Genomic DNA, 114233 nt, shown 5'->3' with positions numbered 1-114233 from the left:
CTTGGTGCTGGTGCCTCCCAACGACTTGAGGGACCGCAGGATGAGTTTGCCCAGAGGGCGCAAGTCGAAAGCCATGTGACAACGCTACAGCTGGCTCCTGCTGATGCCCGGCACACAATGTACGGCGAAGCGCCGGTTCATGGGAGACTAGAGGATCAGATGCGCGGCGTGTTCCGGCTGGCCTATGCCCAGTGACGGGGAATTACCGCGCGAGTGTCGACAGTAAGGATCCTGCGTGTCTCCCATGGCCCGCACCGCACCGGTGCCCGCCGCAACAGATCCGGCCATCATCCGGAACTTCTGCATCATTGCCCACATCGACCACGGTAAATCCACCCTGGCCGACCGCATGCTGCAGTACACCGGCGTCGTTAAGCAACGCGACATGAAGGCCCAGTATCTGGACCGTATGGATATCGAACGTGAGCGCGGCATCACCATCAAATCCCAGGCTGTTCGTATGCCGTGGGAACTCGATGGCAACAGCTACGCCCTGAATATGATCGATACTCCCGGCCACGTCGACTTTACCTATGAGGTGTCCCGTTCCCTGGCGGCCTGTGAAGGTGCAGTGCTGCTGGTGGATGCTGCCCAAGGCATCGAGGCCCAGACCCTCGCCAACCTGTACTTGGCGATGGAAAACAACCTCACCATCATTCCTGTCTTGAACAAGATCGATCTCCCGGCCGCGCAGCCCGAGAAGTACGCGGCTGAGCTTGCCAACCTGATTGGTGGCGACCCGGATGATGTGCTCAAGGTTTCAGGTAAGACCGGCGTAGGCGTAGAAGCCCTGCTGGACAAGATTGTCCGCGACCTCCCTGCGCCCGTGGGCGATCCCAATGCTCCGGCCCGCGCCATGATCTTCGACTCCGTCTATGACACCTACCGCGGCGTGGTCACCTATGTCCGTGTGGTTGACGGCATGCTCCACCCCCGGGAACGCATCCAGATGATGTCCACCCGTGCCACGCACGAGCTCCTGGAAATTGGTGTCAGCTCCCCGGAGCCCACACCGTCCAAGGGCTTGGGCGTCGGTGAGGTGGGATACCTGATCACCGGTGTGAAGGACGTCCGCCAGTCCAAGGTCGGCGATACCGTCACCAACCTGGCCAAGCCGGCATCGGAGTCGCTCAGCGGTTACGCCGACGCCAAGCCTATGGTCTTCTCGGGTCTCTACCCGCTGGACGGAACGGATTACCCGGTACTCCGCGACGCCCTCGAAAAGCTGATGCTCAACGACGCCGCGCTGGTTTACGAGCCCGAGACGTCTGCAGCGTTGGGCTTCGGTTTCCGTGTTGGGTTCCTTGGGTTGCTTCACCTCGAGATCACGCGTGAACGCCTCGAGCGTGAATACAACCTGGACCTTATCTCCACGGCTCCCAACGTGGAGTACGAGGTGACACTGGAGGACAAGAAGGTCATCCACGTCACCAACCCCAGCGAGTACCCCACGGGCAAGATCTCCGAGGTCCGCGAACCCATGGTGTCCGCCACCATCCTGGCACCCAACGAGTTTGTTGGTTCCATCATGGAACTCTGCCAAAGCCGCCGCGGCCAAATGCGCGGCATGGACTACTTGTCCGAGGATCGCGTGGAGCTCCGCTACTGGATCCCGCTGGCCGAAATCGTGTTCGATTTCTTCGACCTCCTGAAGTCCAAGACGCGCGGCTACGCCTCCCTGGACTGGAAGGCCGACGGCGAGCAGGTGGCCGACCTCGTCAAGGTGGACATCCTGCTCCAAGGTGAACAAGTGGACGCATTCAGCGCCATCACCCACCGCGACAAGGCCTACGCCTACGGTGTGATGATGACGGGGAAGCTCCGTGAGCTTATTCCCAGGCAGCAGTTCGAGGTGCCCATTCAGGCCGCCATCGGATCACGCATCATTGCCCGCGAAAGCATCCGGGCCATCCGCAAGGACGTTCTTGCCAAGTGCTACGGCGGTGACATCACCCGTAAGCGCAAACTTCTGGAAAAGCAGAAGGAAGGCAAGAAGCGCATGAAGATGGTGGGCCGCGTGGAGGTGCCTCAAGAGGCATTCATCGCTGCCCTGACCACTGACGAGTCCAAGGACAAGGCCAAGAAGTAAATGCCCAGCGTCCTACCTCTGGGCGACCCTGCACCTGCGGATGGCATTTTGCCTCCGCAGGTGTTGGCCGGCGTCGAGCACCGTAATTTCGGGCTCTACGTCCATATCCCGTTTTGCGCCGTTCGCTGCGGCTACTGTGACTTCAATACCTATACGGCCACCGAGCTTGGCGGTGGCGCCTCGCAGGATGCCTACGCTACTACGGCGGTATCTGAGCTCGACTTCGCCGCGTTGGCCTTGGACGCTTCCGGTCTGCCTCGGCGTCCCCTCAGCACTGTTTTCTTTGGTGGTGGTACTCCCACGCTCCTCCCGGCGGAAGACCTGGCGCGGATCCTGCGCGCCGCCGTCGACCAGTGGGGCTTGGAGCCGGGGGCCGAGGTGACAACGGAGGCCAATCCCGATTCGGTGACGCCTGAATCCCTGAAGGTGCTGGCTGACGCCGGATTCACCCGGGTCTCGTTCGGCATGCAATCCGCAGTCCCACACGTTCTGAAAGTACTGGACCGCACCCATACGCCAAGCCGCGTGCCACTAGTGGTGCAGTGGGCACGTGAAGCCGGCCTTGCAGTGAGCCTGGACCTCATCTACGGCACGCCCGGCGAATCCATGGCGGACTGGCAGCTGTCACTCGAAACTGCACTCTCGTACCGGCCTGATCACATCAGCGCCTACGCATTGATCGTCGAAGACGGCACGAAACTTGCCGCCCAGATCCGTCGCGGCGAAGTCCCCGGAATCGATGACGACGACCACGCCGCTAAATACGAGCTGGCAGACAAAATGATCTCCCAGGCGGGCCTGAACTGGTACGAGGTCAGCAATTGGTCCCGAACGCCGGAACAGGCCTGCCGGCACAATCTTGCCTACTGGCGCGGGGATGACTGGTGGGGCATCGGACCCGGAGCGCACTCCCACGTGGGAGGTGTCCGGTGGTGGAACGTCAAGCACCCCACTGCCTATGCGGGACGGCTGGCTGCAGGAAGCTCGCCAGCTGCCGGCCGGGAAACTCTCGACGCCGAAACCCGTGAGGTTGAGCGCATCATGCTCGAAGCGCGGCTCGGAACGGGGCTGTCCGTGGATGCCTTGGACGCAATCGGGCGCCATGCGATGGCCGGGCTGATTGCTGACGAGCTGGTGGACCCCGTCCAAGCGTTCAAGGGCCGACTTGTGCTTACGCTGAAGGGGCGGCTGTTGGCCGACGCCGTGGTCCGCAGGATTCTTCCGGACTAATCGCAGTGCCCGCCCGAAAGGGCAAGCGGGGGCTACTTAATCCAGCGCAGGTTGACCTTGTAACGGTGGGGTTGCCCGTGGTTTACGCGGATTCCCGCCGAGACGGAGAAGCACGTGAGGGCCACCCAGATAGCGGTGGCAATCACGGCGAAGATGTTGCCCACTACCGGCAGCAGCACCAGAATGTTGGCCAGCACTGCGGCGATGGTGGGAGGCAACGTGAAGTTCAGCGCCTCTTTGGATTCCTGCGCGGTGAACGGCCCGCGATCGCGGAAAATCAAGTAGATCAGAAGGGATGGCAGGCATCCCAGGATGCCGCCAAAGTGGGCCAAGGTAGCCCACTGCCTGTCCTCGCTGGCCGTCAACGGGAGTGCGTTGGCAGGCGCGCCATGGTACTGGGGCCGGCCTGCGGCGCTGCCCGGTTCTTCAGGAGCGTTATCTGCCACGGTGTCTTCCCTTTGCTGTAAAGATGCTGCGGTATTGCTGTCCCAGAATACCGGCCCCAAGGTACTTCCCGGGACCAACGCCCCGTTGACACGGTAGTTGCTGATAGCTCATGGACCGTGGCTCAAGGAACCGTCAGGAAATCGATGACTTCTTCAACGCGGCCCAGGAGAGATGCTTCAAGGTCGGCATAGGTGCGAACTGCCCCGAGTAGCCGCTGCCAGCCCAAGCCTATGTCCTCCGCGGTCTCGTGGGGCCAGCCGAAGGCCGTGAGGATTCCTGTCTTCCAATCGATCCCCCGGGGTACGGCAGGCCAAGCCTCGATGCCCAGGACCTTTGGCCGGATGGCCTGCCAGACGTCCACGTAGGGGTGGCCGACAATCAAAACGTTTCCTGCCGCTCCGGGCACCGTCATTGCCTCGGCTGCGATGCGCGACTCTTTGGACCCGGGGACAAGGTGGTCCACCAAGATGCCAAGGCGGCGACCCGGCCCGGGGTTGAAGGCAGCGATGGCCGACTTCAGGTCGTCAACGCCATGCAGTGGCTCCACGACGATGCCTTCCACGCGGAGATCGTCACCCCAGACCTTCTCGACGAGCTCGGCGTCGTGCTTTCCTTCCACCCAGACGCGGCTCGCCTTGGCCACCTGGGCACGTTGGCCCTGTACCCTCACGGATCCGGACGCTGTCCGGGTGGAAGGAGCGGCGGACGCGGCAGAGCGGGCAGCAGGAGGCATCAGCCGGATTGCCTGCCCTTCCAGTAGGAACCCGAATCCCAACTGGAACGACTTGGTCTTTCCGCGCCTGTCTTCAAGGGAGACAACGTGCATTCCTCCTGATTTCTCAACACGGGTGACTTCGCCCACCCAGCCCGACTGCACGTCTTCGAGGACCATTCCCCGCTGCACGGCCACTTCCGGCAGCTGTTTTTTGCCAGGAGCGGACAGATCCTGCGGGCCCCAATTGTCGAAAGCCAAGGGATTCCTACCTTTTGTGCTGGTTTTTGGCGCGGGCCGAAGGCGGCCGCGCGAGGTTTCAATGCTAGCAACGGGGTGGCTCATACTAGACTTGTTAGCACTTGGGCATGTTGAGTGCTAAGTGTGGTGGTCCGATTGAGATCCCGCGTTGACCGGTCGTAGGGACCAAGGCAGTCGTCAGGAGGTGGAGCAATGAGTGAGCCGCGCAAGCTTGAGGTGCTGCGTGCCATCGTTGAGGATTACGTGCATTCCAGGGAACCTGTTGGGTCGAAGGCCCTCGTGGAACGGCACCATCTTGGCGTTTCCAGTGCCACCATCAGGAACGACATGGCTGTCTTGGAAGAGGAAGGCCTCATCGCGGCGCCCCATACCAGCGCAGGCCGAATCCCAACGGACAAGGGTTACCGCTTATTCGTTGACCGCATTTCCCAGGTCAAGCCGCTTTCGGCCGCCGAGCGCAGGGCTATCCACTCGTTGCTTGAGGGCCCGGATGATGTTGATGACATCCTGGAGCGCACTGTAAGGCTTCTGTCGCAGCTGACCAACCAGGTGGCCGTGGTGCAGTATCCCCATTCCAATCGCGCGCTGGTCCGGCACGTGGAATTCGTCCTGTTGGCCCCAAAGCAGGTGCTTGTGGTCCTCATTGCGGATACGGGCAGCGTTGGGCAGAAGGTCATCGACGCCGGCTCTGACGTGAGCAACGAGGCGCTGATGCTCCTGAGGTCCCGCTTCCTCGGCAGCATCGCAGCCACCCAGATGGCTCTTTTGCCGCAGGTGCTGCCATCGGTAGTCGCCCTGTGTCCGCCGGAACTCCGCAGCTTGGCGCAGACGTTGGCTCAGGGGCTGCAATCACTCAGTGACACCAGCCGCGAAGAGCGCATCCTGATGGCAGGAACGGCCAACCTGGCCCGCTCCAATGTGGATTTCCCATTGAGCATCGGTCCCGTGCTGGAGGCACTCGAGGAACAAGTTGTCATGCTTCGGTTGTTGTCTGACATGGGGGATGATCCCCGTGGCGTCACCGTGAGCATTGGACGCGAAAATCCGTACGACGGCTTGGCTGAGGCGTCCGTCGTGGCTACCGGCTATGGCTCCGGGGCCAAGGTGGGGATTCTCGGTCCGACACGCATGGACTACCCCACCACCATGGCAGCCGTACGCGCCGTGGCCCGTTACCTTTCCCGCATTCTCGGCGGCTGAAAACCGGTCCGAGGAAACATCCGCAGTACAACAAGGAAGAGATACCGACTTTGAGCAGCCACTATGACGTTTTGGGAGTCTCGCCGGAAGCCACCGGGGAAGAGATCAAAAAGGCGTACCGCAAGTTGGCGCGGAAACTGCACCCCGACGTAAACCCCGGTGAAGATGTCGCGGAACAGTTCAAGGCCGTGACCCACGCTTACGAAGTGTTGTCCGACCCCCAGAAGCGCCGGGTCTACGATGCCACCGGCAATGAGAACGGCACCGACAACGGTTTCGGTGGCGGCTACTCCGGCCAGGGTTTCGCGTTCCAGGACATCTTCGACACCTTCTTTGGTGGCGGTGGCGGCCACGGTGGACCAGCCTCGCGTGTCCGTCGCGGCCAGGACGCACTAATCAGCGTCCGCATCGACCTGAAGGACGCCGTGTTCGGCGTCAACAAGAAGCTTGAAGTGGACACTGCCGTGGTTTGCCCCACCTGTGACGGCAGCTGCTGCCGCCCGGGCACCCACCCGGAACGCTGCGACATTTGCGGTGGCAGCGGCCAGGTACAGCGGGCTGTCCGATCCATTCTCGGTCAGGTCATGACCACCGCGCCTTGTGGTTCCTGCGAAGGCTTCGGCACGGTCATCAAGGACCCCTGCAACGAGTGCAACGGACAGGGCCGAATCCGCAGCCGCCGTTCCCTCACCATCAAGGTACCGGCAGGCGTCGCAACCGGTACGCGCATCCAGTTGTCCGGGCAGGGCGAAGCAGGTCCCGCAGGTGGTCCTGCCGGTGATCTCTATGTAGAAATCCGGGTCAACAACGATTCCATGTTCATGCGTGAAGGCGACGACCTTCATGCCACACTGAGCGTCCCCATGACGGCGGCGGCACTTGGCACCGAGCTGCAGCTGGACACCTTCGACGGCGCACAGGATATCGACGTGAAGGCCGGCACGCAGTCGGGCGAAATCATTACCCTCCGCGGCCTGGGCGTCACGCACCTCCGTGGTTACGGACGAGGCGACCTCAAGGTTCACCTGCACGTAGAGACGCCAAGCAAGCTCGACCCCGCCCAGGAAGAACTCTTGCAGCAGCTCGCCAAGCTGCGCAATGAGCAGTTCACCGAAGGAAAGCTTGTGGCAAGCGGGGGCATGTTCGCGAAGCTGCGGGACAAGCTCGGTAACCTGTAGCGGTGAGCAACCCCGTTTTCTTCACAGCCGCGGGCAGCCTCGGCCAGGTGATCCCCGGTTCCACATTCGTGCTCGAGGGTCCCGAGGCCCGGCATGCTGTAACGGTCAAACGCCTGGCCGCGGGCGAGCCCGTTGATATAGCGGACGGTTCAGGTGCGCGGCTGATAGGCACGGTGGTGGACGCCGGATCCAGCAGTTTGACCGTGAAGGCGTCTGAGGTGCTTTTCGAGGAGCAGCCGGAGGTCCGGTTGGTGCTGGTTCAGGCCCTGGCTAAAGGTGACCGCGATGAACTTGCCATCGAGACCGCCACGGAACTAGGAATTGATGCTGTCATTCCATGGCAGTCTGAGCGCGCAATCGTGCGTTGGAAGGGCGAAAGGGCTGCCAAAGCCCACGCGAAGTGGCAGTCGGTGGTCACTGCGGCCGCCAAGCAGGCGCGGCGAGCCTGGATTCCTGAGGTCCGGTCCATCGTGGATACCGCTAATTTGGCGAAGGCGGTCGAGGCCGCTGACTTGGCCATCATCCTGCATGAAGACGCCAAGAATCCCTTGCGGACTGTCCTCGAAGAGTCGGCTGCGTTGCTCAGTGACGCTGCGGGGTCACCGCGGGAGGTTCTTTTGATCGTTGGACCGGAGGGCGGAATCTCACCGCGTGAAGTAACACGGCTCAGCGACGCAGGCGCCGTAACGGCCCTGTTGGGTCATCATGTCTTGCGGTCGTCGACGGCGGGACCCGCCGCCGTCGTTCTTGCCAGTGACGTTCTGGGCCGCTGGTAACCAGCCCCGCAGGCTATCCAGCCCCGCACGCTATCCGACGTTGAACAGGCGGGTATCGGTGCTCGTTTCGATGATGGCGCCGGCTTCATCGACTTGTGAAACCCGCAACTCATACTTTCCGGTCTTCAACGTGGCGGTGAAGGTAAAAAGTCCGTATTGACCAGGTTCACCGGTCGCCTTGGTTTGACCGGTGAGCAGGCCGGTCTTTTCGCCCTTGCCGTTCTCTTGGAGGATCTGCCAGCTGACGGGCCTGGAGCTGTCGGTGCTGCGGCCGTTGAACTTGACGACGCCCGCCGGCAAGGACGTTTCTTCCTGCGGATCGATAATCCAGAGCGGCGCAACCAGGGAGGCATTCCGTTCCATGGGTTGGCCGAGCTGTACCTGCCCGAACGCCATGTAGTCCTTATGTCCATCAACCAAAATGACAACCTGGATTTGCTGGCCTGAGTTTATGAGTCCGGAGGACGAAGCTGCCGCTGTAGCCGTGTAGACCAATTGCTGGACGGCGCGATGCGCCATTCCGGCGTCGAGGTTTGAGTTGAAGGCGTCCCGCGAAATATCAACGGTGATCACATTCTTGCCCGAGATGGACGTAGCAAGACTCTCGGGGTCCTGCCACGGCGTGAAGAAGTCGTGGTCCAAGGGTTTTTCGGCCATCATGATCCGCAGTGCTGTGGTCACAGGATTTTCGTCGCTCGAAATGTCTCTGAACTCGCGGTAGAGGTAAACCTCTTCCTTGCTGCGTCCTATCCAGTACACCGGGATTTTGGTGGAAGCCTGCGTGGTCTCCAGCGGGGCGTGGCTGGCAGGGGCGTCCTGGACGGTGACTGGTGGCGAACTAACGCTTGCTTGGCTACCGCCGCCGTTGGCGATGCAACCGGTCAGCAAAAGGACAGCAAACATAGCTGGCACGGCGATGACGGACCTCGTCCGACTGCGCGAGCCATTCCCGATGATTGCTGGCTTCGTGATGGGCTTCCTGCCTTAGCGTGTCTCTCTTGGCGGCCGAAGCCACCAGGCCGGACCGCAGGGTGCTGATCCACCCGCTATGCCAGCTTGGCACATCGTCGACGGCGGTCGGTCGGGTTCGGGCTGTCAGGCGCCAACTGAAACATGATTGATACCGGCTTGATGCAGAGTTGAGACAATATGTCTGACGTAACAACCGGTCCCTGATGATGCCGTCCGTTGAGGTTCAACGCGGGCCGGGCTGGCGTAGGATTGAAGACATTCCGGCATCCGGGCGGTCGCCTTTAAGTGGCCACGAATGTCGAATCGATGGCGTTAATACGACCAACCGGAGGAGAAAAGGCCCTAAGGCCAGCACTATGAGTGAATCTTTGAACGGGCGGCTCAGGACCGGAAACGGCAACCAGCCGCCCACCGAGTTCCCGCACACACTACCGGGTACGCGCACGGAAGTTGTCACGTTCGACAACTCCGACCAGATGGTTCACTCGTTGGGCAGCCACGACGAAGCCTTGCGATACATCGAGGAACAGTTCCAGGACGTTAATTTCCACGTCCGTGGCAACGAACTTTCCATGACCGGGCCTTCCGCAGTCATTCCACGCATCATGCGGCTCTTGGAGGAAGTCCGGGGGCTCGTGGCGAAGGGGACTGTGGTCACTCCGGACGTCCTGCAGCAGCTCGTGTCCCTGCTGAGGACGCAGTCCGTGCAGAATCCGGCGGATGTCCTGACGCACAACATCCTGTCCAGCAGGGGTAAGACCATACGGCCGAAGACGCTGAACCAGAAAAACTATGTTGACGCCATTGACGACAACACCGTGATTTTTGGGATTGGCCCGGCTGGTACTGGAAAGACTTACCTGGCAATGGCCAAAGCAGTGCAGGCCCTGCAGACGAAGGAAGTCAGCCGCATCATCCTGACCCGGCCCGCGGTGGAAGCGGGGGAGAGGCTGGGCTTCCTCCCCGGCACGCTGAGCGACAAGATCGACCCCTATCTTCGCCCGCTGTATGACGCTTTGCACGACATGATGGATCCTGAATCCATCCCGCGTTTGATGGCTGCGGGGACCATCGAGGTCGCTCCTTTGGCCTACATGCGAGGACGGACACTGAACGACGCCTTCATCATCCTCGACGAAGCGCAGAACACCACTCCGGAGCAGATGAAAATGTTCCTGACCCGCCTCGGTTTCGGATCGAAAATGGTGGTCACGGGCGATGTCACCCAGATTGACCTGCCTTCCGGTTCAACATCGGGCCTGCGGATCGTCAGGGAGATCCTGAAGGGGATTGACGACGTCAATTTCTCCATCCTGGAGGCTGCTGACGTCGTGCGGCACCGCTTGGTTGCCGACATCGTCTCCGCCTACAGCACATGGGACGACGCACACCGCACAGACGCCACTGGCGCACAGTACCAACGTGGAGAACGCAAATGAGCATTGAAGTAAACAACGAGTCCGGTGTAGCGGTGGACGAAGCGCAGCTGGTGACGTTGTCCCGCTTCATCTTTGAGCGTCTGTACATCCACCCCCAGGCCGAACTGTCCATTCTCCTTGTCGATGAACCGGCCATGGAAAAGCTTCACATCGAACTTATGGACGAGCCCGGAGCTACGGACGTGTTGTCCGTACCCATGGACGAATTGACGCCGGGCACTCCGGACAAGCCCACGCCGCAGGGCATGCTGGGTGATATCGCCATCTGCCCGCAGGTTGCCGAGGTGCAGGCGCGCAACGCCGGGCATGCCACGCAGGATGAGATGCTTCTCCTGACCACCCATGGCATCCTCCACCTGCTTGGTTTTGACCATGCGGAGCCGGAGGAAAAGGAAGAGATGTTCGGCTTGCAGCGGGAACTGCTGTCTGAATTCCTGGGCAAGGATGCCCCCATGGAGACCATGCAGTGACCTCGATCATCCTGGTCGGCATGGCGCTGGTTTTCCTTAGCTTCGTTGCACTGCTGACCGCAGCCGAGGCTGCGTTCAACTTCCTGCCCCGGCATGAGGCCGAACAATCAATAGTGCGCAGCAAGGGCAAAGCACTGGGGGGCATTCTCAAGAACCCGATCGCACATATGCGGGCGCTGCGCTTTTGGCGCGTGTGGTTCGAAATGGCGGCAGCAGTTGCCGTCGCCGTGGTCCTGCACAGTTTGCTGGACAACGTATGGCTCGCCGGGCTCGCAGCTACGGGCATCATGGCGGTGATTGGCTTCGTACTTGTGGGTGTCTCGCCCAGGCAGTTGGGCAGGGCCCACTCCGGACCCGTCGTTCGTTTCACTGCTCCGCTGATCAGGTTCCTGTGCTGGATATTGGGACCAATCCCCGGATGGTTGGTTGCCCTGGGGCAGGCAGTTGCACCTGGCGCCCCGAGCGGGGACGACGCGTTCGTCAGCGAAGAAGAGTTCCGTGAGTTCGTGGATCGTGCCGCGGAGTCGGACATGATTGAAGACAATGAGGCTGAACTCATCCATTCAGTCTTCGACTTCGGTGACACTTTGGTGCGTTCCGTGATGGTTCCCCGCACGGACATTGTCAGCATCGGTACGGGCTCGGACCTCGAAACTGCAATGGGCCTTTTCCTGCGTTCTGGTTATTCAAGAATCCCGGTCATCGGTGAGAACACGGATCAGATCCGTGGAATTCTTTACCTCAAGGACGTGGCTGCAGCCATGCATCGCAGCGAACCGGGACTACAAGCCCATGACGTTGACTCACTTGCAAGGGATGTTCGTTATGTCCCGGAATCCAAGCCAGTGAGCGACCTCCTAAGGGAACTCCAAAAGGAGTCCACACACGTAGCGATCGTGATCGACGAGTACGGCGGCACCGCTGGACTGGTCACCCTTGAGGACCTCATTGAGGAAATCGTGGGCGAGATTGTGGATGAATACGACGCCGCAGCCGAGGAGGCGGTCGACCTCGGCGATGGCACGTACCGCGTGAGTGCCCGCATGAGCATCGATGACCTGGGCGAGTTGTTCGATATCGACCTAGACGACGACGAAGTGGATACCGTAGGTGGCCTCCTCGCGAAAGCCCTTGGTCAGGTTCCCATTGTTGGGAGCTCCGTTGAAGTGAATGGTATTTCACTTCGGGCAGATAGGCTGGAGGGTCGCCGAAACAGGGTCAGCCACATCATTGCGGCAGCCATGCCAAAGGAAGACACTGACTTTGAAGACCTACTCGATGACGCCGACTCAACGCAACAGGGAGTTCCACGTGAGCAAGCAAAATAAGAAATTCGATGCCGATGCCGATTTCGGTGGCTTCCACGCTGGCTTCTCGGTGCTTGTCGGCCGACCCAACGCGGGAAAGTCGACTCTGACCAATGCCTTGGTTGGCCAGAAGGTTGCCATCACCTCGGCCAAGCCGCAGACTACACGGCACACCATTCGAGGTATCGTTCACCGCGATGATGCGCAACTTATCCTCGTGGACACGCCGGGCCTTCACCGTCCACGGACCCTCCTGGGGAAGCGTCTTAACGAACTGGTGGCAGACACCCTGGCGGAAGTCGATGCCATCGGTTTCTGCCTTCCCGCGAACGAAAAGATCGGCCCTGGCGACAAATACATCGCAGCCCAACTGGCCGCCGTCGGACGCAAGCCGATCGTGGCGCTGGTGACTAAAACGGACCTTGTGGACCGTCAGGCGTTGACGGAGCAACTGCTCGCAGTCGCTGCATTGGGACGCGACGTTCTTGGTGAGCAGGGCTGGGCTGACATTGTGCCTGTTTCTGCTGCCGATGGTTTCCAGGTCTCAACAGTGGCGGATGTGCTGATCAGCCACATGCCGTCGTCGCCGCCGCTTTATCCTGATGGCGAGCTGACTGACGAGCCCGAGGCCGTCATGATCGCCGAGCTTATCCGCGAAGCGGCCCTCGAGGGAGTCCGTGATGAACTTCCGCACTCACTGGCAGTGGTGGTGGAGGAAATCGTTCCCCGCGAAGGCCGGACCGAGGACAACCCGCTGTTGGATGTTCGAGTGAATCTTTATGTCGAGCGGCCTTCGCAGAAGGCCATCATTATCGGCAAGGGCGGAAGCCGGTTGCGCGAGGTGGGAACCAACGCCCGCAAGGGGATTGAAACGCTGCTCGGAACCCGGATTTACCTTGATCTCCACGTAAAAGTAGCTAAAGACTGGCAGCGCGATCCCAAGCAACTGGTCAAACTCGGGTTCTAATTGGCACCACTGGATCCGGCGTGGCTTCGGGCGCGATAAGGAACTTCCCAGAAACGGCAACTATGATTGCGGGGATCCAGCTGTTTGATGAAAGGTAAACCAAATAGTGCGACGTCGTGACGCCCGCCCGCAGGGCACCGGCACCGCTGTCCCCGGTGGGGCACGCCATGGAGAGGATGCCGACGGTACCGCTCGCCACATGAAGGCGCCAAAAGGCCTGCCGCTTTGGTTGAAAATTGTTACCGGCGTGGTCTCCGTTGCGCTGGTTGCAGGCGTTGCCTTTGCCGCTTTTTGGTTTATCCGGTTGCAGACCAACATCACCAAGGCCCCCTTGAGTGCCGGCGAGACACGCAATGCGGGTGATCCGCTGGTCGATGACAAGACGGATCGCCTGCAAATCCTGATTCTTGGCTCCGATACCCGTGATGGAAAGAACGCCGAATACGGCAGCACTGAAGACTCCACCGGCTATGGCCACTCCGATGTGATGATGCTCCTGGACATCTCAGCGGACAACAAACGGGTTAACGTCCTGAGTTTCCCGCGAGACCTGTTGGTGGACGTTCCGCAGTGCACGGACCGTACCAATAACCAGACGTTTCCTGCCCGCAGTGGGGTGATGATCAACGAGGCCATGGCTGAGGCAGGCATCGGCTGCGCTGTGGATACCGTCAACCAGTTGACCGGCTTGGAAATCGACCACTTCATGATGGCTGATTTCAACGCCGTCAAGGAGCTATCCCACGCGGTGGGCGGCGTCAACGTTTGCGTCAGCGATCCGGTCTTTGACCCGGATTCCCGCCTCCGCCTTGCCAAGGGCGATTCCCTGGTGGAAGGCGAACAGGCTTTGGCATTTCTCCGAACCAGGCATGCATTCGGTGACGGAGGCGACCTCGGTCGCATCAAGGGCCAGCAGGCTTTCCTCTCTTCCCTCACCCGGAAGCTCAAGGACGAGGGAACTTTGGGCAACCCGCAGCGGCTTTTGCAGATCGCGGATGTGGTCACGCAGAACCTGACAGTGGACGAGGGCCTGGCGTCGGTTCCTTCACTGTTGACCATTGGTGGGCGGCTCAAGGATATTGATGTTTCCAAGGTGGCGTTCGTGGCTGTGCCTACGCAGCAGGCGGCGGCCGACCTCAACCGGTTGGAGCTCGTGGAGCCTCAGTCATCACAGCTGTTCGCGGCACTTCGTGCCGACCTGGACCTCACAACACCCGGTGCGACGTCCACTCCGGCACCTAGCGAAAGCCCGGCTCCTCAGCCAACGGCCACCACGCCTGCCGCGCCGGCGTATGACAAAGCGATCCAGCCGGTGGCCGTTGCCAATGGCAGCGGCGTCGCTACACGGGCACAGGAGCTCATGGCCGTGCTCACGGGGAACGGATTTGCCCAGACGGTGTCCTACTTGGCCAATCCTGTGGATCAAACTGTGCTTTACTACGGACCGGGTTTTGCGGATGTGGCCGCCGACGTGGCCACCCTGTTCGGAATCCCGGCCGCCCAGGTTCAGGAAGCCCCGGGTGTAGCGGGCGTGCAGCTGTACGTTGGCACGGACTTCGGCACCGGAACTGCGTACGGCGCAGCCTCAGTCCCGTCAGATGTTGTCAACCAAACGGCCAGCGATGCCGTTTGCCAACAGGTGAATCCCCTCTACATCGACCAGTAGGAGATTCCCTGCTTTAGCCGAACACACCAACGGCCGGCCAGTTCTTCAACTGGCCGGCCGTTGCGCTTCCGGGTACTACCAGATGCTGACGCGTTCCCCGGGTTCCATCCACATGCCATCGGCTTCCGTCACGTCGAAGGCTTCATGGAAGGCATCGAGGTTGCGGGCTATGGCGTTGGTGCGGAACTCGTTGGGGGAGTGGGGGTCCGTAGCCAGCCTCCGGATCGCTTCTTCGGTCCGGATCACCTGGCGCCAACCGGCAGCCCACGACATAAAGAACCGCTGGAAGCCCGTGAAGCCGTCAAGGACCTCAGGCTCGGCTCCGTTCAGGCTCAGGAGATAGGCCTTGTAGGCAATAGTGAGGCCTCCGAGGTCGCCTATGTTCTCGCCCAGAGTTAGCTTGCCGTTGACCTTATGGTCGGGCGCAGCGTAGGGGGACAGGGCGTCGTACTGGGCAACCAATTTCGCCGTCAGGGCTTCGAAGGCTGTACGGTCGTCTTCCGTCCACCAATTGCGGAGTGCGCCGCTGCCATCGAACTGGGACCCTTGGTCGTCGAAACCGTGGCCGATTTCGTGACCGATCACCGCGCCGATTCCGCCGTAGTTCACAGCGTCATCCGCATCTGCGTTAAAGAAGGGTGGCTGAAGGATAGCCGCGGGAAAAACGATCTCGTTGAGCATCGGATGGTAGTAGGCATTAACGGTCTGCGGTGTCATGAGCCATTTCGTCAGATCAACCGGCTTACCGATCTCGTCCAGGTGCCGGTCCACATCCGCGTCATGGGCGCGCTCCACGTTGCCGAGGAGATCCGTCGGATCGATTTCCACGGCGGAGTAATCGATCCATTTGTCCGGGAAACCGATCTTTGGACGGAACGCGTCCAGCTTCTTCAGTGCCTCTTTCTTGGTCTCCTCGCCCATCCATCCGAGGGAAGAAATACTCTCCCGATAAGCTTCGATCAGGTTTGAGACCAGGGTCTCCATCCTTGCTTTGTGTCCGGCAGGGAAGTGCCGGTCAACGTAGATCTGGCCGACTGCCTCGCCGAGGGCCGCCTCAACGACGGCCACTCCGCGCTTCCACCGTTCCCTGTTCTGCGGCGTACCGCTGAGCGTGGTGCCGTAGAAGTCGAAGTTCGTGGAAACGAACGCGGACGAAAGATAGGGCGCAGCCGAACTGAGAACCCGGAGGGTCAGCCACTCCTTCCAGGTTTCCAGGGGCTGGGATTCCAGCAAAGCTGCCGCGCCAGCAAAGAAGTCCGGCGTGCTCACCACGATTTCACTACGCTTGGCTGGTTCCACCCTTGCCGCCTGGAACCAGGTGTCGAGCAGGGGGAACAGTTCCACGGCTTCAGCCGCGGTCTTGAGGTTGTAGGTCTTCTGGGGATCCCGCAGCGTGACATTGTCCCAGTGGTGGGATGCCAGAGCGGTTTCGAGTGCGACGATGCGCTGGGAGGCAGCTTGCGCGTCGGGGATGCCTGCGAGGTTGAACAGCTTGGCAATGTAGTCGCCATAGGCCGCGACGATGGCCGCGAACTTTTCTTCCCGGTAGTAGGACTCGTCCGGCAATCCCAGGCCCCCTTGTCCGATATAAAGGAGAATGCGCTCCGGGTTGCCAGCGTCCGGTGCGGGGTAGATCGAAAAGAGCCCGGAGACGTCCGAGCGGAACAATCGTCCGATCAGGGCAGCCAGTTCCGCTGGGGAGCCCACCTCGCGAACCTCATCAAGACGGCCTCGCACGGGCTCCATCCCCTTCGCCTCGGCTGCTTCTTCGTCCATGAAGCTCGCGTAGAGTCCGCCAACTTTCTGTTCGACGCCGGTGGCTGACCCGCCTTTGGCGGCCGCCTCTTCGATAATCGCCTTCACGGCCAGCTCCGCGCCATCGCGCAAAGCCGTGAAAGTACCTTCAAGCGGCCTGTCGTCCGGAATCGTTGTGCTGTTGAGCCACGCACCATTGACGTGCTGATAGAGGTCGTCCTGGGGCCGGACGCTGTGATCGATGTTGGAAAGAGAGATCCCCGACTGTGGCACTGTGGCTCCTTGTGTGGACGCTGCAGTCGGCGTTTCCACCGTCGCGGCGTCTGCATAGTGGACGTTGCATGAGGTGTTGCACTGTCATCATACGCATCGTGTTAGTGTGAATTTGTGCGTACGGCGATGCTTCTTCTTAGCTGCCGCGGCGGGGCCTGAAAGCTATCTGAAGCTGGGCCATCCTCGCCGCGGAGTTCCGTTGTGTCCGGCTAAGCTTTCATTTAGTTCTTAGAGAAAAGGCCACACGTCATGCGTAATGCACAAAAGCCCTCCGGTATGCCGATTCACCGCTACCTGCCGTTCCAGGACCAGATCAGCGTCGAGGTTCCGGACCGCACCTGGCCGGACAAGGTCATCACCAAGGCTCCGCGTTGGTGCGCAGTTGACCTGCGCGACGGTAATCAGGCACTGATCGACCCCATGAGCCCGGCACGCAAGCTGAAGATGTTCCAGCTGCTCGTCAAGATGGGCTACAAGGAAATCGAGGTTGGTTTCCCCTCAGCGTCGCAGACTGACTTCGACTTTGTTCGCCAGCTCATCGAGGGCGGTCATATTCCGGACGACGTCAGCATCCAGGTTCTGACGCAGGCGCGTGAACACTTGATTGAACGCACCTACGAATCCCTGGTGGGCGCCAAGCAGGCTATCGTGCACCTGTACAACTCCACGTCCGTATTGCAGCGTCGCGTTGTATTCAACCAGGACGAAGACGGCATTCTGGATATTGCGCTGCAGGGTGCGCGTCTGTGCAAGAAGTATGAAGAGACCCTGACAGACACGCACATCACGTATGAGTACTCACCGGAGTCATTCACGGGAACCGAACTCGAGTATGCCGCCCGCGTGTGCAACGCCATTGCTGATGTCTTTGAGGCTTCTGCCGACAAGCAGGTCATCATCAACCTGCCGGCCACGGTGGAAATGGCAACCCCCAACGTCTATGCAGACTCCATCGAGTGGATGCACAGGAACCTGCACCCCCGCGAGGGAATCATCATCTCCCTCCACCCGCACAACGACCGCGGCACGGGCGTAGCTGCAGCTGAGCTGGGTTACCTGGCAGGCGCCGACCGCATTGAAGGTTGCTTGTTCGGCAACGGCGAACGTACCGGCAACGTCGACTTGGTGACGCTGGGGCTCAACATGTTCGTGCAGGGTGTAGACCCCATGATTGATTTCTCAGATATCGATGAGATACGCCGCACTGTGGAGTACTGCAACCAGTTGCCGGTCCCGGAGCGTTCGCCCTACGGTGGCGACCTCGTCTTTACGGCCTTCTCCGGTTCGCACCAGGATGCCATCAAGAAGGGCTTTGAGGCGCTCGAGAAGGACGCTGCTGCTGCCGGGAAGTCGGTTGACGACTTCACCTGGCAGGTTCCCTACCTGCCCATCGACCCCAAGGACCTCGGCCGCAGCTATGAAGCTGTTATCCGGGTTAACTCGCAGTCCGGCAAGGGCGGCGTGGCCTACCTGCTGAAGAACGAGCACAACCTGGATTTGCCCCGCCGGGCACAGATCGAGTTCTCCGGAGTCATCCAGCGTCGTACCGATGCCGTGGGCGGCGAGGTGAGTGGTGCCCAGCTGTGGCAGATCTTCCAGGATGAGTACTTGCCCTCCGAAGAAGAGCAGGCTCAGTGGGGTCGCTATGGGCTGGGTAGCGTGAGCACCGAGACGGACGAATCGGGCGCCATGACCATGAATGCAAACCTGCGGATCGACGGCGTCGAAGTCCGCCGCACCGGCCACGGCAATGGTCCCATTGCAGCCCTGTTGGACATACTCCACCACGATGGCGTTGACGTGCGGGTGCTCGATTACAGCGAGCATGCCCTGTCCGAAGGCGGCAGTGCCAGTGCTGCGGCCTACGTTGAATGTGCTGTCGGAGAACGCGTTTTGTGGGGTGTCGGAATTGACCCCAGCACCACCACGTCCTCCCTCAAGGCATTGATCTCGGCAGTGAACCGGGCCGTCCGGGACGCCCAGGCCTAAGCCCACCGTGTGGTGACGGGAAATACCGTCACCACACGGTCCGGCGAACACTGCCGGACCAGGCATAGTGGGAAGATTAGTTGTGGCCAATCCGTCGTTTGCAGCGCGGTCCTATCGGGACGATGCCGTGGTGCTTCGTACCCACAAGCTGGGCGAGGCGGATCGAATCATCACTCTGCTGACCAAACACCATGGTCAGGTTCGTGCCGTCGCCAAGGGTGTTCGCAGGACCAGTAGCCGCTTCGGGGCGCGGCTGGAGCCCTTCATGGTGGCGGACCTGCAACTGGTCTCGGGCCGGACCTTGGACATTGTGACCCAGGCCGTGGCGAAGGGCGCGTACGGAAGTAGTATCGCGGCCGACTATGGGCGGTTCACTGTGGCTGCAGCCATGACGGAGACTGCCGAGAAGCTCACGGATGCTGATACCGAATCCGGGACCGCCCAATATAATCTGCTGGTTGGTGCGCTGGCTGCCTTGAGCCGTTCGGACCATCCACCCGAGCTCATTCTTGATTCTTATCTTTTGCGGGCGCTGGCCACCGGTGGGTGGGCACCAAGCTTCACTGATTGTGCACGATGTGGCCGTCCCGGTCCTCACACAGCGTTTGCCGCCCCCGTTGGCGGCATGGTGTGCGGCGACTGCAGGCCCCCGGGCTCTCCGGCTCCGGCGCCGGAGACAGTACTGTTGCTGGGCGCCTTACTAACTGGCAATTGGAGCGTCGCTGATGCTTCGGATCCGCGGCACAGGCGGGAGGCTGCCGGCTTGGTTGCCAGTTACCTCCAGTGGCATCTTGAACGAGCCCTGAAATCACTCAAACACGTGGAGCGAAGCTGACAGTGGTACTTGTAAAGAAGAGTAAATCAACAGCGGCGAGGACTGCCCCCGTGGTTGCCCCTTATGGACACCCTTCCGGAGCTCTGCCGCCGAGTATTCCAAGTGAGCTCATTCCGCAGCACGTGGCCATAGTCATGGACGGCAACGGGCGTTGGGCTAATCAGCGGGGCCTCCCTCGGATAGAGGGACACAAGGCCGGCGAGCCCGCGCTCTTGGACGTCATGGCAGGAGCGATCGAACTCGGGATCAAGTACGTCAGTGTGTACGCGTTCTCCACCGAGAACTGGCGCCGGTCACCGGAAGAAGTTCGATTCCTCATGGGATTTAACAAGGATGTACTACGCCGCCAACGCAACCAACTCGATGAGTGGGGTGTCCGCATCCGTTGGGCTGGCCGCAGGCCCCGCCTGTGGGGATCGGTCATCAAGGAGCTGGAAGAGGCAGAGGACTACACCCGAGCCAATGACACCTGCACACTGACCATGTGTGTTAATTACGGTGGACGCGCAGAAATTGCCGACGCCGTTTCCGCCATCGCGCACGACGTCGCCGCTGGCCGGTTGAAGCCGGGGTCGGTGTCGGAGAAGACCATTCAAAAGTACTTGGATGAGCCGGACCTTCCCGATGTGGATCTCTTCCTGCGCAGTTCGGGGGAGCAGAGGCTATCCAATTTCCTTCTTTGGCAGTCGGCTTATGCGGAGTTCGTCTTCATGGATACGTTGTGGCCGGATGTGGATCGGCGGACCCTTTGGGACGCCGTCGAAGTTTATGCCAAACGCGACCGTCGCTACGGAGGGGCCGTGGACGCGGCGCCCGCTGTCAAATAGCACATACACGTTAACTCAGTACGGGTAGGCCGCCAGCCACACGGCAACGTCACGGTATGCTTGTTGGCGGACTGTGCGCCTTGACAGAAACACGTCGTGCAGGGCGCCGGGATAGCGGAAAACAGCGGTCCTCCGGGCAAGGCCAAGCGCCCGCCGCGACGTTTCTTCAACGTCGATGACGGCATCGGCACGCATGAGGTCGGCAGTCCATTCGGCCTGGATCCTGGTCCTCCCGGACAAAAGCACAAGCACCGGGGCGTCTATGTTGAGCTTGCGCTCTACCGCGGCGTGGCCCGCTAGAACTGCTTTTGTCCATCCGGCCCGGATAGGAAACGAAGCCCGCGGACGCCACACCGGATCCAGCGTCCACTCGCCATGTGCCTCGTTGCTGACACTTTCCCAATATGCGGGCATTTCCGGGAACCTGAAAGGACGTTTTGGATCGGTCCGGGCAAAGGGTTCCACCAGATGCATGGCGATACTTCGGACCAGGCTGCTTCCCTGCAGTTCCAGCCATGGAGAATTCAGGACCAACGTTCCCACTCGGCCGGGATTACGGTCGGCCCAAAGGGCCGCGATCAAGCCGCCCAAGGAATGGGCGAGCAGGTGGATAGTGGGCGGCGTCGCGTTGTTGGTGCTTGCGGCTACGTCCCGTTCGATCTCACGTAAGGCTGCGGCGAGGTCTTCGTCGTATACGCCAAGATCGGATGTGTAGCCGGGTGTCTGTCCCGGTAGCAGGCTTCGGCCGAATTTCCGGAGGTCCAGGGCATAGAAGTGAAATCCTGACGCCGTGAGGTACTCGGCCAGCTCCGTCTGTAGAAAGTAGTCCGCCCATCCGTGCAGGTAGAGGACCACCTTCGGGGCTCCGCCGGGATCAGATGGGGCTGGGCGTCGTTTGCGCTTGGCAAAGGAAGCCAGGAAATCAAGCACGCCTTGCTGTGGCGGATGGGCCACGGGCGGTGCATGCCTGATGAGGGTCGCCTTTACTGGCCCCTCCTCCTCGTCGGCTTTCAAGGGTAAATCCATGCGCTCGTAGCCTTGGCCGAGGACGTCGGGCTGCCATAGTGAAACCGACTCCTCCGTGGTGGTCATGCGTCCCCTTCCCGCCGACGATCCGGCTCGTTGTTGTCCATAAATCCTTTGACCCACCGGGCAAGTCGTGAATAAGCGTCCTTCCTTACTGCCGGCGCTGAAAGGAAGACGTCATGGAGGGCTCCGTCGATGCGTTCCAAGGTAACTGTCCGGCCTAAGGCCATCGCCCGCAGTGCAATGACGCTAACGTCCAGGACGGCGTCCGATCGGCGCATCGTTTCCTGCCACACCATGCCATTGGCGCTGGTGGTGGACGTCAGCACAAGGACAGGCATCTCCAGCTTCAAGCCGCGGGCAACTTTGGAATGGCCCGCGAACACTGCGCTCAACCAACCTGCCCGGACAGGGAAAGCGAGCGGAGGCCTGTAGTTCTCATCCAGGGTCCATTCCCCTTCAGCAGTGCTGCTGATGCTCCGGAAGTAGAAGCCCCGCTCCGGCAACCTCAAAACCATCTCCGGGCGGATCCTTGCGATCGGGGACACCATGGCTTGCGCTGCGCGCCGCACCAATGAACTACCGTGCATCTCCAGCCATGGACTGTCGAGAATCAGGTATTGGATGTCGTCCGGGTGGCGGCTGGCCCAAAGCGCCGCAACCAGTCCTCCGGTTGAATGGCCCATCAGGGTCAGGCTTCCAGTTGAGGAGGCAGTGTGGTCGTGGCGAATGATTTCGATGGCCTTCTCAATTTCGCCATCGTAGTCGGCCAAGTCGGCCACGTAGCCGCCGGGCATATCGGCCTGTAGGCTCCGGCCGTGGTTGTGCATGTCCAGGGCGTAGAAGTCGTAGCCAAGCTGTGCCCAGAAGCGGGCCAACTCGGTGTTGAAAAAGTAGTCGCTCCAACCGTGCAGGAAAAGTACGGCACCGTAGCGCTTCGGAGCTGAGTAGGCGACGCTGTCAGCTTGGTCTTTGGACTCGGCCCTGTGCCGAATCAAGGTGGCGCGCCGGACCACGCCATCCGGCCCTGGGGCGTCAACCCTGCAGGATTGGAAGTCGGTTCCCAGGATGTCAGCCGTCCACTCCATGGCTTTAGCTTAGACACTGGCGGCGACGTCCCGGCCCGCGGCCCTCCTCGTGAAGAGGCAACCGCCGAGGAATGTTCCTTCCAAAGCCCGATACCGTAGTGCCACATGCGGTCGCCGTTGACCAAGGCAGCTCCCGCGGATCCCACGGCGGACAGGAACTCGCCGTCAACTGAAGCTGGTACTCCACTGAGCATGTAGTCGGGAGCCGTGTCGTCCGGCCATTGCCGGCGCACTTTGGCGTGATTGCCGCCGATGCCGCCAGTGGTCACCACCACGGCTCCCGTCCTTGCCTCAAAGCTCCCGATGACGACGCGGCCGGATGTTGTCCCCTGACCGCCGTCGACGGTTGCAGAACGTCGCCGGAAACGCCGGTGACCTGTCCGCCGTCGTCGTCAGCGACAAGGCCCGATGCCTGAAGTGAAGGCCGACCCTGCCGGTATCAACGCCCTCCAGCACCTTGGCGAGGAACGGTTCAACCAGCGCCGGTCCCGTGTCCCACGTGACGTGGAACCGGGGCACGGTATTGCCGTGGCCCTGCGGCCCGTAGCCGCCGCGTTCAGCCCACTGCACAAAGGAAAAAAGCCTACTCCCAGGCTCCGTAGCCATGACCGCTTCTGACCTGAGGCGAAATGGACATAAGCCTCGGCCCACTCCCGGGCCTTCTGGTCCACGGAGCGGTCAAAGCGGCCGCCGCCAGACGTCGGCAGCGACCTTTTGGCTCCCATGATCTGCGTCACGATTTTCTGGCGGCACGCCTACATGCTAGCGGCAGGCCGGGTCACGGGTTTGGTGAGTTGTCTGTAAGCGGGAAAACTAGGACCATGCGTGTTTACCCCACATTCTTCAAGTTGGCCTTCTCCTGGATGGATGCCGAGAAAGCCCACAAGATTGGCTTCCAAGGCATCCGGGCGGCCCACCGTTCCGGAGCCGGCCGGATTTTGTCCAGGATCACAGCTCCTGATGCTTCCCTTCGGACGGAAGCGCTGGGGCTCACCTTTCCGTCTCCTTTCGGCTTGGCCGCAGGCTTCGACAAAGAGGGTCACGGCATTGAAGCCTTGTCCGAGCTCGGCTTCGGACATGTGGAGGTGGGGACCATCACCGGCCAGGCGCAGCCAGGCAATGAAAAGCCCCGCCTTTTCCGTTTGATTGAGGACAAAGCGGTCATCAACCGCATGGGATTCAACAACGACGGCGCCGCAGCAGTCGCGCCGAGACTCAAGTCAGCACGGGCTGCTTTGCAGCGGCATTACCCCGACGTCCGGCCGGTTATTGGGGTGAACATCGGCAAGACCAAGCTGGTTGAGCTCGACGACGCTACCGAGGACTATTTGGTGAGTGCACGTAGCCTGGCGCCGGCAGCCGACTACCTGGTGGTCAATGTTAGTTCTCCGAATACGCCGGGGCTGCGCTTGCTGCAGAATGTGGAGACGCTGCGTCCCCTGTTGCGGGCTGTTGGCGACGCTGCGGACGAAGCTGCCGGCCGGCATGTACCCCTTCTGGTCAAGATCGCGCCGGACCTTTCCGATGATGATGTCGACGACGTCGCACGCCTTGCGCTGGACCTGAAACTCGATGGGATTATTGCCACCAACACCACGATTTCCCGTGATGGGCTCGTCTCCGACGCCGCGAAGGTGGAGTCCCTGGGCGCGGGCGGCTTGTCGGGAGCACCCCTGAAGCAGCGCTCCCTGGATGTATTGCGCAGGCTCAAGAACGCTGTGGGGGACCAGCTCGTGCTCATTGCGGTGGGTGGCGTGGAGACGCCGCAGGATGTTCAGGACCGCTTGGACGCTGGAGCAACTCTGGTGCAGGGTTATACAGCGTTCCTCTATGAAGGACCTTTTTGGGCTTCGCGCATCAACAAGGGCCTCGTGAAACTTCGTCAGCGGGCAGCTCGCTGATACCAGCTACAAGAAGACCCCGGACCAGTGGTCCGGGGTCTTCTTGAATGCAAGGGTTGGGGTGCCTGGGTTTCCGGCGCCTAGGCGGGGTACTGCCCGCGCTTTACCTGGGGCTTGGGAAGGCGGAGTTTGCGGAACTGGAGGGCACGCATGCATCCATACCAGATGGAGCCCCGTTCCACTTCGCCGAACTTCTCGGTTAGCCGCTTGCGAAGCTTGCGCGACAGGATGAAGACGTCCACGAAGACAGCGAGGAACATGATCCAGAATCCAATAAGGACGTAGCTGATGCCGGCGCTGGTGGGCGGAATGATCAGGGAAATTACGACGAACAGCAAAGCGCCGAACATGAGGTACTCGCCCAAGCTGAACCGAGCGTCCACGTAGTCACGCGTGTAACGCTTTTGAGGCCCCTTGTCGCGAAGGGGGAGGAACCTCTCATCACCTGTATCGAGGGCCTGCCGCATTTTCTGCCGCTGGTCCTGGATGGCTACCCTTTCCGCTGCCTTGGAGGCCTTACGGTCGTTGGGAACCAAAGGGCGCTTGCGGGCCGCTTCCTGGTCCTTCCGTTTGGGCGTTGGGGCGCCTTTTCCCGCACCGGACTCCGGTGCGGTGGCGTAGGCCTGATCTACTACTGATTGAGCGCTGGGCTCTTCCTTTTTGCGTCCGAACACCCATACAGAATACCCCTCAAGAAGGTGGCGCACGTTACGTGTCCGGTTGCTCGCGCCCTTTGCCCTTCATCAAGCCCCATGGCTTGGGCTGCGCCTGCTGCGGCGGGAGAATCCCCGGCGGTAAAGTGTGGCCCATGACTTCAGCACATGCGGAGATCCCGCAGAACAAGCAAGGGCGCCCCGACTCCACTCCGGTCGAGGCACTGACCACGGCGGTCAACGACTCTTTCGAGAACACACTCGCGTCACTGGAAGAGCTGGTGGGCATTCCGGGGATTGCATGGCCAAGCTTCGATCCGAAGGAACTGGATCGAAGCGCTGACGCCGTGGCTTCCGTGGTTAAGGAAGCCGGCATGGAGGACGTCCGCATCCTTCGCTGCAACAAGGGTGACGGTACGCCCGGTGGTCCTGCCGTCGTCGCGCGCCGACCTGCCGCCGAAGGCAAGCCGACCATCCTGCTCTACGCGCACCATGACGTCCAGCCACCCGGGGACCGGAGCCTCTGGAAGTCGGAACCGTTCGTCGCCCAACAACGTGATGGCCGGTTGTACGGCCGCGGCGCTGCCGACGACAAAGCAGGGATCATGGCGCACCTGGCCGCATACAGTGCTGTCACTAAGGTCCTGGGGGAGGATTTCGGGCTCGGCGTGACCTTGTTCTTCGAAGGGGAGGAAGAAGCGGGGTCGCCCACTTTCCGGACATTCCTTGAGGAGCACCAGGAACTTCTCCGGGCAGATGTGATTGTTGTTGCCGACTCCAGTAACTGGAAAGTGGGCGTTCCCGCCCTGACCACCAGCCTTCGGGGTTTGGTGGACGGCACCTTCGAAGTGCGCGTCCTCGAGCATGCCGTGCACTCAGGCATGTTCGGCGGCCCCGTGCTCGATGCTCCTACTCTCTTGTCCCGGCTCATTGCCACACTTCACGACGATGATGGGAACGTTGCGGTAGCCGGACTTGTGGGCCGTGACGAGGCGGCCGTGGACCTCACCGAAGCGGACTATCGCGCCGATGCCTCAGTGCTCGACGGCGTGAGGCTCGCCGGGAGCGGAACCATCGCCTCCCGCCTGTGGACCAAGCCTGCACTGTCCATCATCGGCATGGACGTCCCGGCTGTCGATGTCGCCTCGAACACCCTCATACCGGCGGCCCGCGCAAAATTCAGCATGCGGTTGGCTCCGGGCCAGGATCCCGAAGCGGCAATGGCGGCACTGAAGCAGCACGTTGAATCCAATGCGCCTTTTGGTGCAAAGGTGACGTTCACGCCGGGGGAGAGGGGTAATGCCTTCTCCACCGATACGACCTCCGCAGCGGCGCGGGTGGCACTGTGGGCGCTGGGTGAGTCATGGGGCGTCAAACCCGTGGAAATGGGCATCGGTGGCTCCATTCCGTTCATCTCCGACCTCTTGGAGATGTATCCGGACGTCCAGATCCTCGTGACAGGCGTGGAGGACCCCGATTCCCGCGCGCACAGTGCCAACGAATCGTTGCACATCGGAGACTTCCGGCACGCGGTGTTGGCCGAAGCCCTGATGCTGGCCCGCCTCAACGCCGAGGGCTTGGTGGAGTAAGCTCCCACGGCGCGCCGGGAACAACGGAATGCTGTCTGTGGTTACGTCAGGAGTTATAGCTAAGCGTCTGCGCGACGTAGCATTAGCTATAACCCGTACGTAATTGGGTAAGGGCAGGCAGCGTTCCGGCGCCGCCGCCAGGAGCTTCATAAGAAGGTAGGCCAATGAGCACTGCAACCAACGAAAACAGCACCGGAGCACAGCTCGTCACCAACGACGACGAACTGGCCACGCACGAGGTCAATCTGACCGACGTCGCCGCAGGCAAGGTCCGCAGCCTCCTCGAGCAGGAAGGGCGCACAGACCTTCGGCTGCGCGTTGCAGTCCAGCCCGGAGGATGCTCGGGGCTGATCTACCAGCTTTACTTCGATGAGCGACTGCTCGACGGAGACGCTGTGCGCGACTACGACGGCGTTGAGGTCGTAGTGGACAAGATGAGCGTTCCTTACCTCAGCGGCGCAAGCATCGACTTCGAAGACACCATTTCGAAGCAGGGCTTCACCATCGACAACCCAAACGCCGGCGGGTCTTGCGCCTGCGGCGATTCATTCCACTGATGTGAGCCATCGCCGCATGTCGGCGCCTCTTCGCGCGGTTTGAAACCGTTCGGAGCCACGGCGCCGACATGTGCGCGAAAACCGCGTGATAGCGGTAAGCTCTACATCGGGTAGTAAAACTTTTAGTGTGCCCGGTGAGCCTTCGGCCTGCCGGGAGACAGCAACAAGAGGAAGGGCCGTCTGTGAGTTCGCAGAACCGAACCGGCAGCCGACGCATAAAGATCACATCGATCACTGGCTTGGCACTAGCCGGCGCGTTGGTTTTGACCGGATGTTCACCAGAGGTAGAGAAGGGTTGGCTGCCTACAGAGCGCGGCACGACCAACCACACTGACCGGATCATGGACCTCTGGGTCAACTCATGGATCGCCGCCTTGGCAGTCGGTATTATCACGTGGGGCCTTCTGGTCTGGTGCATCATCGCTTACCGTCGCCGCAAGGGCACCACGGGTTTCCCCAAGCAGCTCAGCTATAACCTGCCGCTCGAGGTCTTCTACTTGACCATCCCGCTGTTCATGGTGCTGGTGTTCTTCTACTTCACCGACCAGGACCAGCGTGCGATCGATGACCGCTCGCAGCCCGCCGACGTCGTTGTTGACGTCCGCGGCAAACAATGGGCCTGGGACTTCAACTACAAAAAGGGTGAGGTCATCAATGAAGACCTCCACGAAGCCGGCGTTCAAGCCCACCTGACCGGTGCCGAGGTCAACAAGGAACTTCTCCCCACCCTGTACTTGCCGGTTGGCAAGTCAGTGGACCTGGAGCTGAACTCCCGCGATGTCATCCACTCCTTCTGGGTTCCCGCCTTCCTGCAGAAGCGCGACATGATTCCCGGCAAGACGAACTACATCAGGTTCACCCCCACCAAGGAGGGCACTTTCGATGGCAAGTGCGCCGAACTCTGCGGTGAATACCACTCCGAAATGCTCTTCCGCGTGAAGGTTGTCTCCGAGACTGAATTCCAGGCTCACATGGAGAAGCTGCGCCAGGATGGCAACACGGGCCTGCTCGGTGCGGAATATGACCGCAACCCGAACCTGAACGAAACCAAGTAAGGGGAGCGACGTGGCTACGTACACTCAATCCGCACCGGGGGTCCTAGAAGCCCCCGTAGTTCCTAAATCCAAGGGACGCATTGTCGTCAACTGGATCACCTCCACGGACCACAAGACCATCGGGTACATGTACCTGATTGCGTCGTTCGTGTTCTTCTGCCTCGGCGGCGTCATGGCGCTGCTGATCCGCGCTGAATTGTTCGAGCCTGGTATGCAGATTCTGCAGACCAAAGAGCAGTACAACCAGATGTTCACGATGCACGGCACCGTGATGCTCCTGATGTTCGCTACACCGCTGTTTGCTGGCTTCGCCAACGTGATCATGCCGCTTCAGATTGGCGCGCCCGACGTTGCCTTCCCGCGTCTGAACGCCTTGGCTTTCTGGTTCTTCCTCTTTGGTTCGACCATTGCCGTGTCCGGGTTCATCACCCCCCAGGGTGCTGCATCGTTCGGTTGGTTTGCTTACGCGCCTCTCTCGAACACAACGTTCAGTCCCGGTGTCGGTGGTGACCTGTGGGTCTTCGGCCTTGCTCTGTCAGGCTTCGGTACCATCCTTGGTGCTGTCAACTTCATCACCACCATCATCTGCATGCGTGCACCCGGCATGACCATGTGGCGCATGCCCATCTTCACGTGGAACACGCTTGTTACGGCCATCCTGGTACTGATGGCGTTCCCGCCGCTGGCTGCAGCGCTGTTCGCACTCGGTGCGGATCGCCGTTTCGGTGCCCACATCTTCGACCCCGAGAACGGCGGAGCGGTCCTCTGGCAGCACCTGTTCTGGTTCTTCGGCCACCCCGAGGTGTACATCATCGCGCTGCCGTTCTTCGGCATCGTGTCCGAGATCTTCCCGGTCTTCAGCCGCAAGCCGATCTTTGGCTACAAGGGTCTGGTCTACGCGACGATCGCCATCGCCGCATTATCCGTCACCGTGTGGGCCCACCACATGTACGTGACCGGATCCGTGCTGCTGCCGTTCTTCGCTTTCATGACCATGCTCATCGCAGTTCCAACCGGCGTGAAGTTCTTCAACTGGATCGGAACGCTGTGGCAGGGCTCCATTACGTTTGAAACGCCCATGCTCTGGAGCATCGGCTTCCTCGTGACCTTCCTCTTCGGTGGTCTCACCGGCATCATCCTGGCCTCGCCGCCGCTGGACTTCCACGTATCTGACTCGTACTTCGTTGTGGCGCACTTCCACTACGTTGTGTTCGGTACCGTCGTATTCGCGATGTTTGCAGGGTTCTACTTCTGGTGGCCCAAGTGGACAGGCAAGATGCTCAACGAGCGCCTCGGCAAGATTCACTTCTGGCTGCTGTTCCTCGGCTTCCACGGCACGTTCCTCATTCAGCACTGGCTGGGTGTTGAGGGTATGCCGCGTCGTTACGCCGACTACATGCCGCAGGATAACTTCACGTGGATGAACCAGTTCTCCACTATTTCTTCCTTCGTCCTGGGTGCTTCCCTCCTGCCGTTCTTCTGGAACGTCTACATCACCTGGCGCAGCAACAAAAAGGTAGAAGTGGATGACCCGTGGGGCTTCGGTGCGTCGCTGGAGTGGGCAACTTCCTGCCCGCCGCCGCGCCACAACTTCACTTCCTTGCCCCGTATCCGCTCCGAGCGCCCGGCCCTGGACCTTCACCACCCGGAGTTGGCCCAGGTTCACACCGCCGAGGCCCCGTCACCCGCAGCAGCCGTTTTGGGTAACGCCGACCAAAGGGACGTCAGCAAATGAAAATTGAATCGTGGCTCTTCGGAGCCGGAGTCTTCTTCTTCGTCCCCGTAGCCATCGCCTACGGTTTCCTGACGGAATGGAATGAATGGGTCGGTGTCCTGGGCATCCTCCTGGTCGGTGGCCTTGCCGGCATGATCGGTGCCTACCTCGGATTCACTGGTAAGCGAATCGGCCTTCGACCAGAAGACCGTCCTGACGCGGAGATCCACGAAGGAGCTGGCGAGCAGGGTCACTTCAGCCCCTGGAGCTGGTGGCCGCTGGTCCTTGGATTGGCTTGCGCAGGAGGCTTCCTCGGTCTCGCAATTGGGTTCTGGGTGACGTACGTTGCCGGCGGACTTGCCTTGATTGCCTTGGTTGGCTGGGTCTTCGAGTACAGCCGTGGCGATCACGCCCACTAACTAGTTGGTATAACAATGATGGGCCCCACCTTCCGGTGGGGCCCATCGTCGTTAAGTCCTCGTTGTGCGGGAACACATTCGCATCACAGCGGGTCTTCACATGAAGCTGAGAGTGCTTTCAGTGGGCTTGTGCGCCCTCCAGGACGGCGGAAAGAGCTATGAGGGCATTCTCGGCTTCCGGAAGGCTCTGATCGCCGCTGAGTGCGTCTGGAGCTACTGCGAGGAAGACTTCGCACCCATGTCCGAAATCTTCGGTCATCACTTCCAGAAGGGAACGGGCGTCCACCGGGTCGCCGTCGGGCTTGCGGATCGTCACCGGTAGGCCTGTTTCGGTGACAGCACGAACAAATACTGCGGCGGCCCGTGCGTGCAGCCCGATTTCAGCGGCAACGAAGGTTCTCTGCTCCGGCAACCCAGCTCCTTTGATACGACGGAACTTCCGTCTCAAAAACAATCCATACCAGCCTAGCCGCCGGGGCGCCGCCCATTCCACATGGGTCCCCGGTGGTCTAGACCTCCGACCATGCTGAATTATCCTTGAACCATGACTCAATTGGTGGAAGTCTGCCGTGGCTGAGGCAGCAAACATTGCCGGTGAAATCGACCGTACCAGCGGCACGCCCATCTACGTTCAGCTCCGTGAGATTCTCCGAACGTTTATCGCCCAGTCCTGTCCACCAGGGTCTGCGCTCCCATCCGAGCGGGATCTATCGGAACGGTTCGGGCTGGCCAGGATGACAGTTCGTCAGGCTATTGATGCCTTGGTTGGCGAAGAAGTAATAGAGCGTGTAGTGGGCCTTGGAACCTTTGTCAGGAAGCCAAAGCTGGATTTACAGGTGAAGTTAACCTCCTACAGCGAGGAAATGCAGCGTCGCGGAATGGTGCCCGCTGCAAAGGTGCTGAGCTTCGAACAAATTGCGGCAAGTGCTTTCCTGGCCAGGGAGCTGCAACTGGACGAGGGCACGCCCCTGGTGCGGTTCAGGCGTCTGCTGTTGGCCGATAACGAACCCATGAGCGTGGATGAGAACTTCATTCCCGCCCATCGGGTGCCTGGACTGCTCGACGAGGCACCGCCAACGTCGCTGTACAACGTTCTGAGCGAACGCTTCGGCTTGGTGATGGAGTGGGGTGAGGACATGATTGAGGCCACTGCAGCGTCGCCGTCAACTGCCCGGCTTCTCAACGTCGACGTCGGCGCCCCGCTACTCAAGATTCAGCGGCACGCCTTCGTTGCCCGTGCAATGGTTGACTACTCCGTCTCGTACTACCGTGCGGACCGCTACAAACTGTGGGTTCCCTTGCAGCGCCCGGGAATTCGTCCCACGCGCAACTACTCGTCGGGGTATCGCACACAGTAGACCTTGAGCTGCCCGAACGCCCTGCAGGCTGGCGAAATAGAGCAGAGATAAGGGAAGGACCCGGTCCATGTGGACCGGGTCCTTCCCTTATGTCGAGTGCTAAGCGCTAGTGGCTCAGGCTCTTCTGGTCTTCACCAGCTGCGATGGCCTCGTGGTGGCCATGTGCGTGTGCTGCTTCGAGTTCCGCAGGCGTTGCCGGGGCAACACGGTCTTCGAAGAACCAGCGGGAGAGTGCCGCGCGCTGCTTCTCCTTGCGGGTGACTACGCCGTGCTCGTTCGGCTGGGCCGGGATCGGAGCCGGTGATTCGAACCCGACGAGCTTGTAACGCTTGTACTCATCCAGCGGGGCGTGAACCTCGATGAACTCGCCGTGGGGGAGTCGGACGATGCGGCCTGTCTCGCGACCATGAAGTGCAATTTCGCGGTCCTTGCGCTGGAGGGCCAGTGCTACTCGCTTGGTCACGATGAAGGCGATGACAGGGCCGATGAAGAACAGTGTCCGCAGCCAGTAAGTGACATCGTTCAACGACACGTGGAAGTGTGTTGCGATCAGGTCGGAGCCAGCAGCCGCCCACATCACGCAGTACCAAGTGAAGCCTGCAACACCGATGGCAGTACGGGTAGGAGCGTTGCGCGGGCGGTCCAGGACGTGGTGTTCGCGGTTGTCCTTGGTGACCCACCGCTCGATCCACGGGTACATGAACAGCACAGTGAAGATGATGCCGGCCGGTACGAGCGCGGGAAGCAGGACGTTTAGGGTCAGGGTGTATCCGAAGATGACCCACTCGAAGTGGAAGTCGTTGATGACACCCGGCATAAGACGCAGGGCTCCGTCAACGAAACCGATGTACCAGTCAGGCTGGGTACCGGCCGAAACCGGGGAGGGATCGTAGGGGCCGTAGTTCCAGATCGGGTTGATCGTGAACGCTGCCGCCATGAGCGCCAGGACGCCGAAGACGATGAAGAAGAATCCACCAGCCTTTGCGGCGTATACCGGGCCGAGGGGGTAGCCGACGACGTTGCCGTCATTGCGTCCCGGGCCGGGGTACTGGGTGTGCTTGTGCACGACCACCATGAAGAGGTGGATGACAATCATCAGGAGGATGAGCGCCGGCACCAGGAGGATGTGCAGGACATACAGACGGCCGATGATGGCCGTACCCGGGAACTCTCCGCCGAAGAGGAAGAACGAGGTGTACGTTCCGATGACCGGAATGGACTTGATCACGCCGTCGATGATGCGCAGGCCGTTGCCGGACAGCAGGTCATCGGGGAGGGAGTAGCCGGTGAAGCCGGCAGCCATTGCCAGGATGAGCAGCACGCCGCCCACTACCCAGTTCATTTCGCGGGGCTTGCGGAAAGCGCCCGTGAAGAAGACGCGCAGCATGTGCACACCGAGGGACGCTACAAACAACAGCGCTGCCCAGTGGTGAACCTGGCGCATGAACAGACCGCCACGAACGTCAAACGAAATGTTCAGTGACGAGCTGTAGGCAACCGACATTTCGACGTTGTACAGCGGCGTGTAGGAACCCTGGTAGTGGGTTTCCGCCATGGAGGGGTCGAAGAAGAAGGTCAGGAAGGTACCTGACATCAGCAAGATGACGAAGGAGTACAGCGCCACCTCACCGAACATGAACGACCAGTGGTCGGGGAAGACCTTCCGGCCGAACTCGCGCAGGATGCCGGAGCCGCCAACACGCTCGTCCACGAAGTTGGTGAAACTACCAACCTTGGTCTTCGGAACGAAGGGGGCTTCAGCTGTTGATGAGGCGCTCATGCTCGTCACGCTCCCAGTAACTCGGTCCTACAGGTTCTCTGAAGTCGCTGGTTGCGACGAGGTAGCCCTCTGCATCAACTGCGATGGGCAGCTGGGGGAGCGGACGGCTTGCCGGTCCGAAGATGACCTTGCATTCCTGCGTGAGGTCAAAAGTGGACTGGTGGCAGGGGCACAGGAGGTGGTGCGTCTGCTGCTCGTAGAGAGCAACCGGGCAACCGACGTGCGTGCAGATCTTGGAGTAAGCAACGATGCCGTTGTAGCTCCAGTCTTCGCGGCCCTCTGAGGGGTTCAACGAATCCGGGTCCAGGCGCATCAGGAGAACGACGGCTTTTGCCTTCTCGTTCAGCTTGCCTTCGTGGAGTTCGTTGAGGCCTTCGGGGATCACGTGGAAAGCCGAACCGATGGTGACATCCGAAGCCTTGATGGGGGTGCCATCAGGGTCGCGGGTCAGTCGCTTGAGCTTGTCGCCTTCAGGCGCCCACATGGTGTGTGCCAAAGCGTTGTCCGGCCGCGGACCCAGATCGCCGAAGATGGCAAGGGCAGGCAGGGGAGCAAGTGCAACGGCACCAAGAAGGGTGTTGCGGATCAACGGGCGACGCTTGATGCCGGTCTCGTCGACGATGTCATCGACAATACGGACTGCTGCCTGGCGATCTTCTTCAGTACGGATAGCGTGGCGCTCTTCGGACACTTCGTGATCGGGCATCAGGGCCTTGGCCCAGTGCACGATTCCGGTGCCGATTCCCAGCATTGCGAACGCAGTACCGAGTCCCAGAAGGAGGTTCTGGGTACGGATGGTTGCAATAGAGGTATCGTCGCCCAAGTCGATGGCAAAGTATGCCACCAGGAACACCAGGGTACCGATTACAGAGGTGCCAAACAGAATGGCTACCTGACGCTCGGCGCGCTTTGCGGCTACCGGGTCCGTGTCAGCCAGGCGCAAACGATGCGGAGGCAGTCCAGGATCCTGGAACTTCTCCACCTCATTCTGACCAGCCGTAGCTACGGTGCCCGAGTGGTTCGGACTGCCGTCACTATGGTTGCCCATAATTCGCCTCATCCTTCTCTCGTTGTCTCGGCCGGGGCCGAGTTATTTTCAGTTTCAAACTGCTGACCGTGCAGCAGAAGTTTTGTCGTGTCCGGGTTAGGACGTGCGGGACGTCAACCAGATCGTGAATGCGATGATGACACCCAAACCGGCAACCCAAACAAACAGACCTTCAGATACCGGGCCAAGTGCGCCCAGGTCTGCGCCACCGGGGGACCCGTTGGCTTCGATGGTCTTCAGGAAGGTGATGATGTCGCGCTTGTCCTCAGGGGTGACGTTGGAGTCACTGAAGACGGGCATGTTCTGGGGACCGGTAACCATGGCTTCGTAAATGTGCTCAGCGCTCACACCTGCCAAGGCCGGGGCAAACTTGCCGCGGGTCAGGGCGCCACCGGCAGCAGCGGCGTTGTGGCACATGGCGCAGTTGACACGGAAGAGTTCGCCACCGTTGGCTGCGTCTCCCTTCCCGTCGAGGAGGTTCTGTTCGGGAATAGCGGGACCTGCACCGAGGGATGCAACGTAAGCAGAGAGCTGCTTGGTTTGTTCCGCATTGAACTGGGCGGGCTTCTGCTGGGCCTGCGGTCCGCTCATCTGCATGGGCATGCGGCCGGTGCCAACCTGGAAGTCAACTGCAGCAGCACCCACGCCGACCAGCGAGGGGCCGTCCTGGGTTCCGCTTGCACCCATGCCGTGGCAGGTGGCGCAGTTAGCGGCAAAGAGCTTGCCGCCTTCTTCTACGTCACTTGCGCTGAAGCTTGTGGTGCTGGCCTTGGCCTGGTTGACAGTTGTGGCAACGGCGTACAGCCCACCAGTGAGGAGGAGGCCCATCAGCAACAGCGCAATGGCTGCCAGTGGGTGACGTCGCTTCTGCGAGAGTGCCTTCACGTGGTGGTTCCTTTATTCGATCCTGCGTCGGCTCCGAGAGCCGCTTCTTGAAATTCTGCCTCTTGTAGAAAAAGAGTCAAAGCCGGGCTTACTTCAGAACGTAGATGACCAGGAAGAGGCCGATCCACACAACGTCAACGAAGTGCCAGTAGTACGAGGTGACGATCGCCGACGTCGCTTCAAAGTGTCCGAACTTCTTGGCTGCGAACGCGCGGCCGATGATGAACAGGAATGCGATCAGGCCGCCGATGACGTGGAGACCGTGGAAGCCCGTGGTCATGTAGAAGGCGGAGCCGTAAGCGTTGGACGACAGGGATACATGCTCGGAAACGAGCATGGCGTATTCCATGGTCTGGCCGGCTACGAAGAAGGCACCCATGACGAACGTGAGGGAGAACCATTCGGTCATGCCCCAACGCGTGAACTGCAGGAGCCCACCGGTGCGGCGCGGCTCGAGCCGCTCGGCGGCAAAGACGCCCATCTGGCAAGTAAAGGAACTTGCCACAAGGACGATGGTGTTGACGAGCGCAAACGGGAAGTTGAGCTTGGCCGTCTCCTCGGCCCACATCGTTCCTGATGTGGAGCGCAGGGTGAAGTACATGGCAAAGAGGCCGGCGAAGAACATCAACTCACTGGACAGCCAAACAACGGTTCCAACAGAAACCAGGTTGGGGCGGTTCAGCGTCGGGTGCGCCGGGGTACTGGGGGCATGGGTCGCAGATGTCACAAGGACATTATGTCTGTAAAAGTCCAGACTTCCCAATGCAAACCACCGATTCGGGAGACTTTTTCTACAAAGACGCGAATTCGCGCGGAAAAGTTCCCGGCCTCGTTCACATTGGTCATCGGCGTGGCTGGCTCGATAGCATCAGGGAGTGACTTCTCCGGCATCGGCACCTGCAGCCAGTAATACCTGGCCAGGGCTCATCTCTGCACTGATCAACGGCGACGACCTTGCAGTGGGCAACACAGAGTGGGCCATGAACACGATCATGTCCGGTGAAGCGACTCCCGCTCAGATCGCCGGCTTCCTTGTTGCGCTTCGTGCCAAGGGAGAGACGGTGGAAGAATTGGCCGGCTTGGTTGCGGCCATGGTCCAGCACGCCAATCCGATCGATATTTCCGGTGAGAAGCTGGACATCGTAGGAACCGGCGGGGACCGGTTGAACACCGTGAACATCTCCACCATGGCCGCGCTCGTGGCCGCTGGAGCCGGGGCCAAGGTGGTGAAGCACGGCAATCGGGCTGCGTCGTCCACATCAGGATCGGCCGACGTTCTGGAAGCCTTGGGCGTCCGCTTGGATCTTTCGATCGAGCAGGTAGCGCGGAACGCCGAAGAGGCGGGAATCACTTTTTGCTTTGCCCAGGTCTTCCACCCGTCGTTCCGGCATACAGCTGTTCCGCGCCGCGAACTGGCTGTACCCACGGCCTTCAATTTCCTAGGGCCGATGACCAATCCTGCGCACGTGCAAGCCTCCGCCGTGGGCGTAGCGAATGCCCGCATGGCGCCGTTGGTGGCAGGAGTTCTGGCCCGCCGAGGCAGCCGGGGCCTGGTGTTCCGTGGTGACGATGGACTGGATGAATTGACCCCCACGGGCCCCTCCACCGTCTGGGAGATCAGGAACGGAGCAGTCAGGGAACAGGTGTTTTCGCCTGAAGACCTGGGGATCCGCCCCTCGACCGTTGCGGACCTTCGCGGTGGGGATGCTGCTGCCAATGCGGCAGTAGTGCGCGAAATCCTGGAAGGTAAGACGGGTCCGGTGCGTGATGCCGTTCTGCTGAACGCCGCGGCTGGGCTGGTGTCAATCGACCTCGACGCCGACGGGAGCCTTGAGGAGCGGATGCGCACCGCTTTTGCAAGAGCAGCAGAGTCCGTTGACTCCGGTAAGGCCGCCGAAGTACTCGCTAAGTGGATAGCCCTCAGCCAAAGCTGACGATGGGCGGCCCCGCCGTTATTCGGAGTTGTTACTCGAATCCGAGCGCGAAAGCTGCATCAAGGTCGTGCTGTGAGTACGCCCGAAAAGCGATGTGAGTGGTGGTGTGGACCACTGAAGCAACCTTCGACAGGCGATCGGCGATCACGTCGGCTAGTTCGTCGTGCTTGGTCACCCTTGCCACCGCGATGAGATCCCATTCGCCGGTGACAGAGTAGACCTCACTGATGCCCTGAATGGCCGAGATCTGTTCGGCGGTCTCCGGTATGCGTGAGGCATCGGTTTTGATCAGGACGAAAGCGGTGATCACGTGGGGCCTTTCCGGAAATGCATCGTTGCGGACGGTTTCCAGCCTAGTGCATTCCCGCTTGGCGTGGCTTGATCACGCCCGGCGTTGCCGCTTACGCGACGCCCGCAGTAGCAGCGTCGCAAGGACCCGGTACCCGAGAAGGAATACGCCAAGGCTGATCAGCGCCACGAGGACAAAAGGCACTACGACGGTTTGGCCAGTGACAGCCCTCAACAACATTCCAACCAGCACCGCACCGATCCAGATGCTCACCCCGGATGGCCATACAGCCAAGGGTGCACCCCACGCGCGAGTGACCACCCACGCAATTGCCGCTCCGGCCAGGAACGGCCATGCTGTGGCGAAGGCTCCCGAAATGATGTCTCCGCGGGCGTGTGCGTCGCGGCCGATGGCGGCGAAGACAAGAATCAGCAGAAGGTCGGCAATAGCTGCGGGAATCCACAGTCGAGATGGTGAAGACATACTGCCGACACTATCCGGGCCTTCCTTCATGCGCGAAGCCGGCTCCTGGGCCACAGCCCTTGCGTGTGGTCCGATGGGCCGTCACCATGAGGGCAGGTGCCCACGCGGCAGCGCAGATTTGTGGCAGCGCAGTTTTGGAGGATGCCGTGCGATTTGTCCAGGTGGCCCAGCATGCCGAAGATCTTCAAAGGGCAGCGGCTTTCTATGCAGTGCTGTTGGACGCCGAACCGAGTGCCATCTTTGATCCGCCCGGCCTCCTGTTCTTTGATGTCGGCGGGGTTCGCCTCCTGTTGGAGAAAGGTGCACCGTCGGCGCTCGTTTACTTCGAGGTGGCAGATCTTGAAGGAACCGTGGCAGATTTTCGGCGCAGGGGAGTGCGCATCATCGCCGAGCCGCACGTGATCCATATGCATGAAGACAGCACTTTGGGTCCCGCCGGCTCGGAAGAGTGGATGGCCTTCATCGAGGACAGTGAGGGCAACACCGTGGGCCTGGTGAGTCGGATACGCGTGTCGGGGGACTGACTAGCAGTGACCGCTCCATCACCACGGCACCTGGTACCGGGCCAGCCAAGGCCCTTTCCGCCGTCGGGCGTTGTGTGGGCGATCGCACGGTACTAACCTCTGACGGGGGACAGGCTGTTCCCGACGCGTCCCTGGAGGAGCCGCAGATGCAGAAGATTTCCACTTGTTTATGGTTCGACGGGCAAGCGGCTGAAGCTGCCCGGTTTTACACATCGACTTTCGATCATTCATCCATGGGACAAACCATGCAGGGGCCCGATGGAGAGGCGCTCACTGTTGAGTTCGAGATCGAGGGCAGTCAGTTCATGGGCCTCAACGGGGGACCGGCATTCTCGTTCAATGAGGCTGTGTCGCTGGTGGTCAATTGCGATTCTCAAGAAGAGGTGGACAAATACTGGGACGCCCTGCTTGTCGGCGGTCAGGAGAGTCAATGCGGATGGCTAAAGGACAAGTTCGGCCTGTCGTGGCAGATCGTTCCCACGGCCATGAACGGACTGTTGGCAGGCCCCGATCCCGAAGGTTCACAGCGTGCCCTCGAGGCCATGATGAAGATGCGAAAGCTTGACATCAATGTTCTGCAAAGGGCGTACGACGGCGACTAAACGCTGTGGGGGACAGGCGCCGCCTGGCGCTGTTAGCATTGCCGCACGATGACGTGTGACTATCACAACAATGAGGAGAACTGACCAATGACGACCCGCCTCAACCCGTACATTTCATTTCGGGATAACGCACGCGATGCAATTACTTTCTACGAGTTCGTCTTTGGCGGCGAACTAAACATCAGCACCTTCGGCGACTACCAGGCCAGCGAGGATCCAGCAGAAGCCAACAAGGTCATGCATGCCATGCTGGAGACCCCAAGCGGATTGACATTGATGGCTGCCGACACGCCCACCGGAATGGAGTACAACCCTGGTGACAACATTTCGGTCTCCTTGAGTGGAGACTCGGCGGATGAAGCGGAGCTCCGCGGGTACTGGGACAAGCTGATCGACGGCGGAACCGTGACAGTCCCGCTGGAGATGGCGCCTTGGGGTGACACCTTCGGAATGTGCGTAGACAAGTTCGGCATCGGCTGGCTGGTCAACATTGCAGGAGCACAGCAGGCCCAATAACGCTGCTCGTGGCCGGCCGGAAGTCCGGCGGCCTAGGACAACAACAGGGATGCCTATCCGGATTGCCGGATGGGCATCCTTTTTGGTTCCCGGCCCGATTGAGCACACGGCTGCAGCTCGCCTGCTTGTCACAGAGTCTGTTGATGTTGTCACAAATACTGTCTGAGAAATGAAGTAAGTGAGATAGTTGTGTCAAGTAAACGGCTGGTTAAGGATTTGTAATCGTTCAATCCTGCCTTGTCGCGGTAGCGTCTGCGTGATAACGTTTCGCTTGCTATTGCATATGGGGGTTCCACAAGTTATTTACGTAGCGGTTAGGCCGTCATTTACGTAGATTTACTAATTGATCTCAAGGGAAACAAATGAAAAAGACCATCACAACTCTTATGGTTGCGGGAACCGTCATGTTCGCTGGTATTGCACCAGCCGTAGCCAGCACCTACCCGGCACCAGGCAATGAGCAAGGAACCGTCTCCGACGGCACGATTGACCGCGGTGAAACCATCACCTTCTCCGCCAGCGGATACATCCCAGGCGAAACAGTCGACATAACTTTCGAGAAGAGGGGCGGACCACAGGGGAGCGCTCCAGCGAACTTCGGCGTTATCGCCAACGGTGATGGCGCCATCACTACGAGCGTCACTTTCGAAGATGCGGGTAGCTACATGATCACAGCGGTTGGTTCAGAGTCCGGAGTTACTCGGTCTGCACGGGTGGCTGTAAACAACGGCAACCACGGACGCGGAAACAACGGCAACCACGGACGCGGAAACAACGGCAACGGTAAGGGAGGTGGCAACCATGATTCCGATTTCGTTGCTGTCTCCAGCGTCACAGACGCTCGTGCAGCAGCAGGGCCGGAGAAGTTGGCTACTGATCCCGGCCTCATTGTTTGGGGGCTGGCTGGAGCAGGCGTCCTGGCAGCGGGCGCCGCATCGGTAGTGATTGCACGCCGACGCTCTGGCGCCACGCCGTCCGATTAGACATTATCCATAAAGGCAGGGTGGGTGTCTCTTTGAGGGAACACCCGCCCTGTTTTGCTGCAACCCGCGAATTTTGCTGACTACTCGAAAGCGGCAGGGTGGCCATCGATTTTTGGTTTTGAAAATTTCGTTGAATTACCTGAATAAATCGAGTTGAATTGGTGGTCGTCTACCATAATGCGCGCGTGGACGTTTAGCGCACGCAAATGGCAAGTGCCGTCAACTGCCGTCAACTCCCAGTAGCGGCCCGATTGCTTCCTGTATGCGCGGTTTTCCATGCCAACCTGGTGGATGTGATGTAACTCCGGCCCGTCGGTTATGGCCCAGAATCGTGCCGGGTTCGTTTCGCCCTGGGGAGTGTCAATCACTTCTTTACTTTACATAATGTAGATTATCGGCGTTATGGGAGTGTCTCTGGGAAGCGGGTGGGGCTGGTTGGTGTGGTCGCTATGAATGCCTTCCGAGCGACCACACCAATGGACGCGTTACGCCGAGACGTAAGCAGCCAGATGCTTGCCCGTTAGCGTTGGCTTATCCGCCACGAGCTCAGCCGGCGTTCCTGCGAAAACGATGTTGCCGCCGTCGTGTCCGGCGCCTGGTCCAAGATCAATGATCCAGTCAGCATGTGCCATGACAGCTTGGTGGTGTTCGATGACAATCACCGATTTTCCGGACTCAACAAGACGATCCAGCATGCCCAGCAGGTTTTGGACATCAGCCAGGTGCAGGCCGGTGGTCGGTTCGTCCAGGATGTAAATGTCTCCATTTTCGGACATCTGCGTTGCCAGCTTGAGCCTCTGGCGCTCACCACCGGACAATGTGGTGAGTGGCTGCCCCAGCGTTAGGTAGCCAAGGCCAACATCGGCAAGGCGATCGAGAACCTTGTGGGCAGCCGGGGTCCGGGCTTCGCCCTCGCTGAAGAACACTTCAGCCTCATCCACAGACATTGCAAGCACCTCTGCAATATTGCGTCCACCCAGCCGGTACTCCAGCACAGACGCCTGAAAGCGCTTTCCTTCACACTCTTCACAGGGCGACTCAACCGTGGCCATCACACCCAGGTCCGTGTAAATCACACCCGCTCCGTTACACGTTGGGCACGCGCCCTCGGAGTTCGAACTAAACAGTGCCGGCTTGACACCGTTGGCCTTCGCAAAAGCCTTACGGATGGGTTCCAGCAGGCCTGTATACGTGGCGGGGTTGCTTCTGCGGGATCCGCGGATGGCGCCCTGATCAATCACCAGGACACCGTCTCGCTTGGCTACGGAGCCGTGAATCAGCGAACTCTTGCCGGACCCAGCCACCCCGGTGAGGACGCAGAGAACGCCAAGGGGGATGTCGACGTCGACGTTCTTAAGGTTGTTTGTTGAGGCGCCCCGGATTTCCAAATGACCTGAGGCGGAACGCACACTGTCCTTAATGGACGCCCGATCATCCAAGTGGCGCCCGGTGATGGTGTCGCTCCCCCGCAATCCCTCAAGGTCGCCCTCGAAGCAAACCGTGCCGCCTCCGGTCCCGGCGCCAGGACCCAGGTCAACCACGTGATCAGCGATCGCGATGGTTTCCGGCTTGTGTTCCACCACCAGCACCGTGTTGCCCTTATCGCGAAGCTGCAGCAGCAACTGGTTCATTCGCTCGATGTCGTGTGGGTGCAGGCCAATGGTTGGTTCGTCAAAGACGTAAGTAATATCCGTGAGGGACGACCCCAAGTGCCGGATCATCTTTGTCCGCTGGGCCTCTCCCCCGGACAACGTTCCCGCGGGTCGGTCAAGGGATAGGTAACCCAATCCGATTCCGGCGAAAGAATCAAGGAGGTGCTGGAGACCCTTGAGCAGAGGAGCTACGGAGGGCTCATCAAGTTCGCGAACCCAGTCTGCGAGGTCGCTGATTTGCATGGTGCACACGTCAGCGATGCTCTTGCCCTTGATTTTGGAGGACCTTGCCTCGGGGCTCAACCTTGTGCCTTCGCATTCGGGACATGTGGTGAAGGTTATGGCCCGCTCCACGAAGGCGCGAATGTGCGGCTGCAAGGCGTCTACATCCTTGCTGAGCATCGACTTCTGGATCTTGGGAATCACGCCTTCGTAGGTGAGGTTTATCCCCTCCACTTTGATTTTGGTGGGCTCACGGTAGAGGAGGTCGTGGAGTTCCTTCTTGGTGAACTTTGCGATGGGCTTGTCCATGTTGAAGAACCCTGAGCCGCTGAAGATGCGTCCATACCAGCCATCCATGGTGTAGCCGGGGATGGTGAGGGCGCCTTCGCTCAAGGATTTGGTGTCGTCGTAGAGAGCCGTGAGATCAAAGTCGTTGACCGACCCCATCCCCTCACAGCGGGAACACATGCCGCCCAAGCGATTGAACGTGGCCTTCTCGGTCTTGGTCTTGCCTTCTCCGCGTTCCACTGTGATGGCGCCGCTGGCCTTTACCGTGGGCACGTTGAATGAGTAGGCGTTGGGCGAACCAATGTGGGGCTGGCCAAGGCGGCTGAACAAAATCCGCAGCATGGCATTGGCGTCCGTGGCGGTACCCACGGTCGAGCGCGGGTTGGAGCCCATTCGCTCCTGGTCCACGATGATCGCCGTCGTCAAGCCTTCAAGCACGTCGACGTCGGGCCTCGCCAAGGACGGCATGAAGCCCTGTACAAAAGCGCTATAGGTTTCGTTGATCATGCGCTGCGACTCTGCGGCGATGGTCGCGAAGACCAGTGAACTCTTCCCGGAGCCGGAGACGCCCGTGAACACCGTGAGCCGGCGCTTCGGGATCTCAATGCTGATGTCTTTCAGGTTGTTTTCACGTGCACCTTGGACCCGGATCAAATCGTGGGTGTCCGCAACATGGGACCCGGGAGATTGCGTGTCCGTGCTCGTGGCAATAGTCATGATTTCTCCATCTGTTAGGCGGCGTTGCCCAACAGTCCCCCGTCGGCGTCGCCTGGCTCTCTCTGACCGGCAACGGTCAGTACGTTTGATTCTGCCATTGTCTTCCTCGGTTTACTCGCTAAGAATGAAGCATGCCGGTATACATGAGGTCCCTTGAAACCGCCGTTCCGCAAACCATCCTTGTCCAGCAGCAAGCCCGTGACGTTTTCGCATCCCAACCCGGGCTTACAAGGCTGGGAACGCGCCTCGTGAGCACTTGTTTCGACTCAGCAGCCATAGACACCCGGTACACCGCTGTAGCTGAGCTCAGCCTTGATGCACATCCTGAGAATCCGCAGTTTTTCGACCCCGAGACCAATCGGGTCCTGAGCCCCAGCACGAAAGTCCGGAACGAGATCTTTGCAACTGAAGCCACCAAGCTGTTCGTGGAGGCAGGCAAAGCCGCAGTGGCTCAAGCGCCGGGGATCGACCTGGATGACATCACGCACGTCATCACCGTGTCCTGCACAGGATTTTTCAATCCCGGTCCGGACTACAAGGTGGTCAGGGCTCTGGGGCTCAACCCTGCCGTCCAGCGCTACCACCTTGGATTCATGGGCTGCTATGCAGCTTTCCCCGCGCTCAAGGCAGCCAAACAGTTTTGCCTTGCCGACCCCACTGCGGTTGTCCTGGTGATTTGCGTTGAACTCTGCTCCTTGCATGTGCGGACCTCAAACGACCCGGACACGATCATGGGGTCCGCGATATTCGGCGACGGCGCGGCGGCCGCCGTCGTAACTGCGCGGGAACTGCAGGGACCCGAGCCGGCCATCCGGCTGGACCACTTTGAGACGGTCCTGACGCCTGTGGGCGAGGAAGCGATGGCCTGGAACATCGGCGACGAAGGATTTGAAATGGTCCTGGGCTCGTACGTCCCCCACATTATCGAGGAACACATCACCGGTGCCCTGGCGCCGTTGCTCGCCAAGGATCCTTCAGTGGCGGGCCTCCCCTACCGCGACATTACCCACTGGGCCATCCATCCCGGCGGCCGCAGCATCCTGGACAAGGTCGAGTCGAAGTTGGAACTCACCCAGGAGCAGTTGGTTCCGGCGCGGGAAACACTGAGGGAATACGGGAATATGAGCAGCGCTACTGTGTTGTTCGTCCTGAAGTACATGCTGGAGCAGCCGGTCAGTGAACGTGAGGAGCGTATCTGTTCCATGGCGTTCGGCCCCGGCCTGACGGTGGAGACGGGACTTTTTACACTGGTCTCTCCCGCCCTGTGAGGCCTTGGGGATCCCTCCAGGAGAGGGACCTGCACGCCGTCGAGGAGATGGACAAAGCTGACTGCGATCCCAGGCGCCTTAACAGGACCTACGCTCGTTTTCCTGTGGTGAACAGGCTGTTATCGGGGTGGCACGGGACGTATCGTCGACGACTCCGTCCGCTGTTGGTAACCAATGGTTCGGCGTCCGTGCTGGACATCGGAGGTGGCAGCGGTGATGTGGCTCGGAGCCTTGCGCGGTGGGCCCGGCGGGATGGCTTCAGGCTCACAGTCACAGCGATTGACCCGGATGAGAGAGCCTTTGCCTTCGCCTCCAAAGCGCCTCGCGTGGAAGGTGTCAGCTACCGTAAGGCACACAGCTCCCAGCTGGTCGCTGAAGGGCGGAAATTCGACGTCGTCATCTCCAACCACATCCTTCACCACCTGGAACCGGGGCAGCTTGCGGCGGTCCTCCACGATTCAGAGTTGCTAAGCCGGGGGCTTTGCCTCCATAACGACCTCACTCGCAGCAACATCGCGTACCTGTTGTTCCTTGCGGGCTTTTGGCCGTTGGGCGTCGGCTCCTATATTTGCGGGGATGGTTTGACGTCCATCAGGCGCAGTTACACCGCGGCGGAACTGAAAGCCGTTGTTCCATCCTCATGGTCAGTGGAACGAAACGGGCCGTGGCACCATCTCCTCTTTCATGAAGGTCCGGTTCGTGAATTTCCCCAAGCTGATGCCAGGCACCCATTGGAGGACCGTGCCTGACGTCGTGATTGTCGGTGCGGGGCCAGTAGGCCTGTTCATGGGGGTTCTGTTGCTCCAGCGGGGGCACCAGGTCCGCATACTGGAGCGCCGGAGCAACAGGAGTAGCAGTTCGAGGGCCATCGGAATCCACCCTCCGGCATTGGCGGAGCTGGCACGCGCGGGAGTCGCCGACCCTTTGGTAACTGCCGGGATCCACATTAGGCGGGGTGTGGCGTACAGCCGGCGACGGCGGGTGGCCGAGCTCGCGTTCGACGGCGACGCTGCCTTTCCCTTCATCCTTGCCGTTCCGCAGATGATCACCGAGGAAGTCCTGGAGTTGGCGGTAAAGGAACTGGATGCTCATGCGGTCGTCCGGGGTGCCGACGTCCAGGAGATCGACGCCACCGGGAGTACCTTGCGAGTCCGCGCAGATTCGCCTTCCGGCAGCTTGGAGGTGGGAGCCCGTTTGGTGATAGCCGCCGACGGAGCGCATTCAACCATCCGTCGACGCTACCTGCCGGGGGTGCCCGCCCGCAGCTATCCGGACTGTTACACCATGGGCGACTTCCCGGATGACACCGGGCATGGCTCCGATGCCGTCTTGTACCTGGAACCCGAAGGAATCGTGGAGTCTTTTCCCCTGCCGGGGGGTGTCCGCAGATGGGTTGTCAGGCTGGGCGCACCGCACAGGAATCCGACGCCGGTGGGGCTCGCTGAGCTGATCACAGCCAGGACCGGTGAGGTGCTGGACATAGCCGGCAACTCGATGCTGAGTGCTTTTGAAGTACGGTCGCGGCTGACTCAGCGCATGGTTCACGGCAGGGTGGTGCTTCTTGGGGATGCGGCGCACGAAATCAGCCCCATCGGAGGGCAGGGAATGAACCTTGGCTGGTTGGATGCTGCAGCTCTGGGCCCCATCATGGATGCATCCCTGCGGGGCGCCAACGTAGGACGCGAAGTGGTGAATTTCGAGAAGTTACGCAGGAAAGCGGCGCTTCGCGCTTCACGTCAGGCAGGGCTCAACATGGCACTGGGCAGACCGCTGCCGCCTCCCGCCATGGCAGCAAGGAACATGCTCTTCGCAAGCGCCCTGGCTGTACCGGCAATTTCAGAACTGGTGGAGCGTCGCTTCACCATGCGTTAGGTATTTCCGGGGCGCGGGCTATTCCGGCGTCGTGTAGTAGCAGTCGTACGTGTCCTGGCTGATGATCAGGCCATCCCGCAACTCGAAGACCGCAGTGCTCCTTGCCCGGATGGTATCGCCGCGGTCCCAGTGCGGCAGGTCAAGAAGCAGTGTGGCTGACCAGTTCATCTCCAGTACCACCCGGTTGTCCTGGCTTGTTGTGCGGACCACCTCAAAACGCTGATCGGAGACGATGTCCTTGCTATGGTCTGCGCCAGCCAACGTTTCTGCCAAGTTCCGCGTGGAGCCCGTTTTGGACAGGGCGTGCGGCCACTCCGTGAGCTTGAAATCGTCGGCCAGGAAAGGCCGCAGTTCAGCAGCCCCGCCACCGGCTTCAACCGTTCGAACAAACCCGAGTACACAATCCAAAGGGGTGGAATCGATCATTCGTCGAGCCTAGCCCACACTCGCGAATGCCTTCATCGCGTTAGGCTCACTGTATGACGCACCAACCTCATCCTGAGGCCACGAGCCCCGCCACGGACTACAACCCCACCCGGATACGTGACGCTGTCCGACGGTTGCTTGATGCAGACGGGCTCCCGACCATTGTGCAGGCCGGGCACCCCGTACTGCGGCAGTTGGCGGCCCCGTATGACGGCCAGGTTGATGATGCCGAGTTGGCCGCTTTCATCGAACGAATGAGGGACGTCATGCATGACGCCCCGGGCGTTGGACTGGCCGCCCCACAGCTGGGCATCCCCCTGCAGCTGGCCGTCCTTGAAGACAAATATGAGGTGGACCCGGAGTCTGCGGCAGTGCGTCACAGGGAACAGCTGGAATTTTTCGCGGTCATCAACCCGGAGTACCGTCCACTCGGTACTGAGACGGCCTCGTTTTATGAAGGGTGCCTCTCCGTCAGCGGGTATCAGGCTGTTGTGACACGACACCGGAACGTCGAGTTGCGCTACACAAGTCCCGCGGGCGAACCCGTGGAAGAGTGGTTCTCGGGGTGGCAGGCCCGCATTGTGCAACACGAAACGGACCATCTCCACGGCATCCTGTATCTGGACCGGGCCGAACTGCGCTCCCTTTCCAGCAATGCTGAACACTCGGCCCGGTGGTTCGCGCCGGAGATTGACGAGGCCCGCCGGGCTCTGGGATTCCTTCGCTGACGTAGAATCCGGCCAGTACGGCTACGGCTGGTCCTCTGGTTGATTGGCATCCGTTGGAAGGTACTGCGCCCACCAACGGAGAATGTGGTCAAAGCGCTGCCTCCGGTGATGTGGCGTCCCGGACCGTGACAACTCGTGGTCTTCCCCAGGAAAGATCAGCAGGGAAGTGTCCACGCCCTGGGCCTTCAAATGTGCGTAGTACCGCTGACCCTGTTCGATGGGGCACCGTAGATCGTTCTCGCTGTGAATAACCAAGGTAGGTGTATCGACACGCGAAACTACGGCCATGGGACTTTGGGCCGTCATCTGTTCCGGTGTCCCTCCGGTGTATTCGGCCCCGAAGAACCAACCGATGTCCGCGGAACCCGAAAAGCTGACAGGGTCCAGGAAGCCGCGCTCCACAATCGCACCCTTGAACCTGTGATCGTGGGCGATGGTCCAGGCGGTCAGGTAGCCACCATAGGAACCCCCCATGATCCCCACCCGGTCTTTATCCAAGGCGTCAAAGGAGGCCAACGCTGAGTCGAGGAACGCAAGCACGTCCTGCATATCCAGCGTCCCCATACGTTCCTTGATGGCGCGCCCATGGGCCTGGCCGTAGCCGGCGGACCCTCGTGGATTGCACATGACAACTGCGTACCCTGCAGCGGCGTAAACCTGCGCTTCATCGAAGAATGCGCCTGTGTACTGGGAGAAGGGGCCGCCATGGATGGTGAGCAGGACCGGGTGTGGGCCTGGGCCATCAGGCAAGGCGACCCAACCATGAAGGGGGTGTCCGTCGGTGGATTCGGCGTCGAAGTCCAGAGGTTCCGTTACACGGGAGTTGTTGCGCAGGATGGCGGAGAAGTCCGTGAGGAGGCGGATCTCTCCCCGTTCAAGTGACGCGACATCTCCCACGGTTGAGGAATCGGAGAAACTTACGGCAATTTCCCCGTTGGCAGCCACCGTCGCCCCGACAACTACCCGGGCACCGTGGACCAGGGGTGTGATCCCACCTTCCGCCGTCACGTCCAGCAGTTCGACACTTCCCAACGCTGTGTTCAGCACCAGCACACTGGCTGGTCCGCTGGGTTCCAGCGGACCGGACACGTCCAAATGTTCCTCGTCGGTCAGCGCCGCAGCCTCTCCCCCTGCGATGGGCATGACGTACAGAACAGAATTCCGAGCCACAAAGTCCTTGCCGGTGTGTCCTAAGTTCTGGGCCACGTAAAACAGCCAACGGCCGTCCGTGGAGGCACGGACAGCCGTGACAGTCTGCAACGTCTTGTTGGAAGGTTCGACGACGGTCGGCTGGCCGCCGCCGGCGCCGATCCGGTAGACGGAGGTGACCAGGTCGTCGTCGTGCCCTTCATGGAGGGCGGCAACGAAGTACAGGTGGGAGCCGTCAGCTGAAAAGCACGGCGACTCGTGGTCCGAGTCGCCGAACGTCACCTGCTGTGCAGTAGGAACCCGTGTACCCGTCCGCGTCGGCTGTTCATGGGCGGCCCTCCCGCGCGGAATAACCACCGGTTCGCCGCCCAGCTCCGGGACTTCAACCACAAACAGCTGCTGACGCTGATCTGCCGTATAGCCGAGGCCATTCATCCTGTATTGGTTGGTGGTGATCAGGCGGGCATCTTCACCGCCGGATGGGACTCCATCCACCGTTCCATAACGGCCTTGCTCGGGCACGCGGGCCTCGAACGCGATGCGGTGGGAGTCCGGCGCCCACACGAACCCACCCACGCCGGCCTGCTGGTCCGTGATCCGTTGTGGCTCGCCACCCGCGGCCTCCACGACGAATAGCTGCGGCTTGCCGTCCGGGTCGCTCCTGAGGAACGCCAATACCAGGCCGTCGGGAGAGAAAGCCGGGGAACTGTCCCGGAAGCCGCGCGTGATGCGTCGCGGATACTTGGTGGTGTCCAAAGGAATGCTCCACAGCTGGCCGACATAGCTGTCAGCATCAAAGTCCGGCCTCACGACGGAAACCACCGCCTTGCTGCCGTCGGGGTGGATTGCCGGGGCGGACACGGTGTTCAGCAGATGCAATTGCTCGGGTTTCACGTTGGTGAGCCTAGCCCGGCGGTTCCACGCCCGGCACCAGACACTCCGTCCGCCGTAGGATTGAAGCCATGTTGTCCCACGCTGTTGCTGCCCTCCGCTGTCCTGTTTGCCAAGGGACGTTCCAGCTCAGGGAAGGCCAGCAGCGGACTCTCGCTTGTGAGGCCGGACACCTGTTCGACGCCGCTAAACAGGGCTACTTCAACCTGCTGACAGGCAAAGGCACGGTCTTCGAAGCCGATTCTGCGGACATGGTGGCAGCCCGTCACAGGTTCCTGGAGGCCGGACACTACTCCGGACTTGCCCGAGCCCTTGCCCAAGCCGCCGCCGGACCACTTCAACGTCCCGACGCGCTGGTTCTGGACGCCGGAACCGGGACCGGGCACTACCTGGCCGCGGTCCTTCAGATGTCAGGGGCGACGGGAATCGGTGTGGACATTTCCAAGTTCGCACTGAGGCGCGCCGCCCGGCTCAATCCGCAGGCCGCCAACCTTGTTTGGGATGTTTGGCGTCCGCTGCCCATGGCGGATAACACTGCGGACGTGGTCACAGTGGTCTTTGCCCCGCGAAACCCCGCCGAGTTTGCCCGTGTGCTGCGCCCCGGGGGCTCGTTGATTGTTGTGACACCCAGGCCAGGCCACCTCGCTGAGATCGCAGCCCGGACAGGGATGCTTGGCATTGAAGAGGGCAAGGATGAGCGGCTGGCAGAATCCATGAAGGGCTATTTTGACTCTGGCACCAGCCAAAGCCTGGACCTTCCCTTGCTGCTGAGTGGCCAGGAGGTAGCTGACCTGGCCTATATGGGTCCGGCCGGGCACCATCTGAATCGTGGGGAGTTGGCCGAATTGGCAACCTTGGAAGGTTCCGTGGCAACCACAGCGAAGTTCCGGATCAGCGAATTCGTCGTCTCCTGACGTGGGACGGAACGTCGGGCTAGGATGGAGGAACAGTGACTGTGATCCCGCTCGCGGGATCCGGGACCAAGGGGGAAATGATGTTTGAATGGCTCGGCGAGAATTGGTGGGCCCTCTGGCTCACGGTCTTCCTCGCGTTCGCAGTGGTGGAGATGCTTACCCTCGACCTCTTCTTCATCATGCTGGGCGGCGGTGCCCTTGCCGGGCTGATCGCTGACTTCGCGGGGGCCGACTTCTGGCTCCAAATCGTGATCTTCTCAGTGGTCTCCCTCCTGATGATTGTCTTTGTCCGGCCCGTAGCAATGAAGCACCTTCACAAGGGACCGGCGGAACAGCGCAGCAATATCGACCGGCTCATCGGTCAGTCCGCTCTGGTCATTGAAGCCGTGAGCGGAACCAGCGGACTCGTGAAGATCGGCGGAGACGTGTGGAGCGCCCGCAGCACGGCCGGTGTTCTCGACGCCGGTTCGACGGTCCAGGTCACCAGGATCGACGGCGCGACGGCGGTAGTAGCCTCGCCTGCCGAGAACAGCCCGCGCTAGGCGCGCCTTTGAATTTCAGCGGTTGCCGATCCGGGCAGCCTGCCCGGGTCCAGTCGCATCAAACCACGCAATTGGGGAATGAAGGAGATGTATGGACGGCTTAGGAGGAACAGCAGCGGCAATTGTGCTGATTGTTCTCGTCATTTTTGTCATCATCGTGTTGGTCCGTTCGGTAAGGATCATCCCGCAGGCACGTGCCGGCGTCGTTGAACGCCTCGGCAAGTATCAGCGGACGCTCAACCCGGGACTAACCATCCTGATCCCGTTCGTCGACCGGCTGCTGCCGTTGCTTGACCTGCGTGAACAGGTGGTGTCGTTCCCGCCTCAGCCGGTCATTACCGAGGACAACCTGGTGGTCTCGATCGACACCGTTGTCTACTTCCAAGTCACTGATCCCCGGGCGGCAACCTACGAGATCGCCAACTACATCCAGGCCGTGGAGCAGTTGACCACCACCACACTTCGTAACGTGGTGGGCGGGCTCAACCTCGAAGAAGCCTTGACCTCCCGCGACCAGATCAATGGCCAGCTGCGTGGTGTCTTGGACGAAGCTACGGGCCGCTGGGGAATCCGCGTGTCCCGAGTCGAGCTGAAGGCGATTGATCCGCCCCACTCCATTCAGGACTCGATGGAGAAGCAGATGCGCGCGGAGCGGGACCGCCGTGCTGCGATCCTGACGGCTGAAGGCACCAAGCAGTCGCAGATTCTCACCGCCGAAGGGCAACGGCAGGCAGCCATCCTCGCGGCTGAAGGTGACGCGAAGGCGGCCATCCTCAGGGCAGACGGTGAAGCCCAAGCCATCCAGAAGGTCTTCGACGCCATTCACAAGGGCAACCCGGACCAGAAGCTCCTTGCGTACCAGTACTTGCAGACACTCCCCAAGATCGCCGAGGGAAGCTCGAACAAGCTCTGGATCATCCCGAGTGAAGTCGGTGAGGCGCTCAAGGGTATCGGCGGCGCCCTTGGAGGCAACAACGGTGACTCCCCCGTTGGTCTCTTTGGAAACAATGAACAGTCCGGGACTTCAGACCCGGCAGCAGCAGTCCCGCAGCATCGGCCAGCTGAATAATCCACTGTCGCAGGGTCAACGAGCGGTCAGCCATTCAGGCTGACCGCTCGTTGTCTGTTGGTTCCTTTTGAGTAGTTGGCGATGATCCGCGTATAATGGGATATTTGTCCGGCTGGTTCAGCGTGGATGGAACATTAAAGCTTGGCCAGGCGTTGCAATTAGTGATGCAAGGTGTGCAGAAGTAGTCCGTAAGGATCGTGAAAACGGCTTACGGCTAGCGCGGAGTTCCTGCTCCGCGAACAGACAGAGGGAGTAATCATGAGCGATCGCAGCCTGCGGGGTATGCGTCTTGGCGCCCAAAGCATGGAAACAGAATCCGGCGTTGAACCGGCACCGCGCCAGCGGGTCGAGTACCGTTGCGAGGATGGCGAGCAGGTCTTCGTGACCTTCTCCTCCGAAGCCGAAATTCCCCCCGTATGGGTTTCCAAGACCGGCAAGGAAGCGCTGCTGGTTGATGGCGAGCGACCTGTGGACGCCAACGAGAAAGCTGTCCGCACCCACTGGGACATGCTCCTGGAACGCCGCAGCCTTCCCGAGCTCGAGCAGATCCTCGAGGACCGTCTGAACATCCTGCGTGAGCGCCGTGGAGAGCGCCGCTCCGCATAATATCGGTTGCTGATTTAAAGACAAAGGCCGGGTCCGGTTCCTCTTGGGAACCGGACCCGGCCTTTCTGCTTGGAAAGGTACGAGCTACTTTGCCACTGCGGGCGACTTGCGCGTGAGTTTTTCCCAACGTGCTGCCAGTCCCCATTTGGTGACGTTGATCATGGCTTCCACGACGATGTTGCCGCTCATCTTCGATGCCCCGAGCTCACGTTCGACGAAAGTGATGGGACGCTCCTCGATGCGCAGGCCAAGCTTGGCCACGCGCCACGCGAGGTCAACCTGGAAGCCGTAGCCAACCGACTCCACTTCGTCCAGGTTGAGCGCCTCCAGCGTGCTGCGGCGGAATGCCCGGTAGCCTCCTGTGACGTCCTTGATCTTGACGCCGAGCATGATGCGGGCGTAGGTGCTGCCGATGCGGGAGATTGCCTGGCGGTAGAGCGGCCAGTTAACCACGCTGCCACCGGGAACCCACCGGGAGCCCATGGCGAGGTCTGCACCCTCCTTGACGGCGTCGAGCAGAAGCGGCAGTTGCTCCGGCTTATGCGAACCGTCGGCGTCCATTTCAACCAGGACGTCATAGCCTGCAGCCAGTCCCCACTTGAAGCCGGCGATGTAGGCGGCCCCAAGGCCTTCCTTGCCCTTGCGATGCAGGACATGCACCTGGCTGTCCTCTGCCGCGAAGCCGTCGGCAAGCTTTCCCGTGCCGTCAGGGCTGTTGTCGTCGACCACCAGGACATCGGAGTCGGGTACTGCTGCGCGCAGCCGTCCCAATGTCACGGGGAGCGATTCCAGCTCGTTGTAGGTGGGAATGATCGTCAGGACACGCAAGAAGAGGCCTTTCCTTGATGGAGCGGTCAGTGTGCCGGAGCAGCCTGGCGGCTGGCGTTCTGGCGCAACTCTCCATTATAGGACGACGGCAAGGATTCATTTGGCGGTTGTGGTCCCGGACACATTGTCCGGGTACAGGCAGAACAATGATGGGCAGACCTGGCTTCGTTCATTGCCCCAGTTCAGGCGCCGCACGGCAGCGGCAAAATCCTGCCTCACACCCTCAGCGACTCGTGGGCGAACAACTCTCGACCCTCGCGCACTGTCTGAAGGCAACGGGGGTCGCTGCCGGTGTCCAGGGCCGGCAAAAGGGGCGTCCGTGCCCGTGGATCAGTGCTCCAGGACTGAACGCGGCTATCAGCCACCTGGACCATCAGTTCGTCCACTTCCCACACAGCGAAACTGGCCGGCGCGCCCGGGACCAATTGGCCCATCAGCGGGTTCCGGTGTTTGGTAGCCCGCCACCCCGCCCGTGTATGGCCTAAGAATGCGGCACGAGCCGAGATCCTTTGCTCCGGGTTGCTGTGCTCCAGGCAGGCTCGTACGCTCGACCACGGGCGGAGAGGGGTGACAGGGCTGTCACTGCCGAAAGCGATAGGGACGCCGCTTGCGTAGAAGGAAGCAAAGGGGTTCATCGTTTGGCTGCGGCCACCCAGGCGCTGTTCGTAGAGCCCGCCCGGGTGACCCCACGCAGCATCGAAGCCGGGCTGCACGCTGACCGACACTGAGTACTTGGCCAGCCGGTCGATGGCGGACTGGTCAGCCATCTCCACGTGTTCCAGCCGATGGCCGGCTGACCGGAGGCGCTGTTCGCCCACCTCGTCAGCCGCTGCGTCCAATGCTTCCAGCACTGCCCCCAGCCCGGCGTCACCTATGACATGAAACCCAGCCTGAACTCCCAGGAGGGACGTGGCCACAAGGTGTTTGGTGGCATCGGCCACTGACAGGTACAAACTGCCACGTTGGCCCGGTGCATCGGAATAGTCATCCACGAGGGCCGCTGTGCGGGAGCCGATTGAACCGTCAATATTGAGGTCGCCGGCAAGGCCCAGGACCCTCGCGCCTAAACCGTCAAGAATAGCTTGGGCGTGCTCCTCCGAGGTAGCCAACTCGCCCCAATAGGCAAGCACCTCCGGCCGGTTCCCGTGTTCGTTCCAGGACATGGCCATCCTGAGGTCCTCGGCCCCGCAAATATGCGGTGCGGACATCTCGGCCAAGGCGACATATCCGTGCGAAGCGGCCTCCTGTAGGGCTGACTCCTGGTATCCGCGCCGTTCGTGTTCCGGGAACTTCCGTGCAGTCAGCCGGGCGGCCGTATGTGCCGCACGAACAACGCGGGCGGTGCCGGAGAAACCATCGAGGCCATCCAGCCCTGCGGCCGCGGCCAACGACGACGAAACCAGGGCGGAGTGGACGTCGATGCGTGACAGGTAGACAGCCCGCCCGGCAGACGCCCTGTCAATTTCCTCCAAGGTGGGGAGCGTGGAGTCGTGCCACGTCGTTTCATCCCAACCGTGGCCCAGGACTGTGCCCGAGCCGCTGGCGGAGGCAACGGCGTCGAGTAGTTCCTTGGCCGAACGTACGCCGGTGAGCTGCAGTCCGGACAGGGCAAGGCCTGACTCCGTCAGGTGTGCATGGGAGTCCACGAATCCCGGCGCCAGGAGGGCTCCGCGGAGGTCAATGACCTCCATGGATGAGTCAACTATGGAAGTAGCAGCCTGTTCGGAGCCGACCCAGGCAACGGTATCCCCGTCCACCACCAGCGCGGTGGCAAAAGGATCTGCGGCGGTATAGATCGAACCGTTGCGGTACATCGTGACCTTGCGGTCCTTCGCGGTGCGGTCCTGGCCGGCTGGCACGCCTGGCTGATTCATGCGTTGTGCTCCTCGAGCGTTGAAAACATTCAATGAGAGTAGGGGCGCTAAGCCACTGTTGAGTAGGCAACGACGCCGCGTCGCACCAAGTCGATGGACTCGCGGCAAATGCGGGCCAAGCGTGGGTCGAGTTGAGGGATCTTGGCCAGCTGGTCGAGGAGGTCCACCACTTGCTTGGCCCAGCGCACAAAGTCGCCGGCGGCGAGGTCGGTTCCGCTGAGCACGTCCTGAAGATGGCGTCCCTTGGCCCACTTGTACATGGGCCACATCAGGCCGAGTTCCGGTTCGCCGGTCAATGGCAGCCTGTTGCGTTCCTCGGTATCCTCCAGCTGGGACCATTCGCGGATGACGATGTCTATGGCTGATTCCAGGGCAACGCTGGGCATCCTGGGCCGAAGGCCGCGGTCTTCCCGTTTGGCTTGGTAAACCAAGGTGCTGGCAAGCGAGGCCAGTTCGGCGGCGTCGAGGTCGTTGATGGCACCGCGCCGCACAGTCTGGGATATGAGCAGGTCCTTCTCACCGTAGATCCGCCGAAGCCGCTGCCCGTCGAGGCTGATGGTGACATGTCCGGCGTCGTTGGTTTCCAGGTAACCGTAGACAGACAGGACATCGCAGACGCGGTCGAAAGTCTTGGCGATGGTATTCGTCCTGCCTTGGATCTGCCTGACCAACCCATCGGTCTCCCTGCGCAACTTCCACCAACGCTCCGACCACCGTGCATGGTCTTCACGTTCGCTGCAGCCATGGCACGGATGAGCCCGCAGGGCCCGCCGAAGGTCCGCGATCTTCTTCTCCTGATCCGGCAGGCGCGCCCCGAGGCCAAAATCTTCGTGCCTGCTGTTGCGACGGCTGTGGGGTGCGTCCTCACTGATGGCATGCCGCATCGACGAAGCGAGGTCCCGGCGGGATTTGGGGACCTTGGCATTGAAGGACTTGGGAATCCGGATACGCGTCACCGGCGATACCGGACCGTCGAGGTCGTGGACACCGATGCGCCGCAGCTGGTTATCAGAGGTAAGAACGGAGGGCCTTGGTTCCCTGGCGTTGCGGTCCACCTCCAGCACAACGGCATGTCCTGCGAGCCGGCCGCTGTAGATGCTGATGACGTCACCGGGGATCAGGCGCGCGAGGGAATCCGCTATATGGGATTTACGGGCCCGCTGATGGTCGCGGGCGGCGAAATTCTCGGCGTCGCTGAGTTCGCGCCGGAGCTTTGAGTACTCGGTGAAGTCACCCAGGTGGCACTGCATGGACTTGGCATAGCCCGCCAGCGATTCTTCGCGCCCCCGCACCTGCCGGGCAAGGCCTACCACGGAGCGGTCAGCTTGGAACTGGGCAAACGAGGATTCCAGGATTTCACGGGCCCGGACGCGTCCGAACTGGGCAATCAGATTGATGCTCATGTTGTACGTAGGCCTGAAACTGGAGTTCAGGGGGTAGGTGCGTCGGGAGGCAAGGCCGGCTACGGCAGCCGGATCAGTTCCCGGCTGCCACAGCACAACGGCATGGCCTTCGACGTCGATGCCACGACGTCCGGCGCGACCAGTGAGTTGGGTGTACTCCCCCGCCGTAATGTTGACGTGCGCTTCGCCGTTGAACTTTTCCAGTTTTTCAAGCACGACGCAGCGTGCGGGCATATTGACGCCAAGAGCCAGCGTTTCGGTGGCGAAGACTGCCTTGACAAGTCCGTCGGCAAAGAGCTTCTCCACCACTTCCTTGAACGTGGGAAGCATGCCTGCGTGGTGGGCAGCAAAGCCCCTGATGAGACCGTCGCGCCAACCCCAGAATCCGAGGACGTCGAGGTCGTCCGCCGGAATTTCGTGGCTCGCCTCGTCCACCCGCTGGGCAATGATCTGCTGTTCGCGTTCGGTGGTCAGCCAAAGTCCCGATGCTGCGCACTGAGCGACGGCGGCGTCACAGCCGGCTCTGGAGAAGATGAAGGTGATGGCAGGCAGGAGATCCTGACGCCTGAGGCTCTCAATGACTTGCGGACGGCTGGCTTTCCGCACGGGACTGCGCTGCTCGGATTGCTGCCGCTCATCGCGATAACGGTCCTGACGACGCCGACTCCGGCCACCGTGGCCGAACCGGCCGTTCATGTTCATCCGGCTCTCGGAGCGGGCCATGGCCAACAGGTCCGGATTGACCTCGAACTCGGGGCCGGTGACTGCTTGGCGGACTGTGTCTGCAGACGAGCGCTTGGCTGAGGCGCGCCGGTGGTCAGCGGTGACAGGCTCGGCCACCACCTCATGGGCCTCGGAAAGGTCCGGTGCTTCGGTTTCCTGCATTCCCGGGGCTTGGGGCGCAATTTCGTCGAACGTTGTGTCACCGGCAAAGAGATCCACTATTTCACGGCCCACCATGACGTGCTGCCAAAGCGGTACGGGACGGTGTTCGGAGACAATGACGTCGGTATCGCCCCTCACGGTATCCAGCCAGGCGCCGAACTCTTCCGCGTTGGAAACCGTGGCACTCAGCGAGGCAACCTGCACTTCGCTGGGCAAGTGGATGATGACTTCTTCCCACACGGCACCACGGAAGCGGTCGGCCAGGTAATGAACTTCGTCCATCACCACAAACCCAAGATCGCCAAGGGTTTCGGAGTCGGCGTAAAGCATGTTCCTAAGAACTTCGGTGGTCATTACCACTACGGGAGCTTCGCCGTTAATAGTGGTGTCACCCGTAAGCAATCCGACGTTGGCCGACCCGTATTTTGCCGCCAGTTCAGAGTATTTCTGGTTGCTCAAGGCCTTGATGGGAGTGGTGTAAAAAGCCTTGAGTCCGCGTTCCAAAGCCAGGTAGATGGCGAACTCGCCAACTATCGTCTTACCAGCACCGGTGGGGGCCGCCACGAGAACGCCGCGACCCTCCTGGAGGGACCTGCACGCCTCACGTTGGAAGTCGTCCAGTTCAAAGTCCAGGGAACGTGCGAAGGCGCCCAGATAAGTTTTCGACTCAGCCGCACGCTGGGCTGCCGCCTGGTAACGGTCTGATGGAGATGAAGACCCGGAAATGGAGGACATGCATCAAGCCTAGTGGCCCAAGGTCTAGAGATTCTCCAGATCCGTTGCCGGGGTTGCGATGTCTGCAGTGGCTTCAGTCTCAGCCGCCCGCTTGATGGCACGGCGCTCACGGCGGCGGTCATTCAGGACGCAGACACCGATCGCCGCGAAGAACAGGAGCAGCATGGGCGCTGCGAGGTAGAACATGCTCATGGCGTCAGCGCCAGGAGCGGCCATCGCAGCGAACAGGCACACCAGGAAAATGGTGATTCGCCAACTCTTGATGAGCTGCTTGCCCTTTATGAGTCCGGCTAGGTTCAATCCCACCAGCACCACGGGGACGAGGAAGGCGATTCCGAAGGCCAAGAGGAGCCGAAGGACGAAGGCCAGATAGATTTCGGCGCTGATGAAGTTTGAGCCGCCCACCGGAGTGAAGTCGGTCAGGACGCGAACAGCGTTAGGCAACACCAGCCAGGCAAGCAGGACACCGCCGATGAAGAGCGGTACGGCTGCTGCCACGAAGGACAATGCCAGGCGCCGTTCCTTCTTGTGGAGGCCCGGAACGATGAAGGCCCACAGCTGGTAAATCCAGACCGGGCTTGACAGGATCACGCCAAGAAAGACCGACACTTGGACCATGAGGTCGAACGAACTGGCGACGCCATCAAAGTTCAGCGTGGCAGCGCGTCCCTCTTTTTCGTTGAGGTCCTTGATCGGCTTGATCAGCGCCTCCAGGAGAGGCTGGTAGACGATGAAGCCCACCACTGTTCCCAGGATGACGCCGATTGCAGCCTTGAAGAGCCGGTTTCGCAGCTCCTTGAGGTGGTCCAGGAGCGCCATCCGGGCTTCGGGGTTGGCCTTGCGCCCCTTCGTCTCTACCACTTCTCTTTAGACGCGGTTGGAGGGCGGTACGTCAGTCTCGCCGTTGTTCTTGGCCTTGACGTCCGGGTGGCCCACTACTTTGCCTTCCACGGCGTCGGAAGCGTCCTGGGAGTCCTTGGCTTCGGAAGAACCATCCTTCTTCATTTCGCGGACCTCAGACTTGAAAATGCGCATCGACTGCCCAATGCTGCGCGCCATGGACGGCAGCTTCGGCGCTGCAAAGAGCACCAGAGCCAGGACGATGATGATGATGAGATGCCAGCCTTCGAGCCTCATGTGGGGAGGTCCTTTCCTTTTGGATACATCCTACGTCTATCTGAATTCAATGTCGTGCAGGGATTGGGGTTGACCCCGCTCGGCTTTGCGCTTGACGCGTCGTTGACGACGAACTTCCTGACGGAAGGCTTTGGCCGTCAGGTAATCATGACGCATCTGTTCCGGTGAGGCAAAAATTGCGGACCCCGGCGCGGGCCGTGGTTCGGCGGTTTCAACGTCGGAGGTTTCCTGGGAAGGAGCAAGGTTGCTGAAACGTTTACCCGCGGCACCTAAATCATGAACAGTTGACATGAATTTCTTGTACAGGCGATAGCCCAAAGTCAGGTGAAAGAGCAACGACAGGGCTATAAGCGCGATCCACAACAGGATCCAGAACCACCAAGGCATCTGAGTAGTCTAGCCAGCCTTCGTGGTGGAAGGTGAGTTGTATTGCGCGAGGGCCGCGTCGACCCACGCGCGGCTTTCCTGCTGAAGGTGCCCGGGTTCGAGGATCCGAACGCTGCCTCCATGCTGCGAAACGAACATCGGAAGCCACTCGGCGTTGCCGAACCGAACTTCGGCGACCAGACCGCCGTCGGGCAGTTGAGCGGTGCGTTCGGCGTAGTAGTCGTCAGCCAATCCGGCTCCCTGACGGGTCAGTTGGAGGACAACCAGCACGTCATCGTCGCTGGGCGTGAACAGCCGGGCCGGAAAATCCTGCCCTGCCGTTGCCGGCATGGACACGGCGCGGCCGTTGGCCTCCAACGCTTCTACCCGGTCCAGCCGGAAGTTCCTGATTCCGGCCTTGCTGTGGCAGTACGCCTCGAAGTACCACGTATTGTCCAGCGAGTAGAGCCGCAGCGGGTCCACGTCACGTTCGGTCACTTCGTCGCGTTGCAGTGAGAAGTACCTGAGTCGCAGTTGCTGCCCCTCACGGATTGCGCGGGTTATTGCGGCGAAAGCTTGCGACTGTTCCGGCGCCACCGACTGTCCGGAGACTGAGCCGGCCAATCGTGCGGCCTGCCCGGCAGCGCCTGTCAGCTTGATGGTCACGGATTCCAGGGCGCTCCCCGACTCATCCTCAAGCATTCCTGCCAGTGCCGGCAGATCGCCTAGCATGGCCAGGCCGGTCAGCAACGCAGCCGCTTCGTCTTCACTGAAACGCACTGGACGGTTCAAATCGAGGTGCTCGGAGATGTAGACGTGATCGTTTTCCCATTGGATGTCGAGGAGGTCGTCAGGGTATCCCTCGGGCAGCCCCGAACAGATCAGGATCTTCAGGTCATCGATCAGTGCCTTGCGGCTGATGTCAAAGTGATCGGCCACCTGCTGGATATGCAGGCCTTGGTGGTGAACCAGGAAAGGAACCAGTTGCAGCATCCTGGCGAGTTGGTCTTCAGAGGTGCGTTTGCGCGCCCGCGGAGCACGGCCCGCTTCGGGAAATTCAATGAGTATTGGCGGAGAGTCATCAAAGTCAGCGGCAGCCTTGAGGCGGCGTACGACGGCGGTGCGCAGCTCTGTGGGTCCAGCCACCTTGATATGGGGGCCGTAGGAGGCCAGCTCTTCGGCCAGCTGCTCAGGATCCCGGAAATCCACGGTGATGCGGTCACGACTGCTGGCATCCGGGGCTGCCTCGACGGACACGGCCCTTTTGCGCAAGGCAAGCAGCCTGTCCTTATCGACGTCCAGAATGGCTTGTTGGACGGGCAGTTCATTGAGTGCGTCCAACTCGGCCCGGGCGCTGAAGCCCTCCGGTGGTTGGAAACTGCTCGTGGTTACAACGGTCACTGCGGTAGTCATCCGTGAGAGCCTGAAGAGCCTTTTGGCCCCTCTCCCCCGATCCCAGCCAGCGAGGTACCACTGACCAAAGCGGCTGCCCAACCCCCATGGCTCGACTTCGCGGACTTCTTCCCGGCCGGTACTGACCGCGAGGTAGCCGAAGCGGACAGGATGCTTGCCGTGCATGGCCGCAACGACGTCGTCGAAGGCTTGTCCGGCAGGTTTGATCCTGGGTTGGACGCCCGCAGGCAGGTCAACATCCGTGAAGCCTCCTGCGGCCTGCAGCTTGCGAACGGCGTTGGCAGCCGCTGCTCCCAGGGCAGCGCGTTCCCACAGCTGAGCCGCCAGCAGAAGCACAGTGCTCTCCGCAGTCGTCAGGCTCACATCAGGAAGCCGGTTGGAGTCCTTGCCGATCCGGTAGCGTGTCGAGGCGGGGTCGTCCGCACCGAAGTTGCGCGGGTCCATCAAGGTCTCGATCTCGAAGCCAAACTGCTTCAGATCCACTTTGTCGCGCTCGAACATCCGTCCAAAAGCGACATCATTGTCCGCTGAATCGTGGTAGACCTTTTCGCGCAGCACGGCACGTGGAAGGCCCACTTTGGTATTGAGCAAAGCCAGGAGAAGGTTCAGGAGACGTTCAGTGCGGGATGCGGACACGGTTGCTACGTTACTAAAAACCAGCGGGAAAGCAGCAAGGCGCGTCACCGACCGGCAAAACCGGAGGGTAACGCGCCTTGCGAACGCCAGAGTCCTAGCGAACAGCCACGAGGTCGACCACGAAGATCAAGGCCTCGTTGGGCTTGATTGCTCCACCAGCGCCACGTGAGCCGTAGGCGAGCTCCGACGGGATCTCCAGGCGACGACGGCCGCCCACCTTCATGCCCAGAAGGCCCTGGTCCCATCCCTGGATGACCTGGCCGACGCCCACACGGAAGTCCAGCGGAGCGCCACGGCCCCAGGAAGCGTCGAATTCTTCGCCGGTGGACCAGGCGACGCCGACGTAGTGGGTGGACACAGTGTCGCCGGCCTTGGCCTCGGGGCCGGTGCCCTCAATGAGGTCCGTGATAACGAGGTCCGTGGGGACGTCGCCTTCAGGGAAGTCGATTTCGGGCTTGGTGCGGTCGAAGTCACGCTGACCAAATGACATGGTTGCTCCTAAGTGAAAGGGACGGAGAAGTTTTCAGGAACCAGCATAGCCAGAACCTGGTTGGGATCTACTTTTTGCCGGTGATCTCTACGACGAAGACCAGCGGGCCGGCAGGTTTGCCCTGGGCAGCGGCGTTCGGGCCATACGCGAGATCCGTCGGAATCGTCAGAAGAACCTTGGAACCCACCTTTTGGCCTGTGAGGCCAAGCGTCCAGCCCTTGATGACCTGGTTCAGGCCAAAGGTAGCGGCCTCCCCGCGGTCATAGGTGGAATCGAACTTGGTGCTGTCTTCCCAGCGCCAGCCACTGTAGTTGGCATCGATCGTGTCAGAGCTTGTCAACTCCTCGCCGGTGCCCTCGGACAGGACCTTGACTGAAAGACCGGCAGGCACATCAGTCTTGGGGATGTCCACGGAAGGTACGCCCTTGTCGTCAAAGGTCACCTTGGGAAGCTTGCCGTCTTTGTCCAGCTGCTCAGTTTCTTCCTTGCTCAACAGGCCGGGGGCGTCCTTGGCGGAGGCGATCTTGAATACCACCAGTTGTGTGGACGCAGGTGCCGTTGCAGAGGAGTTGCCCGGAGCGGCGATAGCTACATGGCTGCCAACTTTGGCGCCGATGATGGCGTCGAAGATCAGCTCATTGCCGGTTTTCATCTGCTCGGAGAGCTCGATCGGCTGGGGTCCTTTGGTGTAACCGTCCTCCAGCGTCTTGCCATCAGTGCCATCCACTGCGACGAACACCAGTTCGGCGATTTGACCCATTTTGACGGGCTCTCCGTCACCTTCGCTGACGACCTTGACGGTGGGTCCCGTCACCGCCAGCGGCTTGGAGAAATCAAGGGCGGGCGCTTTGTCATTGCCGTTGTCCGTCACCTTCAGGGAGTCAAGCTTGGAGACGTCCCCAACAGACTTGCTGGTGGGCTCAGCGGCCGGAGTGCTTTCCCCACCGCAGGCGGTAATGAGCAGGAGGGCGGGAAGAAGTATTGCTAGGAGTCGGCGCACAAAAAGACACTTTCGTCGGGGCAAAGGGACACTCGGAAAGGCGCGTAGCGCATCCAAGCAAGGTGTATCTCGGGAAGAGACCACTATCCAGAATAGCCCGTGAAGCTGGGAGCCAGCTTAAAGAGCGCGTCAGCCCATTGAGTCCAGGAGTGCATCCACTCGTTCGTCCACGCTCCGGAAAGGATCCTTGCACAGGATCGTTTGGTGGGCGCGATCGTTGAGTTTCAGGTGTACCCAGTCCACTGTGTAATCGCGGCCAAGCTCCTGCGCCCTCCGCACAAAGTCTCCGCGGAGCTTTGCGCGAGTCGTCTGGGGTGGTGCGTCCACGGCATCCTTGACGTCGGTTTCCGTAACCAGCCTGCGTGCTGCGCCGCGCGCCTGCAGGAGGAAAAAGATGCCGCGTTGCCGCGAAATGTCATGGTACGTGAGGTCCAATTGGGCAATACGGGGTGAATCCAGGCTGAGGTCATGGCGGCGCATGTAGCCGTCCATGAGCTTTTTCTTGATAGCCCAATCCACTTCGGTGTCGATGGTGCTGGTGTCACCGCTCTCGATGGCATTCAAGGTCCGCTCCCACAAGTCCAGGATGAGCGGTACGTGGGCGTTGTGCGCGCCGTTGGTGGCCACGAAGTCTGTCACCTTGTTGAGGTACTCCCGCTGAATATCAAGGGCAGTGAGTTGCCGTCCATTGGCCAACCGAACCAGTGCGCGACCCGTAAGGTCGTGGGAAATTTCGCGGATGCTGCGGATCGGGTTCTCCATGCGCATGTCCCGCATGATGACGCCCGCCTCAATCATGCGGAGGATGAGGTCCACAGTGCCTACCTTGAGCAGCGCGGACGTCTCAGACATGTTGGAGTCGCCCACGATCACGTGGAGGCGGCGGTAGAACTCCGCGTCCGCATGCGGCTCATCGCGTGTGTTGATAATGGGCCTGGACCGGGTGGTGGCCGAAGACACGCCTTCCCAGATATGGTCAGCGCGCTGGGAGAAAGCGAACGTGGCGCCATGCGGGGTCTTCAATACCTTGCCGGCCCCGGCGATCAACTGCCGGGTAACCAAGAAGGGAATCAGGATCTCGGCCAGGCGGGAGAATTCCCCGCGCCTCGGTATGAGGTAGTTCTCGTGGCTGCCGTAGGAGTTCCCGGCCGAATCAGTGTTGTTCTTGAAGAGGTAGACCGTGCCATTGAAACCCTCTGCCGCGAGCCTGGCCTGGGCCTCATCCACCAGGTCGTCCAGGATAAGTTCGCCCGCCCGGTCATGGGCGATGAGCTGGGCAAGGTCGTCGCACTCGGCCGTGGCGTACTCAGGGTGCGAGCCCACATCAAGGTAAAGACGGGAACCGTTGGTGAGGAATACGTTGGAGGACCTCCCCCAACTGACCACCTTGCGGAACAGGTACCGTGCAACTTCCTCGGGAGCCAGCGGGCGTGAATCCGGACTGGAATAAGAGATTCCAAATTCCGTTTCGATGCCAAAAATCCGTTTATCCATCTCAGCTCTCCTCTGTGAGCAACCGGGTCATGTCATCCGGCAACAACCGCCGGAACGCCCGGCGGGATCCGCGGTTGCTTTCCGAAGCACGGTAGAGCACGGCGGCTTCGACGGCAGTGGCGGGCAGTTCTTCAACTTCCTTGTTCGTGGCCAAGGCGCGCAGGGCCAATTGCATGGCCCCCGCCAAGCTGAGCTCCGGCTCCCAAGCCCCGTTGACGACGTCGGAAATTTGGTCGGCAAGCCCGCCCATGACAACGAAGCCGTTCTCATCGGCGATTGATCCATCGAAGGTGAGCCGGTACAGGTGGTCCTGTTCCTGGGTAACGCCAACCTCGGCTACCGCCAACTCCACTTCGAACGGCTTCTGCTCGGCCGTGAACACAGCTCCAAGGCTTTGTGCATAAACGCTGGCAAGGCCGCGCGCGGTCACGTCCTCGCGATCATAGGAATAGCCACGGACATCGGCGTAGCGGACGCCGGCTTGCCTGAGGCTTTCAAATTCGTTGTACTTGCCGACCGCAGCGAAGGCAATTTTGTCGTAAATTTCACCGATTTTGTGCAACGAGGGTGAAGGGTTTTCGGCGATCAGCGCGATGCCGTCGGCGCAGCTGATGACCACTACAGAACGTCCGCGGGCGATGCCCTTCCGTGCGAAGTCCGCACGGTCCTTCATCAGCTGTTCGGGAGAGACATAGAACTGCTGTGTCATGTCAGGCCTCCCTTCCTGCTGCGGCCCGCGATTCGACAATGGCGCCGGCTATCGCGGCCAGGTCCCGTTCAGGGACGCGCCGGTTGCCGGAACGGTCGACGGTGTACACCACCGGCCATAGTTGCCGGACAGGGTCAGGACCGCCGGTGGCGGAGTCGTCATCGGCGGCATCGTAGAGGGCCTCAACAGCCACTGCCACGGCGTTCTCTTCTGACAGGTTAGGTTTCCACAGTTTCTTCAGGGCTCCCCGCGCGAATACGGAACCGGAACCAACGGAGTGATGCTCCTGTTCTTCGTAGCGGCCGCCTGTGACGTCGTAGGAGAACAAGCGGCCCACGCCGGAGACGTGGTCGAAGCCGGCAAACAGTGGAACGACTGCCATGCCTTGCATTGCCATGGGCAGGTTTCCGCGGATCATGGCGCCCAATCGGTTGGCCTTGCCGACGAGGCTGAGGAGCGTTCCCTCGATCTTTTCGTAGTGCTCCAGTTCCACTTGGAAAAGCCGTGTGATGTCGATGGCCAAGCCGGCAGTTCCGGCAATGCCGAGGACTGAATACTGGTCCGCCGGAAATACCTTCTCGATGTGCCGGCTGGCGATGATGTTGCCCATGGTGGCGCGGCGATCCCCGGCCATCAGCACACCACCGGCGTACGTCAAGGCCACGATCGTGGTGGCGTGCGGCGAGGCCGGGACCATACCGGCGGGTAACGATTGAGTGAAGGGAAGGAGTTCGGGACGCGAGCGTTGAAGATGCTCCGTGAAAGAAGACGTTGCCTGGGTGGCCAGGGGGCCGTTTGATGGGTCCTGCATTGCTGCACTCCTTCGACTCTGCATTCCGATGCCCGGCGGCCTCACGCCGGCCGGGCAGTACATCCTCTGGCGGGTCCGCCTACTGGCCGCCCTTTTGGACAAACGCCCTCACGAACTCTTCAGCGTTCGACTCGAGAACGCCGTCGATTTCGTCGAGGAGGTCATCCACACCCTGCGTCGCTTCCGAAGCCTGTGCCTCGGGTGCTGCCGGTGGTGCCTCCGGTACGTCGACTTCGGTCTCGGTGTCCCGTGACTGCGGTTGTTGCTGCTCCTGTGCTGCCATTTTCTTTCTCCCTACTGTCAGTCTCCTGAAGACGGAGACTTCCTAATGCAATATTGCCACGCGGACCGGTGCTGCGGACGGCTTTGACCCGGCACGAATAGTCCTGTGGCGTTCATCCGTCAACTCCTCGCTGGCGGTGGTTTTTGACCCAGCAATTCGGCCAGGAATGAAGCAGCATCCGTGTGGCGGTCAAAGAGCGCACCGGTCAAAGCCTGTGTGCCCCTCAAAGGCTCACGCGTGGGTACCCGTTGCAGTTTTCCCAGCCCTGGAACATCGAAGATCACCGAGTCCCAGCTGGCGCCGACAACGTCCTTGCCGAAGCTGGAAACGCACCGGCCGCGGAAGTAGGCCCGGGTGTCCGACGGCGGTTCGGTGACCGCCCGGGTGATGTCGCCGTCGTCGACAATACGCCTCATCCTGTCCCTGGAAAGCAACCTGTAGTAGAGGCCTTTCTCGGGCCGAATATCGGACCATTGAAGATCCACCAAGCCCAGGCGGGCATCGTCCCACGCCAGTCCGTCTCGGTTTCGGTAACCTTCAAGCAGCGATTTTTTGGCCACCCACTCAACCGACGAGGCAGCAGCATCAGGATCTGTACCGAGAGTTGTCAACGTGGACTCCCAATGGGACAAAACCTGATGCGTATGGCCGTCTCCAGTGACTGAATCCGCTACCCCTGTCTCCTGGGCCAGTTTGGCGGCGGCCTCGAAATACATCCACTGGAGATCGAGAGCTGTCACGCGTCTCCCGTCGAGGAGCCTTACTGTGACAGCCAAGGTGGTGTCGTGGCTGACGGCTTGGAGGGCCTGGACAGGCTCATGAACTTCGATCCTCGGAGCCTGTCCCGCCTCAATGAGACTCAGGACCATGGCAGTGGTTCCGAACTTCAGGAAATTTGAGGCCTGGCTGAGGTTGGCGTCCCCAATGATTACGTGGAGGCGGCGGTACTTGTCCGCTGTGGCGTGTGGCTCGTCCCTCGTGTTGATGATGGGGCGCCGGATGGTGGTCTCCAGCCCCACCTCTGCCTCAAAGAAGTCAGCCCGTTGGCTGATCTGGTAGCCAGGCGTTGAGCTGTCCTGTCCCATCCCCACCCGGCCCGCACCGCAGATGACTTGGCGCGAAACGAAGAAGGGAGTCAATCCACGGATGATGTCCCCGAAGGGCACCGAACGGGGCATGAGGTAGTTCTCATGCGAGCCATAGGACACAGATTTGTTGTCGGTGTTGTTCTTGTAGAGGTTGATCGGAGGAAGCCCTGTATCGGACGCGACCTTCCTGACGGTAGCCAACGCCACCAGGTCACCGGCGGCATCCCAGGCCACGGCATCCCGTGGGTTGGTGACCTCCGGACTGGAGTACTCAGGGTGCGCATGATCGACGTAAAGGCGGGCACCATTGCCGAGGACCATGTTCATCAGGAGGGAACCGGACTCGTCAGCGCCGTCCAGTTCCAACTCCTGTCGGCCATAGGCCAAGGCGACCGCTTCGGCGTCGAGCACTGGCGGCTGGTCCGTCAGCTGGCTGGGATCCGCCGTTGACCTATCCACTGTCCAACCGCGGGCGTCGTGCAGCGGTTCCTCGTCCGTATAGTCCCACCGTGTCTCCGCGCCGCCGGCCGCACGTTGCCGGGTAACAGTTGCATACGCCTGGATGATCCTGGCGGACATCATGGTCGCGTTAGCTCCCGGCGCTGACGGTGCATGGATCCCATATTCAGTTTCCGAGCCCATGACGCGCATGGCGCCGCCTGCGGGAAGCTTCTCTCCGGGTGAACCCTCGGGCCTTGCTGTCACAGGTACTGACCTGTGTTGGCGGTGGTTTCGATGGACTTGCCAGGCTCCTGGCCTGCCTTGCCCTGAACGATGGTCCGGATGTAGGTGATCCTTTCGCCCTTCTTGCCCGAAATTCGTGCCCAGTCATCGGGGTTTGTGGTGTTGGGCATGTCCTCATGCTCACGGAACTCATCCACCACGGCCCGAAGCAGGTGATCGATCCGAAGACCTTTTTGGTGGCTGGTCAGCAAATCCTTGATGGCGTACTTCTTGGCCCGATCCACCACATTCTGGACCACGGCGCCGGAGTTGAAGTCCTTGAAGTACAGCATTTCGGTGTCGCCGTTGGCGTAGGTGACCTCGAGGTACTCGTTGGACTTCTCCGTGGAGTACATGGCCTCCACGGTGCGCTGGACCATGGCGTCCACGGTGGCCTGCACGTCGCCGCCGTATTCAGCCAAATCCTGAGGGTGGAAGGGCAGGTCAGTGGTGATGTACTTTGCGAAGATGTCGGCTGCGGCCTCGGCGTCGGGTCGTTGAATCTTGACCTTCACGTCAAGGCGACCGGGACGAAGGATTGCGGGATCGATCATGTCCTCACGGTTTGAGGCCCCAATCACGATCACGTTGTCCAGGCGCTCCACACCATCGATCTCACTGAGAAGCTGCGGCACGATGGTGGTTTCGACGTCGGACGATACCCCGGTACCGCGGGTGCGGAACAGTGAGTCCATTTCATCGAAGAAGACCACCACGGGGCTGCCATCTGAAGCCTTTTCACGGGCACGCGAGAAGATCAGCCGGATGTGGCGCTCGGTCTCACCCACGTACTTGTCAAGGAGCTCCGGACCCTTGATGTTCAGGAAGTAGCTCTTGAGATCGGTGTTGCCCGCACGTTCCGCAGCCCGGGCAGCGAGGGAATTCGCTACTGCCTTGGCAATCAGGGTTTTACCGCAGCCCGGAGGGCCGTAGAGCAAGATGCCCTTGGGGGCCTTCAGGCCATGCTCACGGTAGAGGTCCGGATGGAGGAACGGCAGCTCCACGGCGTCGCGGATCTGCTCGATCTGCGGGCCAAGCCCACCGATGTCCTGGTAGGTGATGTCCGGAACTTCTTCGAGGACGAGGTTCTCCACCTCGGCGCGCGGGACCTTCTCCAGCGCGTAGCCGGTCCTTGAATCGAGCGACAACGCGTCGCCCACTTTCAAATGAACACTTTGGAGTGCCCCGGACAGCCTGACTACACGCTCTTCGTCGGCGCGGCCCACCACCAGTGCCCGGTCCTTGCCCAGCATTTCCTTAAGAGTGACCAGTTCGCCGGCGCGTTCGTAACCGAGGCCAGCCACTACCAGGAGTGCCTCGTTCAGCAGGACTTCCTGTCCTACAGCGAGCTGGTTGAGGTTGACGAGCGGGCTGACTCCCACGCGCATCTTGCGGCCGGAGTTGAAGATATCCACGGACTCTTCGGTGGCTGCCTGCCCCGAACTGCCGGCTGACGGCTGCTTCCGTGGGTTGATCTGCACCACGGTACCAAAGCTGTAAGGAGGCTGGCCCTCCTGCTCCAGGGCGCCCTTCAAACGAAGAATTTCAGCCTTCGCCGTTTCCAGCATGCTGACCAGTTTGCCGTTGTTCTGGGTCGCGGCTGCCAACTGGCGGTCGATGTGGCGAAGCTTGTCCCGGAGGATGTTGATTTGCCGTTCGGCAACAGTCAGCTCACTCGAGGTCTCCGGCGGTTGAACAACGCCAAGCCCCCGGCTTGCCGTATTCTCCGCTGCGTCGTTTGCTTCTTCCGGCGTCGGCCGTCCAAGGTCGTTGTTTGACGTATCCACGATTCATCAGCCCCTTCCTGCGCTTAACAAGACCTTAGTCCCGAAAAGCTCAGGGTGCTGGGTGACATCCGGAATGCGAACCCTATTGTGACCTTTGTCAGTTTGTGACTGAGGGATCATCCTGAACGTTGGTCCCGGCGATGGCATCACGTGCTGCACGGCGCAGCTTCTTGTCCGAGACGGAACGCTCCCCCACTGCTGCAGGGGTCCAGGCGTTGAGGTCCTCTTCGCTGAATTCGGTCTTGGAAGGGCGGCGCTTCACGGAAATTCCCGTGACGCCCTCAGCAAGACGGCGGGTGACCAGCAGGAATCCGGTGTGGGCGACCATCCGGTGGTCCGGACGGACAGCAAGGCCCTCGAGGTGCCAGCCACGAACCATCGATTCCCAAGCGTCCGGCTCGGTGAAGCGGCCGTCAGCGCGGATGGCTTCGGCAGTGCGGGACAACTGGGTGACTGTTGCTACGTAGTTGATCCAGACACCGCCTGGAGCCAGGACAGTAGCAACCGCGTCCAAGCACTCCCACGGCGCAAGCATGTCCAGCACCACCCGGTCCACGGACCCCGGGGCCTCGGCCTTGACTACCTCTTCCTGGAAATCTCCCAGGGAGATCTGCCACGCGGGGTGCGGTCCACCGAAGATGGTCTCAACGTTTCCCCTGGCGATGTCCGCGAACTCTTCGCGACGCTCGAAGGAGTGGAGGTAGCCGCCGTCGCCGACTGCGCGCAGCAGGGAGATGGAGAGTGCGCCGGAGCCAACGCCGGCTTCCACAACCCGCGCGCCCGGGAAGATATCGGCCATGGTGACGATCTGGCCTGCATCTTTGGGATAAACCACAGCGGCACCACGGGGCATGGACAGAACGAAGTCAGAGAGCAGCGGCCGCAAGGTCTGATACTGCTGGCCGACGTTGTTGCTAACCACCGAGCCATCCACCTTGCCGATGATTTCATCGTGGTTCAAGAAGCCGCGGTGCGTATGGAAGGCGCCGCCCACTTCCAAGGTGATGGTGTTCATGCGCCCACGCTCGTCCGTGAGCTGGACCCGCTCGCCCACACGGAAAGGCCCGCGGCGTCGTGCAGCGCCCGTCGGCTGGACTGTTGAGCCGGTACCGGGCTCGTCAGTGCCTGTGGTTGCTGCGGGGGCGGCGGTTTCGCTGCTCATGTGGTGTTCCTCGCTCCTGTACGGCTGGGCCGCGGTGTGTAACCGGCTGGTGGGCGCCAAAAATTCAATGGGTCTGTTTTGTATAACCGCCGGCATGTAACTCTACCGGCAAGGCAGTCAGGCCCGCCCGCTCTTGCGTGCTTCCTTACCTGTTATGGCCGTCACTACGGCCTGCTGGCGGAGCAGCCCGGTGACGATTCCGTTGTGATCAACCACAGCGTATTCGCCGCCCTCCAGGCGCGCCAAGTACTGGATCAGTTCCTGCCCCTTGGACCATTCGGGGACGTACGCCCCGGCGGCCAGGGCATGCGCCACTGCGGTGACAGGCGTCGTCGTGGCAGCTGCGGCTGGAACAGCGAGCGTTGCGCCGAAATCCACAACTCCCTGCGGTTTGCCGTCGGGACCGCAAATCACGACGGCGGGACTTCCGGCGGGTGAGATGTCCAGGACGTCTGCCACTGAGGCCGAGTTCGGCACGCCCACTGCGGGCTCAGCCAACCCCGCGGCACTTACCAGGTACAGGCGACTGCGGAGCTTTGCATGGTGGATGGAGCTCGAGGCGCCCATCCAGAGGAAGCCGCACACCAACACGGTAATCACAATGAAGGTGAGATCCGGCCAAGCGCCGCTGATCAAGGGCAGGCCAATAAACCAAATGACCAGCACCACAACGATGATGCGCCCGGACCACCCTGCGGCAATGGTGCCCTTGTCCTGGCTACCGGTCGCTTTCCATACAGCAGACTCCACCAAACGCCCGCCATCCAGTGGCATCCCGGGAAGTATGTTGAAGATGCCGATCAAGAGGTTTGCCCTCATCAGGATGTCACCCAGGGTCGCCGACACTCCGCTGAGCAAGTCGGCGGACATTACTGCCCACATGACCCCGGCGACGACGAAGTTGGAAACAGGCCCAGCCAGGGCGACGATGACGGACTTCCCCGGCGAAGCCGTGAAGTTCTCGAATTGAGTGTGTCCACCCCAAAGATTCAGAACGATCTTCTCGGTCGGCCATTTGAAGGCCTTTGCGCTGAGCGCATGTGCAAGTTCATGGATCAGGACGGAAATGGCGAGCAGCAGGGCAATGCACAGCGCCACAAGGTAGGCCCAGTTATTCAGATAGGGCATGTAGTCCATCAACACCGGCCCGTAAACGAACACCGTAAAGGCCGCGATGACAAACCACGAATACGCAAGGTAGACGGGAATGCCGGCGATTCGTCCGAGGGGAATGCCGTCCCTCTTTTTGGTTTGCGGGTGTTGCTGTGTGGAGGGGCTGCTCACCTAGTTGGCCCCTTCAAACAGGTTGGCTGCGGCGAAACGGTCCGCCACGAGCTGCTGTAGATCGATTGCGGTACGGCCCACCAACGTGGGCCACGTGATCATCCGGGGGTCCTCCGGGAGGGGAACCTGATGGGGAATTCCCACTGTGACCACACCCGAAGCGATAGCGGCAGTGGCACCTGGGATGGAGTCCTCCAAGGCGACGCAGTGGTCGATGGTGACGGACGGGTCGTTCAACCTGAGGCGTTCCACGGCGGTGAGGTAGGCCTCCGGGTGCGGCTTCCCGTTGGTGACGGTGTCACCTGTCACCATGAACTCGAAGTAGGGCTTGGGAAGGCTCTCCACCACCACTCCGGCCAAAGGACCCTCCGACATTGTCACCAGGGCGCAGCGGATGCCCGCCAAGTGGAGTTCATCCAGCAGTTCGCGTGCCCCGGGCCGCCATGGGACTTCTTTACGGACCTGCTCGATGACTTGTGCGCTCAGCGTGTCCACGATGTCACGGGCTTCGAGCCTGACGCCCGCGGCCTGCAGGACGGCTGCCGAGTGAAGCAGGGACTGTCCCACCAATTGCATTGCCTGCTGGTGGGACCATGTGCCGCCGTGGGATTCCACCAGCGCGCGCTCCGCAGCGATCCAGTAAGGTTCCGTGTCCACGAGTGTGCCATCCATATCCCAGAGCACGGCTTTGAGGAGGGGCTGGCTGGGTAACGAATGCATGGTTTCCAGTCTACGTGGAACCTGGCGGGCGGCCGTTCGTCCGTTGCGCTGTGGGCGAATCCCGGACACGCTTCGGCGTGAAATGCCATGCATCCACGAGGGTCTTGGACGTAGGGTGAGTGGATGAACAGTGTGGACGGGACCCCCGAAGGACAGGACATCACCGCGGAGCCCGAGCGTTTCCTTAAGGAACCCGCGGACGGCCAACGTGTCACGGTAATGCTCGCCGCGTTTGAGGGCTGGAATGACGCCGGAGAGGCCGCTAGCGATGCCCTGCACTACTTGAACAAGCTCTGGGATGGCAAGAAGGTTGCCACTGTGGATGCCGAGGAGTACTACGACTTCCAGTTCACGCGGCCCACCGTGCGTCGCACGTCCTCAGGTGCCCGGAAGGTGAAATGGCCGTCGACCCGGATTTACAAGGCTGAAGTTCCGGACAGCAACGTTGACGTGGTCCTCGTGCTCGGTACCGAACCTTCCTACCGCTGGCGCGCCTACACCACCGAATTACTGGTCCATGCCGAAGCGCTCAAGGTGGACTCCGTGATTTTGGTGGGCGCGCTGCTGGCCGACGTGCCCCACAGCCGTCCAATTCCGGTTAGCACCACCACCGAGGACAGTTCCCTGCGGGAGCGCCTCAACCTGGAGGCTTCCCAGTACGAGGGGCCAGTGGGCATAGTGGGCGTGCTCGCAGAGTTCGCAATGCTGGCAGGGCTGCCCACGGTCTCCCTGTGGGCAGCAGTTCCGCATTACGTCGCCCAGCCGCCCTCCCCCAAGGCACAGCTCGCGATCCTGCACCGGATCGAGGATCTGCTGCAGGTTCCTTTGGACAGCCAGGCGTTGGCTGAAGAATCGGAGGCTTGGGAGCGTGGAGTGGACGAGCTCGCCACGGAGGACCCTGAAATTGCTGCCTATGTGCGGCAACTGGAAGAAGCGAAGGACACCGCCGATCTCCCGGAGGCGTCCGGTGAGTCAATCGCCCGCGAGTTTGAGCGGTACCTGAAGCGACGCGGTAAAGAGCGCCCCTAAGGGATCAGTACCGGCAAAAACCAACAACGGCCCTGACAGGATGTCAGGGCCGTTGTTTGTTTTCTTGGGTAGCTTAGAGCTCAACGCCGAGCAAAGCATCAATGGCGTCGGTAACAAGGGCGGTATCCTGCTCCGACTTCTCAGCGGCAGTGCGAATCGCTTCCTTCGCCCAAGAGTCGACGGCGGCGATTGCGCCAGGAGCGTTGAGGTCGTTTGCAAGTTCATCGCGCATGGCAGATATCAGTCCTGCAGCGGATCCGGCCGGCGCGCAGTCCAAGGCAGCACGCCACTGTATGAGCCGGTCCTTGGCTTCGGCGAACTCCGCATCGGTCCAGGACCAGTCCGAGCGGTAGTGGTGGGCAAGGATGGCAAGGCGGATCGCCGCCGGCTCCTCCCCTGCAGCGCGCAGCTTTGAGACAAGTACCAGGTTGCCCTTGGACTTGCTCATCTTCTCGCCGTCCAAGCCCACCATGCCGGCGTGTGAATAGTGGCGCGCCAGCGGAACGCCGGACAAGGAGTAGGCATGGCCTGCGCCCATTTCATGGTGCGGGAAGACCAGATCAGAGCCGCCGCCCTGAACAGTGAAGGGGGCGGGAAGGTACTTTTGCGCGATCACCGTACATTCGATGTGCCAACCCGGCCGGCCATCGCCCAAGGTAGCTCCGGGCCAGCTCGGTTCGCCGTCCCGTGCAACGCGCCAGAGCAAGGGATCGAGGGCATGGCGCTTGCCCGCCCTGGCGGGGTCGCCACCGCGCTCTGCGAACAGCTCCAGCATTTCCTTTTCGCCGAGGCCGGAGACATCGCCCAGTGTCCAGGCGTCTGTGGCGTCGGAGCGCTTGCCCGCCGTCTCGACGTCGTAGTAGACATCGCCGTCGGGCTCTCCTTCAGAACCGGCAACGCGATAAGCAATGCCGTCGGCAATAAGCTGCTCGATGGCGGGCACGATGTCCGGGATCGCCTCGACTGCGCCGATGTAGTGGTTCGGCGCGAGGACATTCAGGGCGTCCATGTCTGTCTGGAAAAGGTCGATCTGGCTCTGGGCCAAGTCACGCCAGTCCACGCCTGTTGCCGTGGCGCGCTCCAGGAGCGGATCATCGATGTCCGTGACGTTCTGGACGTAGGACACCCGGACGCCGGCATCGCGCCAGGCACGGTTCAGGAGGTCGAATGCCACATAACTGGCCGCGTGTCCCATGTGGGTAGCGTCATACGGCGTGATGCCACAGACGTACATTGACTGTTCCGGCTGTCTCTCGACGTCCACCACTCGGCCGATGGCTGTGTCGAACAGCCGTAGTTGCGGCATGCTGCCGGGCAGCTCAGGAACAGGGCGGGAGGTCCACGATTTCACGACTCAACCTTAGTGCTAGGCACTGATGACATTGAAACCGAGCAGGACATACAAAGCCAGGCCCAGGAGGATGCGGTACCAAACGAAGAGCCTGTAACTGCGGGTGGAGACAAACTTCAGGAACCAGCCAATGATGATGTAACCCACCACGAAAGCGATCACCGTGGCCAAGGCAGTCTCCGGGAGACCGTAGGGGCCAGCAAGGCCCTCGTTCGTCACCGTCTTATAAAGCTGGTAAAGGCCGCTGCCGAACACCGCGGGTATGGCCAGGAGGAAGGAGTACCGGGCAGCTGCTTCACGGGTGTAACCCATGAGGAGGCCGGCTGTGATGGTGCCGCCGGAGCGGGAAACGCCCGGGATCAACGCCATGGCTTGCGCGAAGCCGTAGAGGATGCCGTGCTTATAGCTCAGTTGCGTGAGATCCCTCTCTTGCCGGCCGATGGCATCGGCGACAGCGAGAATCATGCCGAAGACGATCAGCATGGTGGCAACGATCCACATACTGCGTAACACTGACTCAATCTGGTCCTGGAACAGCAGGCCCAGGATGATGATGGGCAAGCTGCCCAGGATGACCAGCCAACCCATGCGGGCATCCGGATTGTTGCGCTCGACTTTGCCCGTGAGGGAGCCGAACCAAGCCCCGACGATCCGGACGATGTCCCGCCAGAAGTAGACGATTACAGCGGTTTCAGTTCCCAGCTGCGTAATGGCCGTGAAGGCTGCACCCGGATCTGCGGCATTCGGAAGGAACGAGCCGACAATGCGCAGGTGTGCGCTCGAGGAAATCGGGAGGAATTCGGTGAGGCCCTGCACCAGGCCCAGCAAGGCTGCTTCTATCCAGTTCACGTGAATAGACCCTACGTCATGAAGTCCGCAAACTCCCCGTAAGCTAACTGCTATGCAGCAGCGTTATGTCGGAAACAGCGGGTTCCGCGTGTCCTCTTTATCCCTTGGCACCATGTCCTGGGCCCAGGAAACCGACGAGCAGGACGCGGCTGAACTGCTCCATGAATTCGTTGCCGCTGGCGGCACTGTTGTAGACACGGCAGCGTCCTACGCACAAGGGCGGGCAGAAGCCTTGTTGGGATCCATGCTGGGCGACGTCGTGGCCCGTTCCGAAATTGTGATTTCCACTAAAGCCGGCGTGTCGTCCTCGGACTCCAGGCGCAGCGTCAACGCTTCCCGCGGCGCAATGCTTTCCGCACTTGATGCCAGCCTCGCCAGGCTTGGCACCGACTACATTGACATTTGGTTCGCCCACGAGTGGGATCCGAATGTTCCCTTGGACGAGACTCTTTCGGCTTTGGAACTTGCCCAGCGGAGCGGACGTGCCCGCTATGTGGGTATCTCCAATTACAACGGTTGGCAGACAGCCAAGGCGGCGGCCGTGGCCGGCTTCACCCTCGTGGCCAACCAGTCCGAATACTCCCTCGTCCACCGTAAAGCCGAGGAAGAACTCATCCCTGCGGTGGAAGACGCCGGCCTGGGGCTGATGGCATGGGCGCCTCTGGGCCGTGGAGTACTCAGCGGCAAATACCGTGGCCAGATTCCTGCCGATTCCCGTGCCGCACAGAGCCGGTTGGCCGGTTATGTGGAGCCGTATCTCGAGTCGCGGCCATCCCGTGTGGTGGAGGCCGTGGCCATGGCCGCGCGCGGACTTGGCCGGACACCGATGGACGTGTCCCTCAGCTGGTTGCTCTCCCGGCCCGGCGTTGCCACGGCAATCGTCGGCCCCAGGAACGCCGTTCAGCTGAAGGAAGTACTGGACGCCCAATTGACGGCGCTGCCGGCTGAAATTGCGCGCGCTCTCGAGGACGTTTCAGCAGCGTGATTTCAGCCTACTGGCGGTCCAGAATGTCCAAAAGGTAACTGCCGTAGCCGCTCTTGGCGAGCTTCGCAGCCTGCTGGCGGAGCTCGTCATCCGTCAGGTAGCCCATCCGCCAAGCCACCTCCTCCGGAGCGCCAATCTTCAATCCCTGTCGGTTTTCCGTGGTTCGGACATAGTTTGAGGCGTCATTCAGGTCGCTGAAGGTACCGGTGTCCAGCCAAGCGGTTCCCCGCGGAAATTTCTGCACATGCAACCGGCCAAGGTCCATATATTTCCTGTTGATATCCGTGATCTCCAGTTCCCCCCGCGGAGACGGTTGCAGCTCCTTGGCCATGGCAACCACGTTGTTGTCATAAAAGTAAAGCCCAGGAACGGCATAATTGCTTTTCGGCGCTGCGGGCTTTTCTTCGATGGAAACGGCCATGCCTTGGTCGTCGAACTCCACCACACCGTAGGCGGACGGGTCCTTGACCCAGTACCCGAAGATGGCGCCACCGTCCACATCGGCATAATGTCGGAGCTGGTTGCCCATGCCGGGGCCGTTGAAAATGTTGTCGCCCAGGATCAGCGCCACTTTGCCGCTACCGATATGCTGCTCCCCCAGAATGAATGCCTGGGCAAGCCCGTCCGGCGTCGGCTGCCGGGCATAGCTCAAATTAATGCCGAATTGGGAACCATTGCCCAACAGGTTTTCGAATTGAGGACCATCCGTTGGTGTCGTGATGATAAGGATGTCGCGGATGCCGGCAAGCATCAAGGTGCACAGTGGGTAGTAGATCATTGGCTTGTCGAAGACGGGTACCAATTGCTTGCTTATTCCGAGCGTAATGGGATGGAGCCGGGATCCTGTTCCACCGGCCAGAATAATTCCGCGCATCTAACTGTCCTCTCCCGCTGCACATCGCCGTATTCGACGGTTACGCTATGGCCATGCAGAGAATCCTTGTCACCGGCGGGGCCGGATTCATCGGATGCAATTTCGTTCACTTCATCATGGAGCACACCCGTCTCCATGTCACTGTCCTGGACAAACTGACTTATGCGGGCAACATTGAATCGCTGTCGGGACTACCCACAGACCGTTTTGAATTTTTCGAGGGTGACATTTGCGATGCTGCCGTGGTGGACGTATTGACATCCTCGGTGGATGCGGTTGTCCACTTTGCTGCCGAGTCGCACAACGACAACTCGCTGGAGGAGCCCCGGCCTTTCCTGGACACTAACCTGCTCGGTACATTCACCCTCATCGAAGCGGCGCGAAAGCATGGTACCCGGTTCCATCACATCTCCACGGACGAGGTGTACGGAGATCTGGCCTTGGACGATCCTCAGCGGTTCACGGAAGACTCCACATACCGCCCCACAAGTCCGTATTCCGCAACGAAAGCGGGCTCGGACATGTTGGTGCGCGCCTGGGTTCGCTCGTTCGGCCTCAAGGCGACCATCAGTAATTGTTCCAACAACTACGGCCCTTACCAGCATGTGGAGAAGTTCATTCCACGGCAGATCACCAACATCCTTGACGGTTTCCGACCCCGCCTTTACGGCAACGGGCGGAACGTCCGGGACTGGATCCACGTGGAGGACCACTCGTCCGCAATCCTGGCGATATTGGAAGGAGGCCGCTTGGGCGAAACCTACTTAATCGGCGCCGACGGCGAACGTTCCAACCGCGAGGTAGTTGAGATGTTGCTTACCCTCGTGGGGCAGCCCCGCGATGCTTATGACCTGGTGACCGACCGGCCCGGTCACGATCTCCGTTACGCCATCGATTCAAGCAAGATTCGACGCGAACTCGGTTGGTCGCCCCGTTATTCGGACTTCGACGCCGGGCTGGCTGACACAGTGCAGTGGTACAGGGACAACGAACACTGGTGGCGGCCGCAGAAGGCAGCCACGGAGTCCAAATACGCTGGACAGGGGCACTAAGGCGTGGATCCGGGACGGCAGCTACGTTCGAGGACCACGCCCATCCCTGGCCTGCTGCTGTTTGAGCTGCCTGTTCACGGGGATGACAGGGGATGGTTCAAGGAGAACTGGCACAGGACCAAGATGATGGATGCCGGGCTGCCTGACTTCGGTCCGGTGCAGAACAACATTTCCTTCAACGCAGCGCGCGGTACGGTTCGGGGCATTCATGCTGAACCCTGGGACAAGTTCGTTTCCTTGGCCTCCGGTCGGATCTTCGGCGCGTGGGTTGACCTTCGTGACGGCCCGACTTTCGGGACACTGTTTACCGCAGAGCTGACTCCTCAGGACGCCGTTTTTGTTCCCCGTGGCGTGGGCAACGCCTTCCAAACGTTGGATGACGACACGGCGTACACGTACCTGGTTAACGATCACTGGAGCGCGGAGGCACAGAAGGAGTACACGTTCCTCAACCTTGCCGATGAGGAAGTAGCCGTGCGGTGGCCAATCCCCTTGGAGAAGTCCATTGTGTCTGCACAGGACAGGAAGCATCCGCGGTTGGGTGACGTTGTTCCCATGCAGGGGCGGCGGACGCTGGTCCTTGGAGCGGACGGCCAGTTGGGTACAGCCCTCCGGCATGCTTTCTCGGGCGACGCCACGGCGGACTTCGCCAGTCGGGCGCAGTTCGACATCACCGTAGAGGACTCCTATGAGGCACTCAACTGGCGCAATTACTCCACGATCATCAACGCAGCCGCTTTCACCGCCGTCGATGCCGCCGAGACTCCGGAAGGCCGCGCAGCTGCCTGGAGCATCAACTCCGCTGCCGTTTCCCGCTTGGCGCGGACCGCCGTCGAGCATTCACTCACGCTGGTCCATGTATCCAGCGACTACGTTTTCGATGGCACAACAGAGGTGCACCACGAAGATGAGGTTCCCACTCCCCTGAGTGTCTATGGCCAAAGCAAGGCCGCCGGTGATCTTGCTGTGAGCACACTACCGAAGCACTACATCGTGAGGACAAGCTGGGTGGTGGGCAACGGAAAGAACTTTGTTCGAACCATGGCTTCGTTGGCCGTCAAGGGGGCCTCGCCATCGGTGGTGGATGACCAACGGGGACGGTTGAGCTTCGCAGCTGACATCGCGGAGGGCATTCATCACCTGCTCCGAAGCAAGGCGCCCTACGGGACGTACAACCTCAGCAACAGCGGTGAAGCCAAGTCCTGGTATGAGGTGGCCCGCGACATCTACGGCTTGCAGGGCGTCGATCCAGATCTTGTGCAACCCATAAGTACATCGGACTACGCGAAGCCCAACACTGCACCGAGGCCAGCAAGCAGCGTCCTGGACCTGAGCAGAATCCGCGCTACCGGATTTGATCCGCCCGATGCGAGGGAGCGTCTGGCTGCGTACCTCAGTGGCTTGCAGCTCTAGCGGAGACCGGTCAAACGTCCTAAAGTAGGCCTACGGCAGCCTTTTGCAGGAGGCCGGGAGACAACTCAAATGAACATGTTGACATGGCGGCACAGGTCCGCCACCGACGATCCAGGCAGTGCAGCAGCCTCGGATCGTCGGCCACATGGTGATGCCTTGAGTTGGAGCCGAGAATGCTGCTACCGAAAATCATGCCCACCGGAGATCTCCTCCACCGGGTAGTCCCATACCTTTACCCGCGGCGCGGTGTCGCTGCCGTCAATCCCCATCCTGAACCGCACGCACGTGTGGTTGAAACCGGAATGCGCGCTTCCGACTCGCCTTGGGTGAGTCTTGGCGGGGTTCCGGTAAGGCTCATGGAAGCCGCCGGCGCGCTTGGGGAGATTTTGGACCGTGCAAGCTCCCCCGAAGCGCCTCCCCTGGGCGTTTGTTCTGCAAATTTGGACCACATCCGGCATTTTGGAGCAGGAAGCCGTTGGATTGGTACTTTGGACCCACCGGGTCCTGTTGAATGGCTAACCTTGATCGATGGCGCACCCTTGGCCACCGAGGCCCGGCGCCTCACTTCGCGGATGTGGCCCCGCCTTGCGGGCAGCGACCTCATTCACCCCCTGTTGGATGGAGCAACTTCACGGGGACTGCGCGTTGGTTTCCTGGGAGGTTCAGAAGAGACCCAGGAACTGATCGCGGGAAAGTTCGCAGCGGAGCGGCCTGATTTGAGGGTGGTGGGGTGGTGGGCTCCCACCAGGTCCGTGCTGGGCGATGCGGCCGCATCCTGCAAGCTCGCCGATGAGATACGGCAGGCGGCCCCCGATGTCTTGGTGGTTGGTTTGGGAAAACCCCGCCAGGAACTGTGGATTGCCGAGTACGGCCACCTGACCGGCGCCAAAGTCCTGCTCGCATTCGGTGCCGTGGTGGACTTCCTGGCCGGGCATGTCCGGCGCGCTCCCTTATGGGCCAGCTCGCATGGACTCGAATGGGCATGGCGCCTCATGCTGGAGCCGCGCCGCCTGGCTCGCCGTTACCTGGTGGAGGGGCCGGAGGCCTACGTGAAATTACGCACGGCGAGCAGCCGTGACACGGCCGCGGGTGGTGCGGTGGCAAGCTCTGCAGCCATCGGGATCGACGTCGTCCCTGAGCCCGTGCCCAGCCGGGCTCAGGGATCATTCGTACCGGCAACGGACCGGGCCGACGTCGCCGTCGTTGTTGTCACTTACAACAACGCCGACGACGTCGGGCCACTGGTCGCCAGCCTACGGAAAGAAGCGGCGGATGTTCGGATCAAAGTGGTGGTGGCCGACAACTCTCCCGATGAAAGCACCTTTCTTGAACTGTCCCACCACCCCGATGTCACGGCGGTTCGAACGGGAGGAAACCTCGGCTATGCCGGCGGGATCAATGCAGCGTTGTCCCTGGCCGGAGAGGCCGGAAGCTATCTCATCCTCAATCCGGACCTGCGCGTGGAACCTGGTGCGTTGGCCGCCATGCTCAAGCGCATGAACACGCAGGGGGCCGGCATGGTGGTACCGGTCCTGTTGGACAATGACGCAAGCATCTACCCTTCCTTGCGCCGTGAGCCGGGCGTTCTGCGAGCGCTGGGTGACGCGGCGCTGGGCAGCCATGTGAAGGCCAGGCCGGGTTGGTTGTCGGAGATGGACTTTGATCCGGAAAGTTACCTGCATGGGCATCGGGTTGATTGGGCGACGGGTGCTGCTCTGCTGATTAGTGCTGATGCAGCGAAGGTGGTGGGTGCATGGGACGAGCAGTTCTTTCTGTATTCGGAAGAAACCGATTATTGCCATCGTGTCAGGGATGCGGGTTTTTCCATCTGGTTTGAGCCGGCGGCCCGGATGTGGCATGAGCGTGGGGGCTCGGGGGCGTCGCCGGAGTTGACTGCTTTGATGTCGGTCAACCGGGTGCGCTACGCGGCCAAATATCTTGGGCGTGGCCGGGCCATGGCTTTTAGGGGTGCTGTGCTTGCCGCAGAGGTTGCCCGATTCAATAAGCCCGGGCATCGGGATGCGGCGTTGGCGGTCCTGAGTCAACGGCGTTGGGCGGCGCTCCCCCACGCTACGCGTACCTCGACTGTAACCTTGCGATGACCGGGTCCTATCCCTCCGGTGCTGTCATCATTCCGGCGCATAACGAGGCCGGGGTGATCAGCAGGACGCTGGAGGCGTTGAGGGAGGTCATCGAGTGGGGCACGGTTGATGTGGTGGTGGCCTGTAACGGGTGCAGGGACGCTACTGCAGCGATTGCGTCCCGGTGCAAAGGTGTTCATGTGGTTCACGTGCGCGAGGCGTCCAAGACTGCGGCGTTGAACGCTGGCGACGAGGCCACGGAGCGTTGGCCACGGCTTTACCTGGATGCTGATATTGAGGTTAGCGCCCCTGCGCTTCGTGCGGTCTTTGTTGCCTTGGACGACAACAGCTTGCTGGCCGCCCGTCCTGCTTTTCGATATGACACCGAGGGCGCGTCCGTGTTGGTCAGGGCTTATTACCGTGCCCGTTCCCGCATACCGGGTAATGCTCAGGGGCTTTGGGGTGCAGGCGCGTATGCCCTGAGCTTTTCAGGGCACGAGAGGCTGGGCAGGTTCCCTGCCTTTACCGGTGATGACTACTATGTGGACCGGCTGTTTTCCGACGAGGAGAAGGCGGTACTGCCTACGGAGCCGGTGGTTGTCCGGACGCCGCGGACGTGCTCGGCTCTGTTGGCTGTCCTCAGGCGTACGTATCGGGGGAACGCGGAACAAGATCGTGTATCCGGCGGTGCTTCCAGTGCGCGGACTATACGGGAGTTGCTGGCATCTGTCCGGGGGCCGCTGAGTTTGTTCGATGCCGCCGTCTATGTCGCGTTCGCCGGTGCGGGCCGTCGTCGTCCGCTGTCAGCACGCAAGTTGGTGGCCGTTTGGGAGCGGGACGACAGCAGCCGTTAGTCAGTAGCCGCAGCTGCCGCCGCCTTCGATGCTGTACAGGTGGATTGCGTTGCCGTCGGCGAAGGCGTCTGTGAAGGTTCCGTTGACTATGGGGATGGTGCGGTTTTCATCGATGACGACGGCGGTGCTGCCGCCGCAGTTCACTGTGAAGGTTGCGGTTCCACCGGTGCCCTTGTTTGCTCCCGCGAAGACGTAGACCTTGCCGTTGTGGAGTTTGGTGGCGAGGTCCACTGGTCCGGTGGCTCTGGTGGCGCCGTCGAGGAAGGGGGCGTTAAGGACGGGGGCGAGGTTTTGGATTTGCTGGTTGACGGCGGTAACTGTGGGCCGTGCTTCGCCTGGGCAATCACGCAACACATGTTGGGTCACGCAGTCTCCGCCGAAACTATGGTTGAAGTAGATGATCCCGCGGGCACCGTGGATGAGGCTGTTCCAGACCGCTGCGCGAATTTCCGGTCCGCTGATTGCGCTCGCCCGTGGCGAGTCCTCAAAGGGGTGACCTACTTCCACAAAAGCCCAGACTGGTGCGTTGCCTTCCGTGAGTTTACGGATGCGCTCGACTGTCCACCCATAGTTGGCTGCCAATCGGCATTCGGAGTCTGTCAGGTCCCTTGCGTAGCCGGTGATTGCCCCGCCCTCTGTTTGGGCGCAGATGTTGGGATCTGTGAACCAGTAGTTGTCGGCTGATACAAGGTCCTGGGTTCCGTTAATGAAAGCCCGGGATTGTTCATCGGACAGCCAGAATGTTACCCCTTTGCCATAGTTCGCGTAGGTCATGATTCCCGGTGGTGCGGAGGTGCGTAACTGCTTTTGGACTGTGTAGCCGCATTTGGACTCTTCAGGCGAGCATATAGGGCCTTCGCCCGGAAACTTGCCGGTCCATTGGGCGTCTCCTGCCCCACCCCACATGTCTACTTCGTCGCCCAGGGCATAGCCGGATGCCTGGGCTGCAGCGAACGTGGGAATCGCGTACATCCCCGAAGCCCTGACGAGGTCGAGGTCGGAATCCGGGGTCAGGACCACGTACGTGTTTAGTCCCGCGGCGTGATCCTTCGCGACGTAGTCCTTTTCCAAGGCACTTTCGAACCAAACGCCGACAGGAAAGAAGTGGGGTTCGATGGGTAAACCGTTTGTGAATCGAGAATAGAAGTCGAGGCCGCCGTCGACGTCGCGGAGTTCTATTCCAGGCGGGTGCGTCGTTGTGCTTCGCGGCGTTTGGATACTGGGTTCTGGTTCGGCAACGGGGCGTGGGGCTTGTGCGACACCCAGGACCGCTGTTACGGCCAAGAGACAGAACAAGGCAAGAGCGCCTAACATTGCGGTTGTCTTCCGCTTCATGGCTACCGCTTTCCTGGCTTGCCTTCGACACGGTATGTCGGTCCGGCATCGACGTATTCGGTTTGTCGTGCCAGGCGCCATAGCGCACCAGCGATTCCAAGCATGAAGAAGAAGAGGCTGGCTGCCATGGCGAACGACAATCCGTCAAAGAACGCGAAGGTCACGGCGATCGCGGTTATCGAGGCCAAAACGGCCTGACTGACCTGGCGCATTTGGTCATCGGATGCCAACTTACGGGCCCGCCAAGAGCAGACGATGGCGCAAAGTATCAACGCTACGAATGCCGCCAATCCGACGAATCCCAGTTCCACCAGGATCCCGAGGAATTGATTGTCCACTATGACATAGTCCGGAAGGAACGTTCCGAACCCGCGCCCAACTACGGGGTTGTTGGCCAGCATCCCAAAAGCGGTCGTGTATGCACTGGTCCTCGAACTGATGCTGGGGTCTGCTGTCCCCACGGTGAAAAGCCCCCGGAGCGTCCCAAGCATCCCGGGAGTCAACAGGTACATTCCTGCGGCCAGCACGAGGCCGAGCAGCAGTGCACCACGCCGAACCTTCTTGGGCCAGGACGGCACCAAGGCAAGCAGAGCGACGCCGAAGGCCATCAATGCCGAGCGGGAGACCGATAGGACGGCGGCCGAAGAGATGGCCGCCACGGGCAGCCATCTCAGGAGCCAGCCTCTGGCCCGGTCAGTAACGGCGAGCGCGATGGCGATGGGGAGCGAAGCGGCTAGCACCACTCCGTACTCCAATGGGTGGCTGGCCATTCCGGCGGCACGAATGAACCCTCCCCTGGACTGCACGCCCGTCAGTTCCGAGGCGGCGCTGAAGCCGGGAATGCTGATCCAGTCCACAAGGGATGATCCTGTGGCAAATTGCATCAATCCCAAGACAGCCGTCGCCGTCCCTAGAACGACAAAGCTTCGCAGCACTTTGATCAGAGTTTGGCGGCTGGCCAGTCCGTCATTGATGAGCAGGAAGATTCCGGCCCAGCTGGCCAGCCTGATGAGCCCGCTGTCTGCGGGGCTGGCCTCCGAATCGGGGACGCCGTGCAGCATTGCCAACGAATAGCTGGTCAGGGCGGCGGCCAGGAAAACCACCATGGTAATTCGGACAGCTTGGGAGCCTGTGCGCGTTGGCGTAGTGCGTTGCAACTGATACAGCAGCCACCAGGCGAAGGCCAAGAGGCCGCAGATTGTGCTTGGTCGTCCAACGGAGCCTAAAGCAGTTATCGTCAGATTTGAGGGAATAAGGCACGTAGCGAACAAGTAAACGATGACAAACCATGAAACGTCTTTGCGCTCCGGCGCGTCCAGAGCACTGGCTCTGCCTGGGGCGGTGGTGCTTTCATAGGAGGGATGCATTGAGGGTCCCCTCCACTTGGTTGTTGCGGTTTAGCTTGCGGCGCACCAGGACGCGATCAGCGTAGAGGGTTGCTACTGAAGTGAGGGCCAAGGACAGGCCAGCCCACACCACGGATCCCTTCATGCGGGTCACCGGGGTGCCGCCGCCGAAGATGACTTCTGCTTCTGATGGGGTGGTCTGCGTGGAAATACGGTCCGCTTTTACGGTTGCTTCGTTCTGCAATTGGATCGTGGCGTCGTTTATTCTGTCGAGTACGTCGGCGAGGACCTGGTTCACTCTTTCGGCGCTGGTATCCACTACCTGTATCTTGAGCACCGGTTGGCTGAATGTCTTGTTCCATTGACCGCCGTTGGCGGGTAACGTCACCGAGAACCCCTTTTGAACGCCAGCACCGTAGAGGGTTCCCCGTGTCAGGCCCAGATCTACAGACGGAGCTTCCTGATTGACGCGTCGCTTGACCATGTCGGCGAATTCCGTCAAGGTCATGGCGCTGCCACCGGAGATCCAGTAGGCCGGTTCGCGTTCAGGGGCCACGAAGGTAACGTCGGCTTCAGTCCAAAAGACGGGCTCCGATGACCGGATGGCGCCAAGGGCAGCCAGACCTAGTGCCAGTCCGAAGGCCACCATGTACCATCGGCGCAGCAGGATCCCCAGGAAAGTTGACGCAGTCATGGCTAACTTGACCCTGAGGACAGCGGCAGGACTCCATGAATCTCTTCATCCGTTTCCTTGGTGTCATGGGCTGCGCGCCTATGAGGGGGCTGCTCAGGCCGCAGGGTATCTTTCCTCGAAGCTTCCTTCCGGCGTTTCCTGGTCATCAACAAGCCATCCACCAAGACAGACAGGACCAGAGTCAGTAACACTCCCCCAGCCCCGGCAATGAGGACCAACTGTGTGCGGGCCTTCACTTCGGGTACGGCCTGCCGGTCCACGAGAAGACTCATGGTGGTGATCCTTGCCGGCACAGCGACGTCGAGGGCAGCCTGCATGTCGTTGAGGGAGCGCGGAGTCTCGTCCATCACTGCCTTCAGGACTGCCATGGTCTCTTCGGGGTTGTCTGCAGTGGCAGTTATGACCAGGATCGCACCACTGGTGCCGCGGTCGGGTTCTGCGACGTAGGTTGCGGATCCGAAGTTCGCCAGGAGCCGTTCCTTCACAGGCTGTGACGTAATTTTGCGGATCAGGATGTCAAGGGCCTCGCTCATACCGCCCAGATAAAGATATGGATTTCCGGCGTCGCCAATGCTCTGGCTTGAGGGCATGAGGACCAGGCTTGCTTGGGATTTGTACTTTTCCGGCGCGCTCGTTTGGATTGACATGCACAGCAGCCCGGTAACGAGCATGCCCGCAACCACCAAGTACCACCGGCGTGCAACGCTCGCCAGAACAGTTCGCAACTGCATCATTTGCTCCCAATGTGACGGGGAGCGCGTTTACCGACCGGCTCCGTGGTTTGTTGCTCACCCAAAAGGGAAAGCAGTTTCTCTGCCCTTACGTCCCAGGTGTGCTGCTGCGCTGAGGATTGGATCCTTCGTCGCTGTTCGCACGTCAATTCCGTCTCCAAGCCTGATCGCACCAGATCAACAAAGTCCCGTGGAGTCGTGGCTATCTTCACGAAATCGGAGCTGATCCATCGCGTAGCCGGAAGGTCTGCCGCAACCACGGGCAGCCCGGAGGCGAGGTATTCGAGTGTTTTGAGGGGAAAGCTTGAACGGTTGAATTCCGAATCCGTGTAAGGGGTCAGACCTATGGCTGCCGTAGCCAGTACCCTGGCAACTTCCAGAGCGGACACCTCGCCGCGCCAATCAACATTGGGCCGGGACAAGAATTCGTCGAGGCTTCTTCGGGCGTGCTGTTCCCGTTCCGTCCTAGGACCCAGCACGATGACGGGAAGCTCCGTCCTGCCCAGATCGCTGAGTGTGGCAAAGTCAAGACGTTCATTGAGTTGGCCCACCAATACGGCGACCGGTTGACGGACTGTTCCGTATTCGGCCGGAACAGGTGTCCTGCATCCATTTGGTACGAACTCGACCTTACGGCCGGAGAATTCAGAGAACTTCTGAGCCAGTGCGGGCGACACTGCTGTGACGACGTCGGCCACAGCGATGTTGGACATGAGGACCCGCTCCAAATGTGTGCGCGATAAGCCCATGAGCTCCGCGGAGGCAAGCCAATCGTCGGTCAGATGTAGAAGACGTGGCACGGATAGTTCCCGGGGGAAATGAACCAATGGGGATGCATTGACCACCCCTGCCAGGCCGTCCCCCACCCTCCTCGCTGCCGACCGCATGGTCCATCGGGCGATCGCCTCGGTGGAACGTCGTACTACGGGGCGGCTGAAGCCGGGCAGGGAAGGCACGCGCAATCTGCTAACCGTGGGCGCCACGGTCTCAGGCACCCCACGGAAGCTGCTTACGGTGTGGCGACGTACGTTGCCATCCCTGGCGACAGAGACTGGTTGGTCAACCCAGAGAACCCTTGCGCGGACGCTCAAAGCCTCCGCCAAAAGCCTGTCTGTGCCAGGCACACCATCCCATTGGCCACCAGAGATGTACATGATGGTGCCGTTCATGCCTTCACCGCCGCGGGTGTGTTCGAAGCGGCCGTCATGGCAACAGGACGGGCATTGAAGTCCTCCCTTGGCAGCCGGCGCAGCACGCGCTGAGCACGTCGTTTCCCTACATAGCCGCAGTACCGGCCCATGGCTGCCACTTCCGACGCCAAGGTCGCGGCCAGACCGGGGCGGGCAGCGGCAAAATCCTGGTAAAGGCGTACCTGACGTTGAGCCGCGGAGTCCAATGAGTACCTCTCCTCGACGAGCTGCCGACCAAAGCCGCCCAAGTCGCGGCGAAGTTGCTCATCTTCCATGAGCGCTCGCAGGATGGCGAGCAAAGCTGTTTGTCCTTCACCGCCTGTACCCGGACCGGATCCGTACCATCCTTGCCACAGGAAGGTAGGTAGGGAATCGGGGGTGAGAAGTTCCCAAAACCCGCGCTCACCTTGGACCACAAGGGGCTTTCCGAAGGAAAGCCCGCGCAACGCTGAACCGCCCATCCCCAGCACCACATCAGCGGCAGCATAGACCGGCCGCGGGTCCGCGAGTTCACCCGTGAGGGTCACCGTCTCCCGCCCGGTGGCTGCATTGATAAGCGCAGCCCGGCTAGCGACTGAATCCAAGGCAGGACCTGTTCCCGTAATGATCAGCGTCACCGGATGTTCAAGGGACAACAGGCGGACGGCGTCCATGGCGCTCAGAAGGCCCTCAAGTTTCAGTTCCTGCGCCAGGCGTGAAACACAGACAACGGTGAGGGAACGGTCACTCAGTGCAAACTTGCGCCTAAATGCGTCCAAGCCCGTCGTCGCGGAAACCTGGTTGGCGTGCGTATCCACCGGCGGCTCCATGACGTGCACTTCTCCCCTGCCCCGGGAAGACTCCCATTGATGGATCTGCTCAGTACCCACCATGAGCGGCATGGACTTTGGAATGAACGGAGCGACAGCCATGGACATGACGGTGGCGACCGCGGTGGTGCCACCGACCACTTTGGAAGCAGCCAGGCACTCCAAGGCCGGTGGCCACTCGTATCCGTGAAGAACATCCACACCGCGCTCGCGGACAGTGCGTACCAGGGCGCTGATGACATTTGGCGAAGGGCGCTTTCCTGGAAGTGGTGCAGGAACATACTCCAATCCCAACTTAACAGCCGTTTGCGCCAGCGGACCCGGTTGCCCAAAGAGCAGAACGTCGTGCCCCAGTCGCTGTACGGCTGCGCCCAATTCAATTGCATTCAGCTGGCTGCCGCCCAGGCGGAGGTCGTGTGGATAAACGAGGATCTTCATGTCCAGGCCTCCTCAGGGGCACGGCCACGGCCCCAACGCCGGACATCGGCAATGTCCCGCCTCCCGAAAGCAAGAGTGAGGCCCATCGCCAGGACGCCCACACCAGCAGACAAGAGAACGGCCTCCATCGGTGACCGCACAGATTGGCTCAGGAGCGCGCAACCAACACCGGCAGCAACAGCCACCATGAAGGGCCGGAAAAGTCGAACGGCCAACGCCCGCAGTGAAACGTTCGCCCGCTTCAAGGCCCTGAGGTACATCGGTGACGTCACCACAACAGCAACCGCCACCGGCGCTGCAGCCAGTCCGGACATCCCGCCATAAATCGCCCCAACAATCAGGGCGGGGACCAAAGCTGCGAGCGCCATCAGTTGGACCGTGAAAATCGGACCGGACAACCCGAGAATGACCAGGTAGTCGTAAAACAGCTCGTGGAGCACCCGCACTGCGGTCAGCGGAGCCAACCAAAAAAGGGCGAGGCCGGCCGGAGCCCAGGCATCGCCATAAACCAGCATGACCAGTGGGACGGCACATCCCATCATTACCGCGCAGACCGGCAAAAGAACCGCCGCCAGCGCCCCCGTCAGGGACAACAACGCCGACTGCATGTCTCCAGGCTTGTCCTGCAACCTGGCAAAGGTTGCAGGTGCCACGCTCCGAAGGGGCGGGGACAACAAACTGGAAGGCCAGCCAGCCATGTTGAAAGCCATGACATACAAGCCCAACGCGACCGGCCCCAGCATCTTGCCCGCAACGAGTTGATCAACGTAGCCAACGGCAAAAACCACCGTGCTGGCACCGGCAAGTGGCAGCCCGAACGCCAGCAATTGCCTGGCAAGTTTCGGCGAGAATCCGAAGCGATAGGGCAAAGGCGAATAGATCAGGAACAGGACGCCGGCTACCAGGCTGGCCAAGACCCGCCCAACGGCAAGGCTCATGGCGCCCATCCCGGCGATCACCATGATCAGTGAGGCACCTGCCCCCAGCCAAACATTGACTTGGTCAATGACCATGCGCTGGCCTTGACGGAAGTTCCGTTGAAGCAGGGCTGCAGGGGTGGCTACCAAGCCGTTAAGCACGATGCAGACCGCCATGACCCGGACCACGTCAGTGGCTGCTTCATTTCCCATGGCGGCCGTGAAGTAGGGTGCAGCTGCATAGGAAACCCCGAACAGCAGGACGCTGCATGTTGCCGAAATAGTGGTGACGGTTGCCGCTATGTCCTTTGGGTCACCCGGCCAGCGAACGATCGCGAGACTGACTCCCAATTCGTTGAAGCTCAAGACCGCAACCAAAGCTACAAATGCTACGGCGTAGGTTCCGAATTCTTCGGGCCCCAGCAGGCGTGCCAGTGCGATTCCGATTCCGATCGTGCCCAGCTTCGTGATGAAAGCGTTGACCACGCTGATCACGAATGCCCTGGTCGGCGTTGGTGTCCGCCGGGGAGTCACCGGGTTCCGAAGTGTCACAGGACGCCCTCCAACTCAGGGGTATTTCCCCGCCGGATCACCCTTGCCGGCACGCCGGCCCACGTTTCGTCCTCGGGAACATCGGCAAGGACAGCGGCGCCCATGCCGATCATCGCTTTCGCGCCGATGGTCAGGCGCTCGCGGACACTGGCATTCATGCCGATGTAGGCGGCCCGGCCAACGTGGACGTTGCCGCCCAGGGACACCCCGGAGGCCAAGGTGGCGTAATCGCCGATGACGTCGTCATGTGTGAACGTGACCCCTGGCATTGCGACCACGTGTTCGCCGATGGTCACCGAAGCTGTCATGCTCACGTGGGCGAGGAGGATACTTCCCCGGCCAATCATGCAGCCCTCTGGAACGCGCACGGAAGGATCGATCGCTGTAGCGTAGCGGTCTTCGGCCAGCCCCAAGGCGCGGAGCCGCATCACCACGCTTTCGCGGCCGCTGCCGGATCCAATGCAGATCAGCAGCAGGGCGTGGGGGTAGTTCATAGCTTCCCGGACGGGACCGAGGACATGTGCCCCGTCCACCACGCGGCCCAGTTTGTCTTCGTCGTCGTCGAGGATCCCAATGACGTCGAAAGGCCCGCTGCTGCGGACCATGGCAAGGACCTCCCGGGCGAGGCCGCTTGCCGCGATGAGGAGTAGCTCGCTCATGGCTGACCCGCGGCTCGTAATACTGAGTCGATGACGCGGACTTGGTCGCCCAGCGCCAGTTGGTGGAAGAGGGGAAGTATGAGTGTGTGATCCGTCAACCACTCCGTTGCGTCCAGCCCGGCTGTGCCTGTGTCCGTGCCTGCGTACGCAGGCTGCCGGTGCGCTGCCATGATCCCGCGGCGGGCAGAGATGCCATCCGCGGCCAACCGTGCCATGAGGGCGTCCCGGCCCAGCGGGAACGCCGGGCCGACCTCCAACCAGCATGACTGGAAGTTGCTGATGCCATACTCCGGATCGCTTACCAGGCGTAGGCCTTCCACTCCGGCGAAGGCGTTTGCGTAAGTAGCGGCCAGTTCGCGCCGTCGCTGGACGGCGGCTTTGAGGCGGCCAAGTTGGACAATTCCGACGGCGGCCTGAAGGTCGGTCATGCGGTAGTTGAACCCGACCTCGAGGTACTCCTCCGCGGGGGCGAGCAGGCTGGCGTGGCGATCAGCGGCTGAAACGCTCATGGCATGTTCGCGGAGGCGCCGTGCCCTGTCGCCGTAATCCTGGCGCGGTGTGGTGATCATGCCGCCCTCACCGGTCGTGAGGATCTTGCGCGGGTGGAATGACCAAGCAGCCAACTCGGCGTTTGAACCTACGGGCTGTCCCCGGTATCTGGAGCCAATAGCACACGCGGCGTCTTCCACCACGATGATTCCCAGGGGATCACACAGCGCGCGGATAGGTTCCAGGTCAACCGGGACTCCACCTTGGTCGACGGCGATGACCGCTGTAGTAGCGGGAGTCAGGGCAGCCTTAACGGTTTCTGCAGTAACGCAGCCAGTGAGGATGTCGACGTCGGCGAAAACCGGCCGCGCACCCACGTACGTTGCGGCGTTGGCAGTAGCAATAAAGGAGAACGATGGCACCACCACGTCATCCCCGGCGGCGACGCCGGCAACGACGAGGGCCAGGTGGAGCGCGGAGGTGCAGCTCGACGTTGCCACCGCGAATCCAGCATGCTGCTCGGCGGCGAAGGCGTCCTCGAATTGCCGCACCTTGGGACCCTGGGCCACCCAACCGGAAGCGATGACCTCTGCGACAGCCTGGGCTTCTTCTTCGCCGAGCCACGGCTTCATGACGTCGATGCGGCCCAACCGGGTTTCGGAGATGGTCATCGCGCACCGACTGTCGGTGCGGGGCGGCTCATAGTGCGGGCGGCAGCAATCTCCGCACGAAGCGGGCGCCACCACGAGACCAGCGAGCGCAAGCCGTCTTCCAGGCCCACGGCTGCCTCGAAGCCCAGGTCTTCGCGTGCTGCCGTGACGTCGGCAAGGCGTCGGGCAACTCCGTTGACGGCACGTTCCGGACCATGTTCCAGGTGGAGGGGTGAAGCCATGACCTTGAGCAGTGTTTGCGCCAGCTCCGCCAGACTGGTCTCCGTACCGCTGGCCACGTTATAGACGCCCTCGCGTACATTGCTGACGGCGGCAAGGACGTTGGCCCTGGCGACGTCCGCGGTGTGGATGAAGTCCATGGTTTGCTGCCCGCTGCCGAAAATCAGTGGGGGCTGGCCATCCACTATGCGCTCCATCCAACGAACCAGGACTTCGGTGTAGAGCCCGTGCACGTCCATGCGGGGTCCATAAACGTTGAAGTACCTCAGGAGGACGTAGTCCAGGCCTGACATTGCGCGAAAGCTCCTCGCCATTCCTTCGTTGAAGGACTTCGCCGCACCGTAGAAGGTGTCGTTGTTGTGGTGGTGGTGGCTTTCCTTCGTGGGAAATTCCTCGGCCATGCCATAAACGGAGGCACTTGAGGCTGATATGAGTCGGTCTATTTTGTGGGCCGCAGCAGCCTCGTAAACGTTGAACGTTCCATCCACCAATACCTCGAGGGCCAACCGTGGTTCTTCCGCGCACTGGGTGATGCGGATGGCGGCTTGATGGAAAACCAGGTCCTTGCCATGGGTGAGGTCGTGGACGAGGTCGCGGTCACGGAGGTCGCCTTCGACCAGCCGTACCCTTTCGGTGGAGAGAGCTTCGTCGAGGTTTGCGCGGCGGCCGCGGACGAGGTTGTCCAGCACGTCTACGTGCGCCGCACCGGCGTCGAGCAGTTGGTCCACCAGCGTCGAACCAATGGTGCCGGCCCCTCCGGTGACCAGGACACTGGCCCCTAGAAGCTTTTTCACCGTGCAACCTGGAGAGAGACTTCATTCCCGGCGACGATTGTTGATTGACCGTCAGTGCTGAGGCTTTGCGTGACGGCTTCGAGAACGGACAAGACGCGGAGCCCGGATTCCCCGCTGGTCCGTGGCATGGTCCGGTTGCGGATGGAGGAGGCAAGTTCGCACACCACCTGGCCAAGGGGTTCGCGTTCCTGCAATGCCGGAGACCAAGTGTCGCCCAAGCGGTAGGAGATGGCGGAGGTCCGTTTGTCAGCTGCAGATCTGGGCTGATGCTCCAGGCTGACCCCGCGGTCGTACACGCTGAGGCGCTGCTGGGGATTGAGGTCGTCCCACACCAGGGTCCTCTTTGACCCTCCGATGATCATTTGCCGGATCTTTGTGGGGCTGAGCCAATTCACGTGGATATGGACCATGGCATCGTTGGGCAGGCCGAAAGTGAGGTGTCCGACGCAGTCCCTGCCAGTTCCCAGGGGATCCGCGCCGTGAGCGGATATTTCCGTGGGATGCAAGCCACCCGGCAGGACGAAGTCCAGGATGGAAAGGTCGTGGGGCGCCAGGTCCCAGAAAACGTTGACGTCCGGTTGGACGAGTCCAAGATTGATGCGGACGGAATCCACATACAAAATGTCGCCCAGGGCACCGCTGGCTACCAGTTCCTGGATCTTGAGGACCGCTGGTGTGAAGCAGTAGGTGTGGTCTGCCATGAGGACCAATCCCCTGGCCTTCGCTTCCTCCACCATCTCCAGGCCCTTCGCACGGCTGTCAGCCAACGGCTTCTCCACCAGGACGTGTTTGCCGGCGCGCAGGGCAGTCATCACCACTCCGTGGTGGGTATGCGCCGGCGTAGCTACTGCAACGGCGTCCAGGTTGTACGTGTCAAGCAGTTCGTCCAAGGATTCGACGACGGCCACTCCGCCAACCGTCTCCGCGAGCCTTAGCCCTCGTTCGACGTCGAGGTCGCAGATGGCAACGAGATCCCAGTCAGGGCTGGCTTTGAGGTTCCGGGCAAGATTGGGGCCCCAGTATCCTGCCCCGACTACCGCAATGCGGAGCCTGGGCTGTGGGCCGTGGCCGTTGAGTTGTCCTGATGGAATCGTTCGTATGCTCATTTCCCACTCTGCTTCTGTGTTGACAGCGCGATTCGCTTGGTTTGTTGCAGTTATTGGCTAATAGGCCCCGGAAGGTTGAATCATTGCCCTGAACGTCCGCCACATGATCATCAGGTCTCCAGCTATGGACCAGTTCTCCACGTAATAGAGGTCCAGCCGTACGGCCTCGTCCCATGGAAGGTCCGACCGCCCATTGATTTGCCATAGGCCCGTGATACCGGGCTTGATGAGCAGCCGACGATGCGTATGGCGTTCGTAGCCGCTGACTTCACGGGCCAACGGCGGCCGCGGTCCCACCAGGCTCATGTTGCCCACAAGGACATTCCAGAACTGTGGCAATTCATCGAGGGAGTACTTACGCATCCAACGCCCGCACCTGGTAACACGGGGGTCGCCGCGGATCTTGAACAGGACGCCGGCGCCTTCATCCTGGGTGCTAAGTTCCTCCAGGCGGGATTCGGCGTCCACCACCATGGAACGGAACTTCAGCATGTGGAAGGTAGCGCCCCTCCTGCCGACCCGTTCCTGGCGAAAAAGTACAGGCCCGGGGCTGTCCTGGTGAACTATGGCTGCCATGAGCAGCAGGATCGGTGACAGGACCAGCAATGCCGACGCCGAGACGGTAATGTCCATCAAACGCTTGAGTGTGTGCTTACCCCCGGAGTAGTGCGGGATGTCCACGTGCATCAGGGGAAGTCCCTCGACCGGGCGCCAGTGGATCCGCGGACCGGCCACGTTTGTCAGGGCCGCAGCGAGCACAAGTTCCGCGGAATTTTCCTCCAGCCGCCACCCGAGCTCCTGGATGAACTGGTTTCCACCGGGCACGGGGCCGGCCACAATCACCGCGTTGGCGCCCGTTTGCCGGACGGTGTGGGCGATCCCGTAGATCGAAGAAAGAACAGGGACACGGAGGTGGTCCACCTTCAGGACCGCACCCCGCCGGGCCCCTGGAAGGCATGCTCCGAGGATGTCGTACGCGGTGCCGGACTTTCGGTTGATCTGCTTGATGACATACCGAACGTCTTGGGGCTCACCTACAACGATCGCCCGGGAGAGGCAGCGGCCGCGGGACTTTTCGTGGCTCAGCCACCGGCGGAAGCTCCACCTGCTGCCGGTGAGCGCCACCAGGCCAAGCGGCAGGGAGACGAGTACGAATGAGCTGACAGCATCAAGCCGGAAAACCACGGCCACGATGCCCAGGAAGCCAAAGACACGAAAACTTGCCGAGAGGACGCGCTTGTATTCCTCGGGACCTACGCCCAGGACTTTCGGATCGCGGGTGCGGTAGACCTCCAACGAACCCAACCAAACCAGTCCAAGAATCAGTGCCATCACCAGATGACGTGTGTAGGCAGGACTCTCCGCAGCCAGGGTCAGGCCATTGGTGTTGAGAACGAAACCGGCGAAAACAGCGGCAGTAACGAGCGCCATGTCCGTCATGCGAAGACTGTTGGTCAGTGAATGCGCCCAGTCGGTCCTGCCCCGGCGGGGGAACGTGATCCGAGGGGTCCTGCGGGTGGCTGGCGACACGAAGTCCAGGGTGACCTCGGAGTTCGGTGCCGCCAGTCCCGCCTTCTCAGTCCGTTGTGCAGCAACGGACTTGTCAATCCAGGGAGACACCGGCGGATTGACGTCGGCGATGGCAGTTTTTGCGGGAAAGACTGAACCCGCCAAGGCATGGTCCGCACCAGTGGGTGCCGCTACCTTGCCCGTACGCAAGACTGGAACTTTCACCATGTCAGCCTTCTTTGCAGACCTGCCATTGCCTACTTATCAGTGAAGCGGCGGCGGTCAGGAGGCGCACCAGTAGTCGGTACTCAAGTTTGCGCAGGTTTACCCATTGCACCTACGTGCGAGTACCTAGCCGGCGACGGCGGCACTACGTGCTTTCGTGGCGCGCAGGAGGGCAAAAGCCGCGGAAATCCGGGCTGGAACCAGCACAAAAGCTGCCGGAAGGGAGCACAAAAAACCGGCCACCCCAAGGTGGCCGGTTCATTAGGACAGTTAGTCCTCTACGATTTCCATGTCTTCGTCCAGGACGTCCTCATCTTCTTCATCTTCGTCGTCGAAGACTTGGAGCGGAGTAACCTCGGAGTACGCCTCGTACAGCGCATCTTCATAAACTTCGAAGGCATCGGCAACGGCGAAAAAAGCCGCTTCGACATTGGGGTCACCTTCGCCCCTGCGCGCTGATGCGGCGGCCAGATGTTCTTCCAGGGCGGCGGTCAGTGATTGAAGCGCGACACGCGGATCGATGCTCATGACTTCACGTTAGCCGGAAAAGGACGAAAATGGAGAGGGATGAGAGAACAATTTCCGGGCAGCTCCGTTGAGCGCCAACGAGACTACGCACGTCAGTACGAATACCTCGTACTGACGGTGGGACCTGACGATTCACTGCCGGAAGCCCGACGCCGACTCGCCGAGCATTCCGAATACGGCAAGTGGGAACTCGAGCGCAGCGTGCTCTACCTCGGAGGCGGGCGCCGCTTCTGGTTGCGCCGCAAAGTCTATTCCGTGCAGCGAACTGTCTGAACACAGCGGCATCACGCATTCAGGTTTTACCGCTGGTCCTCCAGCGGACCCAACCATGCGTTCGCCACAGTGTTATGGGCGGATTCATCGTTGGAAGGATGGAAGATGCCTGCCAGGACGTCCCTGTAGAGCCGCTCCATCTCAGACCCACGGAAGTAGCTGGATCCTCCCGTGACACGGATCGCCAAGTCCACTACGTGGCGTGCGCTCTCCGTTGCCCGGGACTTTAGTCCCACAAGTTTGGGGAACCATTGGGCTTCGTGGTCCACCAGGTTGTCCACATCGCGGGCCAGGGAAGAGATTTGGGGTGCGATTCCGTCCATGGCCAGGGCAGCGTCTGCCACCTTCCAACGGATATCCGGGTCCTGGGCGTAGCTCCGGCCACCGTGTTTGGCTGAAACCCTTCGCTTGACGTTCGCTACGCCAAGGGTAAATGCGCGCTCGGCAACGCCCGTGTACACAGCGGCGAGCAACGTCTCGAAGCACGCGAAGATCGCGAAGATCAACAGGTCCTTGTTGGGTCCCACGGGGAGCTTGCGAAAGATCCGTTCTGCCGGAATCACGGCTCCGTGCAGGAGGGTGGTGTTGGACGCGCTGGCACGCATACCCAGGGTGTCCCAGTCGCTCAGGGTTTCGTGGCCCGGGTCGTCGCGGCGGAGAAAGCCAAAGACGAGCTCACCCTCACCGTCCCTGGCGTCGGCATCCTTGCCGAATGTTCCCAGCCGGGTCCAGCCGCGTGAGAGGCTGGTGAAGATTTTCCGGCCAGTGAACCGGTAGCTCCCGTCAGGAAGCGGCTCGGCAACCGTGCCGGAATCGAACAACATGGAATCATTGCCGGCCTCGGAAATGCCGAAAGCAAAGACCTCACCCTGCCCCGCCTCCTTCAACACGAAATCCAGGGATCTGTCCCCTCGGGCCGTCAGGACCTGCGCGACGCCGGTCCACACCAAGTGCATATTCACCGCCAGCGCTGTGGCCGGGGCAGCCGTGGCGAGACGTTGCTGCAACGCAGCCACCGATTCGAGCCCGAGCCCGAAACCGCCGTCGGCCTCCGGCACGAACAGCTTCAGGTAACCGGCGGCTGCCAGGTCCTCCAGGTCCTCGTGGAAGAACTGGTTGTTCTGGTCGTAACCTGCGGCGCGGCCACGCAGCCGTTCTAGCAGTTCGTCGGGCAGAATTTCTTCGGGAGTCATGATGGTCCTTCGGGTGCTTGCCTTAGTAGTTGCCGAACCCTTTAGTAGTTGCTGAGCAGGGTGTTCAGGACCCGTGCGCCGAACTGGAGGGACTCGGCCGGCACGCGCTCATCGACGCCGTGGAACATCCCTGTGAAGTCGAGTTCGTCGGGCAGCATCAGCGGAGCGAAACCGTATCCGGTGATGCCGATCTTGCTCAACGACTTATTGTCCGTGCCCCCGGAAAGCGTATAAGGGAGGACCTTGGCGCCCGGGTCCTCGGAGTGCAGGGCATCGATCATGGAGTCCACCAGGTTCCCTGCAAAGGGCACCTCCAGGGAAACATCCTTGTTGACGTAGCTGATCTCAATGCCGTCCCCGGCGAGTTCCTTGATGGTCTCGAACACCAGTTCCTGCTGCCCCGGAAGTGTTCGGCAGTCAACGAACGCCTCGGCCGACTCGGGAATGACGTTGTGCTTGTAGCCCGAGCGCAGGAACGTGGGGTTGGAAGTGTTCTGTAGTGTGGCACCGACGAACCGGGCCACAGTGCCAAGTTCCTTGAGGAGGATGTCCGGGTTGTCGGCGTCGAACTCGACTCCCGTCAGTTCGGTGACGCCGTCCAGGAACTGTCGCGTGGTTGGCGTCAGTTCCACGGGCCACTTGTGTTCACCGATCCTGGTCACAGCGGCGGCAAGCCGCGTAACGGCGTTGTCAGTATTGATCTGGGAACCGTGGCCCGCCCGGCCGTGCGCTACCAGCCGCAACCAGGACAATCCCTTCTCGGCAGTCTGCAGCAAGTAGGTCCGTTGTCCGCCAATAGTGGCGGAGAATCCGCCGACTTCCGAGATCGCCTCAGTGGCGCCGTCGAAAAGTTCACGTCGGTGCTCGACGGCGTACCTGGCACCGTAGGTGCCGCCGGCCTCCTCATCTGCGAAGAAAGCGAAGATGATGTCGCGTTTTGGCTTCCGGCCCGTCCTGGCAAAGTTGCGCATGACTGAAAGAATCATAGCGTCCATGTCCTTCATGTCCACGGCGCCGCGGCCCCAGACCAGGCCATCTTTCAGTTCGCCGCTGAACGGGTCCACACTCCATTGGTCCTTGAGCGCGGGGACAACATCCAAGTGCCCATGTACTACCAGGGCGTCGGCCGAGGGGTCTTCGCCGGTCATGCGGGTTACCACGTTGGCGCGGCCCGGGGCGGACTCGAAGATCTCGGCCTCAAGTCCGACTTCGGTGATCAGCCCGGCCGTGTACTCTGCTGCCGCGCGCTCCCCCGGGCCCGAGTCGTCTCCAAAGTTGGAGGAGTCGATGCGGATGAGCTCCTGGCAGATCCGGACAACTTCGTCTTCGGGGCGGATGACAGACATGGAAACTCTCCTTGCGTGGCTGGGCTGCAGGTTCCGGTGACGCGCGCTGTGGTTCTCCCAGCATTTCCGTCCCGTGTCCCCTCAGCCTACCCACCAGTGGCGGGAGACGTCCGGAATGTGGATAAGCGCACGCACCGGGGCGACATCGGATGTTCCCGGACCAGGGCCGATTTTTCAGCTACCTGAAACCGTGTTAGAGTTTTTCTCGCTGCTTCGGAGGAAAGTGAAGCACCGCAAGGTGCAAAATGGACCATCTGAACACCACCTGCGCGGGTGGCGGAATGGCAGACGCGCTAGCTTGAGGTGCTAGTCCTCGAAAGGGGGTGGGGGTTCAAGTCCCCCTCCGCGCACAATCACAAGGCCTGAAATCCACGGATTTCGGGCCTTGTTTGTTTCTCCTGATCTACTTTGGCGAGAACAGCATGCGAGCTTAGTCACAACTGTTTCCTTACTTGTCGTTAACGAAGAAATGGCGGCAGTCACCTTCAGGTGGCTGCCGCCATTTCCCGTTGCGGCAGCTTATGCCAGAGCAACAACACTTCCGGCAAAGTGCCGCCTGCCGCTGCGGGGATTCCACGCAACGTAGTCCGAGCGCTCCCAGCTTCCCGAATCCGCTTGCACCGTGGTGATGTCCAAGGCAACACGCGCTGGAAGGAACACAGGGGCTTCGAAGGCAACGTCCCAGGTAAAGGCATCCGACTTCACGGCCCCGACGTCGGCAAGTGCACGCGAGGCCAGATACATTCCGTGCGCGATTGATCCCCGCAGTCCCAAGGCTTTGGCCGAAAGGACGCTCAAGTGGATCGGATTGAAATCGCCCGACACGGTAGCGTAGCTCCTTCCGGTATCCAGTCCGAGTTGCCACAGCGCAGTGGGATCAGGCGGCGAAAAGTCGCCGGCAAATGCGCCATTCGGGCTGCCTGGCTTGTCGATACCCGGCAGGAAGACACCTTTGGCTAAGTACGTGGACACGCCGCGCCACATCAAGTCACCGCTGGAACCGGAACGGACCTCGGCCACTACATCCAGCTGGGTTCCGGCCCTGTGGCCGGCAAGGTTCTCCGCCCAGGAACGGATGTCCAGTTGCTCGGAGAACTGGATGGGTACCAGTTGTTCGATACGGTTCTTCAGATGAATCATGCCAAGAAGCGGCAGCGGAAAGTCTTCACGATTCATGACGCTCATGGATACGGGAAAAGCCAAAGCATGGACGTAGCCGGCAGGGAGGGTGTCCCTGGCGGTCTCACCCACCAAATGTTGGTAGGCGGTCAGATTTTCGACGTCGGCCCGCACCCCCCTGACCTCGTGGCTGACCGCAGGAAGCCGCTTCTTCCCGGAGGATGCTCCCAGAACCCGACGGCGGGCTGCTGCGGTAGCGGCGTTGACATACAACTTGGAGAGCGACGGAAGCTCGCCAAGGACAACCGGCTGGGGATGGTTCATGCTCCCACCAGTTGTTGCCCGCACACGCGCAGTACCTCACCGGAGATTCCACCGGCAGCATCGCTGGAAAGGAACGCGATGGCCTCTGCCACATCCTGGGGCTGGCCGCCCTGCTTGAGGGAGTTGAGCCTGCGAGCCGCCTCGCGGATTGCGAAGGGCATCTTGGCCGTCATCTCAGTTTCGATGAAACCAGGAGCTACCGCGTTGATGGTCCCACCGAAAGGTTCCATCAGGGCAGCCGTGGATCTCACCATGCCTATGACACCACCCTTGGATGCGCCGTAGTTGGTCTGGCCCCTGTTTCCGGCGATGCCACTTGTGGATGCGACTGACACAATGCGCGGCGATTCTTTGAAATGCTCCGACGCCAGAAGTGCCTCGTTGATTCTCAGCTGTGCCGCGATGTTGACAGCAATGACTGATTGCCAGCGGCCCTCGTCCATGTTGGCAAGCAGTCGATCACGGGTAATCCCTGCGTTGTGCACCACGATGTCGAGCCGGCCGTGGCGTTCCACGGCATGTTCGATGATGCGGTGTCCGGCGTCATCCCTGCTGATATCAAGCTGCAGGGCCGTCCCGCGTACCTCGTTGGCTACAGCTGCCAAGTGGTCCCCTGCAGCCGGGATGTCCACGGCCACGATCTTGGCCCCGTCGCGGTGCAGGGTACGGGCGATGGCTGCACCGATCCCCCGCGCTGCGCCGGTAACAACTGCTACTTTTCCGGCGAGCGGCTTGTCGGCGTCGTTGGGCAAGCTGCCTGACGTTGAGCGGACGGTCAGGAACTGTCCATCCACATAAGCGGAGCGGCCCGAGAGGAAGAACCTCAGGGCCCCCAGTGCCGAAGGGCTGGTGGTGGCGAGCTGGCCATCCAGGAGAATGCCGTTGGCCGTGGCCCCCGCGCGTAGTTCCTTGGCGAGAGACCGCAGGAATCCATCAATGCCCTGCCGCGCAGCAGCAGACGCCGGAGTCGGGGCTGACTGCGAAGTCCGCGATATGGTGATGACACGGCCGTTGGGCGAGAGGTCCCGCAGGGATGCGCCAGCGGTAAGGACCGATTTTCCCAGGTCCCCGGGGTGCTGGACTGCATCAAGTACCAGGATGATTGCCCCAAGTTTCTCCTTGGGCAGCGCGTTGCGGCGGACGTCCAAACCCCAACCAAGCAGGGTGGTGGCAATGTCATCTGCCCCTGCACTGTCGCCACTGACCAAGACCGGGCCCGTGATGAGCGGTGCGCCGGGTTTGTGGCGTCGAAGCACCACGGGCTGGGGCAGGCCCAGCTTCTTGGCTACGTCCTTCCCCAGTCCCTGACTTACCAGCTGTGTGTACCTGTCTGTCATCGCACTCCCCCTATGCTGCTTCGAGAATCGCAACAACGCCCTGACCGCCGGCGGCGCATACGGAAATCAGGCCCCGCGCAGGGCGGCCATTAACGGTGCCCTTCTCATGCAGCATCTTCGCAAGTGAAGCTACGATCCTGCCACCCGTAGCCGCAAACGGGTGGCCGGCAGCCAACGATGAGCCATTGACGTTGAGCTTGGCACGGTCCACCTTTCCCAGCGCGCCGTCAAGTCCCAGGCGCGTCCGGCCGAACTCTTCGTCTTCCCACGCGGCCAAGGTACTGAGGACGGTTCCGGCGAAGGCTTCATGAATTTCGAAGAAGTCGATGTCCTCGAAAGTGAGGCCGTGCCGAGCCAGCAAGCGGGGAACCGCGAAGACCGGCGCCATGAGGAGGCCGTCCTTGCCGTGAACGAAGTCGACGGCGGCCGCTTCGCCGTCCAGGACTGTGGCGAGCTTCGGCAGCCCGTGGGCGTCTGCCCATTCTCCGGTAGCCAGGAGGACGGTTGATGCACCGTCCGTCAGGGGTGTGGAGTTGCCCGCGGTCATGGTTGCTTCGGAGCCAAGGTTCTTGCCGAAGACGGGCTTAAGGGTGGCGAGCTTCTCCAGCGTGGTGTCTGCACGCAGGTTGGAGTCCCGGTTAAGCCCGCGGTACGGGGTGATCAGGTCATCGAAGAAGCCCCGTTCGTAGGCGGCAGCCAGGTTGCGGTGGCTGTTAAAAGCAAGCTCGTCCTGCGCTTCCCGGGAGATTTTCCACTGCGCAGTAGTGAGGGCCTGATGTTCGCCCATGGACAGCCCTGTGCGGGGCTCACCGGTGTTGGGAGCATCGGGGGCCAGATCCTTGGGGCGGATCCGGCCGATGATCTTCAGCTTTTGCACGGTGGTCTTTGCCCGGTTCAGGTCAAGCAGTATTTCGCGCAATCCCTCACTGACGGCGATCGGGGCATCAGAGGCCGAGTCCACACCGCCGGCGATCCCCGAGTCAATTTGCCCCAACTTGATCTTGTTGGACAACCCAAGAACGGTCTCCAACCCGGTTGCGCAGGCTTGTTGGAGGTCGTATGCAGGGGTTTCGGGCGACAAAGCCGAGCCGAGGACAGCTTCCCGTGTGAGGTTGAAGTCCCTTGAGTGCTTAAGCACTGCTCCGGCTGCGACCTCTCCGATGCGTTCGTCCTGGAGTCCGAACCTGGCCACCAGCCCCTCCAGGGCCGCGGTCAGCATGTCCTGGTTGGAGGACTTTACATAGGCGCCGCCGGTTCTTGCGAACGGAATGCGGTTGCCGCCCACGATGACCGCCGAGCGTGTTGATTGCGGGCCAGTGGTCGGTTCCAGGGGCCCGTCCGTAGTCACGTCTGCTGTAGCCATGCTTGTCTCCTTCGATCATTGCCAGTTACTGATACCCAGCGTACCTGATACGCTGGGTATCGTGAACAGTCGCGATGAAGAATCCGCCGGTGCCGCCGGCTCGGCACGGGTTGCAATTGAAGTCCCCTTGGCCGGCGAAGCCGAAGCCATGGTTGATGGACGTGCGGCCCGATGGCAGTCCCATCGTGAGGAGCGCCGGCGTGAACTCATCAAAGCCGCGCGAAAGGCTGTTCATAGGCTCGGAAGTGAAGCCTCCATGGAGGACATAGCCGGCTCCGCGGGGACATCCAAATCGGTCTTCTATCGCTATTTCGGGGACAAGGCAGGTCTTCAGCAAGCCATGGGTGAAGTGGTGCTGGGGCAGATGCAACGCCGCATGCAGGAGGCCGCCCAATTGGCGCAAACCCCGCGGGAGGGACTCTTCGCCATGGTTTCCGCCTATCTGCAGATGGCCGAATCCAGCCCCAACGTATACGCCTTCATCACCCGGCTTACCCCCGGGGAGGCCTCGGCGCAGGACGCTATCGCGGCCTCAGGTGCCCTGGGTAACTTCTTCGAACAAATTACGGACATGATCGCGACTCCCATGCGGGAACACCTGGGCGAAGAGAAGGAAGCGGTCATCGTTTACTGGCCTACGGCCGCTATCGGACTCGTGAGGAACGCCGGAGAAATGTGGCTGGGAAGTCCTGCCGGCAGCACTAAGCCCGATCAGGCAACCATGGCCGGGCAGATTACGGATTGGCTGTGCCTCGGCATCGCCCCGGAGCTCAAAAGCAGCACGTGAGACCAGCAATGACTCATCAGTTGTCGGAACCAAAGAAGGAAGCAACATGACTGAAGTAGTGGACCGGGCCTCATCCGCCCAGCAACCCGCCGGCCGCAAAGAGGCTGCCACTGGCGCAGACCCGGTGGTCGACGTCGCCGCCCTCGGGGAGCAGCTCCTTGGAAAATGGGCTCATATCCGCCACGAAGCCCGCAAGGTGGCAGGCAATCCAGCGGTGCAAAAGATCGAGGGCCTGCACCACACCGAGCATCGTGCACGGGTGTTTGAGCAGTTGAAGTTCCTGGTGGATAACAACACCGTCCACCGCGCCTTCCCAACCAGGCTGGGCGGCTCCGACGATCACGGCGGCAACATCGCCGGTTTCGAAGAGATCGTTACAGCCGACCCCTCCCTTCAGATCAAGGCCGGCGTCCAGTGGGGCCTCTTCGGCTCCGCTGTCATGCACCTCGGCACGGCGGAACATCAGGACAAGTGGCTCCCCGGCATCATGAGCCTGGAGATCCCAGGCTGCTTTGCCATGACGGAAACCGGCCACGGCTCCGACGTCGCCAGCATTGCCACCACGGCTACGTACGACGAAGCGAGCCAGGAATTCGTCATCACCACACCCTTCCGTGCGGCATGGAAGGACTACATTGGCAATGCAGCCAAGGATGGCCTGGCCGCCGTGGTGTTCGCCCAGCTGATCACCAAGAACGTCAATCACGGCGTCCACGCCTTCTATGTGGAACTCCGCGATCCTGTCACCAAGGAATTTCTCCCGGGCATCGGCGGTGAAGATGACGGCATCAAGGGTGGACTGAACGGCATTGACAACGGCCGATTGCACTTCACGTACGTACGCATTCCCAGGACCAACCTCCTGAACCGCTACGGCGACGTCGCTCAGGACGGCACGTACTCCTCCACCATTGAGAGCCCGGGACGCCGCTTCTTCACCATGCTCGGCACTCTGGTCCAAGGCCGTGTTTCCCTCGACGGCGCCGCTGTGGCCGCGAGCAAGGTGGCCCTCAAGACAGCTATTCAGTACGCCACCGAGCGCCGGCAGTTCAATGCTTCGTCCAGCACCGATGAAGAGGTCCTGCTGGACTATCAGCGGCACCAGCGCCGGTTGTTCACCCGCTTGGCCACCACCTACGCGGCCAGCTTCGCCCACGAACAGCTCCTGCAGAAATTCGACGACGTCTTCTCCGGCGCACACGATACAGATGCCGACCGACAGGACCTGGAAACGCTGGCGGCCGCGCTCAAGCCCCTTAGCACCTGGCATGCCTTGGACACTTTGCAGGAGTGCCGCGAAGCGTGCGGCGGAGCCGGCTTCCTGATCGAGAACCGCTTTGCCTCCTTGCGTGCGGACCTCGACGTGTATGTCACGTTTGAAGGTGACAACACAGTGCTGCTGCAGCTGGTAGCCAAGCGGCTCCTGGCTGACTACGCCAAGGAATTCCGTAGCGCCGACTTTGGTGTTCTTGCCCGTTATGTAGTTGATCAGGCCGCCGGTGTGGCTCTGCACCGGACGGGCCTCCGGCAGGTTGCCCAGTTCGTGGCTGATACCGGCTCGGTCCAGAAGGCGGCTTTGGCGTTGCGCGACGAGGAAGGCCAGCGCACGCTCTTGGCTGACCGCGTTCAGTCAATGGTCGCCGACGTCGGTGCTGCACTGAAGGGAGCCAATAAACTTCCACAGCACCAGGCCGCAGCCCTGTTCAACCAGCACCAACACGAACTCATTGAAGCCGCCCAGGCGCATGCGGAACTTCTTCAGTGGGAGGCCTTCACCGAGGCCCTCACCCATGTATCGGATGAGGGAACCAAGCGCGTCTTGACCTGGCTGCGCGACCTGTTCGGCTTGTCCCTGATCGAGAAGCATCTCTCCTGGTACCTGATGAACGGAAGGCTCTCGATGCAGCGTGGCCGGACCGTGGGCACCTACATCAACCGACTCCTGGTCAAGATCCGTCCTCACGCCGTAGACCTCGTGGACGCCTTCGGCTACGGCCCTGAGCACCTTCGCGCCTCCATCGCTACCGGCGCAGAAGCCGTCCGGCAGGATGAGGCGCGCGAGCACTTCCGCGAGCTGCGGGCCAACGGCAACGCCCCCGCGGACGAGAAAACGCTCTTGGCGCTGAAGGCATCCAAGGCCCGTTAGCAGGAGTTCCCTGCCGCGCGGTGAACAATTGCGGAACTCTTGAAAACCTCGACGGCGCCGTCCCCACCAAAGGGGGCGGCGCCGTCGTGGTTTGGCCTGCTACCGGGAGGCCAGGGATCTAGCGCAGGACTGACCGGTAGACCTCAAGGGTTGTTTCGGTGATGGACTCCCAGGAGAAGTGTTCTTCCGCACGGCGTCGTCCAGCAATGCCCATCTCACGGGCGCGCGCAGGATCGGCCACTACCTCGTTCAGGGCTGCAGCGAAGTCGCTGACGAACTTCTCGGGATCCAACGGCGTCCCGGTCCCGTCAGTGACCTGCTCCAGTTGGACGAGGAGCCCGGTTTCGCCATGCTGGACCACTTCCGGAATGCCGCCTGTGGCACTAGCCACCACTGCAGCACCACATGCCATGGCTTCGAGGTTCACGATGCCCAGGGGCTCGTAAATCGAGGGGCAGGCAAACGCGGTGGCATGGCTGAGGACCTGGATAAGCTCCTTCCGGGGCAGCATCCGCTCGATGAGGATGACACCCTCACGCTTTGCCTGCAGTTCCTCAATAAGGCGTGCAGTTTCAGCGGCAAGTTCGGGAGTGTCCGCAGCCCCGAGGCACAGCACCAATTGGACATCTTCGGGCAGGCTTGACGCGGCACGGAGCAGGTACGGCACACCCTTCTGGCGGGTGTTGCGGCCAACGAAGACCACGCTGGGCTTGGCGGGATCGATACCAAGCGCGCGGATCGCATCATCCTCCTCATCACGCTCCCATAGGGAGACATCGATGCCGTTGTGGACCACGCGAACCTTGTCCGGATCCACGTTGGGGTAGCTGCGGAGGATGTCCTGACGCATGCCATCGGAGACGGCAATGATAGCGGCGGCTGCCTCGTACGCTGTCTTCTCCACCCAGGAGGACAGGGCATAGCCGCCCCCAAGCTGTTCGGCCTTCCAAGGACGCAGGGGCTCCAGGCTGTGGGCGCTGAGCACGTGCGGGATGCCGTGCAGCAGCGACGCGAGGTGGCCGGCCATGTTGGCGTACCAGGTGTGCGAGTGGACAACGTCCGCTCCCGCAATGTCCGGAACTATCCTCAAGTCCACGCCGAGGGTCTGGATGGCGGCGTTGGCTTCGCCGAGGTCTTCGGGCGTGGCGTAGGACGCCACGGAAGCCCCATGATAGTCGGCATCACGGGGCGCGCCGAACGCCCTGACATGAAGGTCGACGTGCTTTGCCAGCACCCGGCTGAGCTCGGCAACGTGGACACCGGCACCGCCGTAAATTTCCGGAGGGAATTCTTTAGTCACAATGTCTATTCGCACGCTAACCAACGTAGTCGTTCCGGCGTATGTGTTCTAGTGTGAAAGAGTCCGGAAAATCGGACTTTTGGGGGATACGAAGACGTACGGGGAGCTGTGACCATGGCGTTGAAGAAAGTTTTGGCAATCGTATTGGCAGGCGGAGAGGGCAACCGACTCATGCCGCTGACGGCGGATCGGGCCAAGCCCGCGGTTCCGTTCGCAGGCGGCTACAGGTTAATTGACTTTGCACTATCCAATCTCGTTAATTCGGGATATTTGAAAATCGTCGTGCTGACGCAGTACAAATCGCACAGCCTTGACCGGCACATCTCTGAAACCTGGCGTATGTCCACGCAACTGGGCCGCTATGTGGCTTCTGTTCCGGCGCAGCAGCGCGTGGGCAAGAGCTGGTTCCTTGGCAGTGCCAACGCAATTTATCAATCGCTGAACCTCATCCATGACGACGCCCCGGACATCGTGGTAGTGGTCGGCGCTGATCACGTGTACCGCATGGACTTCTCCCAAATGGTGGAGCAGCACATTGCCAGCGGGGCCAAAGCGACAGTTGCTGCAGTGCGGCAGCCACTGAACATGGCCAACCAGTTCGGTGTGATCGAGGTAGACCAGAACGATCCCCAAAAAATTGCGGCCTTCGTGGAAAAGCCGGCCAGCACCCCCGGACTGGCAGCCGACCCCACGCAGTTCCTCGCCTCCATGGGCAACTACGTCTTTAATGCAGATGCCCTCGTTGAAGCCTTGCACGTGGACGCGGAAAGACTTGATACCAAACACGACATGGGCGGGGACATCATTCCCTACTTTGTGGATCAAGGCGAAGCCGGCGTGTATGACTTCACGCTCAACGACATCCCAGGCGCCACCGAGCGCGACCGGACCTACTGGCGCGACGTCGGTACCATCGACTCGTTCTACGACGCACACATGGACCTCATCTCCCCCGTGCCGATCTTCAACCTCTACAACTCCGAGTGGCCGATCTACACCCGCCAGAGCATCTCGCCCCCTGCAAAGTTTGTCCGTGGCGAGAACAACACGGTGGGAACGGCCCTCGATTCCATTGTTGCCAGCGGCGTGGTGGTTTCCGGTGGCATCGTTGAAGGGTCCGTAATCTCCAACGACGCCTATGTGGCGGCCGGCAGCCGTGTCCAGGACTCTGTGTTGATGGATAAGGTCCGTGTCGGCGAAGGCGCCGTGATCAAGCGGGCAATCCTGGACAAGAACGTCAAGGTCCCCGCCGGCGCGGCCATCGGTTTGGACCCTGCCTTGGATAAGGCGCGGGGCTACAAGGTCACTGAGTCGGGCATTACCGTGCTTGCGAAGGGCCAGGTTGTTCCGGAGCCCGGCGAGGCAGAGCTGGCGCTTTCGGCGCAACATCGCCGTGGGCTGCCGGAAGCTGTCAAGGCGGCCACCCATGATGATCCCGACATCCGTGACTCCGCCGAAAAGGTAGCGGCGGGCATCCAGTCACGCGTGGCCGACGCCGCAGCCCAGGGTGCCTCACATTAGCCCGAACGTACCCGGCTGACGTTGGCAGAACCCGAGGCAGGCCTCAGGCTCCCAAGGCTGTAAAATCAGGTCAATGAGCTCCACCGATCTGACGCCTGAAGAGATCCAGGCCTGCCTCAAGGTTCTGACCACGATCCACGTCTACGACGAAGAGCACCCGGACTACGTTGCTGTCCGCCGTGCCACCGGCAAGATGTTCAAAGCCGTCAAACGCCACCGCCGTGTCACCAAACGTGACTCCATTGCCGAGGCTGACCGCGCTGTCCTCGCTCTGACGGCTACCGCCGCGCCGGATCGCATTGACGACGAAACCCGCGGCAACAAGCTGGAGCCTTCAGCCACTGGCGAGATCGCAGGGCACCTCATCCGGTCGCGTCCCTGCTATATCTGCAAGAAGCACTACACGCAGGTTGACGCCTTCTACCACCAACTCTGCCCTGAATGCGCGGCGTTCAGCCACAGCAAGCGCGATGCGCGCACGGACCTCACGGGACGCAGGGCATTGCTGACCGGCGGACGCGCCAAGATCGGCATGTACATTGCGTTGCGCCTGCTCAGGGATGGCGCCCACACCACCATCACTACCCGTTTCCCCAAGGACGCCGCGCGACGCTTTGCTGCCATGGAAGACAGCGGAGAGTGGCTCCACCGGCTCAGGATTGTTGGCATAGACCTCCGTGACCCGGCACAAGTCATGGCGTTGACCGACTCGCTCAACGAGGCCGGCCCGTTGGACATCATCATCAACAACGCAGCTCAGACCGTCCGGCGCTCCGGCAGCGCTTACAAGCCCTTGGTCGACGCAGAGGACGAGCCGCTGCCTGCGGCCCTTGAAGCTGCCAACGGGGGCCCCGAGCTGGTGACCTTTGGTCATGCGCATGACAAGCACCCGCTTGCCCTCGCCAGCAGCGTCACCGAGCACCCGGTCCTGGCGGGCGACGCGATCACCTCGCTGGCGCTCTCCACCGGCTCGGCATCATTGGAGCGTATTGAGTCAGGAACGGCGATCGACGCCGGTGGCTTGGTTCCGGACCTCGCGTCCATCAACAGCTGGACCCAGGTGGTGGACGAGGTGGATCCCTTGGAGATGCTCGAAGTCCAGCTCTGCAACGTCACGGCACCCTTCCTGCTGGTAAGCCGCCTTCGCGATGCCATGAAGCGATCCACGGCCCACAGGAAGTACATTGTCAACGTCTCAGCCATGGAAGGGCAGTTCTCCCGTGCCTACAAGGGCCCTGGACACCCGCACACCAACATGGCCAAAGCCGCGCTTAACATGATGACCCGGACCAGCGCACAGGAAATGCTGGATTCCGATGGCATTCTCATGACCGCGGTCGATACCGGATGGATCACTGACGAACGGCCGCACTACACCAAAGTCCGGCTCATGGAAGAAGGATTCCATGCTCCGTTGGACTTGGTGGACGGCGCCGCGCGTGTCTACGACCCCATTGTGATGGGCGAAAAGGGCGAGGACCAGTACGGTGTCTTCCTCAAGGATTACAAGCCCTCCCCCTGGTAGAAAGTTTGAGTACAGATGAGGCCCTTAAGATCTACTCTTAAGGGCCTCATCTGTACAAAATACTTATGCGAGGCGGGTGATCTCCACTGAAACGGAGAGCCCCGAGCCGCCTCCACCGGACAGTATTCCCTTCAGCGGGGGAACATCGCGATAGTCGCGGCCCCGAGCCACTGTGACATGGTAGTCACCTGCCGGCTTGTGGTTGGTGGGGTCCCAGCTTCGCCATTCGCCGTCCCACCATTCCAGCCAGGCGTGGGATTGTCCGGCAACAGTTTCGCCGATGTCCGCCGAGGAACGGGGGTGGATGTATCCCGAAACGTAACGGGCAGGAATGCCACTGCAGCGTAAGGCGCCGATGGCCAGGTGGGCCAGGTCCTGGCATACTCCCTGACGCTGGGACCACGCCTGTTCGGCATTCGTGGTGACCCCGGTAGTGCCCTTCATGTAGGTCATCTCGCCGGCCATCCACGCAAAGACTGCCATTGCGGCCTCGTGGGGGTTCTTTCCCTTGACGATATCCGGGATGATCTCCAGGACTTCCTCACCAGGCCCGCTGAGCCGGGATTGGGGCAACCAGTCGCTGAATTCGTCCTGGACCTTCTCCGAGGCTATGACGTCCCATCCCACAATGTCGTCCTCGGTTGCCACCCGTTCGGTGCGGTGCACTTCAACGGTGGCCGTCGCAAGGACCTCAAGGCTCTCATGTGGCATCTGCATATCGAACGCAGTGACCCGCGTTCCCCAGTAATCACGGTAGTTACTGACAGAGGCTTGGTTGGGTGAGACCTTCAGCGAGGCCTCGAGGACAACTTGCTGACCGTCGGTCAGCGGCGTCATCCGGGCCTCGTTGTAGGACAAGGTCACGCGGCGATTGTACTTATAGGCAGTCTTGTGAACGATGCTCAGCCGGGTCATGAAACTTCTCCCACCCAGGCGTGCTCATCAGCCTGATTGAAGTACTTACGGGAAATTGCGTCCGAGGCCTGCGTCACGGCCTTCTGCACACGTTCCATGTGTTCAGGCAGTTCGGACATGAGGTCGTCTGTGCGGTGGAACTCAAGGAAGGTTCGGGCCTGACCCACAATTCGGCGGGCGTCGTTGATGAATCCCACGCGCTGCGCCGACGGATCCAGCTTGGCGAGGCACTCGTCGGCATCGCGCAACGCATAGACAATCGAGCGCGGGAACAACCGGTCCAACAGCAGGAACTCCGCCGCGTGCTGGTCCCCGAACGCTGCCCTGCGGGTGCGGATGAAGGACTCGTAAGCTCCCGCACACCGCAGCATGTTGACCCACGACATTCCAGCGGACTGAACGTCGCGTGTGGACA

106 protein-coding genes and 1 tRNA gene (2 of these 107 only partly in view) are annotated in these 114233 nt (G+C 61.0%); 45 read left to right on the top strand and 62 right to left on the bottom strand.

Annotated elements, in window-relative coordinates:
- Positions 1–75 carry the start of a type II toxin-antitoxin system PemK/MazF family toxin gene (locus ACNAOT_RS11865; protein WP_420178159.1) on the bottom strand. Its footprint begins 453 nt before the window's first position, so 75 of the gene's 528 nt are visible here — the first part of the coding sequence; the start codon lies at positions 73–75; its stop codon lies beyond the left edge, outside the window.
- A gap of 160 nt (positions 76–235) precedes the next feature.
- Between ACNAOT_RS11865 and lepA the strand changes: the two genes are divergently transcribed.
- Complete coding sequence (gene lepA / locus ACNAOT_RS11860) at positions 236–2089, top strand: translation elongation factor 4 (protein WP_026005317.1); 1854 nt, start codon at positions 236–238, stop codon at positions 2087–2089.
- A complete protein-coding gene (hemW, locus tag ACNAOT_RS11855; RefSeq protein WP_420178158.1) occupies positions 2090–3319 on the top strand; it encodes a radical SAM family heme chaperone HemW in 1230 nt (409 codons plus the stop codon). It begins immediately after the preceding gene.
- Between the two features lie 32 nt (positions 3320–3351).
- On the opposite strand, the gene ACNAOT_RS11850 is transcribed toward hemW, so the two are convergent.
- Both ACNAOT_RS11850 and ACNAOT_RS11845 read right to left on the bottom strand, forming a co-directional pair.
- The gene (locus ACNAOT_RS11850) at positions 3352–3765 is read right to left on the bottom strand and encodes a DUF4870 domain-containing protein (protein WP_026005318.1); all 414 of its coding nucleotides are present in this window, start codon (positions 3763–3765) and stop codon (positions 3352–3354) included.
- Positions 3766–3887: 122 nt separating this feature from the next.
- A complete protein-coding gene (locus tag ACNAOT_RS11845; RefSeq protein ID WP_420178157.1) occupies positions 3888–4739 on the bottom strand; it encodes a DUF3097 domain-containing protein in 852 nt (283 codons plus the stop codon).
- 192 nt (positions 4740–4931) lie between these two features.
- Here ACNAOT_RS11845 and hrcA point away from each other — a divergent pair, with 192 nt between their 5' ends.
- The 3 genes from hrcA to ACNAOT_RS11830 are packed head-to-tail and all read left to right on the top strand — an operon-like array spanning position 4932 to position 7893.
- On the top strand, positions 4932–5939 hold the full coding sequence (hrcA, locus tag ACNAOT_RS11840; RefSeq protein ID WP_091467740.1) for a heat-inducible transcriptional repressor HrcA: 1008 nt from the start codon (positions 4932–4934) through the stop codon (positions 5937–5939).
- A gap of 50 nt (positions 5940–5989) precedes the next feature.
- Entirely contained in the window at positions 5990–7117 is a 1128-nt protein-coding gene (gene dnaJ, locus ACNAOT_RS11835; protein ID WP_178992658.1) for a molecular chaperone DnaJ, read from the top strand.
- Between the two features lie 2 nt (positions 7118–7119).
- Positions 7120–7893, top strand: a complete 774-nt coding sequence (locus tag ACNAOT_RS11830) for a 16S rRNA (uracil(1498)-N(3))-methyltransferase (RefSeq protein ID WP_091467737.1) — start codon at positions 7120–7122, stop codon at positions 7891–7893.
- Between the two features lie 30 nt (positions 7894–7923).
- On the opposite strand, the gene ACNAOT_RS11825 is transcribed toward ACNAOT_RS11830, so the two are convergent.
- Positions 7924–8796 carry a GerMN domain-containing protein gene (locus tag ACNAOT_RS11825; protein ID WP_420181160.1) on the bottom strand — a complete coding sequence of 291 codons (873 nt, stop codon included), beginning with the start codon at positions 8794–8796 and terminating at the stop codon, positions 7924–7926.
- Positions 8797–9221: 425 nt separating this feature from the next.
- Between ACNAOT_RS11825 and ACNAOT_RS11820 the strand changes: the two genes are divergently transcribed.
- The 5 genes from ACNAOT_RS11820 to ACNAOT_RS11800 all read left to right on the top strand — a co-directional run bounded on the left by ACNAOT_RS11820 (position 9222) and on the right by ACNAOT_RS11800 (position 14714).
- Positions 9222–10304: a PhoH family protein gene (locus tag ACNAOT_RS11820; protein ID WP_420178156.1), complete on the top strand. Its 1083-nt coding sequence runs from the start codon at positions 9222–9224 to the stop codon at positions 10302–10304.
- Positions 10301–10774, top strand: coding sequence for an rRNA maturation RNase YbeY (gene ybeY / locus ACNAOT_RS11815; protein ID WP_017197588.1), 474 nt, complete (start codon positions 10301–10303; stop codon positions 10772–10774). The genes ACNAOT_RS11820 and ybeY overlap by 4 nt, the downstream gene beginning before the upstream one ends.
- Positions 10771–12102 carry a hemolysin family protein gene (locus tag ACNAOT_RS11810; RefSeq protein WP_011774914.1) on the top strand — a complete coding sequence of 444 codons (1332 nt, stop codon included), beginning with the start codon at positions 10771–10773 and terminating at the stop codon, positions 12100–12102. The genes ybeY and ACNAOT_RS11810 overlap by 4 nt, the downstream gene beginning before the upstream one ends.
- A complete protein-coding gene (era, locus tag ACNAOT_RS11805; RefSeq protein WP_017197589.1) occupies positions 12086–13048 on the top strand; it encodes a GTPase Era in 963 nt (320 codons plus the stop codon). Before ACNAOT_RS11810 ends, era begins: the two co-directional genes overlap by 17 nt.
- 106 nt (positions 13049–13154) lie before the next feature.
- On the top strand, positions 13155–14714 hold the full coding sequence (locus tag ACNAOT_RS11800) for an LCP family protein (protein ID WP_420178155.1): 1560 nt from the start codon (positions 13155–13157) through the stop codon (positions 14712–14714).
- A gap of 75 nt (positions 14715–14789) precedes the next feature.
- On the opposite strand, the gene ACNAOT_RS11795 is transcribed toward ACNAOT_RS11800, so the two are convergent.
- Positions 14790–16742, bottom strand: a complete 1953-nt coding sequence (locus tag ACNAOT_RS11795) for a M13 family metallopeptidase (RefSeq protein ID WP_420178154.1) — start codon at positions 16740–16742, stop codon at positions 14790–14792.
- 249 nt (positions 16743–16991) lie between these two features.
- Between ACNAOT_RS11795 and leuA the strand changes: the two genes are divergently transcribed.
- From leuA to ACNAOT_RS11780, 3 genes are all read left to right on the top strand, one after another.
- Positions 16992–18731: a 2-isopropylmalate synthase gene (gene leuA / locus ACNAOT_RS11790; RefSeq protein WP_091467727.1), complete on the top strand. Its 1740-nt coding sequence runs from the start codon at positions 16992–16994 to the stop codon at positions 18729–18731.
- 82 nt (positions 18732–18813) lie between these two features.
- Entirely contained in the window at positions 18814–19566 is a 753-nt protein-coding gene (gene recO / locus ACNAOT_RS11785; RefSeq protein WP_091467725.1) for a DNA repair protein RecO, read from the top strand.
- 2 nt (positions 19567–19568) lie between these two features.
- Positions 19569–20393: an isoprenyl transferase gene (locus ACNAOT_RS11780; RefSeq protein WP_420178153.1), complete on the top strand. Its 825-nt coding sequence runs from the start codon at positions 19569–19571 to the stop codon at positions 20391–20393.
- 15 nt (positions 20394–20408) lie between these two features.
- Here the strand turns inward: ACNAOT_RS11780 and ACNAOT_RS11775 are convergent, their stop codons facing one another.
- From ACNAOT_RS11775 to ACNAOT_RS11765, 3 genes are all read right to left on the bottom strand, one after another.
- The gene (locus ACNAOT_RS11775; protein ID WP_420178152.1) at positions 20409–21485 is read right to left on the bottom strand and encodes an alpha/beta hydrolase; all 1077 of its coding nucleotides are present in this window, start codon (positions 21483–21485) and stop codon (positions 20409–20411) included.
- On the bottom strand, positions 21482–22507 hold the full coding sequence (locus ACNAOT_RS11770) for an alpha/beta hydrolase (protein WP_420178151.1): 1026 nt from the start codon (positions 22505–22507) through the stop codon (positions 21482–21484). Before ACNAOT_RS11770 ends, ACNAOT_RS11775 begins: the two co-directional genes overlap by 4 nt.
- 291 nt (positions 22508–22798) lie before the next feature.
- Positions 22799–23113 (bottom strand): hypothetical protein, encoded by a 315-nt coding sequence (locus ACNAOT_RS11765; protein WP_420178150.1) that lies wholly within the window; start codon positions 23111–23113, stop codon positions 22799–22801.
- 215 nt (positions 23114–23328) lie between these two features.
- On the opposite strand from ACNAOT_RS11765, the gene ACNAOT_RS11760 reads away from it, so the two are divergent.
- Positions 23329–24408, top strand: coding sequence for a quinone-dependent dihydroorotate dehydrogenase (locus tag ACNAOT_RS11760; protein WP_420178149.1), 1080 nt, complete (start codon positions 23329–23331; stop codon positions 24406–24408).
- A gap of 80 nt (positions 24409–24488) precedes the next feature.
- Here ACNAOT_RS11760 and ACNAOT_RS11755 read toward each other — a convergent pair whose 3' ends face one another.
- On the bottom strand, positions 24489–25082 hold the full coding sequence (locus ACNAOT_RS11755) for a DUF3043 domain-containing protein (RefSeq protein ID WP_017197596.1): 594 nt from the start codon (positions 25080–25082) through the stop codon (positions 24489–24491).
- 134 nt (positions 25083–25216) lie between these two features.
- Here ACNAOT_RS11755 and ACNAOT_RS11750 point away from each other — a divergent pair, with 134 nt between their 5' ends.
- The 5 genes from ACNAOT_RS11750 (at position 25217) to ACNAOT_RS11730 (ending at position 30395) form a co-directional block, all read left to right on the top strand.
- Positions 25217–26650 carry a dipeptidase gene (locus ACNAOT_RS11750; RefSeq protein ID WP_420178148.1) on the top strand — a complete coding sequence of 478 codons (1434 nt, stop codon included), beginning with the start codon at positions 25217–25219 and terminating at the stop codon, positions 26648–26650.
- Between the two features lie 164 nt (positions 26651–26814).
- On the top strand, positions 26815–27207 hold the full coding sequence (locus ACNAOT_RS11745) for a HesB/IscA family protein (RefSeq protein ID WP_011774901.1): 393 nt from the start codon (positions 26815–26817) through the stop codon (positions 27205–27207).
- A 182-nt stretch (positions 27208–27389) separates the two neighbouring features.
- Positions 27390–28262 (top strand): cytochrome c oxidase subunit II, encoded by an 873-nt coding sequence (gene coxB, locus ACNAOT_RS11740; RefSeq protein WP_091467712.1) that lies wholly within the window; start codon positions 27390–27392, stop codon positions 28260–28262.
- Between the two features lie 10 nt (positions 28263–28272).
- Entirely contained in the window at positions 28273–29997 is a 1725-nt protein-coding gene (gene ctaD / locus ACNAOT_RS11735; protein WP_011774899.1) for a cytochrome c oxidase subunit I, read from the top strand.
- Positions 29994–30395: a cytochrome c oxidase subunit 4 gene (locus ACNAOT_RS11730; protein ID WP_017197598.1), complete on the top strand. Its 402-nt coding sequence runs from the start codon at positions 29994–29996 to the stop codon at positions 30393–30395. The genes ctaD and ACNAOT_RS11730 overlap by 4 nt, the downstream gene beginning before the upstream one ends.
- A 118-nt stretch (positions 30396–30513) precedes the next feature.
- Here the strand turns inward: ACNAOT_RS11730 and ACNAOT_RS11725 are convergent, their stop codons facing one another.
- Positions 30514–30807 (bottom strand): HPr family phosphocarrier protein, encoded by a 294-nt coding sequence (locus tag ACNAOT_RS11725; RefSeq protein WP_420178147.1) that lies wholly within the window; start codon positions 30805–30807, stop codon positions 30514–30516.
- Positions 30808–30964: 157 nt separating this feature from the next.
- On the opposite strand from ACNAOT_RS11725, the gene ACNAOT_RS11720 reads away from it, so the two are divergent.
- Positions 30965–31753: a GntR family transcriptional regulator gene (locus ACNAOT_RS11720; RefSeq protein ID WP_420178146.1), complete on the top strand. Its 789-nt coding sequence runs from the start codon at positions 30965–30967 to the stop codon at positions 31751–31753.
- 106 nt (positions 31754–31859) lie between these two features.
- Here ACNAOT_RS11720 and ACNAOT_RS11715 read toward each other — a convergent pair whose 3' ends face one another.
- The 4 genes from ACNAOT_RS11715 to ACNAOT_RS11700 all read right to left on the bottom strand — a co-directional run bounded on the left by ACNAOT_RS11715 (position 31860) and on the right by ACNAOT_RS11700 (position 36229).
- Positions 31860–33533: a cytochrome b gene (locus ACNAOT_RS11715; protein ID WP_178993937.1), complete on the bottom strand. Its 1674-nt coding sequence runs from the start codon at positions 33531–33533 to the stop codon at positions 31860–31862.
- Complete coding sequence (locus ACNAOT_RS11710) at positions 33511–34581, bottom strand: ubiquinol-cytochrome c reductase iron-sulfur subunit (RefSeq protein WP_026005323.1); 1071 nt, start codon at positions 34579–34581, stop codon at positions 33511–33513. The genes ACNAOT_RS11715 and ACNAOT_RS11710 overlap by 23 nt, the downstream gene beginning before the upstream one ends.
- Before the next feature lie 96 nt (positions 34582–34677).
- A complete protein-coding gene (locus tag ACNAOT_RS11705; RefSeq protein ID WP_091467705.1) occupies positions 34678–35466 on the bottom strand; it encodes a c-type cytochrome in 789 nt (262 codons plus the stop codon).
- A gap of 88 nt (positions 35467–35554) precedes the next feature.
- A complete protein-coding gene (locus ACNAOT_RS11700) occupies positions 35555–36229 on the bottom strand; it encodes a cytochrome c oxidase subunit 3 (protein WP_017197604.1) in 675 nt (224 codons plus the stop codon).
- Between the two features lie 112 nt (positions 36230–36341).
- Here ACNAOT_RS11700 and trpD point away from each other — a divergent pair, with 112 nt between their 5' ends.
- Positions 36342–37400 (top strand): anthranilate phosphoribosyltransferase, encoded by a 1059-nt coding sequence (gene trpD / locus ACNAOT_RS11695; RefSeq protein WP_420178145.1) that lies wholly within the window; start codon positions 36342–36344, stop codon positions 37398–37400.
- A 31-nt stretch (positions 37401–37431) separates the two neighbouring features.
- Here the strand turns inward: trpD and ACNAOT_RS11690 are convergent, their stop codons facing one another.
- Together ACNAOT_RS11690 and ACNAOT_RS11685 are read right to left on the bottom strand one after the other, a co-directional pair.
- Complete coding sequence (locus ACNAOT_RS11690) at positions 37432–37710, bottom strand: Lrp/AsnC family transcriptional regulator (RefSeq protein ID WP_017197606.1); 279 nt, start codon at positions 37708–37710, stop codon at positions 37432–37434.
- 72 nt (positions 37711–37782) lie between these two features.
- Entirely contained in the window at positions 37783–38172 is a 390-nt protein-coding gene (locus tag ACNAOT_RS11685) for a DUF3054 domain-containing protein (RefSeq protein ID WP_420178144.1), read from the bottom strand.
- Between the two features lie 146 nt (positions 38173–38318).
- On the opposite strand from ACNAOT_RS11685, the gene ACNAOT_RS11680 reads away from it, so the two are divergent.
- From ACNAOT_RS11680 to ACNAOT_RS11665, 4 genes are all read left to right on the top strand, one after another.
- The gene (locus ACNAOT_RS11680) at positions 38319–38696 is read left to right on the top strand and encodes a VOC family protein (RefSeq protein WP_420178143.1); all 378 of its coding nucleotides are present in this window, start codon (positions 38319–38321) and stop codon (positions 38694–38696) included.
- A gap of 146 nt (positions 38697–38842) precedes the next feature.
- On the top strand, positions 38843–39298 hold the full coding sequence (locus ACNAOT_RS11675) for a VOC family protein (protein WP_420178142.1): 456 nt from the start codon (positions 38843–38845) through the stop codon (positions 39296–39298).
- A gap of 87 nt (positions 39299–39385) precedes the next feature.
- Complete coding sequence (locus ACNAOT_RS11670; RefSeq protein WP_420178141.1) at positions 39386–39814, top strand: VOC family protein; 429 nt, start codon at positions 39386–39388, stop codon at positions 39812–39814.
- Between the two features lie 362 nt (positions 39815–40176).
- Positions 40177–40797 carry a hypothetical protein gene (locus ACNAOT_RS11665; RefSeq protein WP_420178140.1) on the top strand — a complete coding sequence of 207 codons (621 nt, stop codon included), beginning with the start codon at positions 40177–40179 and terminating at the stop codon, positions 40795–40797.
- 80 nt (positions 40798–40877) lie between these two features.
- On the opposite strand, the gene ACNAOT_RS11660 is transcribed toward ACNAOT_RS11665, so the two are convergent.
- Positions 40878–41165, bottom strand: coding sequence for a hypothetical protein (locus tag ACNAOT_RS11660; protein WP_420178139.1), 288 nt, complete (start codon positions 41163–41165; stop codon positions 40878–40880).
- A 117-nt stretch (positions 41166–41282) separates the two neighbouring features.
- Positions 41283–43676, bottom strand: a complete 2394-nt coding sequence (locus ACNAOT_RS11655) for an ATP-binding cassette domain-containing protein (protein WP_420178138.1) — start codon at positions 43674–43676, stop codon at positions 41283–41285.
- Positions 43677–43807: 131 nt separating this feature from the next.
- On the opposite strand from ACNAOT_RS11655, the gene ACNAOT_RS11650 reads away from it, so the two are divergent.
- From ACNAOT_RS11650 to ACNAOT_RS11640, 3 genes are read left to right on the top strand one after another with little or no spacing between them, the layout of a single operon-like run.
- Positions 43808–44944, top strand: coding sequence for a type III polyketide synthase (locus ACNAOT_RS11650; protein WP_420178137.1), 1137 nt, complete (start codon positions 43808–43810; stop codon positions 44942–44944).
- On the top strand, positions 44941–45693 hold the full coding sequence (locus ACNAOT_RS11645; protein ID WP_420178136.1) for a class I SAM-dependent methyltransferase: 753 nt from the start codon (positions 44941–44943) through the stop codon (positions 45691–45693). The genes ACNAOT_RS11650 and ACNAOT_RS11645 overlap by 4 nt, the downstream gene beginning before the upstream one ends.
- Positions 45686–46816, top strand: coding sequence for an FAD-dependent oxidoreductase (locus ACNAOT_RS11640; RefSeq protein ID WP_420178135.1), 1131 nt, complete (start codon positions 45686–45688; stop codon positions 46814–46816). The genes ACNAOT_RS11645 and ACNAOT_RS11640 overlap by 8 nt, the downstream gene beginning before the upstream one ends.
- A gap of 18 nt (positions 46817–46834) precedes the next feature.
- On the opposite strand, the gene ACNAOT_RS11635 is transcribed toward ACNAOT_RS11640, so the two are convergent.
- Entirely contained in the window at positions 46835–47242 is a 408-nt protein-coding gene (locus ACNAOT_RS11635; RefSeq protein ID WP_017200970.1) for a nuclear transport factor 2 family protein, read from the bottom strand.
- 53 nt (positions 47243–47295) lie between these two features.
- Here ACNAOT_RS11635 and ACNAOT_RS11630 point away from each other — a divergent pair, with 53 nt between their 5' ends.
- Entirely contained in the window at positions 47296–47970 is a 675-nt protein-coding gene (locus ACNAOT_RS11630) for a peptide deformylase (protein WP_420178134.1), read from the top strand.
- 21 nt (positions 47971–47991) lie between these two features.
- On the opposite strand, the gene ACNAOT_RS11625 is transcribed toward ACNAOT_RS11630, so the two are convergent.
- A complete protein-coding gene (locus ACNAOT_RS11625) occupies positions 47992–50013 on the bottom strand; it encodes a S9 family peptidase (protein ID WP_420178133.1) in 2022 nt (673 codons plus the stop codon).
- Positions 50014–50081: 68 nt separating this feature from the next.
- Between ACNAOT_RS11625 and ACNAOT_RS11620 the strand changes: the two genes are divergently transcribed.
- The 4 genes from ACNAOT_RS11620 to ACNAOT_RS11605 all read left to right on the top strand — a co-directional run bounded on the left by ACNAOT_RS11620 (position 50082) and on the right by ACNAOT_RS11605 (position 53141).
- Positions 50082–50924 (top strand): methyltransferase domain-containing protein, encoded by an 843-nt coding sequence (locus ACNAOT_RS11620; RefSeq protein ID WP_420178132.1) that lies wholly within the window; start codon positions 50082–50084, stop codon positions 50922–50924.
- 80 nt (positions 50925–51004) lie between these two features.
- Entirely contained in the window at positions 51005–51466 is a 462-nt protein-coding gene (locus tag ACNAOT_RS11615; RefSeq protein WP_043471323.1) for an NfeD family protein, read from the top strand.
- A gap of 91 nt (positions 51467–51557) precedes the next feature.
- Complete coding sequence (locus ACNAOT_RS11610) at positions 51558–52535, top strand: SPFH domain-containing protein (RefSeq protein ID WP_091470760.1); 978 nt, start codon at positions 51558–51560, stop codon at positions 52533–52535.
- Between the two features lie 258 nt (positions 52536–52793).
- Positions 52794–53141 carry an RNA polymerase-binding protein RbpA gene (locus tag ACNAOT_RS11605; RefSeq protein ID WP_011774875.1) on the top strand — a complete coding sequence of 116 codons (348 nt, stop codon included), beginning with the start codon at positions 52794–52796 and terminating at the stop codon, positions 53139–53141.
- An 84-nt stretch (positions 53142–53225) separates the two neighbouring features.
- On the opposite strand, the gene ACNAOT_RS11600 is transcribed toward ACNAOT_RS11605, so the two are convergent.
- The 18 genes from ACNAOT_RS11600 to ACNAOT_RS11515 all read right to left on the bottom strand — a co-directional run bounded on the left by ACNAOT_RS11600 (position 53226) and on the right by ACNAOT_RS11515 (position 74062).
- Entirely contained in the window at positions 53226–53969 is a 744-nt protein-coding gene (locus ACNAOT_RS11600) for a polyprenol monophosphomannose synthase (protein WP_091470758.1), read from the bottom strand.
- 215 nt (positions 53970–54184) lie between these two features.
- A complete protein-coding gene (locus ACNAOT_RS11595) occupies positions 54185–55843 on the bottom strand; it encodes an amidohydrolase (protein WP_420178131.1) in 1659 nt (552 codons plus the stop codon).
- A 47-nt stretch (positions 55844–55890) separates the two neighbouring features.
- Positions 55891–58866 (bottom strand): DEAD/DEAH box helicase, encoded by a 2976-nt coding sequence (locus ACNAOT_RS11590; RefSeq protein WP_420178130.1) that lies wholly within the window; start codon positions 58864–58866, stop codon positions 55891–55893.
- 24 nt (positions 58867–58890) lie between these two features.
- Positions 58891–59727, bottom strand: a complete 837-nt coding sequence (gene tatC / locus ACNAOT_RS11585) for a twin-arginine translocase subunit TatC (protein ID WP_091470754.1) — start codon at positions 59725–59727, stop codon at positions 58891–58893.
- 6 nt (positions 59728–59733) lie between these two features.
- Entirely contained in the window at positions 59734–60003 is a 270-nt protein-coding gene (gene tatA / locus ACNAOT_RS11580; RefSeq protein WP_017200960.1) for a Sec-independent protein translocase subunit TatA, read from the bottom strand.
- 36 nt (positions 60004–60039) lie between these two features.
- Entirely contained in the window at positions 60040–60390 is a 351-nt protein-coding gene (locus tag ACNAOT_RS11575) for a hypothetical protein (RefSeq protein WP_091470752.1), read from the bottom strand.
- Between the two features lie 9 nt (positions 60391–60399).
- Positions 60400–62418, bottom strand: coding sequence for a helix-turn-helix transcriptional regulator (locus ACNAOT_RS11570; RefSeq protein WP_420178129.1), 2019 nt, complete (start codon positions 62416–62418; stop codon positions 60400–60402).
- A gap of 94 nt (positions 62419–62512) precedes the next feature.
- Positions 62513–62908 carry an FKBP-type peptidyl-prolyl cis-trans isomerase gene (locus tag ACNAOT_RS11565; protein WP_017200957.1) on the bottom strand — a complete coding sequence of 132 codons (396 nt, stop codon included), beginning with the start codon at positions 62906–62908 and terminating at the stop codon, positions 62513–62515.
- Positions 62909–62975: 67 nt separating this feature from the next.
- On the bottom strand, positions 62976–63908 hold the full coding sequence (locus ACNAOT_RS11560; RefSeq protein ID WP_420178128.1) for an FKBP-type peptidyl-prolyl cis-trans isomerase: 933 nt from the start codon (positions 63906–63908) through the stop codon (positions 62976–62978).
- A 129-nt stretch (positions 63909–64037) separates the two neighbouring features.
- Entirely contained in the window at positions 64038–65402 is a 1365-nt protein-coding gene (gene pafA, locus ACNAOT_RS11555; RefSeq protein WP_091470747.1) for a Pup--protein ligase, read from the bottom strand.
- 1 nt (position 65403) lies between these two features.
- Positions 65404–66111 (bottom strand): proteasome subunit alpha, encoded by a 708-nt coding sequence (gene prcA / locus ACNAOT_RS11550; RefSeq protein ID WP_091470746.1) that lies wholly within the window; start codon positions 66109–66111, stop codon positions 65404–65406.
- 1 nt (position 66112) lies between these two features.
- Entirely contained in the window at positions 66113–66922 is an 810-nt protein-coding gene (gene prcB, locus ACNAOT_RS11545) for a proteasome subunit beta (protein ID WP_420178127.1), read from the bottom strand.
- A 79-nt stretch (positions 66923–67001) separates the two neighbouring features.
- Positions 67002–67205: a ubiquitin-like protein Pup gene (locus ACNAOT_RS11540; protein WP_017200952.1), complete on the bottom strand. Its 204-nt coding sequence runs from the start codon at positions 67203–67205 to the stop codon at positions 67002–67004.
- 119 nt (positions 67206–67324) lie between these two features.
- Positions 67325–68944, bottom strand: a complete 1620-nt coding sequence (gene dop, locus ACNAOT_RS11535) for a depupylase/deamidase Dop (protein ID WP_208295867.1) — start codon at positions 68942–68944, stop codon at positions 67325–67327.
- A gap of 50 nt (positions 68945–68994) precedes the next feature.
- Positions 68995–70803, bottom strand: a complete 1809-nt coding sequence (arc, locus tag ACNAOT_RS11530) for a proteasome ATPase (RefSeq protein WP_091470741.1) — start codon at positions 70801–70803, stop codon at positions 68995–68997.
- Positions 70804–70900: 97 nt separating this feature from the next.
- Positions 70901–71965, bottom strand: coding sequence for a tRNA (adenine-N1)-methyltransferase (locus ACNAOT_RS11525; RefSeq protein ID WP_420178126.1), 1065 nt, complete (start codon positions 71963–71965; stop codon positions 70901–70903).
- A 117-nt stretch (positions 71966–72082) separates the two neighbouring features.
- Complete coding sequence (locus ACNAOT_RS11520; RefSeq protein ID WP_420178125.1) at positions 72083–73249, bottom strand: site-2 protease family protein; 1167 nt, start codon at positions 73247–73249, stop codon at positions 72083–72085.
- Positions 73250–74062, bottom strand: coding sequence for an HAD family hydrolase (locus tag ACNAOT_RS11515; RefSeq protein WP_364305186.1), 813 nt, complete (start codon positions 74060–74062; stop codon positions 73250–73252). It lies immediately after the preceding gene.
- A gap of 30 nt (positions 74063–74092) precedes the next feature.
- Here ACNAOT_RS11515 and ACNAOT_RS11510 point away from each other — a divergent pair, with 30 nt between their 5' ends.
- A complete protein-coding gene (locus ACNAOT_RS11510; RefSeq protein WP_054808090.1) occupies positions 74093–74998 on the top strand; it encodes a PAC2 family protein in 906 nt (301 codons plus the stop codon).
- A 73-nt stretch (positions 74999–75071) separates the two neighbouring features.
- Here the strand turns inward: ACNAOT_RS11510 and mshC are convergent, their stop codons facing one another.
- Both mshC and ACNAOT_RS11500 read right to left on the bottom strand, forming a co-directional pair.
- Positions 75072–76349, bottom strand: coding sequence for a cysteine--1-D-myo-inosityl 2-amino-2-deoxy-alpha-D-glucopyranoside ligase (gene mshC, locus ACNAOT_RS11505; protein ID WP_420178124.1), 1278 nt, complete (start codon positions 76347–76349; stop codon positions 75072–75074).
- 15 nt (positions 76350–76364) lie between these two features.
- Complete coding sequence (locus ACNAOT_RS11500; protein WP_091470731.1) at positions 76365–77198, bottom strand: undecaprenyl-diphosphate phosphatase; 834 nt, start codon at positions 77196–77198, stop codon at positions 76365–76367.
- Positions 77199–77250: 52 nt separating this feature from the next.
- Here ACNAOT_RS11500 and ACNAOT_RS11495 point away from each other — a divergent pair, with 52 nt between their 5' ends.
- Positions 77251–78183, top strand: a complete 933-nt coding sequence (locus ACNAOT_RS11495) for an aldo/keto reductase (protein ID WP_420178123.1) — start codon at positions 77251–77253, stop codon at positions 78181–78183.
- A 7-nt stretch (positions 78184–78190) separates the two neighbouring features.
- Here the strand turns inward: ACNAOT_RS11495 and rfbA are convergent, their stop codons facing one another.
- Positions 78191–79057: a glucose-1-phosphate thymidylyltransferase RfbA gene (rfbA, locus tag ACNAOT_RS11490; RefSeq protein ID WP_091470728.1), complete on the bottom strand. Its 867-nt coding sequence runs from the start codon at positions 79055–79057 to the stop codon at positions 78191–78193.
- 53 nt (positions 79058–79110) lie between these two features.
- On the opposite strand from rfbA, the gene rfbB reads away from it, so the two are divergent.
- The 4 genes from rfbB (at position 79111) to ACNAOT_RS11470 (ending at position 84457) form a co-directional block, all read left to right on the top strand.
- On the top strand, positions 79111–80109 hold the full coding sequence (gene rfbB, locus ACNAOT_RS11485; RefSeq protein ID WP_420178122.1) for a dTDP-glucose 4,6-dehydratase: 999 nt from the start codon (positions 79111–79113) through the stop codon (positions 80107–80109).
- A gap of 3 nt (positions 80110–80112) precedes the next feature.
- On the top strand, positions 80113–81522 hold the full coding sequence (locus tag ACNAOT_RS11480) for a sugar nucleotide-binding protein (RefSeq protein WP_420178121.1): 1410 nt from the start codon (positions 80113–80115) through the stop codon (positions 81520–81522).
- A 173-nt stretch (positions 81523–81695) separates the two neighbouring features.
- Complete coding sequence (locus ACNAOT_RS11475) at positions 81696–83624, top strand: WecB/TagA/CpsF family glycosyltransferase (protein WP_420178120.1); 1929 nt, start codon at positions 81696–81698, stop codon at positions 83622–83624.
- Positions 83621–84457, top strand: a complete 837-nt coding sequence (locus ACNAOT_RS11470) for a glycosyltransferase (protein WP_420178119.1) — start codon at positions 83621–83623, stop codon at positions 84455–84457. Before ACNAOT_RS11475 ends, ACNAOT_RS11470 begins: the two co-directional genes overlap by 4 nt.
- On the opposite strand, the gene ACNAOT_RS11465 is transcribed toward ACNAOT_RS11470, so the two are convergent.
- The 13 genes from ACNAOT_RS11465 to ACNAOT_RS11405 form a co-directional block, all read right to left on the bottom strand.
- A complete protein-coding gene (locus tag ACNAOT_RS11465) occupies positions 84458–85792 on the bottom strand; it encodes a hypothetical protein (RefSeq protein WP_420178118.1) in 1335 nt (444 codons plus the stop codon).
- A 2-nt stretch (positions 85793–85794) separates the two neighbouring features.
- Positions 85795–86898, bottom strand: a complete 1104-nt coding sequence (locus ACNAOT_RS11460; protein ID WP_420178117.1) for an O-antigen ligase family protein — start codon at positions 86896–86898, stop codon at positions 85795–85797.
- 244 nt (positions 86899–87142) lie between these two features.
- The gene (locus ACNAOT_RS11455) at positions 87143–87832 is read right to left on the bottom strand and encodes a hypothetical protein (protein WP_420178116.1); all 690 of its coding nucleotides are present in this window, start codon (positions 87830–87832) and stop codon (positions 87143–87145) included.
- Positions 87833–87834: 2 nt separating this feature from the next.
- Complete coding sequence (locus ACNAOT_RS11450; protein WP_420178115.1) at positions 87835–88563, bottom strand: hypothetical protein; 729 nt, start codon at positions 88561–88563, stop codon at positions 87835–87837.
- Positions 88563–89732, bottom strand: a complete 1170-nt coding sequence (locus tag ACNAOT_RS11445; protein WP_420178114.1) for a glycosyltransferase — start codon at positions 89730–89732, stop codon at positions 88563–88565. The genes ACNAOT_RS11450 and ACNAOT_RS11445 overlap by 1 nt, the downstream gene beginning before the upstream one ends.
- Positions 89729–91000 (bottom strand): glycosyltransferase family 4 protein, encoded by a 1272-nt coding sequence (locus ACNAOT_RS11440; protein WP_420178113.1) that lies wholly within the window; start codon positions 90998–91000, stop codon positions 89729–89731. Before ACNAOT_RS11440 ends, ACNAOT_RS11445 begins: the two co-directional genes overlap by 4 nt.
- Positions 90997–92469, bottom strand: coding sequence for an oligosaccharide flippase family protein (locus ACNAOT_RS11435; RefSeq protein ID WP_420178112.1), 1473 nt, complete (start codon positions 92467–92469; stop codon positions 90997–90999). The genes ACNAOT_RS11440 and ACNAOT_RS11435 overlap by 4 nt, the downstream gene beginning before the upstream one ends.
- Positions 92466–93128, bottom strand: coding sequence for an acetyltransferase (locus ACNAOT_RS11430; protein WP_420178111.1), 663 nt, complete (start codon positions 93126–93128; stop codon positions 92466–92468). The genes ACNAOT_RS11435 and ACNAOT_RS11430 overlap by 4 nt, the downstream gene beginning before the upstream one ends.
- The gene (locus ACNAOT_RS11425; RefSeq protein ID WP_420178110.1) at positions 93125–94288 is read right to left on the bottom strand and encodes a DegT/DnrJ/EryC1/StrS family aminotransferase; all 1164 of its coding nucleotides are present in this window, start codon (positions 94286–94288) and stop codon (positions 93125–93127) included. Before ACNAOT_RS11425 ends, ACNAOT_RS11430 begins: the two co-directional genes overlap by 4 nt.
- Positions 94285–95301 (bottom strand): NAD-dependent epimerase/dehydratase family protein, encoded by a 1017-nt coding sequence (locus tag ACNAOT_RS11420; protein ID WP_420178109.1) that lies wholly within the window; start codon positions 95299–95301, stop codon positions 94285–94287. The genes ACNAOT_RS11425 and ACNAOT_RS11420 overlap by 4 nt, the downstream gene beginning before the upstream one ends.
- On the bottom strand, positions 95298–96407 hold the full coding sequence (locus ACNAOT_RS11415) for a Gfo/Idh/MocA family protein (RefSeq protein WP_091470710.1): 1110 nt from the start codon (positions 96405–96407) through the stop codon (positions 95298–95300). Before ACNAOT_RS11415 ends, ACNAOT_RS11420 begins: the two co-directional genes overlap by 4 nt.
- Before the next feature lie 57 nt (positions 96408–96464).
- Complete coding sequence (locus ACNAOT_RS11410; protein WP_420178108.1) at positions 96465–98144, bottom strand: sugar transferase; 1680 nt, start codon at positions 98142–98144, stop codon at positions 96465–96467.
- A gap of 267 nt (positions 98145–98411) precedes the next feature.
- Positions 98412–98669 carry a hypothetical protein gene (locus tag ACNAOT_RS11405; protein ID WP_091470707.1) on the bottom strand — a complete coding sequence of 86 codons (258 nt, stop codon included), beginning with the start codon at positions 98667–98669 and terminating at the stop codon, positions 98412–98414.
- A 39-nt stretch (positions 98670–98708) separates the two neighbouring features.
- Between ACNAOT_RS11405 and ACNAOT_RS11400 the strand changes: the two genes are divergently transcribed.
- The gene (locus ACNAOT_RS11400) at positions 98709–98942 is read left to right on the top strand and encodes a DUF5703 family protein (RefSeq protein WP_017200923.1); all 234 of its coding nucleotides are present in this window, start codon (positions 98709–98711) and stop codon (positions 98940–98942) included.
- Between the two features lie 26 nt (positions 98943–98968).
- Here ACNAOT_RS11400 and ACNAOT_RS11395 read toward each other — a convergent pair whose 3' ends face one another.
- Positions 98969–100135 carry an acyl-CoA dehydrogenase family protein gene (locus ACNAOT_RS11395; protein WP_420178107.1) on the bottom strand — a complete coding sequence of 389 codons (1167 nt, stop codon included), beginning with the start codon at positions 100133–100135 and terminating at the stop codon, positions 98969–98971.
- A 41-nt stretch (positions 100136–100176) separates the two neighbouring features.
- Entirely contained in the window at positions 100177–101481 is a 1305-nt protein-coding gene (locus ACNAOT_RS11390) for a M20/M25/M40 family metallo-hydrolase (RefSeq protein WP_091470704.1), read from the bottom strand.
- Positions 101482–101748: 267 nt separating this feature from the next.
- Between ACNAOT_RS11390 and ACNAOT_RS11385 the strand changes: the two genes are divergently transcribed.
- Positions 101749–101831 (top strand) — tRNA-Leu (locus ACNAOT_RS11385).
- A gap of 169 nt (positions 101832–102000) precedes the next feature.
- On the opposite strand, the gene ACNAOT_RS11380 is transcribed toward ACNAOT_RS11385, so the two are convergent.
- Genes ACNAOT_RS11380 through ACNAOT_RS11370 form a run of 3 tightly spaced genes read right to left on the bottom strand, consistent with a single transcriptional unit; the run spans position 102001 to position 105624 of the window.
- Entirely contained in the window at positions 102001–102924 is a 924-nt protein-coding gene (locus ACNAOT_RS11380; RefSeq protein ID WP_420178106.1) for a MaoC/PaaZ C-terminal domain-containing protein, read from the bottom strand.
- On the bottom strand, positions 102921–104261 hold the full coding sequence (locus ACNAOT_RS11375; RefSeq protein WP_420178105.1) for a 3-oxoacyl-ACP reductase: 1341 nt from the start codon (positions 104259–104261) through the stop codon (positions 102921–102923). The genes ACNAOT_RS11380 and ACNAOT_RS11375 overlap by 4 nt, the downstream gene beginning before the upstream one ends.
- 10 nt (positions 104262–104271) lie before the next feature.
- Positions 104272–105624 (bottom strand): acetyl-CoA C-acetyltransferase, encoded by a 1353-nt coding sequence (locus ACNAOT_RS11370; RefSeq protein ID WP_179016610.1) that lies wholly within the window; start codon positions 105622–105624, stop codon positions 104272–104274.
- Between the two features lie 148 nt (positions 105625–105772).
- On the opposite strand from ACNAOT_RS11370, the gene ACNAOT_RS11365 reads away from it, so the two are divergent.
- Positions 105773–106411, top strand: a complete 639-nt coding sequence (locus tag ACNAOT_RS11365) for a TetR family transcriptional regulator (RefSeq protein WP_370629151.1) — start codon at positions 105773–105775, stop codon at positions 106409–106411.
- A gap of 46 nt (positions 106412–106457) precedes the next feature.
- On the top strand, positions 106458–108557 hold the full coding sequence (locus ACNAOT_RS11360; RefSeq protein WP_420178104.1) for an acyl-CoA dehydrogenase: 2100 nt from the start codon (positions 106458–106460) through the stop codon (positions 108555–108557).
- A 118-nt stretch (positions 108558–108675) separates the two neighbouring features.
- Here ACNAOT_RS11360 and glgA read toward each other — a convergent pair whose 3' ends face one another.
- A complete protein-coding gene (gene glgA, locus ACNAOT_RS11355) occupies positions 108676–109872 on the bottom strand; it encodes a glycogen synthase (RefSeq protein WP_091470696.1) in 1197 nt (398 codons plus the stop codon).
- A gap of 93 nt (positions 109873–109965) precedes the next feature.
- Here glgA and glgC point away from each other — a divergent pair, with 93 nt between their 5' ends.
- Together glgC and ACNAOT_RS11345 are read left to right on the top strand one after the other, a co-directional pair.
- A complete protein-coding gene (glgC, locus tag ACNAOT_RS11350) occupies positions 109966–111378 on the top strand; it encodes a glucose-1-phosphate adenylyltransferase (protein WP_208295846.1) in 1413 nt (470 codons plus the stop codon).
- A 73-nt stretch (positions 111379–111451) separates the two neighbouring features.
- On the top strand, positions 111452–112903 hold the full coding sequence (locus tag ACNAOT_RS11345) for an SDR family NAD(P)-dependent oxidoreductase (protein WP_420178103.1): 1452 nt from the start codon (positions 111452–111454) through the stop codon (positions 112901–112903).
- 63 nt (positions 112904–112966) lie between these two features.
- Here the strand turns inward: ACNAOT_RS11345 and ACNAOT_RS11340 are convergent, their stop codons facing one another.
- Both ACNAOT_RS11340 and ACNAOT_RS11335 read right to left on the bottom strand, forming a co-directional pair.
- The gene (locus ACNAOT_RS11340; protein WP_091470691.1) at positions 112967–113818 is read right to left on the bottom strand and encodes a transglutaminase family protein; all 852 of its coding nucleotides are present in this window, start codon (positions 113816–113818) and stop codon (positions 112967–112969) included.
- On the bottom strand, positions 113815–114233 hold the 3' portion of the coding sequence (locus ACNAOT_RS11335; protein ID WP_014921898.1) for an alpha-E domain-containing protein. The gene runs 508 nt beyond the window's last position; 419 of the gene's 927 nt are visible here — the last part of the coding sequence; the start codon falls outside the window, past its right edge — the gene reads right to left on this strand; its stop codon occupies positions 113815–113817. The genes ACNAOT_RS11340 and ACNAOT_RS11335 overlap by 4 nt, the downstream gene beginning before the upstream one ends.

Origin of the sequence: Paenarthrobacter sp. TA1.8 (assembly GCF_048595705.1) — a bacterium.
Lineage (GTDB): Bacteria > Actinomycetota > Actinomycetes > Actinomycetales > Micrococcaceae > Arthrobacter > Arthrobacter nitroguajacolicus.
The sequence above is the reverse complement of the archived record's forward strand: the minus strand, read 5'-3'. Positions and strand labels throughout refer to the sequence as shown.

Bases quoted from the DNA above. Each gene is read 5' to 3' on its own strand.
- ACNAOT_RS11575 (WP_091470752.1), bottom strand. From the start codon at position 60,390: ATGCCTTGGTGGTTCTGGATCCTGTTGTGGATCGCGCTTATAGCCCTG.
- ACNAOT_RS11670 (WP_420178141.1), top strand. From the start codon at position 39,386: ATGACGACCCGCCTCAACCCGTACATTTCATTTCGGGATAACGCACGC.
- ACNAOT_RS11620 (WP_420178132.1), top strand. From the start codon at position 50,082: ATGTTGTCCCACGCTGTTGCTGCCCTCCGCTGTCCTGTTTGCCAAGGG.
- hrcA (WP_091467740.1), top strand. From the start codon at position 4,932: ATGAGTGAGCCGCGCAAGCTTGAGGTGCTGCGTGCCATCGTTGAGGAT.
- ACNAOT_RS11410 (WP_420178108.1), bottom strand. From the start codon at position 98,144: ATGGTGAAAGTTCCAGTCTTGCGTACGGGCAAGGTAGCGGCACCCACT.
- ACNAOT_RS11460 (WP_420178117.1), bottom strand. From the start codon at position 86,898: ATGGTGGTTTTCCTGGCCGCCGCCCTGACCAGCTATTCGTTGGCAATG.
- ACNAOT_RS11375 (WP_420178105.1), bottom strand. From the start codon at position 104,261: ATGACAGACAGGTACACACAGCTGGTAAGTCAGGGACTGGGGAAGGAC.
- ACNAOT_RS11390 (WP_091470704.1), bottom strand. From the start codon at position 101,481: ATGTCTGTCATCCGCCCCGAAGACGAAGTTGTCCGGATCTGCCAGGAG.
- ACNAOT_RS11685 (WP_420178144.1), bottom strand. From the start codon at position 38,172: ATGTCTTCACCATCTCGACTGTGGATTCCCGCAGCTATTGCCGACCTT.
- ACNAOT_RS11655 (WP_420178138.1), bottom strand. From the start codon at position 43,676: ATGACTATTGCCACGAGCACGGACACGCAATCTCCCGGGTCCCATGTT.
- ACNAOT_RS11425 (WP_420178110.1), bottom strand. From the start codon at position 94,288: ATGACCATCTCCGAAACCCGGTTGGGCCGCATCGACGTCATGAAGCCG.
- leuA (WP_091467727.1), top strand. From the start codon at position 16,992: ATGCGTAATGCACAAAAGCCCTCCGGTATGCCGATTCACCGCTACCTG.
- ACNAOT_RS11715 (WP_178993937.1), bottom strand. From the start codon at position 33,533: ATGAGCGCCTCATCAACAGCTGAAGCCCCCTTCGTTCCGAAGACCAAG.
- ACNAOT_RS11770 (WP_420178151.1), bottom strand. From the start codon at position 22,507: ATGGAGTGGACGGCTGACATCCTGGGAACCGACTTCCAATCCTGCAGG.
- ACNAOT_RS11395 (WP_420178107.1), bottom strand. From the start codon at position 100,135: ATGACTCCCGAAGAAATTCTGCCCGACGAACTGCTAGAACGGCTGCGT.
- ACNAOT_RS11345 (WP_420178103.1), top strand. From the start codon at position 111,452: ATGAGCTCCACCGATCTGACGCCTGAAGAGATCCAGGCCTGCCTCAAG.
- ACNAOT_RS11510 (WP_054808090.1), top strand. From the start codon at position 74,093: ATGAACAGTGTGGACGGGACCCCCGAAGGACAGGACATCACCGCGGAG.
- ACNAOT_RS11450 (WP_420178115.1), bottom strand. From the start codon at position 88,563: ATGCAGTTGCGAACTGTTCTGGCGAGCGTTGCACGCCGGTGGTACTTG.
- tatA (WP_017200960.1), bottom strand. From the start codon at position 60,003: ATGAGGCTCGAAGGCTGGCATCTCATCATCATCATCGTCCTGGCTCTG.
- ACNAOT_RS11430 (WP_420178111.1), bottom strand. From the start codon at position 93,128: ATGAGCGAGCTACTCCTCATCGCGGCAAGCGGCCTCGCCCGGGAGGTC.
- ACNAOT_RS11445 (WP_420178114.1), bottom strand. From the start codon at position 89,732: ATGAACGGCACCATCATGTACATCTCTGGTGGCCAATGGGATGGTGTG.
- ACNAOT_RS11630 (WP_420178134.1), top strand. From the start codon at position 47,296: ATGACGCACCAACCTCATCCTGAGGCCACGAGCCCCGCCACGGACTAC.
- ACNAOT_RS11605 (WP_011774875.1), top strand. From the start codon at position 52,794: ATGAGCGATCGCAGCCTGCGGGGTATGCGTCTTGGCGCCCAAAGCATG.
- rfbB (WP_420178122.1), top strand. From the start codon at position 79,111: ATGCAGAGAATCCTTGTCACCGGCGGGGCCGGATTCATCGGATGCAAT.
- ACNAOT_RS11340 (WP_091470691.1), bottom strand. From the start codon at position 113,818: ATGACCCGGCTGAGCATCGTTCACAAGACTGCCTATAAGTACAATCGC.
- rfbA (WP_091470728.1), bottom strand. From the start codon at position 79,057: ATGCGCGGAATTATTCTGGCCGGTGGAACAGGATCCCGGCTCCATCCC.
- dop (WP_208295867.1), bottom strand. From the start codon at position 68,944: ATGCGCGTCATGGGCTCGGAAACTGAATATGGGATCCATGCACCGTCA.
- ACNAOT_RS11440 (WP_420178113.1), bottom strand. From the start codon at position 91,000: ATGAAGATCCTCGTTTATCCACACGACCTCCGCCTGGGCGGCAGCCAG.
- ACNAOT_RS11540 (WP_017200952.1), bottom strand. From the start codon at position 67,205: ATGGCAGCACAGGAGCAGCAACAACCGCAGTCACGGGACACCGAGACC.
- ACNAOT_RS11380 (WP_420178106.1), bottom strand. From the start codon at position 102,924: ATGAACCATCCCCAGCCGGTTGTCCTTGGCGAGCTTCCGTCGCTCTCC.
- ACNAOT_RS11370 (WP_179016610.1), bottom strand. From the start codon at position 105,624: ATGGCTACAGCAGACGTGACTACGGACGGGCCCCTGGAACCGACCACT.
- ACNAOT_RS11635 (WP_017200970.1), bottom strand. From the start codon at position 47,242: ATGATCGATTCCACCCCTTTGGATTGTGTACTCGGGTTTGTTCGAACG.
- ACNAOT_RS11455 (WP_420178116.1), bottom strand. From the start codon at position 87,832: ATGACTGCGTCAACTTTCCTGGGGATCCTGCTGCGCCGATGGTACATG.
- ACNAOT_RS11475 (WP_420178120.1), top strand. From the start codon at position 81,696: ATGCTGCTACCGAAAATCATGCCCACCGGAGATCTCCTCCACCGGGTA.
- pafA (WP_091470747.1), bottom strand. From the start codon at position 65,402: ATGGATAAACGGATTTTTGGCATCGAAACGGAATTTGGAATCTCTTAT.
- ACNAOT_RS11825 (WP_420181160.1), bottom strand. From the start codon at position 8,796: ATGTTTGCTGTCCTTTTGCTGACCGGTTGCATCGCCAACGGCGGCGGT.
- ACNAOT_RS11415 (WP_091470710.1), bottom strand. From the start codon at position 96,407: ATGAGCATACGAACGATTCCATCAGGACAACTCAACGGCCACGGCCCA.
- ACNAOT_RS11820 (WP_420178156.1), top strand. From the start codon at position 9,222: ATGAGTGAATCTTTGAACGGGCGGCTCAGGACCGGAAACGGCAACCAG.
- ACNAOT_RS11565 (WP_017200957.1), bottom strand. From the start codon at position 62,908: ATGTCATTTGGTCAGCGTGACTTCGACCGCACCAAGCCCGAAATCGAC.
- ACNAOT_RS11610 (WP_091470760.1), top strand. From the start codon at position 51,558: ATGGACGGCTTAGGAGGAACAGCAGCGGCAATTGTGCTGATTGTTCTC.
- ACNAOT_RS11775 (WP_420178152.1), bottom strand. From the start codon at position 21,485: ATGACCACCACGGAGGAGTCGGTTTCACTATGGCAGCCCGACGTCCTC.
- ACNAOT_RS11515 (WP_364305186.1), bottom strand. From the start codon at position 74,062: ATGCATGGCATTTCACGCCGAAGCGTGTCCGGGATTCGCCCACAGCGC.
- ACNAOT_RS11745 (WP_011774901.1), top strand. From the start codon at position 26,815: ATGAGCACTGCAACCAACGAAAACAGCACCGGAGCACAGCTCGTCACC.
- ACNAOT_RS11495 (WP_420178123.1), top strand. From the start codon at position 77,251: ATGCAGCAGCGTTATGTCGGAAACAGCGGGTTCCGCGTGTCCTCTTTA.
- ACNAOT_RS11365 (WP_370629151.1), top strand. From the start codon at position 105,773: ATGGTTGATGGACGTGCGGCCCGATGGCAGTCCCATCGTGAGGAGCGC.
- ACNAOT_RS11525 (WP_420178126.1), bottom strand. From the start codon at position 71,965: ATGAGCAGCGAAACCGCCGCCCCCGCAGCAACCACAGGCACTGACGAG.
- ybeY (WP_017197588.1), top strand. From the start codon at position 10,301: ATGAGCATTGAAGTAAACAACGAGTCCGGTGTAGCGGTGGACGAAGCG.
- ACNAOT_RS11400 (WP_017200923.1), top strand. From the start codon at position 98,709: ATGAGAGAACAATTTCCGGGCAGCTCCGTTGAGCGCCAACGAGACTAC.
- ACNAOT_RS11590 (WP_420178130.1), bottom strand. From the start codon at position 58,866: ATGTCCTCCATTTCCGGGTCTTCATCTCCATCAGACCGTTACCAGGCG.
- ACNAOT_RS11405 (WP_091470707.1), bottom strand. From the start codon at position 98,669: ATGAGCATCGATCCGCGTGTCGCGCTTCAATCACTGACCGCCGCCCTG.
- ACNAOT_RS11595 (WP_420178131.1), bottom strand. From the start codon at position 55,843: ATGAATCAGCCAGGCGTGCCAGCCGGCCAGGACCGCACCGCGAAGGAC.
- ACNAOT_RS11730 (WP_017197598.1), top strand. From the start codon at position 29,994: ATGAAAATTGAATCGTGGCTCTTCGGAGCCGGAGTCTTCTTCTTCGTC.
- ACNAOT_RS11360 (WP_420178104.1), top strand. From the start codon at position 106,458: ATGACTGAAGTAGTGGACCGGGCCTCATCCGCCCAGCAACCCGCCGGC.
- ACNAOT_RS11765 (WP_420178150.1), bottom strand. From the start codon at position 23,113: ATGGCTACGGAGCCTGGGAGTAGGCTTTTTTCCTTTGTGCAGTGGGCT.
- ACNAOT_RS11650 (WP_420178137.1), top strand. From the start codon at position 43,808: ATGCCGGTATACATGAGGTCCCTTGAAACCGCCGTTCCGCAAACCATC.
- ACNAOT_RS11615 (WP_043471323.1), top strand. From the start codon at position 51,005: ATGTTTGAATGGCTCGGCGAGAATTGGTGGGCCCTCTGGCTCACGGTC.
- ACNAOT_RS11665 (WP_420178140.1), top strand. From the start codon at position 40,177: ATGAAAAAGACCATCACAACTCTTATGGTTGCGGGAACCGTCATGTTC.
- prcA (WP_091470746.1), bottom strand. From the start codon at position 66,111: ATGACACAGCAGTTCTATGTCTCTCCCGAACAGCTGATGAAGGACCGT.
- prcB (WP_420178127.1), bottom strand. From the start codon at position 66,922: ATGCAGGACCCATCAAACGGCCCCCTGGCCACCCAGGCAACGTCTTCT.
- ACNAOT_RS11470 (WP_420178119.1), top strand. From the start codon at position 83,621: ATGACCGGGTCCTATCCCTCCGGTGCTGTCATCATTCCGGCGCATAAC.
- ACNAOT_RS11465 (WP_420178118.1), bottom strand. From the start codon at position 85,792: ATGAAGCGGAAGACAACCGCAATGTTAGGCGCTCTTGCCTTGTTCTGT.
- hemW (WP_420178158.1), top strand. From the start codon at position 2,090: ATGCCCAGCGTCCTACCTCTGGGCGACCCTGCACCTGCGGATGGCATT.
- ACNAOT_RS11750 (WP_420178148.1), top strand. From the start codon at position 25,217: ATGACTTCAGCACATGCGGAGATCCCGCAGAACAAGCAAGGGCGCCCC.
- ACNAOT_RS11760 (WP_420178149.1), top strand. From the start codon at position 23,329: ATGCGTGTTTACCCCACATTCTTCAAGTTGGCCTTCTCCTGGATGGAT.
- ACNAOT_RS11675 (WP_420178142.1), top strand. From the start codon at position 38,843: ATGCAGAAGATTTCCACTTGTTTATGGTTCGACGGGCAAGCGGCTGAA.
- ACNAOT_RS11710 (WP_026005323.1), bottom strand. From the start codon at position 34,581: ATGGGCAACCATAGTGACGGCAGTCCGAACCACTCGGGCACCGTAGCT.